This is a genomic window from Microscilla marina ATCC 23134 (genome assembly GCF_000169175.1).
Classification (GTDB): Bacteria; Bacteroidota; Bacteroidia; order Cytophagales; family Microscillaceae; genus Microscilla; species Microscilla marina.
Genome location: NZ_AAWS01000003.1, coordinates 230687 through 319847 on the forward strand (window position 1 = coordinate 230687; position 89161 = coordinate 319847).

68 protein-coding genes (1 of these 68 only partly in view) are annotated in these 89161 nt (G+C 39.0%); 35 read left to right on the plus strand and 33 right to left on the minus strand.

The window, feature by feature from the left end:
• From M23134_RS03580 to M23134_RS03635, 11 genes are all read left to right on the plus strand, one after another.
• Positions 1-63 carry the 3' end of a lipocalin-like domain-containing protein gene (locus M23134_RS03580; RefSeq protein ID WP_002693988.1) on the plus strand. Its footprint begins 342 nt before the window's first position, so only the last 63 of its 405 coding nucleotides appear in the window; the start codon falls outside the window, past its left edge; its stop codon occupies positions 61-63.
• Between the two features lie 92 nt (positions 64-155).
• Positions 156-644, plus strand: a complete 489-nt coding sequence (locus M23134_RS03585; protein ID WP_002693989.1) for a hypothetical protein — start codon at positions 156-158, stop codon at positions 642-644.
• Positions 645-681: 37 nt separating this feature from the next.
• On the plus strand, positions 682-1125 hold the full coding sequence (locus M23134_RS03590; protein ID WP_002693990.1) for a hypothetical protein: 444 nt from the start codon (positions 682-684) through the stop codon (positions 1123-1125).
• A gap of 23 nt (positions 1126-1148) precedes the next feature.
• The gene (locus M23134_RS03595) at positions 1149-1589 is read left to right on the plus strand and encodes a lipocalin-like domain-containing protein (protein WP_045112929.1); all 441 of its coding nucleotides are present in this window, start codon (positions 1149-1151) and stop codon (positions 1587-1589) included.
• 384 nt (positions 1590-1973) lie between these two features.
• Positions 1974-3182 carry a retropepsin-like aspartic protease gene (locus tag M23134_RS03600; protein WP_002693993.1) on the plus strand — a complete coding sequence of 403 codons (1209 nt, stop codon included), beginning with the start codon at positions 1974-1976 and terminating at the stop codon, positions 3180-3182.
• A gap of 114 nt (positions 3183-3296) precedes the next feature.
• The gene (locus M23134_RS03605) at positions 3297-4310 is read left to right on the plus strand and encodes an SDR family oxidoreductase (protein WP_002693994.1); all 1014 of its coding nucleotides are present in this window, start codon (positions 3297-3299) and stop codon (positions 4308-4310) included.
• A 157-nt stretch (positions 4311-4467) separates the two neighbouring features.
• Positions 4468-5307 (plus strand): SDR family NAD(P)-dependent oxidoreductase, encoded by an 840-nt coding sequence (locus M23134_RS03610; RefSeq protein WP_002693995.1) that lies wholly within the window; start codon positions 4468-4470, stop codon positions 5305-5307.
• Between the two features lie 575 nt (positions 5308-5882).
• Entirely contained in the window at positions 5883-6521 is a 639-nt protein-coding gene (locus M23134_RS03615; RefSeq protein WP_002693996.1) for an acetyltransferase, read from the plus strand.
• 119 nt (positions 6522-6640) lie between these two features.
• Complete coding sequence (locus M23134_RS03620) at positions 6641-7570, plus strand: hypothetical protein (protein WP_002693997.1); 930 nt, start codon at positions 6641-6643, stop codon at positions 7568-7570.
• Positions 7571-8136: 566 nt separating this feature from the next.
• Positions 8137-9465 (plus strand): M16 family metallopeptidase, encoded by a 1329-nt coding sequence (locus M23134_RS03630; RefSeq protein ID WP_002693999.1) that lies wholly within the window; start codon positions 8137-8139, stop codon positions 9463-9465.
• Positions 9466-9667: 202 nt separating this feature from the next.
• On the plus strand, positions 9668-11059 hold the full coding sequence (locus M23134_RS03635) for a M16 family metallopeptidase (protein ID WP_002694000.1): 1392 nt from the start codon (positions 9668-9670) through the stop codon (positions 11057-11059).
• A gap of 347 nt (positions 11060-11406) precedes the next feature.
• Here M23134_RS03635 and M23134_RS03640 read toward each other — a convergent pair whose 3' ends face one another.
• Positions 11407-12720 carry an OmpA family protein gene (locus M23134_RS03640; RefSeq protein ID WP_045112931.1) on the minus strand — a complete coding sequence of 438 codons (1314 nt, stop codon included), beginning with the start codon at positions 12718-12720 and terminating at the stop codon, positions 11407-11409.
• Positions 12721-14113: 1393 nt separating this feature from the next.
• On the opposite strand from M23134_RS03640, the gene M23134_RS03645 reads away from it, so the two are divergent.
• Positions 14114-15895 carry a SpoIIE family protein phosphatase gene (locus tag M23134_RS03645; RefSeq protein ID WP_002694004.1) on the plus strand — a complete coding sequence of 594 codons (1782 nt, stop codon included), beginning with the start codon at positions 14114-14116 and terminating at the stop codon, positions 15893-15895.
• A gap of 50 nt (positions 15896-15945) precedes the next feature.
• Here M23134_RS03645 and M23134_RS03650 read toward each other — a convergent pair whose 3' ends face one another.
• The 7 genes from M23134_RS03650 to M23134_RS42440 all read right to left on the minus strand — a co-directional run bounded on the left by M23134_RS03650 (position 15946) and on the right by M23134_RS42440 (position 26979).
• Entirely contained in the window at positions 15946-17142 is a 1197-nt protein-coding gene (locus tag M23134_RS03650) for a serpin family protein (protein ID WP_045112932.1), read from the minus strand.
• 631 nt (positions 17143-17773) lie between these two features.
• Positions 17774-19009, minus strand: a complete 1236-nt coding sequence (locus M23134_RS03655) for a serpin family protein (RefSeq protein ID WP_045112933.1) — start codon at positions 19007-19009, stop codon at positions 17774-17776.
• 85 nt (positions 19010-19094) lie between these two features.
• Complete coding sequence (locus tag M23134_RS03660; protein ID WP_002694007.1) at positions 19095-19679, minus strand: DUF4291 family protein; 585 nt, start codon at positions 19677-19679, stop codon at positions 19095-19097.
• Positions 19680-19932: 253 nt separating this feature from the next.
• A complete protein-coding gene (dnaE, locus tag M23134_RS03665; protein ID WP_002694009.1) occupies positions 19933-24144 on the minus strand; it encodes a DNA polymerase III subunit alpha in 4212 nt (1403 codons plus the stop codon).
• 319 nt (positions 24145-24463) lie between these two features.
• Positions 24464-25702: a hypothetical protein gene (locus M23134_RS03670; protein ID WP_002694010.1), complete on the minus strand. Its 1239-nt coding sequence runs from the start codon at positions 25700-25702 to the stop codon at positions 24464-24466.
• Between the two features lie 34 nt (positions 25703-25736).
• Positions 25737-26741, minus strand: coding sequence for an MvdC/MvdD family ATP grasp protein (locus M23134_RS03675; protein WP_002694011.1), 1005 nt, complete (start codon positions 26739-26741; stop codon positions 25737-25739).
• Between the two features lie 106 nt (positions 26742-26847).
• Positions 26848-26979 carry a hypothetical protein gene (locus M23134_RS42440; RefSeq protein ID WP_002694013.1) on the minus strand — a complete coding sequence of 44 codons (132 nt, stop codon included), beginning with the start codon at positions 26977-26979 and terminating at the stop codon, positions 26848-26850.
• A 536-nt stretch (positions 26980-27515) separates the two neighbouring features.
• Between M23134_RS42440 and M23134_RS39645 the strand changes: the two genes are divergently transcribed.
• Both M23134_RS39645 and M23134_RS03685 read left to right on the plus strand, forming a co-directional pair.
• The gene (locus M23134_RS39645; RefSeq protein ID WP_157558321.1) at positions 27516-29558 is read left to right on the plus strand and encodes a 7TM diverse intracellular signaling domain-containing protein; all 2043 of its coding nucleotides are present in this window, start codon (positions 27516-27518) and stop codon (positions 29556-29558) included.
• A gap of 18 nt (positions 29559-29576) precedes the next feature.
• On the plus strand, positions 29577-30203 hold the full coding sequence (locus tag M23134_RS03685; protein ID WP_002694015.1) for a metallophosphatase domain-containing protein: 627 nt from the start codon (positions 29577-29579) through the stop codon (positions 30201-30203).
• Between the two features lie 209 nt (positions 30204-30412).
• Here the strand turns inward: M23134_RS03685 and M23134_RS37485 are convergent, their stop codons facing one another.
• Complete coding sequence (locus M23134_RS37485) at positions 30413-31348, minus strand: N-acetylmuramoyl-L-alanine amidase family protein (RefSeq protein ID WP_002694016.1); 936 nt, start codon at positions 31346-31348, stop codon at positions 30413-30415.
• A gap of 149 nt (positions 31349-31497) precedes the next feature.
• Here M23134_RS37485 and M23134_RS03695 point away from each other — a divergent pair, with 149 nt between their 5' ends.
• A complete protein-coding gene (locus M23134_RS03695; RefSeq protein WP_045112934.1) occupies positions 31498-32169 on the plus strand; it encodes a hypothetical protein in 672 nt (223 codons plus the stop codon).
• Between the two features lie 63 nt (positions 32170-32232).
• A complete protein-coding gene (locus M23134_RS03700; RefSeq protein ID WP_045112935.1) occupies positions 32233-32643 on the plus strand; it encodes a hypothetical protein in 411 nt (136 codons plus the stop codon).
• Here the strand turns inward: M23134_RS03700 and M23134_RS03705 are convergent.
• Both M23134_RS03705 and M23134_RS03710 read right to left on the minus strand, forming a co-directional pair.
• The gene (locus tag M23134_RS03705) at positions 32640-33263 is read right to left on the minus strand and encodes a LysE family translocator (protein ID WP_002694019.1); all 624 of its coding nucleotides are present in this window, start codon (positions 33261-33263) and stop codon (positions 32640-32642) included. The genes M23134_RS03700 and M23134_RS03705 overlap by 4 nt on opposite strands.
• A 188-nt stretch (positions 33264-33451) precedes the next feature.
• On the minus strand, positions 33452-35014 hold the full coding sequence (locus M23134_RS03710; protein ID WP_002694020.1) for a GH3 family domain-containing protein: 1563 nt from the start codon (positions 35012-35014) through the stop codon (positions 33452-33454).
• A gap of 115 nt (positions 35015-35129) precedes the next feature.
• Between M23134_RS03710 and M23134_RS03715 the strand changes: the two genes are divergently transcribed.
• Complete coding sequence (locus M23134_RS03715) at positions 35130-35810, plus strand: YggS family pyridoxal phosphate-dependent enzyme (RefSeq protein ID WP_002694021.1); 681 nt, start codon at positions 35130-35132, stop codon at positions 35808-35810.
• 70 nt (positions 35811-35880) lie between these two features.
• On the opposite strand, the gene M23134_RS03720 is transcribed toward M23134_RS03715, so the two are convergent.
• Complete coding sequence (locus M23134_RS03720) at positions 35881-36579, minus strand: hypothetical protein (RefSeq protein WP_002694022.1); 699 nt, start codon at positions 36577-36579, stop codon at positions 35881-35883.
• Between the two features lie 116 nt (positions 36580-36695).
• Here M23134_RS03720 and recQ point away from each other — a divergent pair, with 116 nt between their 5' ends.
• Genes recQ through M23134_RS03735 form a run of 3 tightly spaced genes read left to right on the plus strand, consistent with a single transcriptional unit; the run spans position 36696 to position 40346 of the window.
• A complete protein-coding gene (gene recQ, locus M23134_RS03725) occupies positions 36696-38834 on the plus strand; it encodes a DNA helicase RecQ (RefSeq protein ID WP_002694023.1) in 2139 nt (712 codons plus the stop codon).
• A gap of 6 nt (positions 38835-38840) precedes the next feature.
• Entirely contained in the window at positions 38841-39743 is a 903-nt protein-coding gene (locus M23134_RS03730; RefSeq protein WP_002694024.1) for a leucine-rich repeat domain-containing protein, read from the plus strand.
• A 24-nt stretch (positions 39744-39767) separates the two neighbouring features.
• On the plus strand, positions 39768-40346 hold the full coding sequence (locus tag M23134_RS03735) for an alpha-ketoglutarate-dependent dioxygenase AlkB (RefSeq protein ID WP_002694025.1): 579 nt from the start codon (positions 39768-39770) through the stop codon (positions 40344-40346).
• 44 nt (positions 40347-40390) lie between these two features.
• Here the strand turns inward: M23134_RS03735 and M23134_RS03740 are convergent, their stop codons facing one another.
• Positions 40391-41110, minus strand: coding sequence for a leucine-rich repeat domain-containing protein (locus M23134_RS03740; protein WP_002694026.1), 720 nt, complete (start codon positions 41108-41110; stop codon positions 40391-40393).
• Between the two features lie 927 nt (positions 41111-42037).
• Here M23134_RS03740 and M23134_RS03745 point away from each other — a divergent pair.
• The 6 genes from M23134_RS03745 (at position 42038) to M23134_RS03770 (ending at position 50533) form a co-directional block, all read left to right on the plus strand.
• A complete protein-coding gene (locus tag M23134_RS03745; protein ID WP_002694027.1) occupies positions 42038-42691 on the plus strand; it encodes a hypothetical protein in 654 nt (217 codons plus the stop codon).
• A gap of 169 nt (positions 42692-42860) precedes the next feature.
• A complete protein-coding gene (locus tag M23134_RS03750) occupies positions 42861-43241 on the plus strand; it encodes a response regulator (protein WP_002694030.1) in 381 nt (126 codons plus the stop codon).
• 99 nt (positions 43242-43340) lie between these two features.
• A complete protein-coding gene (locus M23134_RS03755; protein WP_002694031.1) occupies positions 43341-43640 on the plus strand; it encodes a hypothetical protein in 300 nt (99 codons plus the stop codon).
• A 27-nt stretch (positions 43641-43667) separates the two neighbouring features.
• Positions 43668-44435, plus strand: coding sequence for an MBL fold metallo-hydrolase (locus M23134_RS03760; RefSeq protein ID WP_002694033.1), 768 nt, complete (start codon positions 43668-43670; stop codon positions 44433-44435).
• Between the two features lie 209 nt (positions 44436-44644).
• Positions 44645-49885 (plus strand): PAS domain-containing sensor histidine kinase, encoded by a 5241-nt coding sequence (locus M23134_RS03765; RefSeq protein ID WP_002694035.1) that lies wholly within the window; start codon positions 44645-44647, stop codon positions 49883-49885.
• Between the two features lie 6 nt (positions 49886-49891).
• The gene (locus M23134_RS03770; RefSeq protein ID WP_002694036.1) at positions 49892-50533 is read left to right on the plus strand and encodes a response regulator; all 642 of its coding nucleotides are present in this window, start codon (positions 49892-49894) and stop codon (positions 50531-50533) included.
• Positions 50534-50789: 256 nt separating this feature from the next.
• Here the strand turns inward: M23134_RS03770 and M23134_RS03775 are convergent, their stop codons facing one another.
• The 6 genes from M23134_RS03775 to M23134_RS03800 form a co-directional block, all read right to left on the minus strand.
• On the minus strand, positions 50790-51092 hold the full coding sequence (locus M23134_RS03775; protein WP_045112936.1) for a hypothetical protein: 303 nt from the start codon (positions 51090-51092) through the stop codon (positions 50790-50792).
• 30 nt (positions 51093-51122) lie between these two features.
• On the minus strand, positions 51123-51539 hold the full coding sequence (locus M23134_RS03780; RefSeq protein WP_002694039.1) for a hypothetical protein: 417 nt from the start codon (positions 51537-51539) through the stop codon (positions 51123-51125).
• A gap of 91 nt (positions 51540-51630) precedes the next feature.
• Positions 51631-52386, minus strand: coding sequence for a mechanosensitive ion channel family protein (locus M23134_RS03785; RefSeq protein WP_232296768.1), 756 nt, complete (start codon positions 52384-52386; stop codon positions 51631-51633).
• A 280-nt stretch (positions 52387-52666) separates the two neighbouring features.
• Complete coding sequence (locus M23134_RS03790) at positions 52667-53347, minus strand: metal-dependent hydrolase (protein WP_002694043.1); 681 nt, start codon at positions 53345-53347, stop codon at positions 52667-52669.
• 157 nt (positions 53348-53504) lie between these two features.
• The gene (locus M23134_RS03795; RefSeq protein ID WP_002694044.1) at positions 53505-54974 is read right to left on the minus strand and encodes a GAF domain-containing SpoIIE family protein phosphatase; all 1470 of its coding nucleotides are present in this window, start codon (positions 54972-54974) and stop codon (positions 53505-53507) included.
• 105 nt (positions 54975-55079) lie between these two features.
• Positions 55080-55274 carry a hypothetical protein gene (locus M23134_RS03800; RefSeq protein WP_002694045.1) on the minus strand — a complete coding sequence of 65 codons (195 nt, stop codon included), beginning with the start codon at positions 55272-55274 and terminating at the stop codon, positions 55080-55082.
• A gap of 462 nt (positions 55275-55736) precedes the next feature.
• Between M23134_RS03800 and M23134_RS03805 the strand changes: the two genes are divergently transcribed.
• Positions 55737-56951: a hypothetical protein gene (locus M23134_RS03805; RefSeq protein WP_002694046.1), complete on the plus strand. Its 1215-nt coding sequence runs from the start codon at positions 55737-55739 to the stop codon at positions 56949-56951.
• Between the two features lie 24 nt (positions 56952-56975).
• Positions 56976-58199, plus strand: coding sequence for a hypothetical protein (locus M23134_RS03810; RefSeq protein ID WP_002694047.1), 1224 nt, complete (start codon positions 56976-56978; stop codon positions 58197-58199).
• A gap of 78 nt (positions 58200-58277) precedes the next feature.
• Here M23134_RS03810 and M23134_RS03815 read toward each other — a convergent pair whose 3' ends face one another.
• From M23134_RS03815 to M23134_RS03845, 7 genes are all read right to left on the minus strand, one after another.
• The gene (locus M23134_RS03815; protein WP_045112937.1) at positions 58278-58934 is read right to left on the minus strand and encodes a hypothetical protein; all 657 of its coding nucleotides are present in this window, start codon (positions 58932-58934) and stop codon (positions 58278-58280) included.
• 37 nt (positions 58935-58971) lie between these two features.
• Positions 58972-59562 carry a hypothetical protein gene (locus M23134_RS03820; protein WP_002694050.1) on the minus strand — a complete coding sequence of 197 codons (591 nt, stop codon included), beginning with the start codon at positions 59560-59562 and terminating at the stop codon, positions 58972-58974.
• A 112-nt stretch (positions 59563-59674) separates the two neighbouring features.
• On the minus strand, positions 59675-60340 hold the full coding sequence (locus M23134_RS03825; protein ID WP_002694051.1) for a hypothetical protein: 666 nt from the start codon (positions 60338-60340) through the stop codon (positions 59675-59677).
• A 201-nt stretch (positions 60341-60541) separates the two neighbouring features.
• Complete coding sequence (fumC, locus tag M23134_RS03830) at positions 60542-61939, minus strand: class II fumarate hydratase (protein WP_002694052.1); 1398 nt, start codon at positions 61937-61939, stop codon at positions 60542-60544.
• A gap of 264 nt (positions 61940-62203) precedes the next feature.
• Positions 62204-65368: a translation initiation factor IF-2 gene (infB, locus tag M23134_RS03835; RefSeq protein WP_002694053.1), complete on the minus strand. Its 3165-nt coding sequence runs from the start codon at positions 65366-65368 to the stop codon at positions 62204-62206.
• 62 nt (positions 65369-65430) lie between these two features.
• On the minus strand, positions 65431-66702 hold the full coding sequence (gene nusA, locus M23134_RS03840; RefSeq protein ID WP_002694054.1) for a transcription termination factor NusA: 1272 nt from the start codon (positions 66700-66702) through the stop codon (positions 65431-65433).
• A gap of 45 nt (positions 66703-66747) precedes the next feature.
• Positions 66748-67206, minus strand: a complete 459-nt coding sequence (locus M23134_RS03845) for a ribosome maturation factor RimP (RefSeq protein ID WP_002694055.1) — start codon at positions 67204-67206, stop codon at positions 66748-66750.
• A 550-nt stretch (positions 67207-67756) separates the two neighbouring features.
• Between M23134_RS03845 and cysS the strand changes: the two genes are divergently transcribed.
• From cysS to M23134_RS03865, 4 genes are all read left to right on the plus strand, one after another.
• Entirely contained in the window at positions 67757-69463 is a 1707-nt protein-coding gene (gene cysS, locus M23134_RS03850) for a cysteine--tRNA ligase (RefSeq protein ID WP_002694057.1), read from the plus strand.
• Positions 69464-69653: 190 nt separating this feature from the next.
• On the plus strand, positions 69654-70754 hold the full coding sequence (locus M23134_RS03855) for a putative type IX sorting system protein PorV2 (protein ID WP_002694058.1): 1101 nt from the start codon (positions 69654-69656) through the stop codon (positions 70752-70754).
• 45 nt (positions 70755-70799) lie between these two features.
• Positions 70800-75833, plus strand: coding sequence for a putative type IX secretion system sortase PorU2 (porU2, locus tag M23134_RS03860; protein ID WP_002694059.1), 5034 nt, complete (start codon positions 70800-70802; stop codon positions 75831-75833).
• A 253-nt stretch (positions 75834-76086) separates the two neighbouring features.
• Positions 76087-76503 carry a YbjN domain-containing protein gene (locus tag M23134_RS03865; protein WP_045112938.1) on the plus strand — a complete coding sequence of 139 codons (417 nt, stop codon included), beginning with the start codon at positions 76087-76089 and terminating at the stop codon, positions 76501-76503.
• 56 nt (positions 76504-76559) lie between these two features.
• Here the strand turns inward: M23134_RS03865 and M23134_RS03870 are convergent, their stop codons facing one another.
• From M23134_RS03870 to M23134_RS03895, 6 genes are all read right to left on the minus strand, one after another.
• Positions 76560-78242, minus strand: a complete 1683-nt coding sequence (locus M23134_RS03870; protein ID WP_002694061.1) for an ATP-binding protein — start codon at positions 78240-78242, stop codon at positions 76560-76562.
• Positions 78243-78498: 256 nt separating this feature from the next.
• Positions 78499-79245, minus strand: coding sequence for a 3-oxoacyl-[acyl-carrier-protein] reductase (fabG, locus tag M23134_RS03875; RefSeq protein ID WP_002694062.1), 747 nt, complete (start codon positions 79243-79245; stop codon positions 78499-78501).
• 135 nt (positions 79246-79380) lie between these two features.
• A complete protein-coding gene (locus M23134_RS03880) occupies positions 79381-80505 on the minus strand; it encodes a fatty acid desaturase family protein (protein WP_002694063.1) in 1125 nt (374 codons plus the stop codon).
• A gap of 225 nt (positions 80506-80730) precedes the next feature.
• Complete coding sequence (locus M23134_RS03885) at positions 80731-81858, minus strand: fatty acid desaturase family protein (protein ID WP_002694064.1); 1128 nt, start codon at positions 81856-81858, stop codon at positions 80731-80733.
• Positions 81859-82182: 324 nt separating this feature from the next.
• A complete protein-coding gene (locus M23134_RS03890; protein ID WP_045112939.1) occupies positions 82183-82914 on the minus strand; it encodes a GIN domain-containing protein in 732 nt (243 codons plus the stop codon).
• A 49-nt stretch (positions 82915-82963) separates the two neighbouring features.
• The gene (locus M23134_RS03895) at positions 82964-84097 is read right to left on the minus strand and encodes an acyloxyacyl hydrolase (RefSeq protein ID WP_002694066.1); all 1134 of its coding nucleotides are present in this window, start codon (positions 84095-84097) and stop codon (positions 82964-82966) included.
• A 348-nt stretch (positions 84098-84445) separates the two neighbouring features.
• Here M23134_RS03895 and M23134_RS03900 point away from each other — a divergent pair, with 348 nt between their 5' ends.
• Positions 84446-85288, plus strand: coding sequence for a tetratricopeptide repeat protein (locus M23134_RS03900; protein ID WP_002694068.1), 843 nt, complete (start codon positions 84446-84448; stop codon positions 85286-85288).
• Between the two features lie 83 nt (positions 85289-85371).
• On the opposite strand, the gene M23134_RS03905 is transcribed toward M23134_RS03900, so the two are convergent.
• Positions 85372-86229 (minus strand): nucleoside phosphorylase, encoded by an 858-nt coding sequence (locus M23134_RS03905; protein ID WP_002694069.1) that lies wholly within the window; start codon positions 86227-86229, stop codon positions 85372-85374.
• A gap of 184 nt (positions 86230-86413) precedes the next feature.
• Here M23134_RS03905 and M23134_RS37490 point away from each other — a divergent pair, with 184 nt between their 5' ends.
• Both M23134_RS37490 and M23134_RS03915 read left to right on the plus strand, forming a co-directional pair.
• Positions 86414-88291 (plus strand): DUF389 domain-containing protein, encoded by a 1878-nt coding sequence (locus M23134_RS37490; RefSeq protein WP_053337236.1) that lies wholly within the window; start codon positions 86414-86416, stop codon positions 88289-88291.
• A gap of 28 nt (positions 88292-88319) precedes the next feature.
• Complete coding sequence (locus M23134_RS03915; protein WP_002694072.1) at positions 88320-89147, plus strand: asparaginase; 828 nt, start codon at positions 88320-88322, stop codon at positions 89145-89147.
• The last annotated feature ends 14 nt before the right edge of the window (positions 89148-89161 follow it).

The window sequence follows — 89161 nt, forward strand, 5'->3', positions numbered from 1 at the left end:
CAATTAAGGGTAGGAACCGACTATGGGATGCGCAGAACTGACATTGTGCTTGAGCCTTATTAAATTTAAGTTCAAGAGATAAACCTGTCAGGGGTTGTTTTTTTGCACGACTTCTGTCAACTTTGGGATGAAACGAAAACCTCAATAATACACCAATGAAAATTACTTCAATTATTGTATTTACTATCAACATGTGTTTGCTACTGGGTTGTGGCAATGCAGGTAAGCCTGCCAATGATGCCACCCAGACTGACAACGACCGCAAGACTGAGACGAAAAAAACGCCTAAAGACAACCAAAAGGCAACTCCTGAGCAAGTGATTGCTAAAAAATGGAAAGAGTCGTTTGACGAAATGTATACCCCAGCGCAGCAAAAAAAACTGGATGAATTTGAGCTTAAAGAAATGAAAAACGCGGCTAACAACTCGTTTTATGAGTTCAATGCAGATAAGACTTACACCATTACCAAACCCGATGAAGTGCCCGGTAAAGGAAAGTGGGAAATGAGCAGCGATGCTAAGAAACTGATCCTACACTCGGCACAAGGGCAAAAAGACGAGTTGAGCATAGAAATACTTACTCCTGGCAAAGTAAAGTTAAAGATAAAAGACGCAGAGGATGTACTGGTACTGATACCTGCCTGATTTACTATTGTTTGTTCATTCCCTAAATCATTAAATTATGTCTCTAAGCATCAAAAGTATTTTGGGTATCCTACTGGTATCCTGGTTGCCTTTTTGCGAACGCAACAACACTAAAAAATTGTTGGTCAATAAATGGCAGTTTGCCTCCATCAACGAAATAAAAAAAGCGTCGCAGCTAGACCCCAAAGACCTCGAAAAAAATACAAAAGAAGAGCAAGAAGAACTTGATAAAATGTTGCAAGACATTTACAGCAAGTCATATTATGAGTTTACCAAAGATAAAAAATACATTATCAACAAAACACAATCGCGCGAAAAAGGCTCTTGGGAGTTTGCCGAAGATGGTAAAAGGTTGTTGCTGACCGATAGCAAAGGAGGGAGCACTATTTTGTACATCAAGGAGCTCACCAATGCCAAGCTTACACTGGCCATAGGCAGTGACTCGCTGGGCAAAGCTATGACGCTCATCCCTTTTAAATAAAACCTGAATTATTAGACAACGAGATGAAAAGAAAGAATGTGTGGAAGGCATGCCTGATGGTATGCTTCAATTTGTTATTGTTAAGCTGTGGTCCCAGTCAATACGAAAATACCCTTGCCAAAAAGTGGAAACCCTCGTTTGACCCTGAAACCGAAATAAAAAAACGGGCAAAACAGCATTACGCCAAAATGGGCAAAAAACATATAGATAAACTTAAGCAAGGCATTGTCCAAAAAGCAGCCCAAATGGTGTATGAGTTTAAGCCAGATGGCAAATACCGTATAGTGTTTGAAAAAGACGGCGAGCCCGAAGTAGGTACCTGGAAAGTGATAGAAGACGGTAAAGTTCTTTTTATCAAATCTGACCGAGGCAAACAGCAAAAAATTGCCATCAAAAGCCTTACCGCAAAAAAAGTGGTACTAAGCATTGACGAAAACACCGAATTGGTGCTATTACCAGCTTAGGAACGTGATCGCCCCGTAAACGGGATTTCGGGCATAGCCCTCAACAATAACCCCGATAAGAAATCGGGACTTTGAAGCTGTCCGGTTTAGAACATATTAGCTTCGCAGAGCTTGAACTTCGTTCTGCGGTTCTCTTTACTGACTTTCGTTACTTTTAGCCTTTGGCAGAGCTCGGCGCAGCAGGGCTGCAGCCATCGGTTTTCGCCGTAGCTATGGCTACGACTGCAAAAAGTGCCTCAGTCGAGTATACGCCCTCAATCTCGACACTTATTTTGAACATGTTCCTTAAAAACAGTAGACACAAAAATCCTCAAGCCTTGGCATCCCGTCAGGGCTTTTGTATGTTTCGCCAGTGCTACAACAAACTCAAAAAAACATTGAACTATGCGCTACTTTATTTTTGTATGGATCATGGGCTGCTGTGGAGCAAGCTGTACACCCAAAGCGTTTCGTATGATTCGCAAAGCCAAAGTACAAACAAGTGATTTTACCCAGCAACTGCCCTATGTAAACACCAAACGCATGATAGTGGTAAAAGCCACCCTCAACAATCAACGTACTTACCGGTTTATTTGGGACACAGGGGCAGGCGTAACCGTGTTGTCGCGTAAGGTGGTACAAGAGCTTGGGCTAAAACCGCGTGCTAAAATGAAAGTTGGCGATTCGCGCAAGCGGCGAAAAACCCTTGAACTGGTGAACATTCAAAACTTTACCTTGGGAGGGGTAAAGTTTAAAAACATAGCGGGGCTGGTAGTAGACTATGACAGTACCTCTGTTTTGCCCTGTATTGCCGAAGGAGGCATTATAGGCACCAATATCATAGCCCGTTGCAACTGGACCATTGACTATGCCCAGCAAACATTAATTTTTACCAATCAGCCCTATTACCTGCAAAACAACCCTAAATCTTTTGCTTTTAAAACCGGAAGTACTGGAAGAATCTATTTTGATATGCAAATCAAGGGCAAAACCATTCGAAATGTATTGTTTGACTCCGGCTCATCAGGAGGGCTAGACTTAAGGGTAAGCGATGGGCTCAAAGCCGGGTGGCTCAAGCGTATGCCTTCTACCAAATTGCTTGACGGCACCACACAAGGTTTGTATGGTACCCGGCTCGACACTACCTATGTGCTTACGCTTGACTCGGTAAAGGTGGGTAGTTTACCTCCATTGAAGGTTCCGGTGGAGCTTGGACGCTATGTAAACAAAAAAATAGGCAACCGTATTATGCAAAGCTTTCAAGTAAAAATAGATTACCCTCATAAGCGCCTGCTTTGGATTCCTACGGCTCCTATAGCACTTTGGCCATCAGTTGTGGGAGCCCTGTTTAAGCGTTCTAAAGGTAAACTTACTGTAGGATCGTTGTACTTGCCCTCCGATGCCTCAGCAAAGGGAGTAAAACTCAACGATGAAGTAGTACAAATCAATGACCAACCTCTGACTAATTTCTTTACTGACAACTGTAGTTTTTATCAATGGTTTTTTGACGTTTACAACATCAAGGTATTAAAAATTACATTGAAAAATGGCAAAAAAATAAGCTTACACAAAAAGCCGCTTGGCGCAAAGCTTTGGTGGCAAAAACAAAAGTAAGCCTTGTCTAAGGTCAGATTATACAGCCTTTGTTCACTATTGATAATTCTTTTTCCTACTTTTGCCCCCTGAAAATTTCTGAGAAAATTCAGCAGAGGTATTTTATTTAGAAATATGAATATATTTATGACAGGGGCTACTGGCTACATAGGCAGGTTGTTGGCCCAAAAACTCGCCGAACAAGGACACACCATCCATGCGCTTTGTCGCTCTTCTTCTCAAACCGGGGATTTGCAACACCCCAACATTAAATTTTTTGAGGGTGATTTGCTGGACAGCAATAGTATAGATCGCGCTATGGCGTCTTGCCAACAAGCCTATCACCTGGCGGCTTTCGCCAAAGTGTTTACCAAACAGCCAGAGCTACACGACCATATCAATGTAGACGGGACGATGAATGTATTGGCCGCCGCCCAAAAAGCGGGCGTACAACGTACCGTATTTACCTCTACCGGAGGCGTGTTTGGTTTTTCTACCCCTGACCAACCTGTAGATGAAGCTACCCCCCGTAACATTGAGTTTTTTAACCATTATGAGCGTACCAAAACCGAAGCTGAAGAAAAAATCAGAGAATTGGCTGCCCAGGGACAAGACATTGTCATTGTAAACCCCACCCGTGTATATGGTCCGGGTTTATTGAGCGAAAGCAACGCGGCTACTCGCCTGATGCAATTGTATTACCAGGGTAAATGGAAAATGAGCCCTGGCGATGGCACCAAATTAGGCAACTATGTGTATGTAAATGACGTAGTAAACGGGCATATACTGGCGATGGAAAAAGGAAGGGCAGGTGAGCGTTACATCATAGGTGGTATCAATGCCTCTTACAAGCAGTTGTTTGACACATTGGGCAAGCATGCCCCAAAAAAGCTCAAATTGATGAATGCCCCGGTATGGTTGATGATGATTGTGTCAAATTTTGAATTGGCAAAAGCCAAGCTTTTTAACATGAAGCCGCTTATTACACCAAAATATGCTAAAAAATACACCTATCACTGGGGGCTGAGTAGTGCCAAAGCCGAAAAAGAACTGGGGTATGAAATTACCTCATTGGACGAAGGCATCCGGCAAACAATGGAATGGTTGGCCGCCCTGGAAAACAACAATGCTCAAGCACAAAATGCTTAAGTGGTAGACATCCAACAATCATGTGCTGTATTTTAAGTGCTTAGTCATACTTAAAACACCACTAATAAACACTTGTAATTGCGCGCTAACAAGTAACTTACGTCATACTTGTAGCTGATAGCTAATTACTTGCTACTATTTACAGTCTTGAATAAACATGCAAAACGAAACTTATACCCTCATTACCGGAGGCAGCGAAGGCATAGGGCGAGCCCTTGCCGAAGATTGTGCCAAACGAGGGATGAATATACTATTGGTGGCATTGCCCGCCCCACAACTTGAAAAAACCGCCCAACACATTCGTGATACCTATCATGTAAAAACCGAATATCTGGGGATAGATCTTACTCAAGAAAATGCCCCTTATGAGGTGCACGAGTGGACACAGCAAAAAGGATACGCAGTAGACATACTCATCAATAATGCCGGGTTTGGTTATGCAGGCGCTTTTGCCGACTATGCCAGCCCCGAGTTTTTTGACAAACTTATGCAGCTCAATATGCGGGCGTTGGTGTTGCTCAACCGTTTGTTTATTCCTGAGCTACAAAAACACCCCAAAGCCTATTTGATGAACCTGGGCAGTATGTCTTCGTTTCAGCCAGTACCTTATCAGGCGGTATATGGGGCTTCAAAGGCGTTTATTTATAACTTTACCCGTGCCCTCAGAACCGAGCTTGCCGATTCCAACATTTCGGTAACAGTGATGTGTCCTGGTGGCACCAATACCAACTCTATTAACAAAGCCCGTAATGGGGACTTGAAAGGGTTGGCAAAAAAATCTATCCTCAATCCCGAAGACATAGCCCCCAAAGCTATAGAGGCAATGCTAAAAGGCAAAGCGCAAGTAGTAACTGGACGAATAAACCGACTCATATTGGCAATCAGTAAACTGATTCCTTTGGGTACTCGTCTAAAAATTGCGGCTAAAAATCTTAAGCCCAAGCAAGAGTTTAACAAAACTCAAGACGCTTCGCACAAGGCCGACGTAACGGTGTAGTTTTAACTAAGTAATGGACAAAAAATAATCCCCGATTCATCGGGACTGTAAGCTTTCGATTTAGGAAATGACCTTTACTACTGACACTTCGTTATTTTTATTGCTCGTAGCGCTGCTACGAACGCAACCGTCGCGCAAGCTGGCTCAACATCCACAGGATGTTGCCATCTTGCCTCAGTGGTAAATCTCTATCTCCAAATGGATACCTTATTTTTCAACCATTACTAAAATATAAATCTAAGTTGCAATTGATAACCTTCAGGTGTTTGTTGATAAGACGCTTAAGGTTGGTGATAGTAACTAGTGCATCAGGCACTAAGTTACTCACATATTGTTTGGCGACTTTTGCCCCCTGACTTCCTCGTAAAAAAGTTAGATAGCTAAGGTTCCGATATGCATCGGAATTCAAAAAGCGAACTATCCGCCATTTTCACGACTCGTCAGAAAACAAAATTCATCCAAATTAATAAGCAACTTATTTAATCCCTAATGCACTAGTGGGGTATGTTGTTCAATGAGCAAATACATGCTCACACAAGCGCAATATTGTAACTTATTAACTTGATAGATATACAATGGATAAACTCCCTGTAATTATTTTTGGCGCAGGTGGATTGGGTGCCGCTGCCTTAGATGCTTTTCAAAGCAATGGCGTAGTAGTGTATGGTTTTCTGGATGAAGAAGAAGAATTACACGGTACCGAAATAAATTATGTGAGTGTGTTGGGTAACCCCGACGATGATGGCTTTTTAAAACTAATTGGTAAAAAATGCGCAGCTTTTGTGGCGTCTGACGACAACGACTACCGCGAGTCGATCGTTGAAATGCTCAACGACCGTCGCAAGGTCATGCCCTCCAATGCAGTACACGCACAGTCAATGATTGCAGCTACAGCTGAGATCGGTCATGGCAATTTTGTACACATGGGAGCCGTAGTCAATAGTCAAGCGGTATTGGGCAATCACTGTTTGATACAACCCAATGCTGTGGTAAACTATAAGGCACAGTTGGGTGACTTTGTACAAGTAGGTGCAGGTAGCAATATAGGCGCAAGTGTGCAAATAGGTGAGCGTGCCTTTATTGGCTCAGGCGTGACTGTAGTAAGTGGTGTAAAAATAGGCAAAAATGCCCGTATAGGTGCTGGCTCGGTAGTTATAAAAGATGTAGCCGAAGGCGAAACCGTATTTGGTAACCCTGCACAGGTTGTGAAGTAATGAATGGCCTTTTTGATTGATTTTAGAATAAAAATTGTAGATTTGTGCACTTATTTTTACAGGCACATTTATTTGGACATAAACCTAACCTGAGTTAGTAGAAAAAACTTTTAAGCTTTATGACTACTGAACAAAAACAAGATAAAAGACGCGTAATTGTAATAGGTTTTATTTTGGTATTGGTACTGTTAAATGTGGTTCTCATTTATATGATTATCCAGAATAAAAACTCTGAAATAGATAAGCAAAAAACGCTGAGAGCTCAACAAAAAGAAAGCTACGAAACCAACCTGAATAATCTTTCCCGTCGTTTGAAGCAGGAAATTGCCCGCTCTAAACAAGATGGTGAAGAAAATCAAAAATACCAGGATTCATTGCTCAAAGTGTTGAAAGAGGTAGAAGGAGAAAGAGACAATCTGAAGGCTTCTAAAACCTTTACCCAAAAGCAAATGCAATATTATAAACTCAAAATTGCCGCTTACGAAGAGTTATTGATCCGAAAAGATTCGTTGATGCGCAAATTTAAGGCTACTATTGCCCGGCAAAGTGAACAGATGACCGATTTGCGCAAGAAAAACAATGAAGTATTAGAACAGGTAGGCAAAACCAAAGAGGAGATTAGCCAATATAAAAAACGCTTTGCTAAAGCGGGCGTGCTCAAAGCCGAAAACATTACGATTAACCGGGTAAACCGGAGAGGCAAAGAAAAAGGAGGAGGAAGCTACAGAGAGCGTAACATTGATAAGTTGAAAATATATTTTACCCTTGCCGACAACAAGGCAGCCAAGATAGGGCAAAAGTCTATTATGATGCTGTTAAAAGACGATACCGGGCAAACATTGGTACCCTCGGTAGGTGGTGGGCGTTTCAAACTGAATGGAACCGCCACTTCTTACACAGCTGCTCAAAGCTTTTTGTTTGATAACTCACAACAAACCCTGGTGTTTAATTATATAAATACCAACAAAGACTTAGGCAAAGGTAAATTTACTATAGAATTATACTCAGAAGGAGAAAGAATAGGTACTGGTTCGTTTACTATACGATAACTCTTACTTATATACTTTGCTTCTATTAAAAAGGCAGGTTTTGCATAAGGCAAAATCTGCCTTTTGTATTTTTAAGTGATTTTTTACAGAGTAAAAAAATATTAGCTCGATGGCTATGGTGTTTTCACCAATTGATAAATCCCACCATTCGGGGGCGATCGAAACCCTAAAATAAGTCATTTTTTGGGTTTCGATATACATCGATATCTAAGGACTCGTAAGTTCGGTTGTGAGGACACAAATCAGGGCGAAAAATAGCAGGGTAGAGTACCCACACCCCACAAGTTAATATTTCTGGAATCTTATTATCTTTGTAGATTATATTTTTTTAACATAACACTCGTCTCTGTTTTTTGAATGTTTGCGAAAATGATTGCTTTTGTTGCGCGACAACAAGAAACATAGCAACACTATGGTGATAACCGAATCTATTTATAAATCCGATTCATCGGGTCAGTTTTGTTGTGAATAGTTCTGTTTTAGCTAAAAAACCTTGAAGTTAATGGGCAAAACGAATGATTTTCCGCTCATTATTAAAAACCGAGATGAGTTCATAATTTATAATCATGAAAAAAATCTTATGGCTTAGTTGTTTGCTCTTGTTGGCTCCCCTGGCACAGGCACAAACCAAAGTAGAAGATGTAAAAACATTGACGCTTAACAATGGGATGAAGGTCATTGTGTTAGAAGACCATTCTATACCCAACGCCAACATGTATCTGTTTTGGAAGGTAGGCTCACGCAATGAGCGCCCTGGCATTACCGGTTTGTCCCATTTTTTTGAACACATGATGTTCAATGGCGCCAAAAAATATGGGCCTAAAATGTTTGATCGGGTAATGGAAGCCAACGGTGGTTCTAACAATGCCTATACTACCGAAGATGTAACCGTATATACCGACTGGTTTCCGAGCAGCTCGATAGAGGTCATGTTTGACCTGGAAGCAGACCGTATTGGTGCTTTAAACATTTCGTCAAAAATGCTGGAAAGCGAGCGAGGGGTAGTATTGTCGGAGCGCAGTACTGGGCTGGAAAACAGCAACTTTCAGTCTTTGCAGGCACAGTTAAAGTCTACCGCTTTCTTTGCACACGCTTATCGTTGGCCTGTCATAGGGTATGAGTCTGACATTAAGCAGTGGGCCAAAAAAGATTTAGAGGACTATTTTAAAACCTATTATGCACCCAACAATTGTGTGGTAGTAATAGTGGGTGATGTAACCTTGGCTCAAGTTAAAAAACTGTCTGCCAAATATTTTGAGCCTATTCCTGGCAATACCCCTCCGGCAAAAGTGAGAACGGTAGAACCTCCGCAAAATGGTGAAAAAAGAGTAGTAGTACACAAAAAAATCTCGTCACCCAATGTTGCGTTGGCGTACCATGTACCCTCTACCAGTAGCCAAGACTATTATGCGCTCGATATGCTCAGCAGTATCTTGTCATCAGGTAACTCTTCGCGTTTGCGTAAATCTCTGATTTTTGACCAACAAGTAGCTTCCGCAATATTTACTTACATGCCACAAAGCTTTGATCCTAACTTGTTTTATCTATATGGAGTAGCGGCACGCAACATTACCCCAGAAAAATTGGAAGCAGCGATGCTTGCCGAAATTGAGAAAATTAAGGAAAAAGGAGTAACCGATTTTGAGTTGCAGAAAACCAAAAACCAAAAGTTAATGAGGTTTTACCAGCAAATGGAAACCATTAATGGCAAAGCAAACTCAATAGGAACCTATGAATTGTTTTTTGGCAGTTATACAAAACTGTTCAATGCCCCAAAACTTTATGAAAATGTAACCAAGGAAGATATTCAGCGAGTGGCAAAAAAGTATTTTATCAAAACTAACCGCACGGTGGGTTATTTACTATCGCCAGAAAAGAAGGGAAAGAGTAAATAGTTTGTTTGGTGAAAATATAAGAGCTTGTTTAAAGCGGTCGTTTTTGGAGTGTTTTCCGATGAGTTTTCGGTTCAGATGCGTTAAACTTTGAGTGAATAGCAGTGCTATTGACGATAAGTTTAACAATATATGAGTAGAAAAATCGCGTAAAACGCCTAATTAATGAACTTTATACACGCTCTAACTTTAAAAGATTTTAAAAATGAAATTTAACTATAAAATATGGATGCTTGCGTTGCTGCTATTGGCAGGTACCCAGGCAAGCAAGGGCCAAGGCGTGTTTAAATTGCCCAAATACGATAAGTTTAAGCTAAGCAATGGGCTTACCGTGTACCTGATGGAGCAAAAAGAGGTGCCATTGATTCAAGCTTCAATAGTATTTAATGCGGGAGCCGTTCATGATGGTAATAAACCAGGCTTGGCCAACTTTACTGCACAGGCTTTATTGTTTGGTACCAAAACAATGACCAAAACACAAATAGAACAGCAAACCGATTTTGTGGGTGCTAGTCTTAGTTCGGCTGCTGCATTAGAGTATGCCAGGGTTGGGTTGTCTTTTGCCAAAAAAGACCAAGATAAAATGTTGGCTATTTTAAAGGAAGTGTTGACTCATCCTGTATTTGACGCCAAAGAGTTTGAGAAAAGCAAAAAACGCAAGTTACTTCGGCTTGATCAGGTCAAAGAAAGCCCTCGCAATGTAATTGGCAGCTACTACAATAAGTTGTTGTATGGCAACCACCCTTATGGCAACCCGGTGGCAGGAACTAAAGAGGGGATAAATGCCATTACCCTGGATGATATCAAGGCGTTTTACAAAAAACAATATACCTGTGATAAAGCCGCCATTGCCATTGTAGGTGATTTTGACAAGCGCAAAATGAAAGCCAATATCAAGAAGTTGTTGAAGGGTTGGAAAACCAAAAAGTCGACCAGTAAAGCGCTGGTAAAGCCTGATATGAACTACTCAAAAAGCCAAGTGCTACTGGTAGATAAAGATGATGCCAATGAAACTACTTTTTATATAGGAGGTCAAGGGGTAGCACGCAGCAACCCAGACTTGATTGCTGTTCAGGTGGTCAATACTATTTTAGGGGGGAGGTTTACTTCCTGGCTCAACGATGCCTTGCGTGTAAACTCTGGGCTTACCTATGGGGCTCGCAGTAATTTTGTGACTGGCAAGCTTTCCGGGTCTTTTTATATCTATAGTTTTACCAAAACTGCAACTGCTATACAGGCAATAGATATGGCTATAGGTGTGTTAGATAGTTTGCACACTACCGGGGTGAACAAAGAAATACTGGAATCGGCAAAAAACTATGTGAAAGGAAGTTTTCCTACCCGGTATGAGCGCAATAGTAGCTTAGCCCAACTACTCACCTCTATGTTTGTGTATGGCTACAATGAGTCGTTTATCAACAATTTTACAAAAAATGTAGATAACCTGACAGTAGCAAAAGTAAAGCAAGTGATTGCAAAGTATTTTCCGAAAAAGAACCTACAGTTTGTATTGGTGGGCAAGGCGTCTGCCATTCGCGACAAGGTGAAAAAATACGGCAAAGTCACCGAAAAGAAAATTACAAGCCAGGGATTTTAGAGGTTGCTGTGAACGAGTAACTAATGACTATCAATGGTAGGCGATTAGCCGCAAACCAATGGATGTTTATAAGTCAAGCGTTATTGTTTTACTGCACATGGATTCTTGAGATAAGCTAAAATAAACCCCGCTGCCAACAACAGTGGGGTTTATGTTTTTTAACTTAATATTTTTGAGGGTAGTATCATAACTCAAGTTACGCAGATTTACTTTGTTGTTTTAATTTCTATTGTGAAACGGTTGTATTGCTACATTAGTTATGCAAGGCATCGCGCAACCATAAAACAATAAAGCCATAGAACAATATAAATAAGCAGACTTGGAATTTACTGCGTAACATCACCTTGTCAGCGAGTATTGACTGCTTGCCCCTCTACTACTTGTATGCTTGCCCTACATGTTCGCCGCAAGGGATCATTGACTGCCCCATCGGTTACCCCAGGTGGCAGTGTTTCGCCCAGCCCCTGGGTGCTCAGCGCTACCTTAATAGATTGTGATTTGAGGTATTTTTGTAAAAACTGACCAATGGTGCGAGCTCTCCACTCCGACAAACGCTTGTTTTGTGCTTGCCTTTGGGCTATAGGTTGGTTATAGTAAAATCCTTGTTTATCGGCGTAGCCGCGCACATCCAGCTGTATTACCATAGGTTTGTTGTCATTGTTGCGTCGATAAATAGCCACTTTTTCTTTAATTTCCTTAATCAATTGTTGCAGGTATTGGTAATCTTGTGGTTTGGGTGTGTGCCAGCCCGTATGAAATTGTACCGATGCGTTGGTGTTGGCGTATACCACGTTACCTCCTTTGACCACGGCAATTGCGCCAGCAGAGGTTTTTGGGGTAGGTTTAGTAGCTTTTGGAGTAACCACCTTGTTTTTGTTGTTACTATTATTAGGCAGTACCGGATTAGTAATGGTAGGGTTGCTCGCGGTTAATTTACCTCCAGCATGGTATTTAGTAGTGGTTTTTTGGGGTAGGTGCAATGCAAGGTATTGGTGTTTGGGTTCTACCAAAGTGGGCACAAATTTTTTGTGGTGATCTATGGCAATAATAGCAGGTTTACGAGACGCAAAAGAGTCTACAGGTACACTATAGGCCAGTACGGTTACTATACACATGCGGCGTTGAGGATCTTCGGGCTCGTCAGATGTATAATAAGGAGGTAATTCTTCCCCTTTTATCACCAAGGCTTGCTCTATACCGTGTACCAACGGATACAATCCTTTTTTGACAGAATTGCTTATATAGTAAGTACGTTTTTTGGCGAGGTAATCATTCAGGGTTTGACGCTCCTCAGGCGATTGGTTGGGGTAAAACGGTTTGGCGTCAGAGTAACCCTTTATTTTCAGGCTAAGCACAATCTTGTCTTGAGGATACAAGTGTTTGTACTTGGCAATGTCTTTTTTTAGCCCTGAAATAATAAAGTCTAAGTGTTCTTTACCTATTTTGTTGGGGGTATTTTGTCCTCCGTTAAATAGCACCCTGGTTTCTATTTGTTCATGAAACTCGTGTTTCTCTACTTCTATGTGCTCTTTATTTTTACCACTCAAAGGTTTATGGGGCGCACGGGTAGTGTCGTTGGTTTGTGCGTTTGAAATTTGGCAAAATAATACCATTACATACCCTACGAGTATGCATACCGAAGTTTTTAGTTTTGATGTCATGATACTTTTGTTTAAAAATTGCCCGCTTCATTGCAAGCAGGTATTGCTACTAATAATTAAGTTAAAATGATTGATTATTCTGCGCATGCAGTGCATGCCAAACAATCGTGCGATTTAAATACACTGCTATTGACTAGTGGATGTTGCTATTAATTTTTTATGTGATAAAATCAAAGAAAAAAATAGGTACGAATAGTCCTGCAGGCACTTATATAAATAAGTAGTGGTTTGTTTGCAGGGTTAGAACCTAACGCTCGATTGATAAAACACCCATGAGGGCTTGAAAGCGCGCAATGAGAAGTAGTTTGCCGGAATTATATGGTTATTTTTATGCAAATAATTACCCAAGCAAAAATAAAGGTAGTGGGTTGAAAATCAGGAGAATGTAGAATTATGCTTGTGGTGATGCGTAATAATAACTATTAGGTAAACTCTACAACTTCATGGCCGTTATTGAGTCAGCGCAAAGCTACTTGTGCTGTGTTGCCTTCAACAAAGTAATACCAATGAAATGTGTATGGTAATTGGTATCTTATCAAGTCATTTTTCCTTTTTTTATCCTTTTACAAATAAGGTTTTTTGTATTTGCTAATACAACGATGATTTTGCTAATTAGTGCTATGCTCAGACGAAATTTTAGTCTATAACAAGTAAAAAATATGCTCTTCCTTTATTATAAAAAACCACTGTTTTTTGGTGGAAACTCAGGTTGAGTTTTAGGCTTTTGTATAGCATTGGTGCTGTGGGCACCACATTCCTATTGCTTTACTTGAGGCTTTTATCTCCTGACTTACGCTTCAAAAATAGCCACAATTTAAGCTGAATAAGTTTTGAGAATGTAGCACAAGTAACGAAAGCTGTTGAAAGTGTATGAAAGAATAGTGTTTTTAACGCTCTATAGCGTAAATATGTATTATAATTTGGGTTATTCAAAGCAAAGGCGTTCCCAATACTTATAAAAGTGGCGGGTGAAATAAGGTATAAACACACATTTTTTTTGAAAAGACCTGTATATAATCTTTTGAAGAAAACATTGTATGTATTATTTTATATAATATTTTTGAATGACTGGTTTTTACTATTACCTTGTTAATTATTGCCAAAAAATGATTTGATTCGTATAAAACTATTTGGCATCTAAGAGCTTGTTTAAATTTTCGTGTTTAGAGTGATTTTCGATGAATTTTAAACAAGCTGAAAACTAGTCAAAAGCATAGGAAAGGTTTAAAGATAAATGGTTTTGTAGGGGCAAGGTGATGAGGCAAAACAAAGCACTTTTTTTATTTAAAAGCTTTGGCTATGAGTAAAAAAGCCCACCACTGAACTTAAAAATTGTTTTTACCATTCTTAAAGCATAAAAATTTATGGTATTCAAGCCAAGAGCAAAGGCATTATGAGTAAAGTAAATCGTTTTTTTGGTTTTTTTTGGGTGTTCGCTTTGTGGTGTACCCATACTGCTATAGCTCAAGACAACCTTGTGATTGTTGGAACTTATGAAGATGCCCCTTTAATTTTTAAGGATACTGATAACGAGCTAAAAGGGGTGTATAAGGACGTACTGGAGCATATAGCGCTCAAGTATAAGTGGAAGCCCGAATACGTACACGGTTCTTTTTCTGAAAACCAGAAAAAACTCGAAAAAGGCGATATAGATATACTGTGTGCTATTGGGCACTCTGAAAAGCGAGAAAAAAGATTCGATTTTTCCGAAACCACTGTAGTATCCAATTGGGGTGAAATTTATATCCCTATGGACTCAAAAATACGCTCCATACTCGATCTCAAAAACAAAAAAGTAGCAGTACTTGCCGGAGACATTTACTACGAAGGCAGCCACGGGCTCAAACATACCTCCTCTCAGTTTAAACTACCCATAGAATTTATCGAGTGTGGATCGTATGACGATGTACTGGAAAAAATAAGCAAGGGAGAAGCTGACGCTGGGCTGGTAGCGGTATTGCACGGAGCCACTAACGGAAAAAAATACAACGTGCACGGCAGCCCTATTGTGTTTCACCCGATAGAACTAAGGTTTGCTTTTACTAAAAATACCGAAAAGACTAAAAAACTAAAGAAGATCATAGACAAGGAAATGCGGAGTATGATTGATGACCGCAGCTCTGTTTATTATCAGTCTTTGTCGCGTTGGTTGGGCAAAGAGGCAGGAGGTGAATACCTTAAGTATTTTAAGTGGGGCTTAATTATTGCCGCCGGAGTCGCGCTTTTATTTGTTACTATCAGTTTGTTTTTGCGACGTCAGGTAAACAAACGTACCGCACAATTATACAAGAAAACACAAGAGGTACAAGAGCTCAATGAGCACCTCGAAGACAAAGTAAAAGCAAGAACCGCAGAGGTGAGCCGCCAACGCGATGAATTGGAACAGCAAAAAGGTAAACTAGAGCGCGTGAACAAAGAAATGCGCGATAGTATCAACTATGCCCGTAATATTCAGGAGGCAATGCTGCCAGGTGAAGACAATATGTCGTTATTTTTACGCAATAATTATTTCAAGGTGTTTATGCCTCGCGACGTGGTAAGTGGTGACTTTCACTGGCTTGCTTACAAAGACGAGAAGGTATTGTTGGCGGTGGCCGATTGTACCGGGCACGGAGTTCCTGGTGCTTTTATGTCTATGTTGGGCAAGTCTTCGTTAGACGCGATTGTTAACGAGAAAAATATTTACGAGCCTGGCAATATCTTAACCGAACTTCAAAATTCTATTTACTTATCTTTGGGTACCAACGCCGCTGACGGCATGGATGTGGCTTTGTGTAGTTTTGACTTCAAAAATCGCAAGGTTGTATTTGCCGGAGCCCAACGCCCATTTTATTTTGTGCGTGATGGCGAAGTGAATGTAATCAAAGGAGACAAAAAACCCATTGGTGGAAGTGTAAGACATTACAAAGAAAAACGCGAATACCGTGACCATGAGGTAGACATGTTGCCTGGCGATATGTTCTATATGACGTCTGATGGCTATCCCGATCAGTTTGGTGGTCCCGAAGGACGCAAGTTTACCACGCGTCGTTTCAAATCTATGATCTCTGAAATATACACCTTACCCATCAAAGAGCAAGGCGAAAAAGTGAAGTCATCTTTTTTAGATTGGAAAGGAGACGAACGTCAAATTGACGATATACTTGTGATAGGAGTAAAAATGGAAGCAGATTAATGCTGCAACCTAACTAAAAAGCGATGGGTTGCAGCAATGCCCTGTTTTGGTTACTTTGGGTTGGCGAGTTTACCCATAAACAAGATACTACCTGTAGTATTGTCCTTAATCATAAATATAAAAGGATGATCTGCCCTAAAAACCTTAGGTTTTACCGGGCGGTGGGCGCTGGCTGATTTTGTTCTCACAACAACCGCCGTAGCCGCCGCAGCTTCGGTTCCTTTTTCGCTTACCTCTACAAACGCCTTATGTACTACCTCTGAAATTTTCAGCGATTTGTTGCCTGTCATTCCACTAAAATCTGCGGTGTTACCAAAGGCCTGTTGCATCCCCATTGTTTTCAAAACATTCTTGAGTTTTACGTTTAAGGTCATCTTAAACTTAGGTAAACTTAGCTTTACCTGGGTATAAAATAGCCTATCCATCAGTTTTTGATAACTTTCTGCCGTAAGCGAAGCCTCCAATTTGGCTATACCATTTATATCTTTAGGCAACAAAACCACCATACTCACCTTTTGGGAAGCATAAGGCAGCTCAATCACCTGTAAGCTTTCAGTTTCAGCGTATTTAAACTTGCGTTGCATTTGCATAAACTTAACATCACTTATTTTTTGCTTGCCAGCGATAAAATCCATTTTGCGGGTTTGGCTTTTTTTGAATTTGTATTTCCACTGGCCTTTAAAGTAAATAGCATTGGTGAGCACTAAACGAGTGGTTTGATTGATGATCCCTTTAGGAATCAAGTTTTTGATCTTACGCTGGGTTTTGTCCTCTACCCATTTGTTAATGATCAACCTCGATTTTTCAGGTTGTTGTTTAAAGTCAAGGCGTTTAACCTTTGCTCGATAACAGCTTTGGGTAAGCCCCAAATATGCTTTTAAAAATTTCTGACTTTTTTCGCTCCAAAGTGCATTGGCTACTGATAGCTGTAAGCCTTTGGTGTTGAGTTGGTTAAGGTGAGTGTTGAGGTTTTTAAAGTCTTGGTGTACCGAGTTTTTGGGAAGGTGCAGCGCATTGGCTATTTCTTGGGCTGTACTACCTTTTGCCCCTGCATAGGTCATAGCCAGTGCCGACGAAATGCTATAAGGCGATACAAACACGTTTTTTTGAGGATTGCTACTCAGTTTTTTATAAAGCTCCAGGGCAAACTGGTTGCTGCCCTTGACTGTGGGGCTATTTTGTGAGTTTTGGGCTTGGGTATTAAACGCCAAGAGCCCTAGTAGCATTATTAATATTCGGGAATTCATTGATTTTTAAGTTAAGTTGAAAAAATAGAAATGATATTACAATAGTCCATAGCACCGACAGGAGCAAGCTTTAAGCAACAAGTCCTTAGATACCGATGTATATCGGTGCTTCAAGTTGCCTCCTGTTCCAGAGACAACTAACAAAATCATAGTATACTTATTTTCAGTGGTTTATGAATTTGTTAGTTAAAAGTATTTAGTCGATAGTCCATAGCTGATTCGAGTAAATGTTCACCTTGTTAAATGCTGTAAACCAGTATCTTATATTAAGGTTGTGTACTCGCTTTATTTTTAAAAGAGTTTCGGTTTTACGCCTAAATACCCAATTAAATAGTTTTTAAATTCATCAATAACTGATAACCAGCAAACAACTTTGACTAAAATCACTGCGGAGTATTGTATTAAGGAACAGAAAAAAAATAACCCCCGAATCAAGTTCGGGGCTGTAAGTTTTCAGTTTGGAGGTGCTCTTTCACCCTGATACTTCGTTACTTTTAGCCTTTGGCAGAGCTCGGCGCAGCAGGGCTGCAGCCATCGGTTTTAGCCGTAGCTATGGCTACGCCTGCAAAAAGTGCCTCGTCTCAGAATAAAATCCCTACCTCAAAATCGGTAATTTATTTTTTCACCATTCCTAAATGGCTTGTTTGGGGGTAATAAGTCTGCCAATAAATAAAATACTACCCGTGGTGTTGTCTTTAATGATAAACATAAATGGATGATCTGCCTTAAATATTTTAGGAGGAATAGGTTGTTCAGGATTGTAGGAGGTAGACCTGGGTCTTGACATAATAACGGCAGTAGCCGCCGCAGCTTCGGTTCCTTTTTCGCTCACCTCTATAAACGCCTTATGTACCACCTCTGATATTACCAAAGATTCACTCTGCATGATTTTGCTAAAATCGGCCTGTTTGGTGAAAGGTATTCTCATTCCCAAGGCTTTTAAAGCATTTTTGAGTGGAACATTTTTGGTCATTTTAAACTTGGGTAAGTGTAAGATAACTTTTGTGTGAAACAAGCTTGTTGTAAGCGCTTGATAGGTCTTTGACGTAAGCCATTGTTCCACCTGATAGAGCCCGTTTTTATGTTTGGGCAACAATACCACCGTACTCACTTTGTCTCCTGCATAAGGTAACTCTATTGCCTGTAAAATCGCATTTTCAGTATATTTAATTGAGTTAGTAATGTGCATAAACTTTATATCAGGGTAAGTGATCTTATGGGCGATAAAGTTCATCTTACGGGTATTGCTTTTATCAAATCTGAGTTTCCATTTCCCTTGAAAGTAAATGGCATTGGTAAGCACCATACGAGTGTTGCCACTGATCATACCAGAGGGAATAAGGTTTTTGATTTTATCCTGAGTTTTTTTGGCTACCCATTGATTGATCACTATTCTTGATTTTTTTGGCTGATTTTTAAAATCCAATTTGCCCAGTTTAGCCTGATAATAGGTGTGATTTAATTTGAGAAATGAAGGTTGAAACTTTTTACTTTTTTCGCCCCAGATCGCATTGACTATCGAGAGCTGTAAACCTTTGCTGTTGAGGTGGTTGAAATGATGATTCAAAAATTGATAATCTTTATCTAACGATTTGGGGCTAAAATGAAGTGTATGCGCCATTTGCTGCGCGGTACTGCCTTTTGCCCCAGCGTAAGTCATGGCCAATGCCGATGAAATGCTGTAGGGAGATACAAATACATTATTATCTTGGGTCTGGTGAGAGGCTTTTGATAATTGCTTGTAAAGTTGCAAAGCAAAGCGAGTGTTGCCTTGTACAGTAGGGTTATTGGGCAAAAGTTGGGCTTGTAAACTAACACACAGCAGGCATAGCAGTAGGGTCATAAGAAAAGAGGTACGGTGTATCATAGTTATGGTAAATAATAAAAGAAGTAAACATTTATTACCAAGACATCTCTATGAACAAAAAGAAGTAGAAAAGGGGTGTTTTTAGTTAAAAACACCCCAGGGCAAGCGCCATTTCTTCTGATACAGGATAAAGCCGTTCTTCGGGGGTTTCAGGCAATGGAGGGTTACGTCGCTTTTGCAAACTCCCGATGGCATGCGCCAGCTCTGTGACATCTTCTATACCCAAAATCCATTCGTTCACGTAACGCAACGATAACTCTTCGCTCCGAACGCCCACTTGAATAGCCGCTCTGTCCAGTTTTTTGCCCAGCAAATCACGCTCTGGGTCCCATTGGTGAATGACCACTGCCTTGTCTAATGCCTGTTGCCAGTCTTCTTCATTGGTGTAGCGTTGGGCATCGTATTGAGTAGGCACAGCTTGCCGTAATAGGTGCAACCAACCCTCGTGCGATAACTTGATACGAGCTATCGCGTTCATCCGGTGTTTGGTAGCATACTTGGTGCGCTGCAATACCCACGCAAACGAAGGCTTGATCCAGGTAAGGCGATTGGTATTAAAACCAGTCCCAAAAGTACCTTTAGCCGCAGCAGTGGCCACTACTTTAGGTTTAAATGCCTGATACACAAACAAACCTTCGTCGTCGTAAGCAGCATAAATTTGTTTTTGCATATATTCAATAGTCCATAGTATTTAGTCGATAGTCCATAGCTGATTCGAATAAATGTTTACCTTGTTAAATGCTGTAAACCAGTACTTTATATTCAAATTGCGTACTCACTTTATTTTTAAAAGCGTTTCGGTTTTACGCCTAAACACCCCATTAAATAGTTTTTAAATTCATCAATAACTGATCACCAGCAACCAACTTTGATTAAAATCACTACGGAGTATTGTATATTTATAAATAGCTTGTGAAACTATATTAATACACCATTTTGCAAGCCAGTTCGAGCGATTCAAACTTTTGTTGCAATCGTTCATCTGCCTGTACCTTGTATTTCTGTGAGTTGAGCTCTACCATCATAGTAGGTTGTTCCTGCAAGTCATACACCCAAATCTTAAGCTCGTGTTCACCCGTATTCTCTTGGGCTACCTTTTCCATTTTTTCCATGAGCTCATCGTTTAGCTTGGCAATGTCTACCTGAATAACTAACCCCCGACACATCTTCTCTTGCATCTCTTCGAGGGGTTTTATCTGCGAGGTGCGCAGCTCATAGCGATCTTCTGAACCATACCGCTTTTGTACTTTACCCGTGAGCAGTATCAGTTGATTTACCTCAATCAGATCGCTTAATGTTTCGTGGCTTTCGCCAAACAAAGCCAAATCCATCGACGTGCTGTAATCTTCTATACTAAAAGAGGTGAAAGGTTTGCCATTTTTGGTTTGCCTTAATTCTTTTTTGGTCACAATACAGGCTACAGTCACTTCCTGGTGCTGAAAAGACTCTATTTTATCAAGGGCTACCGCACCAAATTTTTTCATTCCGGCACGGTATCGGTCTAGTGGGTGCCCCGACATATAAAAACCTACCACTTCTTTTTCACGGTTCAGCTTTTCCAATTGGCTCCAGGGCTCGGTATAAGGCACCTTGGGCTGGGCTATAGTGACCGCCCCGCTTGCCCCAAACAAAGAGGTTTTGGCATTTTCTATCTCTTTTTGATAAGCATTGCCAAATTTGATGATGCGTTCCAAAAAAGTAGCCGTATCATTGGGCATAGCAGCAAAAAACTGCGCCCGGTGTAGTTTGCCCAAATTGTCGAAGGCCCCTGCCTGAGCAAAACACTCAAAAGATTTTTTGTTAACCGTTCGCAGATTTACCCTACGGGCAAAATCAAACATATCCTTAAAAGGACCGTTCTTTTTGCGCTCCTCTATGATATTTTCTACGGCAGCGTCGCCAGTGCCTTTTACTGCGCCCAAACCAAAACGAATTTGCCCTACTGGGTTTACCGTAAAGCTCTGTTCACTTTCGTTTACATCAGGTCCCAGTATTTGCAGCCCCATGTTTTTGGTTTCATCAATAAAGAAAGTAACCTTATCAATGTTATTCATGTTGTGCGTAAGCACCGATGCCATGTATTCAGAAGGGTAATTAGCTTTGAGGTAAGCCGTTTGGTAAGCCACCACCGAATAAGCTGCCGAGTGCGAACGGTTAAAACCATACTTGGCAAACTCTTTCATTACCTCAAAAACCTTCCTCGACTTCTCTTCAGGAATCCCATGAATTTCTTTGGCTCCCTTCATGAAAATGACCTCTTGGCGGTCCATTTCCTCAAGCTTCTTTTTACCCATTGCCCGGCGTAGCAAATCGGCACCCCCCAGGCTATAGCCTCCCAAAATCTGGGCAGTCTGCATAATTTGCTCCTGGTATACCATAATCCCATAAGTATTGTTGAGGATAGGCTCCAGCAAATCGTGTGGGTATTCAACTTCTTCAGTTCCGTGTTTACGGTTGATAAAGTTGGGGATAAACTGCAATGGACCAGGGCGATAAAGGGCGTTCATTGCAATCAGGTCTTCAATGTTGGTAGGTTTGAGCTGCTTTAGGTACATCCGCATTCCTTCCGACTCAAACTGGAATGTTCCTACGGTTTCGCCGTTTTGGTAAAGCTCAAGAGTAGCCTGATCATCCAATGGAATCTTGTCCATGTCTATGTCAATGTCATAGTTTTTCTTAATCATTCGCAGGGCATCCTTGATCACGGTCAGGGTCTTAAGCCCCAAAAAGTCCATCTTCAGCATTCCGGCATCTTCAATCACCTTACCGTCAAACTGAGTTACCAGCAAGTCGGCATCCTTAGAGGTACATACCGGAATATATTTAAGCAAATCATCAGGAGCAATAATTACCCCTGCAGCGTGAATACCTGTACCTCTGACCGACCCTTCCAAAATCTTGGCTTGGCGCAACACTTGATTTTCTAAATCGCCTTCAGGCCTTGCCAATACATCTTTTAGTTCTTGCACTTCGGCAAAGGCGTCTTTGAGCTTGGTTCCCGGTTTGTCAGGCACATACTTGGCAAGTTTGTTTGAGTCGGGAATAGGCAGCTCCAGCACTCGTGCTACATCCTTGATGGCCATTTTAGCCGCCATAGTACCATAGGTAATGATTTGGGCTACCTGGTTTTTACCATATTTATCAATTACATAATTAATGGCATCTTGTCGCCCTTCGTCATCAAAATCAATATCCACATCAGGCATACTTACCCTTTCCGGATTGAGGAAACGCTCAAAAAGCAGGTTATACTTGATAGGATCAATATTGGTAATACCAATACAAAACGCGACTGCCGAACCCGCTGCCGAACCCCGTCCGGGACCTACAAAAACTCCCATGTCGCGAGCGGCATTGATAAAGTCTTGCACAATGAGAAAGTACCCCGGAAACCCCATCGATTTGATGATGTTAAGTTCATGGTCAAGGCGCTCTCTTATTTCTTCTGTAATCTCTCCATACCGTTTGGTGGCTCCTTCGTAGGTCAAGTGACGCAAGTAATCATCCTGAGTAGCAAACTCAGACGGCATTTCATATACAGGCATCAGTATGTCTCGCTTGAGTTTGATAGGCGAGCATTTATCTACAATTTCCTGAGTGGTTTCCAGAGCAATAGGAATGTCAGAAAACAACTCGTTCATTTCTTCCGGCGTTTTCATGTAATACTCCTCATTGGGCATTCCATAACGCAGGTTACGCCGCTTTATATCAGGCGTAAACATTTTGGGCGTACTTTTCTTGTCAGCTCCCTTTACACAAAGCAGCGAGTCGTGGGCATCGGCATCTTCATCACCAATGTAATACACATTATTGGTAGCAATGGGTTTTACCCCATATTTTGCCGCAAATTTAAGCAACACCTCATTTACCCGTTCTTCCTCTTCTTGTCCGTGGCGCATAATCTCCACATAAAAATCATCGCCAAACAAGTTATGCCACCACTTAAACGCCTCTTCTGCTTCGTGCTCGCCCTGGTTCAATATCAAATCAGGAATCTCGCCTTGTAAGTTACCCGTCAAGGCAATCAAGCCCTCGTGATATTCTTCTATCAGGTCTTTGCCAATCCGTGGAAAACCAGCATAATAACCCTCTATATAGCCTAAAGAGCTTAGTTTGGCGAGGCGGTGGTAAGCCTCCTGGTCTTTGGCAAGCAATACTTGGTTAAATCTTCGGTCGCGATCGCTCTTGGTAAATTTAGTCTTAGTACGCTCTTGAGCCACATAAAACTCACAGCCAATAATCACCTTTACATCATTTTTGGCGCCTTCGCCTACAGCCTTAAAAGCCGCGTGCATGTTGCCATGGTCAGTAAAAGCAATGGCAGGCATGCCGTGTTCTTTAGCAAACTTGATCAAACCGCCTACGCTGGCTGTACTTTGCAAAATAGAAAACTGAGAGTGTACATGCAGGTGAGAAAAAGGGATAAATTTATCTACTTTTCCCTTAAATATCTCCGGGATTTTAATCCCTTTTTTCTTTTTACGTTTCTCAAAGTTGGCAGCATCGAGCACTGGAGGCTCATACACCACAGCATCTGCTTCCAGGTCGCCCAGGGGTGGAGCAATACCTATTGAGATCAAGCCAAAATAACAACGGGCAGTTGCCAACACATCATATGCTGCATCGTGGGCATCGTCAAAGCTTTCACTAAAAAGCTTGGTGTGAAGTTCGGTAAGGGTAGGCCATTTAAATTTACCGCCTCGTCCCCCCTGAATGCCTACATACTCAGCGGTTTCTTCGCTTTTGGTGTCATAAGTCGGTACTTCGTGAAGCTTACTATCTACAGTAGTCCGCACATACTCAGCTCCCATGATGTTTACATCAAAGCCAATGTTATGACCAATGATGAGTTCGGAACGGGCAATGTCAACCGCAAATTTTTCGAGCACTTCATTCAGCGGCAAGCCCTCTTCCAAAGCAATTTCGGTAGAAATACCGTGCACCTTTTCAGCGTTGAAAGGAATCGTAAAACCTTCAGGCTTTACAATCATATTTTCGGCACTGACAAGCTTACCATTGTAGTCGTGCAACTGCCAGGCAATTTGTACCAACCTTGGCCAGTTGTCCACATCGGTGTGTGGCGCATTAAAATCTTTTGGAAGCCCGGTAGTTTCCGTATCAAAAATTAAATACATGCAGCGAGTCTTTTTATAGTCAATGAGTTAAGCCCCTAAGGGCGCTCATGTTGAAATCTTAACTTTAAGGCAGCTTCTAAATTACGAAAAAAAAGAGGGATTTGAAAGGCTTCAATAGGGTATGTTGATAAAGATTACATCTTGCGTTGTGAGTACTCTCCTCTTTGCTTTTTCTTTCGTCAGAGGCATTTTTTTTGGCTAAAGTGGATAGCTGATTACCCACATTAGGCAGGTATAGTAAAAGAAGGATATGTTGATAAAACCCTGGTATTGAGGCTGTAGCTGGATGAAGTATAAAGTTTTGTCATATACAATGCAATCAGGTTGGCTTCATTTCTATAGCCTGGTGATTTAACATTAAAGTGAAAAATTCAAGTAAAAATGTTTGATAGTCAGGGTGTTGAGCCATTACTTGCCCTATTTCTATTACCTCACCCGCGTTCAACTGTTCTAGCAAAGGCAACAACAGAGAAGCATGGGAAAAATTACTTTTGTTTCGTCGGTAATATAGTCTTACCTGATCATTTTTTAGCGGTTGATGGTATATACAGAAAGGAGCGACAATTTGTACACTTTGTTTGGTCAATTCAGGAAAAGTTTTTTGATCAGACCAGCGCGGAGGGCGAAACCCACAATTGCTTTTGAGCGACAATTGATAATCTTCCATAGCCGCCTTTACCCAGCCACCAAATTTTTGTTCATGTACCTCAGTGCCAATCAAACCACTGGCTAAAATGTCGTCCACCTCAGCTTCATACCCTGCCAAAATCTCTGGGTCAAACGATGCTGTATTCATTTCAGCCAAAGCATTGCTGAGCCAGTCTTTGACCGAAATACCCTTGATCACCACCGTCAACGCCATTGAAAACTCCTCAGTGTTACCAATGTGAAAAGGACCTTCGGGCAAGTAAAACGTATCGTGCGCTTCTATTTGGCAGGTAGTACCATAGGGCAATATTTTCTCTGGCTCGCAATAATGCAACCTCGACCCGGTCTTCTCTACAAACACCTCTTCATCCCACAGTGTCATCAGTTTCTTACCTGGTCCCTGATGAAAGTGAATCACACTATTGGCTTCACCGTCGTAGTGTACCCCAAACGGAGTATACCCATAATTGCCCACAAATATAGTAGCGTTCAGGTCTAACCAAGGAATCCCAAGCTCTTCTACAATCCCCTGATAAAGAGGAGCAAGTCGTTGGGCAAGCGTATCGTGGTATTGGGTAGCACGATTGAGAATGATGCCAAATTTTTGCTTGCCAAATATACGTTGGGTAAAGTCTTGCAGGCCTTCGTGAGTTTGTAAAGGAGCGCGGTACATCTCGCTCAACTCTTTAATCACCTGTTTACCATCAGTATATACCCTGAGTCCGGGAGTACCAAACGAAAGCTTTTCTGGAACTTCTTGGATAATATTTAAAATGTCTTGTTCAGTAAAAAACTGAGCAGGCACACTGTTTTTGATCAAACAAGCCTCTGTAAGGTAGTTAGACTCTTCTAAAAGCACGTTCCACCAGGCTTGGCTAAAAACGGTATGAGGAGGAGTAATAGATGCCATTGATTACTATATATAGTGATTATAAAACATTGAGTTAATAAAGGTTGAGTGGACTATTACGTCTACGAGCCCGGTTGAGCAAGACATTGGCAATTGCTTCGGATATTTTTTTATTAAAAGCCTGATCCAGCCAACTAAACTCACCCACGGGGTTAACTTCTAAAAATACAAACTTGCCTTCCGGAGTTTTAATTAAATCTACCGCCCCATAGTTGAGTCCAAAATAGTCCATAAGGTGAAGCAGCTTCAGCTGAATACTGGCGGGTAAGTCACAAGGTTCTATGTCATCTATCAGGCTCCCATCTTTACGCCAGTCAGCTTGCCCTTCGGTAGATTGTTGAGAGGGTATTTTACCACAAAAAATCTGTTCTCCTACAATGGCCACCCTAAACTCACATTCTTTTTCTACATATTCCTGAAAAATCATAGGCGAAAATTCCAACCCCGTCATATCTTCCAACTCTTCGGGCTGCCACTTGTGGCTATATACCTTATACTCGTCTTCAGTACCATCATAAATGCTAAAAGCGTATTGCATCTTTGAGATCACCGCCGAATAGTTGTGGGCAAAAGCTTTTACTTCTTGCGCCGAGTTGGTAATAAGGGTAGCAGGAATGCGCAAACCCAGGCGGTTGGCTACCTTAAGTTGCAATTGTTTGTTTTCGGCACGTCGGATGTCCGCTACAGCGTCTAACACAAACTTGCCAATGCCCCAACTGGCAAGGGTACCCCAGAAAGTAGTTTTTGATTCTTCTATGGCAGGTATTTTATACTCATCTGCCATTTCTTCGGGCAGCTCTTGCCCAATGCGGATGCGTCTATACCATACTGCGTCAAACTTTGCCAGGTCGTGTACCACATCTTCACTGATGATTTTTACCTGTTCGGTATTGTTAATATAATGGCTGGCAAGCTGAATTTGGGTGGGGTAATAGTTGGTATTAAACCTGTATACATTGGCTCCTTTATTTTGCAATGCTTCAGTTACATTGTTGATACCTTCGTCGTCATCACTATATGTGACAATTAACACTTCCATAAAGTTATAAGTAGCTAAATTTTTTTGGTATATTGCTTACCAAACTACATAAAAAAAGGGACTATTGCTAGTCCCTTTTGCTTGATTCACTGGCGGGTAAATGTGATTATTTTCTTTTAACCACTTTTCTTTTTTCTAGTTGTTTGGCGAAGAAAGGCTTGGTAGTACTTTTAGCAGTTTTTATTTCTTTGCTACCAAATGTGTTTGGACTGTCAAAATCACCATTAATATGTCCCATGTTTTTAATTTTTTAAATTTAACCTTTGTTTTAAATAATAGTTGTTTGTTGTATTATGGTTGCAAAGTAAGGGGGGAATGGGTAGATAAAAAAATGCTTTTTTGAAAAAATATTACAAACGACGAAACTTTTTTCATTGATTGTCGTAGTGCACTTTCCTGCGTTTTGAAATACTTAATAATAAGTATACAATAATTGTAAAGAAATATACTGAGGGCTTACTGTAGATAAATAGTTGGGGTTTACAATGTAACTCAATGGTTTATTTTGGGAAATACCTTTTTTTTCGTTTTAGTCAAAGGTTTATACATAAATGCGAAAAGTAAAGTTTTAATAAAATTGTGGTGGTAACCTTGTTTAATTCAGCTCAAATATTTCATCAATTTGAAAAAAAATGCTTGATTTCACCTGCTTTTTTTTGTGTGATATTTCTTTGTATCTTTTCAAAAGTAAGAGTTATTGCTCAAAACCCGTTAGACTCACTGGTTGTACAGGTTACTGACGATATAAGTAAATTGACTAACCTGAATCCGCGAATGTACATCTTAGAAGATTCGTCAAATAGCCTAAGTTTTAAGCAAATCACTTCTTCTAAATATCATAACTACTTCATTCCTTATAATGAATTTCAAAAGAAGTCCCCAAGGTTGCAAAGAGAGAGAGTTTATTGGGCAAAATTGACGCTCTATAACCAGTCAAGCAGGAATCACTGGATTTTGTATGCCGCGAAGGGCGCAAATATTCAGCTATACTACCCTGATAATAATGGTCATTATTCTAAAAAACTAAATGGTCGTCTTGTACCACAATCGTTAAGAGATATTAGCAAGCATATTGTGGAGTTTAAGTACAAGTTTCGCCTATTTTTACCTGTTCAAAAAAAAATTACAATTTATATTAGACTGAAAGGAGTAATGTATACACCTCGTTATACATTAAAGCTTCGTTCACCTCAAGCATACTTGCATGAGGAATCTACATTAAACATTATTCAAGGTGTCTTTCAAGGCGCTTTATGGATTATACTTCTTTATAATATAATACTATTTCTAGTTGTTAAAGACAAAACCTACCTTTACTACACTACTTACATATTTGCATACTCAGTATATTATTTAGGGTATTACGACTTCTTTTCTGAGTATCCAGTTTTGCAAACATTCATTGGAGTAGCCAGTAGTCAATCAACAATGATTTTCTACTTTTTATTCATGAAGCTTTTTGTTGATGCTAAAAGACTAATCCCAAGGTGGAATAAAGTTATTCACTATTGGATGATAATCAAAGTGTCGATTGACTGCTGTTTGCTGCTTTATATATCTCTAACTTTAAATCTGGCTGATGCTGAAATATATTTATTAATTATAATATTAATTGATACAAGCTTATTTATATTAACACTCATTTTCTTATTGAGAACGAGAAATGTTTTAGCCCGCTATTTCGTTACAGGTTCTTTTTTCTTAATATTAGGCTGGGCGTTAAGTTCAATGGGGTTTTTGATTCATGTGAAGGTAGGGTTCAACATTAATTACTTCTCCCAAGCAGGTTTATTTCTCGAACTAGTGCTTTTCTCGGTAGGTTTGGGGTACCGCGAACGAAAAAACGAGCAAGACAAACGATTGGCACAAGAAGAAAATGCCCGAATACTGAGAGAGCAAAATGTAACCCTGGAGCGCAAGGTAAAAGAACGTACCAAAGAGATTACCGAAAAGAACGAAGAGCTCCAGCTCCAGAAAGAAGAAATATTGACCCAACGAGATTCGTTGCAGGAACGAGGCGAAGAACTTCAGTTTGCTTACAATCAAATCACAGACAGTGTACGCTACGCCCAAACCATCCAAAATGCCATTTTACCTTTTGAACCTAAAATCAAGCAGATTTTTGAAGAGTACTTTATCATCTACCAACCCAAAGACATTGTGTCAGGCGATTTTTACTGGTTTAACACCATCAAAGGTGAAAACTTTACCAAAACTGTAGTAGCAGTGATAGACTGTACCGGGCATGGTGTACCGGGTGCTTTTATGAGCATGATAGGCAATACATTGCTCAACGAAACGATCAACGAAAAGCATATCTTTGACCCGGCAAAGGTGATGACCCTTTTACACCAAAAAATCCGCAGTGACTTGCGACAGGCAGAAACCAACAACAGTGATGGAATGGACATGTCGCTCTGTGTGATTGAGCCGCTGGCTGCTCAAAAGTTTAAGGTGATTTTTTCGGGTGCCAAACGCCCCTTGTATTATGTACAGGAAGGGGAATTTAACCAGCTCAAGGCTGACCGTTTTTCTATTGGTGGCGAAGTATACGAAGATGAACGTACCAGGGTTTTTACCAACCAAGAGCTTATGTTGGCTAAAGGCGATGCTTTGTATATGATGACCGATGGTTTTGGCGATACTCCCGATGCCGAGCGTCGCCGTTTTGGTTCTCGTAACATCAAAAAAATGATCAGCCATTATGCACATTTATCTATGGAAGAGCAACAAATTGCTTTTGAAGCTACTCTAGCCAAACATCAAGGAAGTCAGGACGCCCGCGATGATGTCACAATGTTGGGCTTGAGGCTTTAAACATTAAAATGAACCCTCATGAAAATAGTTTGTATATCAGACACCCACGGAAAACATAGCCAAATAGCGGTGCCTGAAGGTGATTTGTTGATTCACGCCGGAGACCTAAGCGCTCGGGGCAGACCCAAAGAAATACGCCGTTTTAACAACTGGCTGGCTACTTTGCCTCACCGTCATAAGGTAGTTATTGCTGGGAATCACGATTTTTTGTTTGAAGATGAACCCCATCAGGCAGAAGCACTTTTAACCAATGCCATTTATCTCAACGACAGTGGAGTTACTATAGAAGGTGTCAATATATGGGGGTCTCCCATTACTCCTTGGTTTTTCGACTGGGCGTTTAATCGTGCCAGAGGAGCAGACATTCGTAAACACTGGGATTTGATTCCTGAAAATATTGATATTTTGGTTACCCATGGACCACCCAAAGGAGTGTTAGACCAAACGGCAAAAGGGGAGGAGGTTGGTTGTGAAGAATTAACCGAAGTAATCCAAGATATACGTCCAAGATACCACATTTTTGGTCACATTCATGAAGCACGTGGCAGGGTAGAAGTTAACGGCACCCACTATATCAATGCCAGCATGTTGAACCTACAATATGAAGCAGTACACCAGGCCGTTGTCATAGATTATATGAGATAAACCTGGCGCTGTTGGTAGTCCGATTGAGAACAAATTAGCTTCGCATAGCTTTGACTTTATTCTGTGGTTCTCTTTACTGTCTTTCGTTATTTTTAGCTTTTGGCAGTCCTGAGTATATGCACTCAATCTCGACACTTATTTTGACCAGGCTCCTTAAGTTTTTAGGCTAACTCTTCTTGGTGAAGGACACTTGCCTACTGCAAGGTGATTTATCGTCCCGATTTGCTTGCTACCAAAAAAGCTTCTTTGAAACCTACAGAGTGAATTTCGTTGAGTAAACGACGTGCTCCCTTTAGAGTATATTCCCAGCCTGTCACATAGCGGTATTTATATTTTTTTGAGTGTTTGTTAGGTACTCGTTTCACTTCTTTCGGCACATCTTTGAAATGCTCAGAATCTGGCGATATAGGTTTTTGGGTGGCCATCAACTGCACCTGGTATACAATTTCGCGGCGCTCACGGGGACGCTTAGATTGGGTGTAAACCCTAAAAGCCCTAAAAATAGCAGAAGCAATAATGCTTTGTCCCCGATCAGAGTTCAGGTATTTTTCTTCGCTGGTATTGGTCATGTAGCCACACTCTACCAGCACACTAGGCATACGGGTATATTGTACCACATAAAAGTTCTTTTGGCGTTTGTCTGCATCATAAATGCCCCTGACTTTTCTCCCAGCGCGTTGTTTAAACTGTTTGTTGATCAGTTTTGCCAAGTATTTGCTGGCGGGCAAGTCAAAACTATGAATGTGCAACTCTGTTCCATGTACTTGCTTGTGTTCTACCGAGTTGCAGTGCACACTTATAAAAGCATCTGCGTCTTTGCCGTGGGCAAAATCTACCCGTTCTTCCAGCGAGAGGTAGCGGTCGGTAGTGCGGGTATAGTATACTTTGATATGAGGCAGGTATTTTTTTACATATTTTCCCAGCTTAAGCGCAATGGTAAGGTTGAGGCTCTTTTCGTGTTTCATGCTTTTTGAGCCGCGCAAACGTCCGGTATCTTTTCCCCCATGTCCGGGATCAATCACCAATACAAAACCTTTATTTTGGCTTGTGTTGGGACGCTTTTTTTTTTGAGCAATTCCTTGTCCCAGTGTGAGCGTAACCAACCAAGCAATGACAACCCCTAAAGATAAAAGCCTAATGTGCATTATATGATTTTTTTATAGTGAAGTACTAAGGTAATACCAAAATATTACCATGTCAACCAGTATAAATTAAGCTTTATTATCTGTAACTCCACATTTTATCTGGCGTTTATATGCATAAGCCCTCTCTTTTCCTTAAACAAGTCACTATTATGAAGACAATACATCCATTGATTCACTTATCAAAGTGGTTCAGTTTTATATTATTTAGCACCACCCTGTTTACCACAACCTATGCCCAGTGCCCCAAAGGCTCGGTAGAGTCAAATAATTTGGTGGTGAATGGAAACTTTTCTCAAGGCAATCGTTATTTTCATTCGGGCTATCGTGTTTCTAACGACCTATACCCTGAAGGTACCTATCAGGTAGGAACCAACCCCACCAAATACCATGGACATTTTAAAGGACGGAGCAGGAGAGGTGCCAGAGATAAGTTTTTGATTGTAAACGGTAGCCCACGCCCCAATGTATCGGTGTGGTGTCAACAAATAAAAATACGCCCTAAAACCTATTATAATTTTTCTGCCTGGATTACCACCTTGGTAGCACGTAGCCCGGCACGCTTGCATTTTAGTGTCAATGGGCATGTATTGGGTACCAATATCAATGCACCTGATTGGGAGTATAACTGGAAAAAGTTTGAAGTGACTTGGTTTTCGGGCAATGAAACGACTGCTAATATCTGTATTGTAAATTTGTCAACTTTGAAGGGAGGCAACGATTTTGGTTTAGACAATATTCGTTTTACAAGTTGTGTACCTATAGTAACCAAGGCAAAAGCGGTAACATCTGAAGAAGCCGCCGCACAAGTAAGAGAATACTAGCGGGCTTAGTGGCAACCAAGGGTGGTTTTTACCGTTAGGAATGGTAAAAATAAAAAGGTAAATATGAAATATGCAACATTAGATGCCTCTCACGACCCAGTAATGATTTTACACTTTACTGGTGAAGAGCCCACTGAAGAAAGCTTTGACGATTATTTGAACCTGTACCTAAATGCAGTAAAGCAAAAGAAAGGCAGAGGAGTAGTGATGGAAGCAAAAAAAGTGGGTTTTGTGCCTGTAAAATACAGAATCAAACAAGGCAAGTTTTTGAAGGAGCATGAAGCCCTTCTGAAAAAAAATATCGCAGGCATTGCGTTTGTTTTCAAGTCGGTCATTACTCGTTTTATGATCACTGCCGTATTTGTCATTAAAAAGCCCCCTTTTCCGTATTACCTTACCGGAGACCTGGATGAGGCTGTTCGTTGGGTACAACAAAAGATAAAAGAACAACAAAGCCAGGAAGAAGTGCTTTAAGCAGGCATTTTGAAACCATAAAATGCAGAGTAAAACAACCAAAAAGCAAAGCATACCAAAGCAGCACCAGCAATTTTATTTACCCTATCCAGTACTTTTTCGGTCAAATACCCCCTGATATAGTTGGCAAGGTAAGCCTTGAGCAAGTCGGTAACAAACACGGTAGTAATGGCTCCGGCAAAAAAACTAAACATTTCATTGCTTTTGAGGTGACTATTAAATGCTACTGCCCCTATCCAAAATAAATACACCGATGGGTTGAGTACGTTTAACAAAAAACCCTCAATGGCAAGGCGATAACCTTGGGCTTTTTTACTGATGCTATTTTCGGTTTCTGTACGTCTTTTTACTTTTTTAAAAAAAGGAAGCAAGCCAAACACCAACATCATAGAACCACCCACAATGCCCAAATAAAACTGAAACTCTTTTGTTTCGGCTAGTTGAGCCACACCTACCGCTACCAGTGCTATCACAAAAGACTCACTTATAGCAATGCCGAGTGCCATCCAGGCCCCCGATGTAAAACCACGTTCGATACTTACTCGCAGCAGGGCAAAAAAAACAGGACCGATTAACAGTGCTAGTGTGACACCATAAAGTACCCCTTGTAAATATATCATACGGCAAAGTTAGTTGTTTGCAACTCTAAATATCAAGTTTGTGTAAGAAATGCGCGCGTTTACTTGTTCAGTTTTTGCATAACTGGCTAACTTTCATTCCTTTATTACAAAATAAAAATCCCTCTGATGTACAATCAGAGGGACAGGTAAGGTGCACTTTCAAAAAGTGCAATCAATTATATATGGTGTTATACAGTGGTGCGATAATGTTGGTTCAGGTAGTTTTCCCACTCTTGGTATTGGTTGCTTTTCAGTACCCTGGGAAACTTATTTTGTCCACCTTCTTTGCCCTTCATTTTCATCCAGTTAAGAAAAACATCTGTAGGTAAAGTTTCTACATAAACCTCTTTCAAAGCGGCTGAACGCTCTACGGCATAATCATCGTTTAATTCTTTCAGCTTATTGTCAATCTTAGACTTGAGTACATCCAGATCAACCTTGTCGTTAGTGCCTATGTACCACTTGTGGGCAAACAGGTTTTCGTGAGGAATACCAGCTACGGTAAACTCTTTTACATCAATATTACACTCATTGGCTACCAACTCAACGGCTTTGTTCATATTGTCAACCGACAGGTGCTCTCCACATAAGCTCAAAAAATGCTTAGTACGACCTGTAATAATCATTTCGCTTTTTTCGCGATTGGTCAAACGAACAGTGTCACCAATAAGGTAGCGCCAGGCACCTGCACAACTTGAAAGCAACAAAGCATAGTCTTTGTTCTCTTCAATTTCATGAATCATGTACGTTTTGGGGTTGCGAATCAACTCTCCATTAGTGTTGAAGTTGTCTTCGGTAAAGGGTACAAATTCATAAAACAAGCCGTTGTTTAGGACAAAACGCATGTTACTGTTGGGGTGAGTCTGAAAAGCTATGAACCCTTCAGAGGCCAAATAGGTTTCTATGTAGGTGATGGGTTCTCCCAACAACTTTTGAAACCCTTTTTTGTAAGGTTCAAAAGATACCCCTCCATGAGTATATACCATTAGATTTGGCCATATTTCGTGAATGTGGTTCAGGTTATGACGTTCAATGATTTTTTCCATCATAATCTGAATCCAGGCAGGTACGCCCACTACAAAGCCCACATCCCATTTAGGTGCTTTTTCGGCTATTTCATCTAGCTTACTATTCCAATCAGTTTTTTTTGCAATCTTCTTTCCTGGCTTATAAAAATGTTGAAACCAGAAAGGAATCTGACTCGCGGTAATTCCACTGAGATCACCTTCAAAAAATGCCCCTTTACGGTTAAGGTGGGTACTGCCTCCAAGCATTACCATACCTTTGCCATAGAGTTTACTTGGCAAGTCTTTGAAGTTAGACAAAGAAAGAATTTGACGAATACTTGTGCGGTGAATTGCCTTCACCATTGCTTTTGTAACAGGAATATGTTTAGATGAAGAGCCTGAGGTTCCAGAGCTAAGCGCAAAGTATTTGACTGGACCTTTCCAGCAAACATCTTTTTCGCCTTTGCGGGCACGATGCCACCACTCGTTATAAATGGTGTCATAGTCAAATGTTGGAACACTTTCTCGGTAAGCTTCATAAAAACTTAAATCATCACCTTTGGAATTATGGATCGCATGAATGATGTCCTTGAAATTGTAATGGGTACCAAAAGCAGTTTGTTTAGCAGAAGAGAGTAGTTGAAGAAGTTGTTTTTTCTGAAGATCAAAAGGTGTCTTTTTTTCTTGCTCTATACTTTTTCTTAACTTTATACCCTCTTTGAGCAATTTACCTAATATTGGCATATGCTTACAGTTTGTTGAACAGTACAAAAGTATAAGTTTTTTTGACCTTTGTATCAAAAAAACTAAATAATTATATAAAAAACTTAAATAGTTATACTAAATACGTTTACTTAATATGAATATTGCCCAAAACATTGAAAATATTAACACAAAACTTACACCTACTAATACAAAACTAGTAGCGGTAAGTAAAACCAAACCCGCCGAAATGATTCAGAAGACTTATGACACTGGTTGGCGTAGGTTTGGCGAAAATAAGGTGCAGGAAATGGTAGAAAAACATGAAATATTGCCTAAAGATATTGAGTGGCACCTGATAGGGCATTTGCAAAGTAACAAGGTAAAATACATTGCACCATTTGTGTCATTGATCCACGGGGTAGACTCAATGAAATTGCTGAAAGAAATAAACAAACAAGCCGCCAAAAACGAGCGGGTGATCCAGTGCTTATTGCAGTTACACATAGCAGAGGAAGATACCAAGTTTGGTTTGTCGTTTGCCGAAGCCAAAGAAATACTGGCTTCGCAAGAGCTGACTACGCTGAAAAATGTGCACGTGGTGGGTGTAATGGGAATGGCTACTTTTACTGATGACAAAACCCAGGTACGAAACGAATTCCGTAATTTGAAAACTTTTTTTGATGAGATAAAAACCGAGGTTGGTCATTTGACCAATGTAGACTTGCAGGAAGTGTCTATGGGGATGAGTGGTGACTACGAGATAGCTATAGAAGAAGGCAGTACCATGGTAAGAGTGGGCAGTGCTATTTTTGGGACAAGAACCTATAATAACTAATAATGTTCTAAAGTCAAATAGTATCCTTGAACTGGTGGCTTGATATTTTCAAACCACCAGTAGCTTGTGTTTATTTATTTATTTCCTTTCTTAGTTTGCCTGCCCAGGCGCGTATTGTGTTGTTTCGTTTATTTATTATGTTATTGCGTGCATTATTTGCAATAGCCTCTGCCACATTATTGTCGATAATGACAACATATCCATCCGATGAGGCTTCAAGTAATTGGCTGCCTACTATGTGGCTATTCTGTACATCGATCAACCAAAACCATACTTGATAATGAGCAGGTTTTGTAATACTGGTTTTATCACCTTTCCCAGGAGTAAACGATTTGACACGAGAAACACAAATGTATTTGAGACCATGTAGTTTGTTAACATAAAATGCATGTTGCTCGACGGTAAATTTATTTTCTGCAAATGGATGAGGATCAAGTTTTCCCCAAGAGGTGGACGAAAACAAAAACCTTTGTTTCTTCTTCAATTCTATGGCGTCTTTACTTCCATTGGCAACCGAAATAAAATATTTGTAATCTATTGCTTCATATCCTAATACTTCTTTTTTATGTAGAGAGTCATAAGTTACAATATCAGCTATAAATCTAGGTGTGATGAGTTTTTCGTCGCCATTCTTGGGTATAAGAGGCTCTACTTTTTTTAATCGCGCTCTTATTTCCTCTATTTTTTTTAATGTTTTTTCTGAAGGCTTGGAATTGCATGAGTATAGAATAAAAAGAATAAATAGCAAAAAATAAGAGAGTTTATACATAAGAGGAATTTGTTAAGTTTTGATAATCAGAAGATACTTATTTTTATATAAAATATAAGATAAACTCCGTAATTTTGTGTTAAAGGTTACTTTAAAAATTTAAACAAACTATTCACATGCATACTGCCTCTCCTGAAGCTACTCTACAGCAATATTTTGGTTACAAACAATTTCGCCCTCTACAAAAAGACATCATTGACCAGGTGCTGGCAGGCAACGACGCCCTGGTGTTAATGCCTACTGGAGGCGGAAAGTCGCTTTGTTATCAGGTACCCGCCCTAATGATGGAAGGCATTGCCATAGTAGTTTCGCCCTTGATAGCCCTTATGCAAGACCAGGTAGAAGCTTTGCAACGCAACGACATTGCGGCTGCTTTTTACAACAGTACCCAAACATCGAGTGAACAAAGCGAGATAGAACGCCAGTGTATGGATGGCAAAATCAAGCTCTTGTATGTGTCACCCGAAAAATTGTTAAGTGGAACTTTTATCGAGTTTTTACAGCGCCTTCAGATCAACTTGTTTGCTATAGATGAGGCACATTGTATCTCAAGCTGGGGACACGACTTTCGCCCAGAGTATGCCCAACTAAAAATGCTCAAGAAGGTATTTCCCAGTGTGCCAGTGGTAGCCTTGACTGCCACGGCTGATAAGACTACCCGCAACGATATTTTAAATCAGTTGAACTTACAACAGCCTGAAACATTTCTTGCTTCGTTTGACCGTGAAAATATTCGTTTGCATGTATCACCAGGACAAAACCGAATCAAGAAAATTATTAAATACCTGGAAACCCGCCCCAATCAATCGGGCATTATTTATTGCCTGAGCCGTAAAAGTACTGAGCAGATTGCCCAAAAGTTAAAAGATGCAGGGTTTTCGGCAGACTATTACCACGCCAAAATGGACAGTAATCGTCGGGCGGCTGTGCAGCAAAGTTTTTTGAAAGATGATACGCACATCATTTGCGCCACCATTGCTTTTGGCATGGGAATAGACAAACCCAATGTACGGTTTGTGATTCATTACAATATGCCCAAAAACGTAGAAGGGTACTATCAGGAGATTGGTCGGGCCGGGCGTGATGGTCTCAAGAGCGACGCTATTTTGTTTTATAGCTACGGTGATGTGAAAATACTGCGGGAATTTATCCACAATATAGACAATGAAGGTTTCAAAGCCTTGCAATTTGCTAAACTTGAGCGCATGCTACAGTTTGCCGACGCCGATATTTGCCGACGTCGTATTTTACTCAACTACTTTAACGAAAACTTCCAGCAAGACTGTGGCAACTGTGATGTGTGCCGAAACCCTCCTCAAAAGTTTGATGGAACTATACTTGCCCAAAAAGCTTTGTCAGCCTGCTTACGCGTTAAACAACAAGTGGGAATCAATGCTTTGATAGACGTATTGCGAGGGGCGAAAAACCAGCAAATCATAGAAAATGGCTACCATCAGATCAAAACTTTTGGTGCAGGCAAAGACGTGAGTTTTCAGGACTGGCGTGATTACTTGCAGCAAATGATTAACCTGGGGGTATTTGAGATTGCCTACGACCAAAACCTTGCGTTGAAAACTGCAGAGTTGGGCAATCAAATATTGGCAGGAGCCCAAAAATTATTGTTGTCAAAACCGACCGAAAAAACGTTTGCAAAAGCACCTGCCGAAAGACCCAAATCGAAAAAGGCAGTGGCAAAAGAAGGGTTGTTTGAGGCATTAAGAACTTTGCGCAAGCAAATAGCCGATTCGCAGAGCATAGCCCCTCACATTATTTTTAATGATGCAACCTTGACCGAAATGAGCGATAACCGCCCTTACACCAAGGCTGATTTTTTGGAAGTTTCGGGGGTTACCCAAACCAAAATGGAGCAGTACGGACAAACTTTTATAAACGAAATAGTACGGGTATCAGTCGCGCAATATCAGGCAGGAGCTACAGTAAAAGGGGCATCACCTCTCACTACTTATCAATTGTATAAACAAGGGTTGACTCCTAAAGAGATTGTGGCCGAACGCGCCAAAGCTGAAGGCAAAGCCCTGAATCCGGTAACTGTAGAAGGACATTTGATTTCATTGTATAAAAAAGGGTATTCAGTAGATTTGATGAGGTTTACAAACGCCACCGCAGTGAGTGATATTCAGCAGGTACTACACCAAGACTTAGGTGAAGATGGTTTCAAGGGCATTCACGAACAGTTTGGTGGTAAATATTCTTATTTTGAGATTAGAATAGCTAAAGCTTTGTTGGGAGAGTAACAGGCAATGAACAAACCAACCGAGGTGGAGAAGAAAATATGGCAGTTACTGGCAAGTGTAGATGCCAAAAATGTAGAATTGGGTTTTCAGCTTTGCCTGATGCTGGGAGGAGAGCATAGTAAAAAAATAGCCTTAAGGCTGAGAATGTATCCGCTTTGGTGCGCAAAATATGGATTGGAAGAGGCCTATTGTTACCACCTTAAAGAACTCGATCTGAGCAACCAACACTTAGAGGTACTGCCCCCTGAAATTACCCGGTTTACTCATTTAGAAGTACTCGATTTATCCAATAATCGATTAAGCGCATTGCCCACTGATATAGGGCAACTCGCTCGTTTGGAATACTTGTGTGTAGACGCCAACTATTTGACCACCTTACCTGCCGAGATAGGACAATTGATCCGGCTTAAAGGTCTTTATTTAAGCGAGAACCATTTGCAGGTGATTCCTGATGCAATTGGGTGTTTAGAGCAATTGCAAATAATGAAACTGAACACCAATCAACTAAGTAAACTGCCTGAGTGCATAGGCGGTTTGTCTGGCTTGGTCGAGCTGCACCTAAAAGATAATCAGTTGACATATTTATCGCCTACTTTGCGCCAACTTACGACACTCGAAACACTAGACGTGAGTCATAACTATTTAAATACTTTTACCGAGGCAATGACAGCCTTAACCTCTCTAGTGAAACTGAACCTGGCTAAAAACAATATACGTCATATCCCTGAATCTATTCAACAATTAGCAAGGCTGGAGTGGCTTAATTTACGTTTAAACGATCTCAAAGAGCTACCTGCGTCTATTCGACAGTTGCACCATTTGCAGTTTCTAGACATAGCAGACAATCACCTTTCTTTGAAAGCAATGAACACTTTGAGGCAACATTTGCCTATGTGTGATATTTGGTAGTATTATTTTATTAGTATTTTATATATGAACCACCTTACCCAATCAATACCTGGCTTACAATACATTCCAGATTTTGTAGGTCAAACTACCCAAACCGCCCTGATAGAGGCTATAGATGCTTTGCCTTGGTTAACCGACCTGAAGCGAAGGGTGCAACACTATGGCTATAAGTATGATTACAAAAAACGAGCGATTGATGCTTCGATGAAAGTGGGTGATTTGCCCCATTGGGCACAAAAAATAGTACAGCAAGCTGTAGATGAGCAGCTGTTGTCTGAGTACTTTGACCAGATGATTATCAATGAATACCTGCCAGGGCAGGGCATTGCCAGGCATGTAGATTGCGAGCCTTGTTTTGACCATACCATTATGTCGGTGAGTTTGGGTACAGCTTGTGTCATGCATTTTAACTCACTGGAAGACAAAAATCTGGACGTACCAGTATTGTTGGCTCCCGGAAGCGCCATCTTGTTATCGGGTGATGCACGTTATCGGTGGCAGCACAGTATAAGAGCCAATAAAAGTGAAATGTTTGAAGGGCAAAAAATAGTCAGAGGTCGCAGGGTATCACTTACGTTTCGTAAGGTGATTATTCAGACATAATCCCCTTTATGGTAACTTTTCTAAAATAACTATGGCATCGTTGCTTAAAATCGGACATCGGTGTGAGGCAGCCATTGGCAAATCTGCTGTATATGCATAGGAGGCAAAGGATTGTAGCGAATGTCTAAAGTTTTGAGGTGTTGTAATTGTTGAATGCTTTTGGGCAATCTACTCAACTGATTGTTTCTTAATTGTAGCTTTACCAAACGATGCAAGTTGCCTATTTCGTTGGGCAGTGCCTGCAGCAAATTACTGGTAAGGTCTAGCTCTCTCATTTGTTGCCATTGTCCTATTTCAGGAGGCAACACTTGTAGTTGATTGCGTACCAATGATACATATTGTAGGTTTTTGAGCTGCCCTATACTGGTGGCCGATAAGCTTTGCAATTGATTGTATTGTAGGTGCAACACTTTTAACTGCTGTAGGTTGCCCAAGCTCTCCGGGCAGTTTTTTAGGGCGTTGAACGAAACATCGAGGCTACTTAAATGTGGTAAGTCACCAATAGATTGTGGTAAGTGTGACATATTGAGGTTGCTTAGCCTAAGTATGTCCATAGTTTGCAAAGGTTCAACCAAACCCATTTTTAGGCACAAATAGCGTTTGTAGCGCGAGTTTCTCATTTCCTGGTACAACACCTGTGGCACACCTACTCCTTGCATGAGAGTAAAGGCAAGGTGTATATTATTTTCATTGTCATTGGTGAGCAAGTAAAACAAGTGTTTTATTTCTTCTACGGAAAGGTTGGTGGTAGCTTGGGGGCGCATGGAATGTAATTTTTGTACTTGAATAGTGGGTAATATGATATTTTAACGAAAAATACCCGCTTTTTTGTCTAGTAATAATATACTAATGTTATTTTGAATATTGATATTAATGGTTGTTTGTTGGTTTTTATGCTTGTTTTGCGGTGATATGTTTGGTGTTTATAGTGTTTGTTAAAATTAAATACTGTAAGTTTTCGTTGTTTTTTGGTTAAAAAGTGAACTTTTGTTGATATTATATTAAGTGTGATGAAGACCCGTGTTTTGATTAGAATAATACACTTAAGCAAGCTACCTTTGTATTAACAAGTTTTCAAAATAGCAACTAACAAATTGTAATACAGTATTTTATACTACTGTATATGATGAAGAAAATACAAAGGGTTGTGATGATCCTTAAAAAAAATTATCAGGCAAAATACCTTTCACTATAAGTGGAATCAAATGTGGATAAAAAGTTTGCAAATTTGAAAAACTGTATTGTGCGGGAGATTTCAGAGGCGGATTGAATAACTGATTTAGAAAGTCAAAAGTATTTCTTAGCATTAAGCTAAGCCTAACCACAAATAGATTAAATATACATAATATTAATTCAGTTGAGACACGAAGAGACAGACAGCAAAGTGAAGGGGATGTAGAACGGTAAATGGTAGTAAAACTGAAAATGATTTAAAACCCTGGTTCATTGATGAGCCGGGGTTTTTTTATTAACCCCTGTTTTGAAGAAGGTAAAAAAACTTAGATTTTTAGTATATTAGAGATTACCAGGCCTTTATTCTTGTATTGATGGATCAATAAAAATCAGTGATGCTAAAGTTGTTTTATATGATCTCTATTGAGCGTTTGTTTAAAATTTATCGAAAATCACGTGAAACGCGAAAACTTAAATAAGCTCTGAAAGTATAAATAACCATACTTAACATTATGTAGATGGAAAAATACAGTTGGTTGTTTGTGTTAACAATGTTTGCTTGTACCCCAAAACACCAAACAAGTGTGGCATTGACTCATCATGAAAAAGAGGCTACTCAAGAGTCTACTACCCTACCTAAAAAAAACTATATGGTAGTAGAGTTTTATAAAGGAGTAAGCCAAACCCAGGCACAACAAGTATTGGATAGCTTAAATTGTACTTATCAATGGCAATCGGGTGACAAAGAAGACGACTCCCATCAAAACCAAGTCATCACTTCGGGTGTGGGGCACAAGTATTTACTCACCTTTTATGACTCCCAAAAACAAGCGGCGTTTTTGAAGCAAACTCAAGTAAAACCTGCAATTTTTAGAATATGGGATGAGCACAACCAAAAGAGTTATACCTACAATAAAAACAATGCTTTGGTGGTGGTTTTTAAACTCAAACAAACCGAAGATAACTGCAATCATTTGTTACAGCAGTGGAATTGTACTTATTATTCAGGAATGGATTCGGGCAAAGGGAAAAAGTATTTTTATTCTACAGGCCCTAAATTTATTGTAAACTTTCCGAACAAAACCCAGGCACAGGCTTTTATAGACGAGCATAAAAAAATGCCCGAAATACACGAAATATACCCTCCAGACTGGGGCATCTTCAAAGATTAAGGAATGCTTGATTTTCAATGCCTTTCATTACATAAGTGAACTATTTTTTTAAGTTTTGGTGAACTATTTCTAACTTTACTACCAATTTTTAGATGATCTTGTAATATTCAATCACAAAGATTGTTTGATTAACTCATTAATAGTTCTGATTCCAAATATTGTAATCAACATGGGAAAAAAAATATTGATCGCAGAAGACAGTTCTGTAATTCAAAATATTGCTACCAAAGTCTTGTCATTTCAGCGTTATGAGATCGACTCTGCCAAAGATGGTAAGCAAGTAATGGCAAAAGTTGCCAAGGAAAACTATGACGTGATTTTGATGGATATCAACATGCCTAAACTGGATGGTATGGAGTGTTCACGTCAAATCAGAGCATTGGAAGACGAACAAAAGGCGAAAACGCCCATTATTGCCATTACCGGAAACGCCAAAAACTATTCACCAGAAGACTTTTCGGCGGCTGGTATCAATGACTTTATGCCTAAGCCGATTGATTTTGATTTATTGGTGCAAAAGGTAAAAGAATTTACCGGAAGCGAAGTGTAAAAGCTTTTTTGACAAAAGATATATGCTATTTGGTATGCTTGGTTTTATTCAAGGTTTACCAAATAGTTTTTTTTGGTAAAAAAAGCATGAATCATCTCTATGAAAGTAAAGTACAATAATAAGTTTCAGCAATCATTAGAAGACTTGTTCAAAAACATTGGCTACATGGTACGTTATGAGAAAGGAAATTTCAAATCGGGTTATTGCATTCTCAAAAACAATAGTGTAGTAGTTATCAACAAATATTTTACTCAAGAAGGAAAAATTAATTGTTTGATAGATATTTTAAGACAAATTCCTTTTGATCAGTGCAATTTGAACGAAGCCGATCAAAAACTATATGAAGGCTTGATGTCTTTACCCTCCAAAAATAATAACTCTGCCGTTGGTAAAGAGTAACTAACTCATAAACATATATTTAGAATAATGAAAGTAACAGTTCTGGGAAGTGGTACATCGCAGGGTGTACCTGTAATAGCATGTGATTGTGAGGTGTGCCAATCGTTAGATTACCGAGATCAGAGGTTGAGGGCAGCTATTCATATAGAGGTTGACAATCAAAGCATTGTAGTGGATACAGGACCCGATTTCAGACAACAGATGTTGCGTGAACGTATTACTTCGCTTGATGCTGTATTGTATACCCACCAACACAAAGACCACACGGCTGGTATGGATGACTTGCGTTCTTTTAACTTCAAACAAGAAAAGGATGTGCCTGTGTATGCCCGTGCCGAAGTAATGCAACAACTCAAGCAGGAATTTGCTTATATTTTTGTGGCAAAAGAAAAAAAATACCCAGGTGTGTTGAACATAGAAGAGTTCATCATTGAGAACAGACCTTTTGACATTAATGGCACCACAATTATTCCTATAGAAGTGCTACATCATAAGTTGCCTGTTTTTGGATTTAGAGTACAAAATTTTACCTATGTAACCGATACGAACTACATTGCTGACAATGAAATTGAAAAAATGAAGGGAACAGAATTCCTTATTTTGGATGCCCTACGCAAAGAAGAGCATATTTCGCACTTTAATATTGATCAGGCACTGGAAGTGATTGCTAAAGTTCAACCCAAACAAGCCTACCTTACCCACATTAGCCATAAGATGGGGTTACACGCAGATGTGAATGCAGAACTGCCTGAAAACGTGCAGCTTGCCTATGATGGTCTACAGATTGAGTGTTAGTACTTAGATAGTAAAAGAGAAAGCTTTCTTAATTTTATTTTATCAAATCAGCGAGTTATTTTTCCTGCATTTACGTATTACCTTAATAAGTAACCTTATTGCCCCAACAACTGGTTTTTGAATGAAAGTAAGCCTCTTAGCGTCAACTTGAGTGGGAGATATTTCACATTTTAAGAGGCTTTCCTGTTTAATTTTCAGCACAAATTATAATGTCAGAAAAACCGACCTATGAAGTCCTCGCGCAAAAAGTAGCAGTGCTCGAAACACGCCTACAACAACTAGAATACCTCGATTTATTTTTTCAGTACTCTACAGACGGAATCTTTTTGATGATGCTGGATGCACCTGTGCATTGGAACAATGCCATCGACAAAGAAGCTACACTTGATTATATTTTTGCTCACCAACGGATTACGCGGTTTAATCAGGAAATTCTCAAACAAAATGAAATGTCGGCAGAAGCCTATCAAGGAATGACACTTGATGATATGTATAAAGGCAACCTGAGCAAAGGGCGAAAGTTATGGACCGCTTTTTTAGATAAAGGGCGTTGGGAATCGGAACAAAATCTTTTGCTGACTTTTGCTAAAAAAACATTGGTTATAAAAGGAGTATATCAGGCAATATATGATGATCAAGGCAGGTTTTTTGGACTCTTTGGGGTGCATAAAGACATTACTGAACAAAAAAGAAATGAGCAGCAGCTTAAGGAGATTCAGCATTTTAATGAGGTGGTGTTTAACTCATTGGATGCCAATATTTGTGTATTAGACCCAGAGGGCGAAATAGTACAAACTAACCAAGCCTGGAAAGATTTTGCCCTAGAAAATGGTGGCGACTTTTCCAGGGTAGCCGAAAATGTCAACTACCTGAATGTATGCGGGGTAGAGGGGAGCTCTGATTTGAAAAGCAGGAATGACCAACAGGAAGCAGCAAAGGCACAACAAGGAATAAGCGATGTATTGCAAGGCAAACAAACCCATTTTCAGTTACAGTACCCTTGTCATGGAAAAGACGAAGAAAGATGGTTTTTAATGAATGTAAGAGCCTTGAATGGAAATATAAAAGGGGCGGTAGTTTCTCATGTAAATGTTACATCACTTAAAAAAGCTTACGATAAGATACAGGATAGTGAGCATAAGATGCAGTTGATTACCAATGCGTTACAATTATCGATTTATCAGTTTATTTCTTATAAAGAGGAGTTTATCCGGTTTGAGTTTGTGAGCGGAGGTGTAAAAGGAGTACTCAAGCAAAATGTGAATAAAACAATTGACCTTAAAGACCTGGTGGGGAGTATTAGTCAAAACTATAGGCATGAGTTCAACACGTCAATCAAAGAAGCCCTTAAGAACAAAACTCCTTGGGTGATGGAATTTCCGGTAATGGTTTCGCCCACTGAAGAAAAGTGGTTGCTTGCCCAGGCTTTTCCAGAAGAGGCAGGCGCAGATAAGGTATACTGGAATGGCTTGTTGATGGATATTAGTTCACACAAAGCTCTAGACAGACATTTACAGTTACAAGAGGCAATTATTCACAATTTGAATGATGCTATTTTGGTGACAGAAGCAGAGCCGATTGACAAACCTGGCCCACGTATTTTGTATGTAAATGCTGCTTTTGAGAAAATGACAGGGTATGCTATAGGTGAGATAAAGGGAGAAACACCCAGGATTTTGCAAGGTGCTAAAACAGATCGGGCTGTTTTGGACAAAATGAGGAGTGCATTTGAAAACTGGGAGCCAATAGAGGTGGAGCTGATAAATTATACAAAAAGCGGAGAAGAGTTTTGGGTAAATATTTCAATTGTACCCATAGCCAACGAAACGGGGTGGTACACACACTGGGTGTCAATTCAGAAAGATATCACTGAACGTAAAAAACAAGAGGAAAAAATAAGAGCCAGCGAAATCAAGTACCGTACTTTCTTTGAAGAGTCGCCAGTAGGGGTGGCAATTATTGACCTTGATACCAAAAAAGCAGTAGAGTACAACGAGCAAGCAGCTACTATACTAGGTTATAGTAAAGAGGAATTTAAAGACCTAAGTTTACTGGACTATATCAAAAAAAACGAAGAAGAAATTAACGCAGTGATTCATAAATTGGATACGCAGGTAGTGTTTACTTCTGAACAAGACATAGTGAAAAAGAATGGAGAGGATGGGTGTATGTTGGTGACTCTCAAAAAGATAGAAATGGAGGGGCGAGAACTGGTATTTAGTTTAAGGTTGGATCTTACCCGGCAAAAACACCTCGAAAACCAATTCAATGCATTTTTTGAAACGAGTCTTGACCTATTATCAATGATAAGTTTTGATGGCTACTTTATCAAGTTGAATAAAGCCTGGGAGTATACCTTGGGTTATACACTGGAAGAAATGAAAAGCCAGCCTTTTATTGAGTTTATTCATGAAGATGATAGAGAGGTGTCTGTGAGCGAAGCGGCCAAGCTTACGAATGGAGGGAGCTCTATAGGGTTTATTAATCGCTATAAGTGCAAAAATGGACAATACATCTGGCTTGAATGGAACGCCATTGCTATACCCAGCGAAAAACTACTGTACGCTTCTGCCCGCGATATTACCAGTGAACTCAAGGCAAAAGAAGACCTGGCAATCAAAGAAGCCAAGTATCGGGCTTTATTTGAATATTCGCCTGAGGGTATCTTGTTATTTGATGAGAATGACTGGAAACCTACCGAATTTAACGATAAGGTAGTGGAAATTTTAGGGTATTCCAGGGAAGAGTTTAGGCAAATGCCGCTTCAGCAATACCTGGTAGATTATCCTGATCGTGTACAAATAGACGAGGTAGCCGAACTGGTAAAAAAGAGTGAATCGCTGGAAATGGAGATCAGGATGGTTCATAAGAATGGCGAGATAAGAATTATTTTGGCTAAAATAAAATACATAGAGCTGGCCGAGCATGGGGTATTTTTTGATATTTGGGCAGACATTACCGAGAAAAAACGAGCAGAAGAAAATATAAGAGTGAGTGAAGAACGGTTTCGTTCGGCAATAGATAGCAACTTGGACGCTTTTTATATATTAGATGCCTATTACGATGCGCAAGGCGGGGTAATCGATTTTACTTTTGTAGACATGAATAAGGTAGGGTGCGATGTCATTAAACTGCCAAGAGAAGAAATATTTGGTAAAAAATTGTGTGATATATTACCTCTCAATCGTGAACAGGGCTTTTTTGAGAAGTATAAACAAGTTTTTTTAACTGGCAAAACCTTGGATGAGGAAGTTTATCTGGAAGATGCCAAGTTAAAACTAAGCTGGATACATCATACAGTTATTAAGCTCAAAAGTGGCATAGCCATTACTACACGAGACATTCATCAGCGTAAGTTCAACGAAGAACAAATTTCAATTGCCAACGAACAACTAAGAACACAACAACGACAAATGGAAGACTTGCTACAGGAAATTACTGTAAGCGAGCAAAAATTTAGGAGCCTTGCCGAAAACATAAAAGATGTATTCTGGGTGTTTAAGAATGGTTCTATAGAATACGTAAGCCCGGCATATGAAGATATATGGCAAAAAAGCATTCAAAGTTTACACAACCACAGTGATATGCTTTTAGACAGGGTGCACCCCGATGACAAAGTACGTGTGAAGGATGTATTTTATGGGGAGTACTATCGTAAAACAGGTAATTTTAGTGAGGAATACAGATTATTGAGAGACGATGGGACTATACATTGGGTAGACGTACGAACTTTTCCGGTGGTTGTAACCGATGCAACTTTTCATATTGTAGGCATCGCCAAAGATATTACCAAAAGAAAAGAAACAGAGAAACAATTGCGGCAACTAAACCTCAAGCTTGCTGCACAAAACAATGAACTTATTACCCGTGAGGAAGAGTTAAAGCTTACAAATGAGGAGTTAAATGCTAATAAAGAGACGCTAGAGGAAGCGTTGGATCAATTGGTGCGGAGTGAAAGCAACCTAAAAGCTTTATTTGATAGTTCAGATCAGGCAATTGTATTATTAGACACCCAGTTTAAGGTAATATCTTTCAACAAAGCGGTAAACTTGTTTCACCCTCAACTGGAGCAAAATCCACTAAAAGTGGGTAACTCAATATTCGATCATTATTTTGATACGCTTGAGATGAAAAATGCTTATAGTAATAAGCTCAAAGCTTGTCTGGCTGGCAAAGTGATTATGTTTGAGCGCCAGTTGAATTACCCTGATTCTGCTGGGGTACGTTGGGTAGAAACCTCACTTTACCCAGTGCGTGACCACTACCAACAAATCATTGGTGTGGCATTGAACGAAAAAGACATTACTGCTCAACGGCACATTGCCCTTAAACTTAGAAAAAGCGAGATAAGACTCCGTGGTGTGCTCAACAATACCGTGCAAGCCTTTTTTCTTCTGGATAAAAATCATCAGTTGTTACTGTATAATACAGCCGCAGTAGACTATACCAGACAAGCCTTTGGAGAGCAGCTCAAGGTAGGCAGTGATTTTATGGAGTTTATGCCCGAAGATATCAAAGAAGTATTTAACGTGAGGTTTGCAGAGGCACTTGAAGGTAAGTGGAGTTCAAGAGAAAGAGACATTGTATTTTTAGACGGCAGCAGGCATTGGTTTGAGGTAAACTATGCTCCAGTAGAAAGTCCGGAAGGAGACCGGGACATGGTGGTGTTTTCTATGCTTGACATTACAGAGAGAAAAAGGGCGGAGGAACGGGAGAAAAAATTGTTACAAGAGCAAATCAAGTATCAACTGGAGCAGGAAGCCCTCAAACGCAGTGCTATTCTGGAGGGGCAAGAAAAGGAGAGTCACCGGATATCGCGTGAGCTGCACGATAGTGTAGGGCAAATGTTATCTGCTTTGAGTTACCATCTCAACGACCTGGACACCATGTTGAAAGACAACAGAAACCTGGGTGCCCCTGTAGAAGGGGTTAATAAAGTAGATGTGACAGTCGAACGGGCAAAAGAATTATTGAAAGAAGTGATTCAAGAGGTAAGGGAAATATCTCATAATTTAATGCCTAAAATTCTGACCGATTATGGTTTGATAGAAGCACTTAAGCAGTTAAGGGTTGACTTTGCGTCGGCAGTAAACATACCTATTAACCTGGATATTTTCTGTGAATCTGAAAGGTTTGATGATAACATAGAAATTAGTATTTTTAGAATTACGCAAGAGGCAGTGAATAACATACTTAAATATGCAGAAGCTTCTGAAGTAAATATTCAATTGATAGAGCACGAAACCAACCTACAGTTATTGGTAGAAGATAATGGCAAAGGGTTTAAACTGGTTGATGTAAAAACAAAAAGTGGGAATGGGCTCATTAACATGGAAGAAAGAGCAAGATTGGTAGGGGGAACACTCTCGATAGATACTGAAATAAATAAAGGAACGTGCATTATGGTAGAGATACCATTGGAGCATTTTGGTAATGAACAAGCAAAATAAAAAACTATGATAACTTTTTATATTGTAGAAGATCATACAATTGTACGGCAGGGACTTAAGCAGCTGCTGGCAAAATACGCAGAAATGAAAGTGTTGGCAGAGTTTGGAGTACCTGATCAGATTATGGACAATCTGGCAAAAGGAGAACGCCCTGATATTGTGTTGTGTGACATAAACTTGCCAGGGATGGATGGGCTGGCCTTGACCGAAAAAATTAAACAAAAGTACCCTGATCAGAAGATAATTATATTGACCATGCACCAAAAAGAGTTTTATGTATTAAAAGCATTTGATGCAGGAGCAGATGGTTACTTTCATAAAGACACTGAAGAAAGTGAGCTCATTATGGGGATCAAAAAGATATACAATGGTCAAAAGTATTTTTGCCAGTCTGTATCACAAATCCTCATCAACCGTTTACTTGACACTAAAAACTCGTCGGGTAAAACCTTGTTACCTACGCTTACTTTCCGGGAGAAAGAAGTGCTGGAACAGGTCGTGGCAGGTTTGGGCAATCGTGAAATAGGCGATAAATTATGTATAAGTACCCGTACTGTGGAAAATCACCGAGCAAATATATTGAGAAAGTTTGGTTTGAAAAACACTGTGGAGTTGGTAAAGTTTGCCATAGAAAACTCTTTAGTTTAAACTAAAGGGCAAAAAATATACCCCAATAAAATCGAGGTATATTTTAGGAAAGTAAGTGCAAGTACAAATACAACAAAATATCTTTGTGCTAAATTTTATCTCTTTAGGAATTGAATAATATAAATATTTTATTGAATCATTCAATTATAACAAATATAATAACTTCAATAAAATATCTCAATGCGTAAAGTATTGGGTTTGAATGTAAGGGTAACTACTTAGTGAAGTAAGGGTAACTACTTTTGTTGCTGTGATTTTAAGTAGTAATGCTTTCTAGCTTTTCTTCTAGTTTTTTGCAGTAGTCAATGGCATCTTCAAGCATTACTCGTTGAGCATCGTTCATTTCTTGGTGATATTCCAACTTGGTTTGTAATTCTTGGGCATGCAATTCTAGTTCCTGAGTGATTTTCTGAATTTCAGATTCATACTGCTTTTTGAGTGCAATTAACTCCGCCTGAGTCCATATTTTAGAGCGGCGGAGTTGATTTTCATAATACGTTTTGATTCGCTTTACTTTACTTTCTTGTTGCAAACAAGTCATTTTTTGTTTTTTTATCATAGTGTCTTTTATTGGTTCAAACAAGATAGTTTAATGATCGATCGCTTCGTCAAGCGTTGAGGCATATTGAATATCCATTTGTTTGTATTTACCATCTGGAAAGCTGCTTTCTATCTTTTGACGGCCAATTTTTACACTTTGCATAAAAATATCATCAACAGGCAAAATTTTGCGATGAGTAGTGAGTCCTTGATAATACATGTCCTCTTTCCAGCTTACAAAGTACCACTCCATAGATGGTTGATGGAATACCTTCAGGTTACGTTTATCAAAGATTAACTTGGTAATCTTTTCTTTGGTTACCAGGCTTCCTATGTACTCAAAAGTTTCTTTAAACTCTTCTATTGGTATATAGTTAGAGGTAGCCGTTACAATACAAATATGTGGCAAACTTTCTATGGTTTCTACTTTAGTGTATTTACTTACTCTCTTAGAAATCAAATTCATTGTCGGGATCATATCAATTATATTTATTGTACTTTAATACAATTATAACCCATAGCCCGACAAATTGTTTATGACATTGGTACTTAGTGTATTAGTTCTCATTTTGCCTGAACAATACATTTTGATAAGGGTAAGGGATTTCAATATTATGCTTGCTAAATGCTTCTTTGATTTGTTTCAATAAATCACATTTCATCGCAAACCCATCACCAGAGTTTACAGACCAAACATAAGCCCTTAGGGTGACCGAGTAATTGTTAAGCGTGATGACCCGTACTAATATTTGAGGCGCTCCTTCGGCTATTTCTTCCTTGGTTCGGTTGTCTATGCAGTTAGGGTGTTTGAGCGCCTGCTCAGTCATAATTTTAATAGCCTCGTTAATATTGGCATTGTACCCTATGTCTACCTCCACAAAATTACATACCCTTTCGTCGGTAATGCTTGAATTGAGAATCGTAGCTGAGCTGATAATAGAGTTAGGTATGACAATGCGTCGGTTTTCCAAACTATTGATAATCGTATGCCTTAATGTAATATCCTCGACTGTACCAGGGTTTTCTTTACCTACTTTGATAAAGTCGCCTACCCTAAAAGGCTTAAAAAGTACAATAAAGATACCTCCAATGATATTGGAAAAGGCTTGCTGAGACGCAAAACCTACAATGGCGGCTAGTATACCTGCACTTGCCACAAGTGTATTCCCTATGTTTCTGAGCTGAGGAATAGACCTGAATATGACAATGAGTGCAATTATATATACAGAAAACGTTACAGCATTTTTAAAAAAATTATAATTCGTAGGATCGCCCTTGAGCAAGTGCATCGCATTTTCAAAATACTTGTTCAAAAGCTTGTTTAAAATTTTAGCAATAATGGTAGCAACTAAGAAAGTTAGCACTACAAATAATATGTTTTGAGTAATTCCAAGTTTTAAATATTCCATATGACAAAAACATAGAAATTTTGCCTAAAAAAGCAAATTACTCACAAAAAAAGCAGATGAGGCGTGTATAAACACCTCACCTGCTTTTTTTATAAAAATATTGAACTTGAAATTATAGTAGTATAATATTTTAGGAATCAACTGCTTATCGCCGATCATTGTTGGTAGATAACTACCAATAGCATTATAAATCTATAGTTTCGCCAATATCAAGCAAAATAAGATCTTTGCCTGCCTTTTTGAAAGTTTCTTTAGCTGCTTTATGGTCTATTTTTATATAACCAAACGTGTCGTAATGGATACCCACAATTTTATTACATTCAATAAAGTCAGCTGCTATTACAGCGTCGTCTATACCCATAGTAAAGTTATCGCCAATAGGCAGTATTGCAAAATCCAGCTTGGCAAACTTAGGAATAAGCTGCATGTCCAGCGTAAGAGCTGTGTCTCCTGCATTATAAAAAGTCTGTTCATTGCCATATACCACAAACCCACCTGCATTGCCCCCATACGAACCGTCAGGTAGCATACTAGAGTGCACTGCGTTTACATATTTTACCTTACCAAAGTCAAATTGCCAACTACCCCCGTGGTTCATAGGATGTCCCTTCTCTATTCCTTGGTTCTGAAACCAAGTCACAATCTCATAATTTGATACAATAGTAGCATCTGATTGTTTGGCTATTTGGGCTGCATCGGCTACGTGATCGCCGTGTCCGTGGGTAAGTAAAATGTAATCTGCCTTTATATCTGCTACCTTAATATCTTTAGCTAGTTCATTGTCGGTGATAAAAGGGTCAAATAAAATGGTTTTTCCATTCATTTCTACCGAAAAGCATGCATGCCCGTAAAAAGTAAATTTCATGATGTGGTGATTTATTGAATGATTAAAAATTAGTTTCGCTTTTGTTCACAAGTTAAAAACATGTAAGCTATTCCTGACAATCATTGTTTAAAAAACTCACAAAAAAACCACTGGGTATAGTCCAATGGTTTTGCTTATTTGACATTCATTTGAAAAATTATATCTGAATGCCTAAAAGCGTCACATCATCTCTTTGAGGTGTACCTTGCTGATATTCTTTGATTTGAGCTTGCATAAACTCTCTGTGCTGGAGCATACTAAACTGGGTGCCTTTTTGTAGCAAACTTTCAAATTTGCGTAACCCTAAACTTTTACGTTGAGGGCTGGCTATATCTTTGAATCCATCGGTAGATAAAAACAGCTTATCTCCTGGCGAAAGTACAATGCTTTGGCTAGTAAATGGTTGATTTTGATTTTCGCCTCCAACCCTTCTTCTATCACCATCTAATTTATGCAACAACCCATCCTGTAGATAATACAAAGGGCGTTTAGCGCCAGTATAAGTTACCTTTGTTTTGTCAGAAGCACAAGCTTCAATCTTGCAGAGACAAATATCCATTCCATCTTTATTTTGTCCCTGAGATTGTTTCAACCTTGAGCGCACGCCTACATGCATCATTTTAAGTATTTGAGCTGGGTCGGTTAAGCCTTTTCTGTTCACTATTTCATTAAGCAACGTGTTGCCTATAATGCTCATAAATGCCCCTGGCACACCGTGCCCAGTACAATCTACTACTGCAGCAAAGATTATTTTTTTTGCCTTTGCCTGGTGAGCCTCCCGATGTATAACTTGAGTTAACCAATAAAAATCACCTGAAACAATGTCTTTTGGCTGGTAAATCAGAAAGTGATCTGAAAACACTTTCTCAAAACTTGAAGCATTCGGCAAAATAGCCGATTGTATATTACTGGCATAATTAATACTTTCGGTAAGGTGAGTGTGTAATTTGCGGAATTCTTCGGAATCGTCGAGTTGCTTATTTAAAGCATCATTTTTCTCTTGTATCTGTGCGTTTGCCAATAAACACAAGTTGGTGCCCATGTTAGAGGCTATGCGCTGTAAAAATTCAAGACGTTGGGCTTTTATGGGTTGATAAAACAGTATTTCTAATACCCCCTGAATATTGTTTTGGTGTGTAATAGGAAAAGTAAGAATACTCTGTATAGGTATAGGCTGAGTAGCGCTTACCCCTGTAAAATTATCTTTTAATGTAGGGTTTACAATATGGTTCATCTGCATTGTTTTAGCCACTAACCCTACAGTATTTTGTCCTATCTTTATTTGTGGAGCTACTTCATTAAAATTGATGGCATAACTGCCGATTAACTCCAGTGTTTCGGGACAAGTTTTCATGTACAAAGTTGCTTGAAACCCCTTTACAAAAGGAATCAAGTGTTTTAGGAGGTTATCCGCCCAGTTTTGACAGTTTTGTCCAGGTTGTACCTGCATAATATCGGTAAAGTTTGCCCAGTTTTTATAAAAAGACAGTTCGTCTTCCTGGGATAAGGTAGGTTTCTGGGGAGTTTCTTGGTTAGAAGACACTGGGTGTGTCTTGTATAAAGTAGTATTAGGAGGGCCCTTCTTTATTGAAAAATTTTTCTTGTTGCTTATATTTTTAGGAAACATGTGTGCTTAATTTATTGATATGCTTGGTTCGTAAATGGTGTTTGCATAGGATGGCTTATTACTTGTACTTCAAGTGATATATTATCATTACTGGTCGAGTCCGTATTAGCAGTTACCTTTTTTGGGCTTTTCTGAGAAATGTTTTTTTTGTTGTTTGATCAAGTCTAAAGCTATTTCTTGTTCCTTATTGAGCTTTTCAATAAGCGTTTTGACTTTTTTTGAGCTATAAGAAGGTAAGGGGGCTTTTTCTAATATGTTTGATCCACTTCTTGCTTCTTTACCTTTAGATTTCACTTTCATTCCATTTAAGTTTTAAAATTGAATAACTGTTTGCACAAAAATGGTTGACATGTGTTTTCAGATAAGTATATTTCTCTGGCTGAATATAAGTAGTAATACCTATATTACTTGACTTCTAGTGTAAAAGTTTCATAAATATTGAATTATTAGTTGGATTTTTCGATAAATGGAGGGTATTATGGGAGGAGAGTACCTAAGTATAAATACTTGATTTTTGAAAGAAATGAAATATGGTACTTGTAGTAAATTAAAAGTTATTCTATATAGCTTAATATGATAAAATTGTATGAGATCACCAAAAACAAAAGGATTTTATATCTTAAGTAAATATACTTAGATATACAATATTCCAGAAATAACCTCTACACTTTATAAAAATGCCTTTAATTTGTAATTTGGAAGCAGGCAATGATTGATTAATTACCTGGCTTGTAAATCAACAAACTATATCTAAAAACAATCATGAAACAAAACTATTACTTGGCATTATTTGCCTTTTGCTTATTGATAGGCTTACAGGCGTGTGGGGGAGAAGACAAGGGTAATAATATCCAGCAAGGTACAGATACTACTACTGCACAAAACGCTAAAGATTCTGCCCAAACCAAGGCAGTCACTGAGAAAACTGTTAGTGTAAACCCTAAGTTAACCGCCCATGCCTATTTGTTTGCAGGACTTACCCCTGACAATAAAGGAGAGATGGATCAGATTTTTGAGCAACAAGGAGCAAAACAACACCTGAAACTGTTTGGGCAACAGTGGCAAAAACTGGAAAACACCCGACTCAAGAACATGCGTAAATGGCGTGAAACCGAATTAACAAAATTGAATGGAGAAACACATAACTTGTTTTACCCATTTAGTGGACCCGACTTTATCAATGCTTATGAGTTTTTTCCCAATTGTGACAACTACCTGATGTTTGGTTTAGAAAAAGTAGGCAATCTTCCTGATTTCTCTAAAGAAAATGCAGGTTTTGTCAGTGGTTACCTAAGTAATGTGCGCAATGCCTTAGGCGAAATTTTTCAACGAAACTACTTTATTACCACATTCATGGGGAGCGAACTCAATACCAATGTACAAGGAGTAGCCCCTATATTGCTTACTTTTTTGGCGCGTACCAATAACCACATTGTAAAGGTGGAAAAAATTCAATTACAAAAAGATGGAACTCCCAAAGCGTTTCCTCTGGATGAAAAACTTGATCCTAAAAAAAGTGTGGTAGGTTTGATGATAGAGTTTTTAGGCAAAGACAAAACTAAACCACAACGTATCTATTACTTTGGCACCGATGTACGAGATGCGCAAATGCCCAAAAAGATGGAGTTGTCCAAGTTTATCAAGAGCTTTCCTCATAAAATATCATTCGTAAAATCTTGCCAATACACACTGCATGAGTCTCAGTTTAAAGTAATGCGTAACCTTATCTTAAACGATACCGAAGCCGTATTGCAGGATGATACCGGAGTACGTTATGAAGTACTCAAAGAGAACGGATGGAAAGTGAAACTATATGGTAAATATGCCTGGCCTATTGCTGACTTTGGTAAATATACCTACCAACCCAAACTTAAGCAGGCGTTTGCCAAAGATTCAAGCGTAAAACCGCTCAATTTTACTTATGGTTATCATTGGAACACTGACAATACCAGTGTAATTTTAGCATTTAAAAAATAACAGTTATTAATTGATTATTATTTAATGAAACTACTCAATAAATACATCACCTTGGCTTTGCTGATAAGCTTGTTAGGGTTGGGTGCTTGTGGTGGCAAAGGCGAAAACAAAGAAAATAGTAATGCCACTGATACCTCTAAGACCACTAAAAAAGATTCTGCGAAAACAGACACAAAACAACCTGAAGTAACTACCAATGTAAAGCCTGATGCCGCACTTACGGCTAAAGCTCACTTAATGGCAGGTATAGAGCTAGACGATAAGGGGGGAATGGACGAATTATTTGCCACTTCTGAAGCGCAGGAACACTTCAAGCTACTCAACAAAAGCTGGCAACAGTTAGAAGACAATCGTTTGAGTAAAATACGCCCCTGGAGAGACAAAGAAATAGGACATATCAATAAAGAAAAACATAACTTGTTTTATCCTTTCAGTGGTCCTGATTTTTTGAATGCCTTCTTGTATTTTCCCAACTGTGACAATTACATCATGTTTGGGTTGGAGCCTATTGGTGAGTTGCCTAAATTTGACATAAAAGATAAAAAATTCCTAAAAAACTACTTATATCGATCAAGAGAAGCATTGGCTGAGCTTTTAAAAAGAAATTATTTCATTACTAGTTTTATGAGCGGAGACTTAAACACTGCCACAATGAAAGGGGTGTTGCCACTCATGGCTATTTTCTTGTCACGTACTGGAAGCAAAATAGTGAAGATAGAACGCATTGTTTTTGATACTAATGGCAACCGCAAAATAGTACCTGTTACAGTGCCTACCGATAAAAACCGCACTTTACTTCATATAGAGTTTTTGGCCAAAGGCAAAGCTAACTCTCAGCATATTTACTATTTTGGGTCAGATATTCAAGAAAAGTATGTAAAACAGAAAAAACACTTTATTGATTTTATCAAAAGTTTCGATAATAAAGTTACACTGACCAAGTCAGCTTCTTACTTACCCCATTACGAGATTTTCACCACTATTCGCAATATCATTCTTGACGAAAGTTCGGCGGTATTGCAAGATGATACAGGAGTGCCTTATCGCTATTACAAAGAGCGTGGCTGGAACGTACAATTGTATGGCAAGTATGCCCGCCCCGTTGCCGATTTTAAGAGTGGTTATCAGCCTGCTTTACGCGATGCTTTTAAGACTGGTAATACAGTAAAAAAGCTTGATTTTACTTATGGCTACCACTGGAAAACCGACAATACCAGTTTGTTGTTTTGCCAAAAGCCTAAGAAATAGAAATAAACCTATAATAAAAACAAACCCCCAATGACTTAACGGTCATTGGGGGTTTGTTTTTATTACCTTATGGTACAATCAAAGCCCAAGTTTATTCAATAAATCCCGTACATCAATAATTATCTTATCGTTGGCATAACCCACTACATAAGGTTGATATTTTTCGCCTTCCCGGTTCATTATTTTAGCAAGGTACTTTTGAAAATACAATGCTTCCCAGTAACTGGTAAAATACCCCAGACAGTAGCGATAGTAAGTTTTATTATCTTTAGGGTTTTCATAAGGGGCAATCACAAAACTTTTATGCTTATTGGCAAATTCGCTGAAGTTTTTGGTAGTATACGAACCAATAATTACTTTAAAGGTAGTATCAGAGGAGCTTACTGTAGTGCGTTGTGGTGTAGCGTTTACCTCTTTTTGGGTTTTATTCAGTGCCTTGATCTCATCATGCAACGCTTGAACAGCAATTTTTTTGTCACGCAATTCCTTTTGTTTTTTATCTATCTCTGCTCGTTTGTTTGTGATTTCAACTGTCTTTTCCTTAATTTTTTTGTCCAGTTCGCCTTCTTGCAACAACATTTTGCGAAAACCCTCCAAATTGCGGTTAAGTCCTTTAATTTCTTTGCTGATTGCCCGTTTTTCGGCCTTAGAGAGTTCCTGAGCGTATGTGGTTACCCCAGTACTACACAAAACGATTGCTGCCAGTACCAAAGAACGGAATTTGTAAAGTGTCATAGTTTTTAAGTTTAAATTCGAGAAATAGAAGTACAGATTAGTCAACCCTTTGACCATTTGTATAAGTGACTACTTTAGCCTCTTTTACAAAAAGCCCACTCAGTATTTTGACAAACTTATCTGCTTCTGTTTTGTCTTGAAAATAGCCCAGGGTGTATTTTTTTAAACCATCGCTGTCCATATCTCCAGTAAAAACAGGTTTTTTTTCCCCTTTAACAAACTCTTTGTATAAATCTTCGTCAGTAATTTCTACTTGTACTTTATATACTGTTCCTTGAGCGTTCGTTTCTTTTTTTATAACAGTGGTAGTTTCTTTTTTTTCATTCTTCAGACGCTCTATTTCTGCCTTTAATTTTTGCTCTTCCTGAGTTTTTGCCGCAATCTCTTTCTCAATAGCCTCAGTATTTACTGGGGCTTGCAATTGTTTTTCTATATCTGCAAGGTTGCTCTTTTTTTCCTCAATATTTTGTTTAAACTTTTTATATGTTTCAGGATTTTTGTAAAAACTTTTAAGCTTTTTCCTTAATTCTCTCTTCGACATTTGGGCGGGGTCTTTTTGAGCTATCCCGTCGATAGATACCCCTGCCGAGAAAGCAAATAAGAGAAGTATTGATAATAGATGTTTCATTGGTATCAATTGTTTAAATAATGATCAATGCTTTCTATACCACAAATTGATGGTATAGAAAGACTTGTGATACAGTTACATAGTGGAACATATTGGGGTAGGTTTACAGATTTTATTTACCTCCTCCGTTATTGTCATCTTTCACCGGAGTAGTGCCTCCAAGCGCCTCCTGTACGCTAATTCTGTTACCATCTTTAAATGCCACTACCCAAGCGCCTTTAATGCCTAGTTGTGTCAAGTGCTCAGCAAACGATTTAGCGGCTTGGTATTGACTAAAAGTACCTAGTACATGTTTGTTGTAGCCATCCGCATTCTCTTTGGTGTAGTCTGTATTATTATTATGGTCAAAACTTCTGTTTTTATAAGCTCCTACCTGTACCCTAAACACAATTCCCTTAGTAGAAGCTACCCCACTGATAGTGGTAGGATTAGTAGAGGTTATCGACTTATTATTTTCGAGTTCTTTGATACGATCTTGAGCTCTTTTAAGGCGAGCACTTAAGCTATCAATTGTACTAAGCATTACCGATTCACGCTGTTCAAAGTCGTGTTGGGTGGCTTTTAGCTTCAATATCTCTGTTTTGGTAGTTGCAAGTGCTTCATCGCTTTCCTTCTTACCATCTTTGAGTGCTTTTAGCTTAGTCACATCTTTATACATTGCCTTAGCTTCTTTCTTCAAAGCCCTTTTTTCAGTTTTGGTTAATTCCTGTGCTTGACTACTGACAGCTGTCAATCCTATCAAAACACTCATTACTATGCCTTTTATGATAAACTTCATGATGTTAATGCATTAGTTGTTTAAAATGTGAAAAATAATGCCTCTACAAAACGAGAAAGCATTAGATCAGCAATAAATAGCGAGGGAACTAAGCCCTCGCTTATAATGAGACAACGTTAAAAAAGTAATCAAATTTGGTTTGAACAGTGACACCGTCGTTTTTATCAAGGCTAATAAAAGTTGAACACTGCCAGTATCAAACTATTTTTTTATACTGCCAATCATATTTTGAGGTACTACCCACTCATCAAACTGTTCGCTGGTGAGTAAACCAAGTGCTATAGCGGCTTCACGTAAAGTACTATTTTCATTGTATGCTTTTTTGGCAATCTTAGCCGCATTTTCGTAGCCTATGTGCGTATTAAGCGCTGTCACCAACATGAGAGAGTTTTCAAGGTTTTCTTTGATCATCTGGTGATTTGGTTCAATGCCTACAGCACAATTTCTGTCAAACGAGTCACAAGCATCGCCTAAAATACGGGCAGAGTGCAACAAGTTAAAAATCATCATAGGTTTGAAAACATTCAACTCAAACTGACCAGTAGCGCCACCTATCGACACTGCCACATCATTGCCCATTACCTGAGCACATACCATAGTCAAAGCCTCACACTGAGTAGGGTTTACTTTGCCAGGCATAATAGATGAACCAGGCTCGTTTGCTGGAATAATGATTTCACCAATGCCACAACGAGGTCCAGAGCTAAGCATACGAATGTCATTACCTATCTTCATCAAACTTACTGCCAACTGCTTAAGTGCGCCAGAAGTCTCCACCATAGCGTCGTGCGCTGCTAAAGCCTCAAATTTGTTAGGAGCAGTTTGAAAAGGTAGGTTAGTAAGTGCGGCAATTTTTTGAGCTACTTTTTCGGCGTAACCTGCAGGAGTGTTCAAACCTGTACCTACTGCAGTGCCACCCAAAGCCAAGTAACTCATGTGGTCTAAGGTGTTTTTAATTGCCTTGATTGCAAAGTCAAGTTGAGCTACATACCCCGAAAACTCTTGTCCTAAGGTAAGTGGGGTAGCATCCATAAAGTGAGTACGACCAATTTTTACCACGTCTTTAAAAGCATTGGCTTTTTGTTGAAGGGTATTGCGCAACTGCTGAATTTTAGGTAAAGTATGGCGCTCTACCATCTTGTAAGCAGCAATGTGCATGGCGGTAGGAAAGGTGTCATTAGATGATTGTGACTTGTTTACATCATCATTGGGGTGAATAAACTTATCGTTGTCATTAAGTTTCCCTCCTTTGAGCACATGAGCGCGGTTTGCTACTACCTCGTTTACGTTCATGTTCGACTGGGTTCCAGAGCCAGTTTGCCATACAACCAATGGAAACTGGTCGTCTAAATCTCCATTAGAAATTTCGTCACAAACCTTGGCTATGTATTGTGCCTTTTCTTCTGGCAATACTCCCAGCTCGGCATTAGTCAAAGCTGCTGCTTTTTTTAATACAGCAAAAGCCCTGATAACTTCCAAAGGCATTTGATTGTCGCCAATGGCAAAGTTTTCACGAGAACGTTGGGTTTGAGCACCCCAGTATTTATCGGCAGGTACTTTTACCTCGCCCATTGTATCTTTTTCTATGCGATATTCCATGAACAAAAACTGTGTTGTAGTTTCTTTATCAATAATTTATTTTCTTGAACAAAATTAAAATATTTTAGAGTATAAGCATTGAAGGTAAACAGGAAAGTTGTCGAAAGTTTGAAAAGAGCAGTATTTCGTTATTGTTAAAGCCAAAAAATGAAGTTGATTGATCAATAACTAATAACCGAAGAAGGGTAATAGTAGGGGAGGGGTAATAAAAAAAGGTTGGCTTGATAGCCAACCTTCGAGTTTATATCTATGTCAAAACAGACATTATTTAAGTGTACGCTTGATTTCACGTTGTTCAAAGCTTTCAATAATATCTCCTACAAGAATATCATTAAAGTTTTTAACGCTCAAACCACACTCATAGCCTGCTCTTACTTCTTGAACATCGTCTTTGAATCGTTTCAGAGAACCTAGCTCACCTTCATATTTCACTATTTGGTCGCGAATCAGGCGAATCTTGTTATTTCTCTTCATATACCCATCCAATACATAACAACCAGCAATGGTACCCATTTTTGATATTTTGAATGTTTCGCGTATTTCTACGTTGCCTACAATCACTTCTTCAAACTTAGGTGCCAACATACCCACCATCGCGTCTTTTACATCGTTGATGGCATTGTATATAATAGAGTAAAGTTTTATCTGAACTCCTTCTTGCTCAGCCAATCGTTTGGCAGTATTAAATGGTCTTACCTGGAATCCAATGATAATTGCCTCAGAAGCAATGGCAAGTTGTACATCTGCCTCTGAAATACCCCCTACTGCTTTGTGAATTACCCTTACGGCAATTTCTTCAGTAGATAGTTTCAACAGTGAATCTGACAAGGCTTCTACCGAACCATCCACATCACCTTTTACAATGATCTTTAACTCCTGGAAGTTTCCAAGAGCGATTTCTCGTCCGATATCTTCCAGTGTTTTTCCACGAGTAGCCCTTACTTTTTGAGCACGTTGAATTTGCTCACGTTTGTTGGCTATTTCACGTGCTTCCCGCTCATTTTCCATTACTTTGAGCAAGTCACCCGATTGTGGTGCTCCATTTAATCCCAATACCTGTACAGGTGTAGAAGGTCCTACTTTTTGTAGGCGTCGTCCTAGATGATCCGTCATTGCTTTTACTCTACCGTGGTGAGATCCAGCCAAGATAACATCTCCAACTTCCATTGTTCCCGCTTGTACAAGTACAGTGGTTACATATCCTTTACCTTTATCCAGAGAAGCTTCCACTACAGTACCAGAAGCATTTTTATCGGGATTAGCCTTTAGTTCAAGTAGTTCAGCTTCCAGCAATACTTTTTCAAGTAATTCAGGAATACCTGCACCTGTTTTTGCCGAGATTTCCTGATCTTGGAATTTGCCACCCCAAGATTCAACCAATACCCCTTGCGAAGAAAGTTCTTCCCGGATTTTATCAGGATTAGCTGTTTCTTTATCTACCTTGTTAATAGCAATTACAATAGGTACATCAGCATTTTTGGCGTGATTGATTGCTTCCTTAGTTTGAGGCATCACGCGGTCATCGGCTGCCACCACCAATATCACTACGTCAGTTAGTTTGGCACCCCTTGCCCTCATCGCTGTAAAAGCTTCGTGACCAGGAGTATCAAGGAAAGCAATGCGTTTGCCACCGTCGGTTACTACATCATAAGCACCAATGTGCTGAGTAATACCCCCCGACTCAGAGTCGGTTACGTTACTGCTTCTGACATAGTCAAGCAAAGAAGTTTTACCGTGGTCTACGTGTCCCATAATGGTCACAATAGGTGCTCTTTCAGAGAGGTCTTCAACACGGTCAGGAGTTTCCTCCTCTTCCATCTTCACATCTTCTTCAGTACTGATAAAGTCTACATCATCATAATCAAACTCAAGTGCTATAAATTTAATAGCCTCTGCATCAAGACGTTGGTTAATAGATACAAACATCCCTAGGTTCAAACAAGTAGAAATCACCTCATTCACAGATACATCCATCAAAGATGCCATATCATTGGCTGAGATAAACTCTGTTACCTTTAAGATTTTTGTTGTCTCCTCTTCTTGTCCTTCTGCTTCTTTACGTTTGGCTCGTTTCTGAGCTTTGATCTTACTTCGGGTACTACCACTTGATCCTGTACCAGATCCCTGCACTTGCGCCATCGTTGCTTTTAAGCGATCGCGTATTTGCTTTGCAGAAATTTCTGTTTTCTGAGGATCATTGTTTCCTTTACCCTTATTTCTTCTGTCTTTTCTATTCCGAGACTGATTGTTCGAGTTTCGGTTACCACCACCTTGACTACGGTTTTGGTTGCCACCACCTTGGCTACGGTTTTGGTTATTGCCACCTTGACGATTGCCACCACCTTGGTTACGGTTTTGGTTATTGCCACCTTGACGATTGCCACCACCTTGGTTGTTGTTTGTGCCTCCTTGTTTGTTACCGTCAGAAGAGTTTTGCCCAACCTTTCGGTTTCTGACAAGTTTTTTCTTTTTCTTCTTTCTTTTCTCGTCAGAAGATGCAACAGGCTTACCTTTTTTCTTTGGTTTTTCTACCGGAAGCTCAATCTTACCTTTAATAGTAAGTCCCGAAAGTTGTTCAGCTTTTGCTTTGATTACCTCAACTTCAGGTTTCTTTTCTGTATCAGCTTTACCACTGGTGGTTGCCGATGACTCTTTTGCCTGGGCATTTTTTGCCGCAGGCTTTTCAACTTTTTCTTTGCTCTTATCCTTGTTTTTGTCCACAGGAGTTTTTTGAACGTTTGTAGAGGGTCTTTCCACTGTTTTTTCAGTTTGTGCCCTTGGTTTTTCTTCCTTGGGTTTGATGGGGTCTTTGGATTTCTGAATATTAGATGACACTGTTTTTTCTTCTGGGGCAGGTTTACCATCATTAGTAGCTTTTGCCTTATCAGAAGTATTTTTCTTATGAACTTCTTTGTTCGAAGTACCAGAGTTTTTTGGCTTATTTTTCTGGTTTGCTTTTCCTTTCTGCTGAGCGTTACCTTCTAAGTCTATTTTTCCTTTTACAGTAAGTCCTGGAAGTTTAGACGATGACTGTTTGTTGTCAGCGGTATCCGAGTTTTTTGTTTCTACAGTTTTTGGCGGAGTATTGGTTTTAGTTTTCCCTTCGTTGGGATTTGTTTCAACTTTTGTTTTCTTGTTTTCAGCACTAGCAGCGGTATCCGGGGTTTTAACTTTTTCCTTTTTGTTTTCTTGCTTGGCAGCTACATTTTCTTTTTTGCTAGATGTAGGTTTTTCCTCTATCAGGTTGTTGAGAGGCACATTAAACTCATTGGCCAAAATTTTCAATGCATCTACTGAAATTTTTGTACTTGGTTTAGGTTTAGTCTCTACCTTGACTCCTTTCGATATAAGAACCTCGGCAATGGTAGAAATGCCTACATTGAGTTTTTTTGCCGCCTGGCTTAGTTTTATGGTGTTTTTATCTGCCATCTAATACTTTTTTGTGTCTAATGCGTCTGTCTATGTTAAACTTTGACCCTTCTGATAAATATTTACTCTTGTTCTTCTTCTTCTTCAAACTCTCGTTTCAGAAGAGCAAGCAAATAATCTACAGTTTCTTCTTCTAGTTCGCTTCTGTTAATCAGGAGTTCTCTACCAACATTTAGGACACTTTTGGCGGTTTCCATACCCAAACGACGAAGTTCATCTCTTATCCAAGGTTCTATTTCTTCATCGTCAAATTCAGAAAGTTCTATGTCTTCCTCAATTTCATACTCGTCCATATCACGGTATACATCAATCTCCATTCCTACCAATTTACTGGCAAGCTTGATGTTATGCCCTCCTTTTCCGATGGCAAGTGATACTTGGTCTGGTTTTAAAAACACAGATACTCTGCCATCATCCTCCATTTTAATGCTTGTGATTTTTGCGGGGCTCAACGCACGAGTGATGTACAAATCTAAATTGTCGGTATAGTTTATTACATCAATGTTTTCGTTGTTTAGTTCACGAACAATACTATGGATTCGCGAACCCTTCATTCCAACACAAGCACCTACAGGATCTATGCGATCATCATAAGACTCTACTGCAACTTTTGCTCTTTCACCTGGTTGTCTTACTACTTTTTTAATAGTAATCAAGCCATCATACACTTCTGGTATTTCGCTTTCAAAAAGCCTTTCCAGAAAAATTGGAGATGTACGAGATAGGATGATCTTTGGGTTACCATTGATCATATCTACCCTGTGTACTACAGCTTTTGACATTTCGCCCTTACGGTATCTGTCTTTAGGTATCAGCTCGTTTTTAGGAAGCGAAAGCTCATTACCTTCAGAGTCAAGCAGTAACAATTCTCTGCTCAAAATCTGATGTACCTCAGTTACCACAATCTCATCCGTCATGTCTTTATATTTCAGATATAGATTCTCTTTTTCTACATCCTTGATTTTCTGAATGAGCGTTTGCCTTGCTGTCAAAATTGCGCGTCGACCAAAATCGCTTAGATAAACCGTCTGAGGAAATTCATCCCCAATGTCTTCTTCTGCAATTTCAGGGTCTATTTTTTTTGCCTCTGACAGGGTTACTTTGTCTAGTTCTTGGGCTTCTGGAGAATCATCTTCTACAATAATTCGGTTCCGATACATTTCCAAATCACCATCTTCTATGTTAACTATCACATCGAAGTTTTCATCAGAGGTGTATTTTTTCCGAATCATTGTTCTGAACACTTCTTCCAGAACTTGTTCCATCAAGACCTTGTCAATGTTTTTTGCCCGAGCAAATTCTGCAAACGAACTAATGATTTCTTGCTTGTCCAATTTGTATATCTTTTAATAAAAGTCTAATCTGTAAAATAAACTCAATCAACCAAACGAAATCATCACTTTGGTTTTCATTATCTGATCAAAAGGAATTTCTTCCTTTTCGGGAATTATTTTACCCTTCTTTTCAGGTTGTATTACAATGAGTTTGTCTTCAACTTTTTCTAAAACGCCTGTTTTATTGCCACCTTCATTTAGCGATACTTTTACTTTTCGCCCAATGTTTTTTATATACTGCCTTTGATTTTTTAGAGGCAAGTCTACTCCGGGAGATGAAACCTCCAGTGTATATGCACCTTCTATCAGGTTTTCTTCTTCTATGTATTTGCCAAGCCATCGGCTTAGTGTGGCACACCTGTCTATAGAAACGCCTTGGTCACCATCAATCAGTACTGTGAGTTTGGCTTTAGGCTTTTGATTTTTTAATATCACATCAATTAAAAAATACTCAGGCTCAAGGTGTTCTTTAATAAGTGTTGTTAATTTTTCTTCTTGATTCATTTAGTTATTGTGAACTCAAAAACTTTGAAACCCTTAAAATGAAAAAAAGGGCATGAAGCCCTTTTTTTTATATTTTGAGTAAGATTGCAAACCTAAAAGTTAAAAACTTTATTTGCAAACTTTGTTATGTACAAAATAATATATTACAAGGACTTCTTCATAATATCACTTCAGTAATTGAGAGTATAAGCTTTTAAAAACTTTTCTTTGAGTCACAAAAATAGAGTATTTTAGGTTGCCATACAAATTAAATTTTTACTTTATTTAAATTAAGTCTTGAATTAGAGCCCATTAAACTATTTTGTAATCCAAAAAGTAAGATGCGTGTTTGCTATAACTATAGACAAAAGGGCAATGATGGAGGTATGATTATTATTTACTTTGATGACTTTTGGAATAACTTTTTATTAACATTGCAAAAATTGAATTATTTCTAAATTTGTTGCCCAATGTTTTATTCACAAATCAAAAAATATCATTGGGTTTTGAGTCACAAAAAAGGTGTCAAAATAATTAGTCAAATCATAACATTGTATATAACACTATTGGTATGAGTAGAGATAACCAGAAACAAGCATTTATTCCACCATTAAAAATTCAGAATACACTTACTAACACAAAAGAGGTTTTCGAGCCTTTAAATCCTCCCTTTGTAGGAATGTATGTTTGTGGTCCTACTGTATATAATAACCCACACATAGGCAACGCCCGCCCCGCAGTGTTTTTTGATGTGTTATCCCGTTATCTTACGTATCTTGGCTATAAAGTGCGTTATGTGCGCAACATTACCGATGTGGGGCATTTGACAGGTAGCGAAAACGATGGAGAAGATAGGATCTCAAAGCAAGCCAAGCTTGAGCAGCTTGAGCCTATGGAGATAGTAAACATATATACCAACAAATACCTGGAGTTGATGGATGCCCTTAATGTAAAGCGTCCTAGCATTTCTCCAACAGCTACCGGACATATTGTAGAGCAAATAGATACTGTGCAAAAAATACTGGATGCAGGGCTGGCTTATGAGTCTGAAGGTTCGGTATATTTTGATGTGAAAAAATACAACGAGCGTCATAATTATGGAGAGCTTTCGGGCAGGGTAATAGATGAGTTGTTGGCAAATACGAGAGAAAATCTAGAGGGGCAAAGTGAGAAAAAGAACCCAATGGATTTTGCTATCTGGAAAAAAGCTTCTCCTGAACATTTGATGCGTTGGAACTCGCCTTGGGGCGAAGGTTTTCCTGGTTGGCACCTAGAGTGCAGCGTAATGAGCACAAAGTATCTGGGCGAACAGTTTGACATTCATGGGGGAGGAATGGACTTGATGTTTCCTCATCATGAATGTGAAATAGCTCAGGCAAAGGCTGCTAATGGTGGCAAAGCTCCGGTAAAGTATTGGATGCATAATAATATGTTAACCATTGATGGAGTAAAAATGAGTAAGTCGCCCAGGGTAAAGTGGAGCGAAGAAGCATTGACCAACCTGAAGACTGGAGGGCTTCCTGATGATTTGGTAGCCAAGGTAAAGGACTTGAACCAACCTCAGAAAGACGAGTTTGATGAAAAACCTGAGAAGTATTTGGGGAAGGAGGCACAACCGCATTTTAGACAAATACAAGAGCAGGCACAAGAGTTTGTAAACTTCATTACGATAGAAGAAGTTTTTACTGGAGAGCACGAAATTTTGGCTCAGGCGTACTCCCCTATGACCATTCGTTTGTTTATTTTACAGGCGCACTACCGTAGTACCATTGACTTTTCGAACAAAGCCTTGTTGGATGCTCAAAAAGCCTATAAGAAGTTAATGAATAGTTTGCGAGTCCTTAAGTTGATGGAGTATCCTACAGCAGCAGGAACACTTAATACAAAACTGGATCAGCAAATCAATGGGTTTTGTGACAATGCATTGCGTAGTATGAATGATGACATGAACACCGCAAAAGCATTGGCTCAAATATTTAACATCAATAAAAAAATTAATCATTTTTATACTCACCCACAAGACATAGCTACTATAGAGAAGGCAACATTTGACCGTATGAAGTCTTTCTTTATTACTTTTATTGTAGACGTGTTTGGGTTGATAGAAGAGAAAACGAATAAGCAAGAAGTATTAATCCAGGGAATGCTGGACTTGTATAAAGATGCTAAAGAAAATAAAGACTATGACAAAGTAGATCAGATTAGGACCACCTTCAAAGAAAGTGGCTTGCTGATCAAAGACCTAAAAACCGGGGTGGATTGGGCTTATGAGGAATAAATATTGAATCAGCACTTTTACTACTCATCTCTTTTAAAATACAAACATCAAAAAAAGTCAGGTGCATGCACCTGACTTTTTTTGTGGGTAAACCTCCTTTACTCTAGGTGTTGTATCATTTCAAAGCCTCTTACGTTACACTTACAGAGTATCGTTTACCTCTTTGTGATTTTAAGTATAAAACAATAAGATGTTTAAGAATTTATTACTGCTATTTATTACTACATTAATTTTTAGTAAAACGTATAGTCAAAGTTCCACTAGTAGTGCAGGTGGTGTTACTGCTCCCAAGTTTAGCAATGAGTTTATGAATATAGGAGTAGGTGCACGTGCTCTGGGTATGGCAAATACTCAGGTATCTATTGTCCAAGATGTAACCTCAGGTTATTGGAATCCAGCAGGTTTGCTGGACATAAAAAGTGATTATGATGTGGCGTTGATGCACTCTGAGTATTTTGGAGGCATCATTCAGTATGATTACGCTGGCTTTGCGGTGCCTATAGACTCTATGAGTCATTTAGGTATCTCTGTCATAAGACTAGGCGCAGATGATATTCCTGATACCCGGTTTTTATACGATGCTGACGGACGCTTAAATTATGACAATATCCGTTTTTTTGGGGTGGCAGATTATGGTTTTCTAGTATCCTATGCTCGCCACTTGCCCTGGATCAAAGGGCTGAAGGGGGGCGCCAATTTTAAAATTATCTATAGAAACGTAGGTAATTTTGCCAACGCCTGGGGTTTTGGTTTAGATGCTGGCTTAAAACTAGACCTTAAGAATGGTTGGCACTTTGGCGCAATGGCAAGAGATATTACAGGAACCTTTAATGCCTGGGCACACAATACTGCTTTGGTAGCTGAAGTTTTTGCCCAAACGGGCAATGCTATTCCAAGAAACTCTATTGAAATTACCTTGCCTCGCTTGATATTGAGTGCTTCTAAAGAGTTTGTGATTCATAAAAAATTTGGGGCACTCATTGCTGTTGACCTGAATACTACTTTTGATGGACGCAGAAATGTACCCATTCAAACCGAAAGAATTTCTATTGATCCTGGAATGGGAGTGGAACTTAACTACTTGAAAAAAGTGTTTCTAAGAGGTGGAGTGCACAATATTCAGCAAATTAAAGATACCAAAGGGGGAACGTTTACCTCTTTTCAGCCCACTTTTGGTGTAGGTATAAATATCAGTCGTTTTACTATCGACTATGCTTTTACTGATGTAGGCAATCAGTCTGAAGCATTATACTCCAATGTTTTTTCATTGAAAGTAGCCATCAATAAATAAAACATCCCTGCTAAAAGCTCAGTTTACGATAAAATCAATTCTCTAATGAAATTTAATCATACAAAATACTACTACTTGTTCTTGATTGCCATGATGATCTTAGGGGCGGTAAATGCCCAAGCTCAAACTTATGGCAATGAATGGATTAACTATAGCCAACAGTACTATAAAATTCCTGTGGTAAAGAAAGGAGTGTATAAGATAAGTTATACACAACTTCAGAGTGCAGGTATTCCAGTAGCATCAGTAAAACCCAAAAATCTCCAAATATTTCATCGGGGCAAAGAACAAGCCATTGTGGTAAATAGTGCAAGTAATGAGGTATTCTCTAGTAGTGATTATGTCTTGTTTTATGGAGAAAAGAATGATGGAACTCAAGATGCTTTGATGTATAAAGATCCTGCTTGGTTGGTAAACAAATACTATAATTTATACTCAGATACTACCGCTTATTTTCTTACCTGGACAGTAGATGGTTCTTTAGGGAAACGAATGATTGAAACCAATGAGGCTAATACTGGTGGCCTTACAGCAGAGAGTTATCACTGGAAAGAGGAGTTGTTAGTGTTTAATAATCAATATGCCCTAGGACGAAAATACCCCATAGGTACTACAAATAGCATATATATCAGCGATTTTGATATTGCCGAGGGGTGGGTAGGTTCACCTATAGGAGCAGCTGGTGCCAATTTTAATTTCAATGTTAGCAATATTAACAGTGGGAGTGGAGTAAAACCAAAGCTTGAGATAAGGTATATAGGACGAAACTCAGTAAAGGTAAACAAGACTAAAATATATGTAGGCAACTCTACTGGAAACTTACGTTTGCTGGACGATGTGCAAACTGTTTTTCAAGTAAACTATACTTATACTAAAGAAATAGAGTTAAGTGATATTTCGGGTACTGGTCAGGTAGTTGTTCGGTTAGAAGAGCCAACGGGTAGCATAAGCATAGCATACATTAAACTTACCTATCCACAGAGAGTAGACATGCAGTCTCAGGCAAGTTACAACTTTAGGTTGAGAGCAAACGGAGGAGGTAAGTCTTACCTGGAAATCAGTAGTCCAGTAGCAAATGCTCAGGTGTTTGACATTACAGACAAAGATAATGTAGGAAGGGTGATCACTGGAACGAATGCTGGAAAACTTACTGCCATTGTCAATAACACTGCAATTGAGCGCCAGCTGTATGTGAGCAATAATACCTTGTTTGACAATGTGATTGGGATTGAGAAGGCTCCCTTTAGAAATATAGATGCGGCCAAACATAATTATTTAATTATTACACATGCGTCTTTACGACAAGCCACAGGAGGGGTAAGCGACCCTGTACAGGCTTATGCAGCTTACCGAGCATCTACCGAAGGAGGAGGGTTTGATACCTTGACAGTCAATGTAAAACTACTCTACAATCAGTTTAATTATGGCGAGTATAGTCCACTTGCTATTAAAAAATTTGCTCGTTATATGTACGATAAGGGGAATCCAAAATTTTTGTTTTTAATAGGTAAAGGATTGTCAATTGACCAGTCTGCAACAAGCTTAAACCCTCGAATCATTCCTGCCCATCGTGGACAAGATTTAATTCCACCTTTTGGTTACCCACCTTCTGATGTAATGTATACTGCTGGGTTTAACCCTATAAGCCCTCAAACTCCTATGATACCTACAGGTAGGCTTAGCACCCGGTTGGCTAGTCAGGTACTTAATTATTTAAACAAAGTAAAAGAGCATGAGGTACTCAAAGGCGAAGCCATTTGGATGAAGAATTTTATTCATTTAAGTGGAGGAAATAATGCCAGTGAGCAGCAATTATTGAGAGCTTATGTCGATTCTTATGCTCAATTGGCTTCTGGGGGACTACTTACCCCCGTTTTTACTACTTTGTCTAAAAACATTTCTCAACTTGTAGAAGTAATTAATGTGTCAGAGTTGGTAAACCAGGGAGTAGGGGTCATTACCTTCTTTGGGCACTCTGCTGTAGGTGTTACCGATTTAGAAATAGGTTTTGTGACAGATGACATAGAGGGGTACAGAAACAAGGGAAAGTATCCGATGATTATAGCCAATGGTTGCCAATTGGCCAGTATATTTAGTGGCGATTTCCGGTCACTTTCAGAAGACTGGATCAATACAGCAGATCGGGGCTCTATCGGGTTTCTTGCTCATACTTATATAGGTTATACAGTACCACTGTGGCGTTACTCACAAAGGTTTTATGCAGTAGCTTTCAATAGTACCCAGTTTGTGGGCAGACCAGTAGGCGAAATTATTCAAGAAGTAATAAGAACCCAACCAAGAACAAATGAACAAGCAGAAGTAACGGTTGATCAGCAAATGTTATTACAGGGAGATCCTGCCATACGTTTAAGCAGGGGCAACAAGCCAGACTATTACACTTCTAGTGAGTTTGTCACACTTAAATCTTTTGATGGTAACCCTTTGTCAGCGGTTTCAGATTCGTTTCAGGTAAATGTAGTAGTGGCAAATGTAGGCATTAAAGATAACCAACCTTTTAGAATGTCAGTAGAGCGAACTTATGCTGATGGAACAAGCACTGTTTATACCAATAATGTAGATTACTCTCCTATCAACCTGCAAGATACTGTGTCGTTTACAGTCAAACGTGATCCAGCTAAAAACGGGAGTGGCTTGAACAAAATAAAAGTACATATTGACTACTTGAACAATATTGATGAAGTAAGTGAAACTAATAATATTGCCGAAATAGAATACTTGTTTCAGGCCCAGGGAGCGGTTCCTTTGAGTCCGTATGATTTTAGTATAGCTACCAAAAATCCCATTGATTTTACTGCTTTTTCAGGATCACTTACAAACGAAAACAGACAGTTTGTATGTGAAATAGATACGCTTAACTCTTTTGATAGTCCAGGCAAAAAAACAGTTTTTATACAGCCAAGCTTATTGCTCAACTGGAGCTCTGAGGTATTTGCGGGTGATACAGGGCAAGATAGTACTGTATATTATTGGCGGATTAATTATGCTGACCAGATAGGTAACCCTAACCCTACTTCTTTGTGGGCAGACCGTTCTTTTACTTATATTCCTGGAAGCCCAGAGGGATGGTCACAAAGCGAGTTCTCCCAATTTGAAAAAGACATCATTACAGGAAACCTGCAGCTAGATAAAGCGAATAATCAGTGGAAGTTTAAGAGTGTTGATACAAAACTGGCAGTGAATACTTCTGGCGCTAATGCATCTAGTCCACTTACCCAGGTAATGTATAACGGCATCCCTTTAATTACTCCATCAGACTGTGCGGGTGACCAAGTCATAGTGATGGCGTTTAAAAAAGAAACTTTTCAGCCTTATCTATTATTTACTCCTTCTATTACAAACCCTACTTGTGGGCGTAACGGTAACAGTAGTGGCAATGGTTTGTCTGCCAATGTTTATACCAATGCTATGACTACTAATTTGAAAAACTACCTGGACGCAATACCTAGCGGCGACTATGTCTTATTATTAAGCAAAGGGAATGTAACATTTAGTAGTTGGGATGCTACTATCAAAACTGCTTTACAAAACGTAGGGGCAAGCTCAGGAGCTTTGAACACATTGCAAAATGGGCATCCATATATATTATTGGGGCAAAAAGGGGGGAGTGCTTTACAAGAGGTGATTTCTACCAGTTTATCAGGGCAAACCTCAGAAAGTATTGTCATGAACTATAATTATACCGAAAGCTTTTCTTCTGGTGAGGTTACAACATTACCTATAGGACCTGCCAAAGAATGGGGCAAACTCTATGGTAAAATGGTTGCAAATGCCAATGATGTAATAACTTATCAGATCATAGGTATTAACACTCAAGGTCAAGAGTCGGTAGTATTTTCTCAGCAAGCAGCTTTACCCTCAGAGTTTGACTTGAAGAATATACTAAATGCTGGAACCTACCCATTTATCAGGCTAAAATTGGTATTAAAAGATGAGGTCGATTTTACTCCAGCTCAGCTTAAGCGCTGGATGGTCACCTATGAAGCTTTGCCAATACCTGAAGGACTGATAGATATAGAGACTATTGGTAAAGAGAAGTATGTAATTGCAGACAAACAAGAAGGGGAAAGTGTGAATGTTGAATTTGCTTTTAGAAATATTACTGATGTAGCGTTTTCATCCGATTCATTATGGGTACGTTATGTGCTCACTACCGACAATAAGGAGGTACTGAGAGACTCAGTGAAAATACTTGCCCCTCAACCCAAAAGTGTGGTGAGGTTTAGTCGACAAATAGAAACTTTGGGTAGGGTAGGAGCCAACGTGCTCACAGTATATGTAAACCCCCGGATAGCAGCAGAGCTGTATTATGACAATAATTTGTATCAGGTGAATTTCAATGTGCTTAAAGATAATGCCAACCCTATACTGGAGGTCTCGTTTGATGGGAGGCAAATTATGGATGGTGAAATCGTATCGCCCAGCCCAGTCATTAATATTCGTTTGAGGGACGAAAATTCATTCAAAGTGCTGACTGACACTAGTAACTTAAATGTTTTATTGAGAAAATGTGAAACTTGTGATTTTGAAACAATCGTATTCAGCGATCCTAACGTGAAATGGACAAGTGGCCCTAGCTTGACTGAAGTAGAGTTTCATCCTAAAAACCTGGCAAATGGTCAATATGCCCTAAAGGTGCAAGGGCGTGATGCTTCGGATAATAAAGCTGGGGTAAACCCTTATACTATTAATTTTGAGGTAGTGAACGAGTCTACTGTAACCCATGTGTTTCCTTATCCTAATCCCTTTTCTACCAAAACTCAATTTGTTTTTACGCTTACCGGGGGAGCAATACCTGATGAGATGAAAATTCAGATAATGACCGTTACCGGAAAAGTTGTGCGGGAGATTACCAAGGAAGAACTTGGCCCAATAGTGATAGGGAATAATCGGTCTCAGTATGCCTGGGATGGCAGGGATGAGTACGGCGACTTGCTTGCCAATGGGTTGTACCTTTATCGTGTGGTAATGAAGATAAACGGACAACCAATAGAACAGCGAAAAACCAGTGCTGACAAGGCATTTAAAAATGGCTTTGGTAAACTATACATCTTACGATAGTGGTATTTAGTATAATCTTTGAGAAGAGAAATCTCTTTTAATGATTGAGACTTTATTATAACGCTTAATAAGCAAGTGCAAAGTTTCAATTGTTATTAATTAAGTAGTCAGAGTTGTGAATGTTCAAATGGTGATGGGGTGATACATAGCAAAAAATGTGACCAAACAACCATTGAATGATGCAGCAATGGTGAATACTTATTCTGTTACTTACTTAAATTAATCGTAGTTTATTACCTAATAGAAAGCCATTATGTCATATAAAAGCCAAGTTGAAGAAATGATTCAAGAGTATGTTGAGTCGGTTGGTTTGACCAAAAAAGACACTTATAATGCTGAGACTGATTCGTGGAATTGGAAGAGAGGATCAGCATCTATAGAAGTATTTATTGCAGATGGAAAAAACAATAGAGAGTACCTGTGTATTTACTCTCCTTTGATGAAGATTCCAGCAAAAGAAGAATTTAGCTTTTACCGCCATTTGTTAGAACTCAATTACTCAAAATTGGGTTTAAAATTAGCTATCCGCTCTAGTAGTGAATTTGTATACGCGGTGTCAGAACGAGATATTAATGGAATGGATTACAACGAGTTGAGTGTGTGTATCAAAGACCTAGAGTGGTGGGCAGACAAGTTAGATGATGAGTTACAAGAACTTTTCCCTCATTGATAGTTTATTCATATAAGACCAAAATAAAAGCGGAGATTGTACAACGGTCTCCGCTTTTATTTTTTAAAGCCTATCATACGGTCATTCTTCCCAAAAAACTCGTTAGTGCATAATTCTCTTAGTTCGGCTATGTTAGGTAGGCTGTCTTTAAGTATATTCTCAAGGGTGTATTTTCTTACTACATTGGCTATTTGCCCACCAGTAAGTAAAAAATCCCTTGCTAGTTTTTTTGCATCTTTGTCGCTTATATCAGCAATTTTTGATTGCCAAATTAATTGACGGGTTTTAGTATCAGGTTTGTGAAACTTTACTTTATATAAAAAACGTCTTTCAAAGGCGTTGTCCAGGTTCATATTCATATTAGAGGTAGCAATCAAAATACCTTCAAAATCTTCTAGCTCTTGTAGTAAGATATTTTGCATGCTGTTGTTCATCTGGTCTACACTTGATGAAACTTCATAACGTTTACTTATCAGTGCATCAGATTCATTAAAAAACAAAATAGGGCACTGATCATAATAATCTTTAGCTTGTTTATAGGTTTTAAACACCTGCTTTATTCTCTTTTCTGACTCTCCTACATACTTATCACGAATAGATGAAATATCTACCAATAACAATGGTCGGTTGGTGGTATGTGCCAAGTTATAGGCTATTTGGGTTTTTCCGGTGCCAGGGTCTCCATAAAGCAAAAAAGTAAGCCCAGATGCATACCCCATTTTCTCAAACTTAGTGATGGTTTTCTTAAAATTATTCTCTTCCAACAGTTCAAAAAACAAATCAAGTTGCTTCTTTTCTTCTTGGTTGAAAAAAAGCGACACTGGTTTTATCTTTTCTGGGGCAATGAATATGCAATGTTTAGGATTAAAGGGTTTGCTTTTTTCCAAAGCCCCCAAATCTTCAGAAAATAATAAATCTATAGCTTTGTCAGTAAGTGCTAACTCTTTACCCCCATAAAAACTATCATCAACAAAGCAGGCAAGGTCTTGCTCAATCAATTGCGACTGCCCTGAAAACAGGTTTTTCTTTGCCCTGATTTTACTTCCCATAGAGTCGTATACATAATATATATAACGTTCTATGTCTGCTTCGTTTGAGTCGTTGGCAAAGGCATGGCAAAGGTGTACTAACAATAGTGTATCATCTTCATAAAGATTGAAGTCCAAGATGCTTTGTACAAGTTTAAAACGTTTAGCCTCACGCTTTAACAAATCCAGCCCTTCAGTAAAAAGTTCGTCGGTAGGAATGTTGTTTTTTTCCCGTTCGCAAATCATTTCATTGACTCGCTCTATTACTTCATACACATCTTCAAAATGATCGTTTTTTGGGATAGATTTATTAAGGGAAATAGCATTGAACACATAGTTTGATACGTGAAAACGGGTGGCAATGACTTTCATATCATACCCAGTATTTTTGATGAGTAAACGTTTACTCACCAGGCTTTCTAACACAGGAGAAAGGCTTACAATAAAGAAGGGATTGCAAGACAGGTATTGAGTAAGACTATCCAAATCGGTATCTTTTCCGCTAATACTCATTGCAAACATTACAGAGAAGAGCCAGGCTTCGTCATCGCTGCAGTGAAGAAAATCTTTTACAACTTTGGTTTCTTCACGCAAAGAGTGCAAAATTTTTGTTTTATTTTGATCGGTTAGTTCAGATTCTTTAAAAGCCATTGATAGCTTTTCTATGCTTTTAAGAACTAAATTAGGCTCAATGTTTTGAATATTTTTCATGGAGATTGTATAATATATACTATACCTTGGGATTGTGAGATACCATCTTTAAAAATAACGAATAATGTAGATGAATGTTAGTAGTTAGGGGTAATGAAACTATCAGAAACATTACAATGTCTAAAAAAACAAAATAAAAATCACTTCAAGTTTTTATATAAGTAGTGAAATAGGGTATTGATCTTTTAAGAAAAAATAAAAAATAAGGCAGTTAATATATACTTTACGTAAAAACTACATTAACTGCCTGTTTGTTTTAAGTAAGCATTCCGCCGTCTACTTGTAGCACTTGTCCAGTCATATAACTTGACATGTCAGAACCTAAGAATGCCACACAATCGGCCACCTCATTGGTCGCTCCTGCTCTTTTCAATGGTATGCCTTGTTTCCATTCGTCAACTACTTTTTGGTCAAGCTCGCCTGTCATTTCAGTTTCTATAAAACCGGGAGCTACGGCGTTAGAGCGCACATTTCTTGAGCCTAGTTCTAATGCTACCGACTTGGTAAAACCAATGATTCCCGCTTTTGACGCAGAGTAATTGGCTTGTCCGGCATTGCCTCTTATGCCTACTACCGAAGTAATATTCACAATAGACCCACTTTTTTGCTTCATCATTTGACGCATACTGGCTTTGGTCAGGTTAAAAACTGACTTAAGGTTTACTTCTATTACACGGTCCCATTGCTCTTCAGACATCCTCATGAGCAACCCATCTTTTGTAATACCTGCATTATTTACCAAAACATCTAACCTGCCAAAATCTTGGATGACATTATTTACAAGCTCTATAGCTGCCTCATGGTTTGACGCATCAGAACGATACCCCTTTACTTTACCGCCCGCCTGCTGCAACTCTTGCTCAAGTGCTTGACCTTTCTCTACACTAGATAAATAAGTAAAAGCTACCTGGGCGCCTTGTTCAGCATATTTCTGCGCAATGGCTTTTCCGATTCCTTTTGAAGCACCAGTAATCAGGGCTACTTTTCCTTCTAATAATTTCATTAGTAATGGGTTTAACGATATAAAAATGAACGCTATTAATAAGCAAAAACCTTATGATCTTTATCAAATCATAAGGTTTTAATATTTAAGGGTGTAAAAAACGAAAATTATTCAAATAAAAACAAAAAAGAGGTTTTAAGCAGGGGTTGATTGTAGCTCTACTTGCCCCAATTGTTTCAATGTTTTTAGATGAGATTTTATTGCGCTGCGAAATGTAGGCATTTCATTATAAGGCAGGTTAAACTGTTGTGCAGTGTTTTTTACAATGTCAGAAATAGCTTTATAGTGCACATGGCAAATGTTAGGGAACAAGTGATGCTCTATTTGAAAGTTAAGCCCCCCTACATACCAAGATAATAACCTGTTGTTACGGGCAAAGTCAGCGGTGGTGTGTAGTTGGTGGGCTGCCCAGGTATTTTCCAGGTTGTCTTCATTGTCCAGTACTTGATGGTGTTCAGTGTTTTCTACTACATGAGCCAATTGAAAAACTACACTTAGGATAATGCCTGTAGTAAAATGCGCTACACAAAATCCAATGGCAAGTTGCCATACAGTAATGTCAAGCAATAGGTAAGGCAACAAGAGTACACAGCCTAAATAGGCAAGTTTAGTAAGTATAAGAATGGTTACCTCTTTGAACTGGGTAGTTTTTGCCTTGAACTGAAAGTTTTTGCTGGTATAGCTTATTACCTGAGTAAAGTCCTTGACCAAAACGGCCAGGGTGAGAAAGCAATAAAGAGGCAAAGCATAAATGTGTTGATATTTATGAAACTTTTTTAGCTCAGCGTAAGGCGACAAACGAATGATAAATTTACTGTCGATATCTTCGTCCATATCGTAGATATTGGTATAAGTATGGTGCAGTACATTGTGTTGTATTTTCCAGGCAAAAGTACTGGCTCCTAACAAATACATGGTATTGCCCAGAACTTTGTTGATAGTTTTGGAAGGGTAAGCTGAGCCGTGATTAGCATCATGCATCACACACATTCCGATACCAGCTTTGCCAATACCAATAAGAAATGTGAAAAATAACATTACCCAGATTGAAAAATATCCAGTCAAAATCAGTACAAATGGTATAATGTACAAACCAAGCATTGTTGCTGTTTTAATGGCAAAATGATGATTGCCATATTTAGAAATTTCATTTTCTTTGAAATAATTATCTACATTTTTGCGAAGTGTAGAAAAAAAATCAGCCTTGCTTGTTGGGTAAAATCGCAACTTGGCGGCTTGAGGGTCGTTTTTGCGACTCATAATGAAAAATAGTATTTTAAGATTGTGTGTGATTGATTGACTAGCCCTCAACACTCCCAAAACCAAAGTATGATACTTTATATAAACGGTATTATAAAGAAGAATTAAAAGCTATATATTGTACCCTTTGATAGTATGGGTATAACTGTCACTTAAATTTTAAGTAAAACATAAGCACTTTATCTCTGAGACAAAGTGCTTATGTTTTTTGCAGGCAACACAGTTTTAGGCATGGGTAGGCTGTAACTCATTGCTTCCCAAAGCCTTCAAGGTTTTTAGGTGAGAAACTATAGCACTGCGAAATGTAGGCATTTCATTGTAAGGCAGGTTAAACTCTAGTGCGGTGTTTTTCACAATTTCAGAAAGAGCTTTGTAATGCACATGGCATATATGAGGGAACAAGTGGTGCTCTATTTGGAAGTTAAGCCCTCCTATGTACCACGATAATAGCTTATTATTACGGGCAAAGTCGGCGGTGGTGTGTAGCTGGTGTACAGCCCAGGTATTTTCCAGGTTTTGTCCATTTTCTGGAATATGATGATGTTCTGTATCTTCTACTACGTGCGCCATCTGAAAAATTACACTCAAAATAAACCCTGTAGTGAAGTGAGCTACACAGAAGCCAATCAGTAGTTGCCACCAGGTAATATCAACCAATAACAAAGGTAAACCAATAGCTACTAGCAGATAAAGAATTTTGGTAGAAAAAAGAATAAGAACTTCTTTTGCCTGGTTGGTATTTTTCTTTTTAAACTGAGAGTTTTTGCTGGTATAGCGAAACACCTTGACAAAGTCTTTAAAAAGCATCGAGAAGGTCATCAGGCTGTAGAGAGCAAACGCATAAATGTGTTGGTATTTATGTATTTTCTTTAGTTCAGCATAAGGCGATAAACGGATGATAAATTTTGTTTCTATATCTTCGTCTACTTCAAATACATTGGTATAGGTATGATGCAACACGTTATGTTGAATACGCCAGTTAAATGCACTGGCACCTAGTAGGTACATAGTACTTCCCAGTAGTTTATTGACTGTTTTAGACGGAGAAGTTGCTCCGTGGTTAGCATCATGCATGATACACATGCCTATACCAGCTTTGCCTACTCCAATCAAGAATGCGAAAAACAGCATTGCCCAGGCCGAAAAAAAGTTGGTAAGAATCAATACAAATGGTATTACATATAAACTCAGCATTGCAATAGTTTTGAATGCAAAGTGATTGTTAGCATACTTTGAAATTTGGTTTTCTTTGAAATAATTATCTACATTCTTACGAAGTGTAGAAAAGAAGTCTGCCTTGCTTGTTGGAGAAAAGCGTAAACTGGCAGTTTGAGTAGCATTTTTATGACTCATAATGAATACTAAGTGAAATTAAAATTTTATTGTTATTTTATACATTCAAGTCCGAGTTGTGGAAAGGTTTTGTAACAGGGGAGAAGTTTAGGGAAAACTGAGTTGTTTAATTAAGAATGATTTTAAATTACGTTTTCAAATATAAACTTACACCTGTTTTAATCAAAAAATGATAAACTTATACAAAAATGTATCTATTAAGGTTTACGATAAGCCTATAAATATATTCAATAATATAGTATAAAGCCGTGTGATGCAATATTTTGTTTGAAAATATCAAAAATAAAAGGTTTTATTTAGGGTAAAGTATTGATAGTGAAGATGTTATTTTTTGATCACCTTGCCTATACCAGTGCCCCCTACCTGAATATTTTCAGGTTCATTGTAATAAAATACATTTCCCTGGTTTTGTGGGTTAAAAGTTACATTCAGCGATTTTACCGGAAATACATGCATATTATTAATATTTTCGTGCAGTACATCTAGTTTTTCCACGCGAAGTTTTTCTGCAAATATTTCTCCCATCCCATTGGTATGTAAAAACGCAGTACTAGAACTTCCTTCAAGATGGATATAAGACGTACTTGAGGTAAACAGGTTGATCCTATTTGCCTGAATTTTTAAGTCAATATCACCTGAGTTTTTACAAAGAATATTTAAGTCGTTTACTTCAAGTGTTTCTGTAGTATGTAGCTTACTAAAACCAAAATGTTCGATATTTTGGACAAACTTAGCGCCTATGCTCATTTTTACAGGAGTATTATAGCTTCTTGACCAGTCACAGGTATTTTCATTGGTTACTTTCAGAATACTGCCCTTTACTTCTGTTTTGACAGATGAAATAAGGTTTTTACCTGCTTCTACAGTAATTGTTCTAATCGTATCGTTACGTAATATTACTTCTATGTTGTCACTAATCAAAATAGAAGTAAAGTCACTTACAGTTCTTTCTTCTTTAACAATTTCGCCTGTACGTTTCAAACATTCTGCGGGGTTACAAGCATGGTTAATTAACAAAACAAATAAGCTCAATGTATATAAAAAAATCTTTTTCATTGTCATTCAAATATGTTGAGAAAGTTTACCAAGTTTTGAGGATTGATGTTTAGAAATAATAGCCTAAAGACCATTCTATGGCTTCGGCTACCCCCAAATAAGTTTTAAAAGTATACTGCCCAAAAAAGTGTTTATGAAAATAATATTTCATTCCATAACGTTGGTAAATAGGCATATCTACTGGGGTATTATCAGGTTCTTTGCTAAAAGGACGATACACGTAGTAACCCAGTTGTGTAACAAGTGCCAAACGACCAGCCAACAGTTCATGACCAGCTACAATGGCTACTCTACGAAAATCTGGTACAGGTTGTTGGGCATTGGTGTATAACCTGCGAGCATACTGCTCCAGTGCCGTATTTCGTGAATATTCTATGCCAATATTCAGAGCACTCTTACGCCCTACCCGTTTACTTGCCAACGCTGTAATGCTTACTATATGGTTTTTACGAGCTTGATTGGCGTCTAACTCTATAATACTGCCTGAAACTAGAGCATGAAAGCTCCACTTTTTTTCATAATTGGCCAAAGAGTCTTTGAGCACTACGTGTTCGGTATGTGGAGTATAGGTGACTCCCAAACTTAAAGATGGAATGTTAATACTGGCATTGGGCAGGCTATAGGCCGCGTTGGAGTAGTGACTTAGGTCAAGCCCTGTATGTAATTTTATGCGTGAATTGATCCGGTAATTATACTCTAGCCCCATATACATTACGTTATTGAATTTGCTGCTGAACATCAGGTTTTTGGGGTTAGAGTGTATAGTCCAAGGGTTGTTGGTATAGACGACTCCTGGACCAAGTTTAAACTCTAACCTTGAGCGACGGTTTTCACTTAGACGCCATTTCATGAATGGCACCAATGCCCAAGCCTCACCTAAAATGGGGTTTCTGAAGTCAAAGTAAAAAAGAGAAAGTCCTATCTGAGGAAAACCATAGGCAGCTTCCCAGCCGTGTTTTCCGGTAGTAAGCCAGGAAGCGTTGACTTCGAATCCTGCTGGGTGTGAGCTTGATAAGTGACTTACGAGCTCTCCATTGTTAATAATAGAGCCATAGTGAGCAGAAACACTAAACTCCTTGGGTACAAAACGGGAAGACTTGCGGACTTTTTTGAGCGGCTGAGCCTGTAGGTATGTAATTGAAAACAACCCTAACAAAAAGATTGATAAAAGTAAGTTTTTCATTATAACTTGGGGTATCAAATAAAAGAGTTTTAATTTAGGAATAGTTGAAAAATAGGTTACTTATTCGTGGAGGCTTCTTTCTGAGATAAAGTACTTACTTTTTGTGGTACGGGCAAAAGAAGCTCATAGTCTCAGTGGAACAAAAAAACGTAACCCAAAGAGCAAGCTCAGCAAAGCTAATCAGGATGAAAAAATCACCTCCAAAACGAGAAAATATTTTTTGTCTATTCTTTAGGTTAGTTAAAACAGAAAAAATAAAGTGTTCCAAGAGAAGGTAATGCCTGTTTGTTGAACAGTGTTCTATGGAGCAGGTTATTTTTATAGTTTTACTTATTAAAAATCCATACAATGCAAAGATATATATTTCTTGGATTATGCCTTCTAATAACAGCAAGTAAACTCAAGGCACAAGAAGCAAAAGCAGTTGCATATTTGCAAAAAGCAAAGAAAGCTTATCAGAGTAAAAAGCTGGGAGAAACCCAAAAGTATCTAGACAGTGCTTTACAGGTAGATAATACATATGCAAAGGCGTATGCCAGGAGAGGTTTGTTGAAGTATGAATTGTCTGAAATGGACAACGCTTTGAGCGATTATGGCAAGGCCATTGCCTTGGTTGAGCGTCAATCGCGTAACGATTACTTATTTTTGGCAAAACTATACTACAGAAGAGGGGCTACTTATCATCAAAAATTATTGAATAAAAAAGCCCTGAAAGATTTTAATAAAGCCCTTAAGTTCAACCCCCAATATACCCAGGCTTATGTGGCAAGGGGCGTTTTGAGAGAAAATAAAAATAACCTGAAGGGTGCCCTCAAAGATTATAGTAAGGCAATTAGTACCGATACTACCTTTGCTATGGCGTATTACAACCGTGGATTGGTCTATTATAACCTAGATAAAACAGCTAAAGCATTGACAGATTGGGCTAAGGCATTGAGCATCAATAAAAAATATGTAGATGTATACCTTGCCCGTGCTTTTGCCTATCAAGCCAGAGAAGATTATACCATGGCCCTACAAGATTACAATCAAGCAATTAAATATAATGTGTACAGTGCAGAGGCTTACTTAAACCGAGGGGTAGTATATCAAAAACTGGGAAAGAAAAACGAAGCCTGTGCTGACTGGAAACAATCGATAAAAGTAGGAGGAATAGAGGCACAAAAATACCTTGACAAATACTGTAAGTAAGAGCTTGTTTAAACTTTTGTGTTTAGAGTGATTTCCGATGTGTTTTAAACAAGCTCTAATATGAGCACTTCAAAAATAATTTTTTAGACCCTTTCTAAAACAGTCTCAATCATTCGTTCTATTACTTTTTGAGGATTAGACGAAAACTGATGGTTGATACGACTGGCAATAATGGCATTGACTGAGAGTATTTTGTGCCCCAAAAGCTTGGCCATTGCATAGTATCCAGAGGTTTCCATTTCAAAGTTGGTAAGCTTGAAGTTTTTATGGTTAAAGTTTACAAGTTTCTCTATATATTCACTGTTTTTAGGCGAAAGCCGCAATTTGCGCCCTTGTGGAGCATAAAACCCTGGACAAGTCAATGTATTGCCTGGCAGCATATCAAAAGCAAATTGTTTTTTGAGGTCGGTATCACAAGCCACTGCGTAAGGAGTAAAAGGAAGCGCAAGGTTTTGTTGTAATTTTTTTCCAATGGCCATTTCATTCTCGGTTTGAGGTAAATTATAAAAACACATCAAGGTATCGAGTCCTATGCCATATTCAGAAACCAGTAGACTATCTAGAGGAATGTCTTGCTGCAAAGCCCCTGAGGTTCCCAACCTGATGATAGACAAAGATCGAGTGCTGGGGTTGGGGGTTCGGGTTTTCAAATCTATATTGACTAAAGCATCCAACTCTGTCATCAAAATCTCAATATTATCTGTACCCATCCCCGAAGATATAACGGTTACCCTTTTACCGTTCAGTAAGCCCGTATGAGTGACAAATTCACGCTTTTGGATACGCAATTCTATTTTGTCAAAATAACGGGACACCATTTCTACCCGGTTAGGATCACCTACGGTCAAAATCGTGTCAGCAATTTGTTCAGGCAACAAATGTAAATGATAAATGCTACCATTGGGGCTTAAAATGAGTTCAGAAGATGGTATAGGCTGCATATTAGTATGGTGGTTAAAACCTTTGAAAATAATTTTAAATCAATCTGCCAATTACTGCAAAAAATGCGAAAAACGCCTACATTTGATATTAAATTTTATATTTGTGTGTCAAGTAATTCTGTTTCCTAAAACTTTCATTACTTTTAAACATACAAACATCATTTACTAACTGATCTAACTCCCCATGTTTAAATTACATTTCGTGGATAAGCTCAGGTCATTGTGGAAAAGCATATATGCTAATTTGGATATTCTGCATGACTCGGCTCCTTTAGCAACAGTAAGAGAAATCGATGCCAATATTGAGGTTAGAGGATACAATATTTGGATATTGGTTTGTTCGGCCTTGCTGGCGTCTATAGGCTTAGACACGAATTCTACTGCGGTGATTATTGGTGCGATGCTTATATCGCCCCTGATGTCGCCAATATTGGGGGTGGGACTAGGCTTTGGTATCAACAACCGCCAAATGCTTGAGCGTTCAGGCAGAAACCTATTGATTGCTACGATTGCCAGTTTGCTGGCAAGTTGGTTGTATTTTGCATTTACGCCTTTGGGTGAAATTACCCCAGAGATTTCGGGTAGAACTAAACCTACTTTGCTTGATGTATTGGTGGCGTTTTTTGGTGGGGTAGCAGGGGTGGTTTCAGGTTCACGCAAAGAAAAAACCAACGCTATTCCGGGGGTGGCCATTGCTACAGCCTTGATGCCTCCGCTTTGTTCGGCAGGCTTTGGGTTGGCAAAAATGGAGTGGACAGTGTTTTTGGGAGCTTTTTACTTGTTTTTTATTAACGCCGTATTTATTAGCCTTTCTACATATTTAATAGTACGATACCTTAAGTTTAATGAAATAATTAAAGCTGAGCGTAAAGCCAGGGTAAAGGTATTGAGCGAAAAAGCTGAAACCAAAAAAGGGTTAAGTGTTGATGAGCAGTCAGAGTTGGCGCAGGTAAAAATGGAACAGGCACAAGAGCTAAAAGACCATCAAAAAAGGTTTTTTGCCCGGTTAATCCCTTATTTCTTAGTAGCTGTAATAGCTCCAAGTATCTACTTTTTATTAACCTTTATTCAGGAGCAACGCACCAAAAACCGCATAGAAGAAGTAGTAAACGAACAGTTGAAGCGAAAAGCAGGCTTTGATATTATTCGTTCGGAGGTAATTGATAAAAGTGATAAAAAAGAGATTAAACTGTATATATCGGCTCAAAAAGAAATTACGCAAGTAGAAAAAAGAAACCTGAACGATGAACTGAACCGAAGTGGTTTGGGAGATTACACCCTAAATATTTCCAGAATTAATATTACCAAAGACGAAATAGACGAGCTTAACTCGAAGATTGTGGCTAACTTCTTTGACCTGAAGAATAACTTTACTACGCTCGAAACCAAGTTTGACTCTTTGCAAAGAGCACAGCTAAAAATTCAACAGCAGCGAACCAATGTCGATTTTATGGTGCATATATCTAATGAGTTAAAAATATTTTATCCTTTAATAGATAGTGTTACAGTGAAACCTTTGCCTAATTTTTTGGTCATTGATAATTCTAAAAGTATGTCTAACCTTAGCAAACGCAGTTCGGTAGAAATAAGAGACCTTAAACACTTTAAACTGGATTGGGACGGAGTATTTCCTGAGATTACCCGATTAGACTCAGTAGAGTTACTGACCTTGCGTAAGGGAGGGAAAAAAAACAAACATCCACATTTTAAACTTTCTTGGACGTCATTTTTCCCTAAAATAGAACAAGTAAAGAAAGAAAATGTAGCGATAAACCAAAAGACGAATCAAAAAGACAAAAACAAGGATCAAAAGAAACCCAACGCTTTGAGTGTAAATAAAGAACAACGGAGTATTACCACGGTTACCTTGTTTTGGCAACAAGATTCTAGCAGAAGTCTGCCAATTAATGTTCCAATGGAACAGGAAAGGATTGAACGTTACTTTATGACTAACCTGAAACTTGACAGCGTAAAAAGTGAGTTGAAGATTCAGCATTTTGTTATGCAACCACCCCAAGACAAAGACGAAACCCAAGAGAATGAACCACCACCAAAGAAGTAAACAAGAAACTGGTGTTGACTGAACTAAAATGAAAGTAATACAAATAGATACTGCTACCCCCAATCCTCCCGAACAGGCAATTTTAATTATTTATACTGGAGGAACCATAGGAATGGTAAAAGACCCAAAAATAGGAGGGGGGTTTGTTCCTTTTGATTTTGAACAAATTTTGGAGAAAATTCCTGAGTTGCATCATTTCGACATGCAACTTACGCTGTATTCGCTTGAGCCTTTGATAGATTCTTCAGACATTACTCCTGAGTATTGGTTGCGTATATCACAAGTAATACAAGAACATTATGCCCAATATGATGGATTTGTAATACTACATGGTACAGACACTATGGCGTATAGTGCTTCTGCGCTTAGTTTTTTGTTAGAAGGACTCAATAAGCCAGTCATTCTCACCGGAGCTCAGTTGCCCATAGGTACAGTGCGCAACGATGCCCGCACTAATTTATTGACCTCAATAGAAATAGCGGCTGCCAAAAAAGATGGAAAGCCACTTGTGCCAGAGGTTTGTATTTGTTTTCATGACCTGTTGTTGAGGGGCAATCGTGCCAAAAAGCTTGAAAGTGCCCACTTTGACGCTTTTCAATCCGAAAATTATCCTGCATTGGCCACTATAGGCACCCATATCGAGTACAACTTTTCAGCAATATTACCCTACAATTCAGCACGCCAACTGCAGCTACAACCTGTCATGGAGTCTAATGTGGCAATATTGAAGATGTTTCCGGGGATTTCGGCAAAGGTGGTAAAAAACCTGTTAAGTACCGAAGGTTTAAAAGGAGTAGTTCTTGAAACCTATGGTTCGGGCAATGCCCCTACCGTACCTTGGTTTATCGAACTTTAAAAGAAGCCATCAGA

What these genes read in the sequence shown, in the direction of transcription:
- M23134_RS03865 (WP_045112938.1), top strand. Translation starts at nt 76,087, where the DNA reads ATGTCATATAAAAGCCAAGTTGAAGAAATGATTCAAGAGTATGTTGAG.
- M23134_RS03815 (WP_045112937.1), bottom strand. Translation starts at nt 58,934, where the DNA reads ATGACACTTTACAAATTCCGTTCTTTGGTACTGGCAGCAATCGTTTTG.
- cysS (WP_002694057.1), top strand. Translation starts at nt 67,757, where the DNA reads ATGAGTAGAGATAACCAGAAACAAGCATTTATTCCACCATTAAAAATT.
- M23134_RS03800 (WP_002694045.1), bottom strand. Translation starts at nt 55,274, where the DNA reads ATGAAAGTGAAATCTAAAGGTAAAGAAGCAAGAAGTGGATCAAACATA.
- M23134_RS03885 (WP_002694064.1), bottom strand. Translation starts at nt 81,858, where the DNA reads ATGAGTCATAAAAATGCTACTCAAACTGCCAGTTTACGCTTTTCTCCA.
- M23134_RS03685 (WP_002694015.1), top strand. Translation starts at nt 29,577, where the DNA reads ATGAAAATAGTTTGTATATCAGACACCCACGGAAAACATAGCCAAATA.
- M23134_RS03770 (WP_002694036.1), top strand. Translation starts at nt 49,892, where the DNA reads ATGATAACTTTTTATATTGTAGAAGATCATACAATTGTACGGCAGGGA.
- M23134_RS03805 (WP_002694046.1), top strand. Translation starts at nt 55,737, where the DNA reads ATGAAACAAAACTATTACTTGGCATTATTTGCCTTTTGCTTATTGATA.
- M23134_RS03825 (WP_002694051.1), bottom strand. Translation starts at nt 60,340, where the DNA reads ATGAAGTTTATCATAAAAGGCATAGTAATGAGTGTTTTGATAGGATTG.
- M23134_RS03670 (WP_002694010.1), bottom strand. Translation starts at nt 25,702, where the DNA reads ATGGCATCTATTACTCCTCCTCATACCGTTTTTAGCCAAGCCTGGTGG.
- M23134_RS03890 (WP_045112939.1), bottom strand. Translation starts at nt 82,914, where the DNA reads ATGAAAAAGATTTTTTTATATACATTGAGCTTATTTGTTTTGTTAATT.
- M23134_RS03650 (WP_045112932.1), bottom strand. Translation starts at nt 17,142, where the DNA reads ATGAATTCCCGAATATTAATAATGCTACTAGGGCTCTTGGCGTTTAAT.
- M23134_RS03820 (WP_002694050.1), bottom strand. Translation starts at nt 59,562, where the DNA reads ATGAAACATCTATTATCAATACTTCTCTTATTTGCTTTCTCGGCAGGG.
- M23134_RS03635 (WP_002694000.1), top strand. Translation starts at nt 9,668, where the DNA reads ATGAAATTTAACTATAAAATATGGATGCTTGCGTTGCTGCTATTGGCA.
- M23134_RS03595 (WP_045112929.1), top strand. Translation starts at nt 1,149, where the DNA reads ATGAAAAGAAAGAATGTGTGGAAGGCATGCCTGATGGTATGCTTCAAT.
- M23134_RS03710 (WP_002694020.1), bottom strand. Translation starts at nt 35,014, where the DNA reads ATGCCAATATTAGGTAAATTGCTCAAAGAGGGTATAAAGTTAAGAAAA.
- M23134_RS03750 (WP_002694030.1), top strand. Translation starts at nt 42,861, where the DNA reads ATGGGAAAAAAAATATTGATCGCAGAAGACAGTTCTGTAATTCAAAAT.
- M23134_RS03760 (WP_002694033.1), top strand. Translation starts at nt 43,668, where the DNA reads ATGAAAGTAACAGTTCTGGGAAGTGGTACATCGCAGGGTGTACCTGTA.
- M23134_RS03705 (WP_002694019.1), bottom strand. Translation starts at nt 33,263, where the DNA reads ATGATATATTTACAAGGGGTACTTTATGGTGTCACACTAGCACTGTTA.
- M23134_RS03745 (WP_002694027.1), top strand. Translation starts at nt 42,038, where the DNA reads ATGGAAAAATACAGTTGGTTGTTTGTGTTAACAATGTTTGCTTGTACC.
- M23134_RS03630 (WP_002693999.1), top strand. Translation starts at nt 8,137, where the DNA reads ATGAAAAAAATCTTATGGCTTAGTTGTTTGCTCTTGTTGGCTCCCCTG.
- M23134_RS03600 (WP_002693993.1), top strand. Translation starts at nt 1,974, where the DNA reads ATGCGCTACTTTATTTTTGTATGGATCATGGGCTGCTGTGGAGCAAGC.
- M23134_RS03780 (WP_002694039.1), bottom strand. Translation starts at nt 51,539, where the DNA reads ATGAATTTGATTTCTAAGAGAGTAAGTAAATACACTAAAGTAGAAACC.
- M23134_RS03645 (WP_002694004.1), top strand. Translation starts at nt 14,114, where the DNA reads ATGAGTAAAGTAAATCGTTTTTTTGGTTTTTTTTGGGTGTTCGCTTTG.
- infB (WP_002694053.1), bottom strand. Translation starts at nt 65,368, where the DNA reads ATGGCAGATAAAAACACCATAAAACTAAGCCAGGCGGCAAAAAAACTC.
- M23134_RS03915 (WP_002694072.1), top strand. Translation starts at nt 88,320, where the DNA reads ATGAAAGTAATACAAATAGATACTGCTACCCCCAATCCTCCCGAACAG.
- M23134_RS03655 (WP_045112933.1), bottom strand. Translation starts at nt 19,009, where the DNA reads ATGATACACCGTACCTCTTTTCTTATGACCCTACTGCTATGCCTGCTG.
- M23134_RS03795 (WP_002694044.1), bottom strand. Translation starts at nt 54,974, where the DNA reads ATGTTTCCTAAAAATATAAGCAACAAGAAAAATTTTTCAATAAAGAAG.
- M23134_RS03695 (WP_045112934.1), top strand. Translation starts at nt 31,498, where the DNA reads ATGAAGACAATACATCCATTGATTCACTTATCAAAGTGGTTCAGTTTT.
- M23134_RS03740 (WP_002694026.1), bottom strand. Translation starts at nt 41,110, where the DNA reads ATGCGCCCCCAAGCTACCACCAACCTTTCCGTAGAAGAAATAAAACAC.
- porU2 (WP_002694059.1), top strand. Translation starts at nt 70,800, where the DNA reads ATGAAATTTAATCATACAAAATACTACTACTTGTTCTTGATTGCCATG.
- M23134_RS03610 (WP_002693995.1), top strand. Translation starts at nt 4,468, where the DNA reads ATGCAAAACGAAACTTATACCCTCATTACCGGAGGCAGCGAAGGCATA.
- M23134_RS03735 (WP_002694025.1), top strand. Translation starts at nt 39,768, where the DNA reads ATGAACCACCTTACCCAATCAATACCTGGCTTACAATACATTCCAGAT.
- M23134_RS37485 (WP_002694016.1), bottom strand. Translation starts at nt 31,348, where the DNA reads ATGCACATTAGGCTTTTATCTTTAGGGGTTGTCATTGCTTGGTTGGTT.
- M23134_RS03765 (WP_002694035.1), top strand. Translation starts at nt 44,645, where the DNA reads ATGTCAGAAAAACCGACCTATGAAGTCCTCGCGCAAAAAGTAGCAGTG.
- recQ (WP_002694023.1), top strand. Translation starts at nt 36,696, where the DNA reads ATGCATACTGCCTCTCCTGAAGCTACTCTACAGCAATATTTTGGTTAC.
- M23134_RS37490 (WP_053337236.1), top strand. Translation starts at nt 86,414, where the DNA reads ATGTTTAAATTACATTTCGTGGATAAGCTCAGGTCATTGTGGAAAAGC.
- M23134_RS03880 (WP_002694063.1), bottom strand. Translation starts at nt 80,505, where the DNA reads ATGAGTCGCAAAAACGACCCTCAAGCCGCCAAGTTGCGATTTTACCCA.
- M23134_RS03720 (WP_002694022.1), bottom strand. Translation starts at nt 36,579, where the DNA reads ATGTATAAACTCTCTTATTTTTTGCTATTTATTCTTTTTATTCTATAC.
- M23134_RS03775 (WP_045112936.1), bottom strand. Translation starts at nt 51,092, where the DNA reads ATGATAAAAAAACAAAAAATGACTTGTTTGCAACAAGAAAGTAAAGTA.
- M23134_RS03755 (WP_002694031.1), top strand. Translation starts at nt 43,341, where the DNA reads ATGAAAGTAAAGTACAATAATAAGTTTCAGCAATCATTAGAAGACTTG.
- M23134_RS03660 (WP_002694007.1), bottom strand. Translation starts at nt 19,679, where the DNA reads ATGCAAAAACAAATTTATGCTGCTTACGACGACGAAGGTTTGTTTGTG.
- M23134_RS03715 (WP_002694021.1), top strand. Translation starts at nt 35,130, where the DNA reads ATGAATATTGCCCAAAACATTGAAAATATTAACACAAAACTTACACCT.
- fumC (WP_002694052.1), bottom strand. Translation starts at nt 61,939, where the DNA reads ATGGAATATCGCATAGAAAAAGATACAATGGGCGAGGTAAAAGTACCT.
- fabG (WP_002694062.1), bottom strand. Translation starts at nt 79,245, where the DNA reads ATGAAATTATTAGAAGGAAAAGTAGCCCTGATTACTGGTGCTTCAAAA.
- M23134_RS03620 (WP_002693997.1), top strand. Translation starts at nt 6,641, where the DNA reads ATGACTACTGAACAAAAACAAGATAAAAGACGCGTAATTGTAATAGGT.
- M23134_RS39645 (WP_157558321.1), top strand. Translation starts at nt 27,516, where the DNA reads ATGTACATCTTAGAAGATTCGTCAAATAGCCTAAGTTTTAAGCAAATC.
- dnaE (WP_002694009.1), bottom strand. Translation starts at nt 24,144, where the DNA reads ATGTATTTAATTTTTGATACGGAAACTACCGGGCTTCCAAAAGATTTT.
- M23134_RS42440 (WP_002694013.1), bottom strand. Translation starts at nt 26,979, where the DNA reads ATGGGACATATTAATGGTGATTTTGACAGTCCAAACACATTTGGTAGC.
- M23134_RS03870 (WP_002694061.1), bottom strand. Translation starts at nt 78,242, where the DNA reads ATGAAAAATATTCAAAACATTGAGCCTAATTTAGTTCTTAAAAGCATA.
- M23134_RS03905 (WP_002694069.1), bottom strand. Translation starts at nt 86,229, where the DNA reads ATGCAGCCTATACCATCTTCTGAACTCATTTTAAGCCCCAATGGTAGC.
- M23134_RS03730 (WP_002694024.1), top strand. Translation starts at nt 38,841, where the DNA reads ATGAACAAACCAACCGAGGTGGAGAAGAAAATATGGCAGTTACTGGCA.
- M23134_RS03590 (WP_002693990.1), top strand. Translation starts at nt 682, where the DNA reads ATGTCTCTAAGCATCAAAAGTATTTTGGGTATCCTACTGGTATCCTGG.
- M23134_RS03605 (WP_002693994.1), top strand. Translation starts at nt 3,297, where the DNA reads ATGAATATATTTATGACAGGGGCTACTGGCTACATAGGCAGGTTGTTG.
- M23134_RS03640 (WP_045112931.1), bottom strand. Translation starts at nt 12,720, where the DNA reads ATGACATCAAAACTAAAAACTTCGGTATGCATACTCGTAGGGTATGTA.
- M23134_RS03900 (WP_002694068.1), top strand. Translation starts at nt 84,446, where the DNA reads ATGCAAAGATATATATTTCTTGGATTATGCCTTCTAATAACAGCAAGT.
- M23134_RS03845 (WP_002694055.1), bottom strand. Translation starts at nt 67,206, where the DNA reads ATGAATCAAGAAGAAAAATTAACAACACTTATTAAAGAACACCTTGAG.
- M23134_RS03615 (WP_002693996.1), top strand. Translation starts at nt 5,883, where the DNA reads ATGGATAAACTCCCTGTAATTATTTTTGGCGCAGGTGGATTGGGTGCC.
- M23134_RS03675 (WP_002694011.1), bottom strand. Translation starts at nt 26,741, where the DNA reads ATGGAAGTGTTAATTGTCACATATAGTGATGACGACGAAGGTATCAAC.
- M23134_RS03855 (WP_002694058.1), top strand. Translation starts at nt 69,654, where the DNA reads ATGTTTAAGAATTTATTACTGCTATTTATTACTACATTAATTTTTAGT.
- M23134_RS03895 (WP_002694066.1), bottom strand. Translation starts at nt 84,097, where the DNA reads ATGAAAAACTTACTTTTATCAATCTTTTTGTTAGGGTTGTTTTCAATT.
- M23134_RS03790 (WP_002694043.1), bottom strand. Translation starts at nt 53,347, where the DNA reads ATGAAATTTACTTTTTACGGGCATGCATGCTTTTCGGTAGAAATGAAT.
- M23134_RS03700 (WP_045112935.1), top strand. Translation starts at nt 32,233, where the DNA reads ATGAAATATGCAACATTAGATGCCTCTCACGACCCAGTAATGATTTTA.
- M23134_RS03585 (WP_002693989.1), top strand. Translation starts at nt 156, where the DNA reads ATGAAAATTACTTCAATTATTGTATTTACTATCAACATGTGTTTGCTA.
- M23134_RS03810 (WP_002694047.1), top strand. Translation starts at nt 56,976, where the DNA reads ATGAAACTACTCAATAAATACATCACCTTGGCTTTGCTGATAAGCTTG.